The organism is Streptomyces piniterrae (genome assembly GCF_005048155.1).
Taxonomy (GTDB): domain Bacteria; phylum Actinomycetota; class Actinomycetes; order Streptomycetales; family Streptomycetaceae; genus Streptomyces; species Streptomyces piniterrae.
In genome coordinates, this window is record NZ_SUMB01000006.1 from 56,349 (window position 1) to 171,257 (window position 114,909).

Here is a 114,909-nt window from a genome sequence, read left to right on the forward strand (position 1 = left end):
CGCCACCCACTGGGAGGACTGGTCGCGTATCCACCGCCTCGCGCACGAGAAGGGTCTGAAGACCCCGTGCACGATGCTGTACGGACACATCGAAGAGCCGCGCCACCGCGTCGACCACGTCCTGCGGCTGCGTGAACTCCAGGACGAGACCGGCGGCTTCCAGGTCTTCATCCCGCTCCGCTACCAGCACGACTTCGTCGACATGCAGGACGGCAAGGTCCGCAACCGCCTTCAGGCGCGGACGACCATGGCGACCGGCGCCGAGGCCCTGAAGACCTTCGCCGTCTCGCGTCTCCTCTTCGACAACGTCCCGCACGTCAAGGTCTTCTGGGTGATGCACGGCGTGCAGACCGCCCAGCTGGCGCTGCAGCACGGCGCGGACGACATGGACGGCTCGGTCGTCGAGTACAAGATCACGCATGACGCGGACAACTACGGCACGCCGAACAAGCTGACCCGCGACGATCTGCTCGACCTGATCCGCGACGCCGGCTTCCGCCCCGTCGAGCGCAACACCCGCTACGAGGTCATCCGCGAGTACCCGGGCCCGGACCCGGAGCGCCGCGAGTCGCCCCAGCCGATGCGCGTCTGACCTGGTCAGAGCCGATTGTCAGTGGGGGAGGTTAGGGTCCGGGTCATGAGCGTGCGCTTCGACCTGGACCCGTCCGTCACCCCGGAACTGCATGACGGGATCTGCGCGTTGTGGGAGACCGTCTCCACCGCGGACGGTGCCGTCGGCTTCGTACCGCCCGTCACCCGCGAGGACATACGTCCCGAGCTGCTCAAGCATCTGACGGACATGGCCGAGGGGCGTACGCGCCTTCTGGTGGGCCGCGACGGTGGGGGTACCTCCCGGTCGAGCGGAGCCGGGAGTGGGGGAGGCCGGGTGCTGGCGACGGCGTTCCTCACCCTCAACACCCACCGCCTGATGAAGCACTGGCTGTGGGTCTACACCGTCATGGTCCACCCCGCCCTCCAGGGCCGTGGCACCGGCCGCGCCCTGATGGCCGCGGTCGCCGACGCGGCCCGCACCCTGGACGGTATACGTGGCATCCGTCTCACCTGCCGCGGCGGCACCGGTCTCCACCGCTTCTACGAAGCCTGCGGCTACAAGGAGGTCGGCCGGGTCCCCGACGCGATAAAGGTCGCCGACGACGACTACCGCGAGGACATCACCATGTGGCTCGACCTGGCCTGACGGGCGACGGGCAGCGGGGGCGGCCGGCGGACACCGGGAAGATCCTCCTCCCGATCCCCGCGCCTCGGGGGCCGGGAAGATCGCCCGCACCGCTGTGCTTCACTGGACGGTGACCGTTTCGGCTGTCGCTGAGACACGTTGAGAAACCTGAGAAAAAGGTCCCGTCCGTGAGTAGCCACAAGTTCGCCACGCTCCGCTACACCGCCCTGCGCATCGGCCTCTTCGCCGCCTCGTTCGCCGTGGTGTGGGTGCTGGCCTACTTCCGGATCATCCCGCTCGGCATCGGCAGCTCCAACACCGTCTGGCTGCTGCTGCTCGCCATCGTCATCTCCGCGCCGCTCAGCTTCGTGCTGCTGCGCAAGCAGCGGGACGTGATGTCGGAGCAGATCGTGGCCAAGGTCGACCGCCAGCGCGACCGGCTCACGGCCAACCGCAGCCAGGAGGACGAGCTGCTGTAACCGGCCGCTGTAAGACGCCTCACACGAGGCCGTCCGGAGGCCCCTGTACGACAGGCGCCCGGCCGTGGAATCCCCTTCCACGGCCGGGCGCCTGCCTTTGCATGGGCTGCCCGACCCCGCCCGTCTCCCTGGGAACCCAAAGATTTTCTTTGGGTTCCTCAAAGTTCGAGTGTTAACGTACTTTCCATGAAGACAGCAGCCGCGCCCCCGACACCCATGAGCGTTCCGCTCGTGGCGCGCCTGCACGTCGATCTTTGCCGCTGTATGTCCGCGGCCTGTTGCCGCCGCTGACCTTCTTCGCAGCGGCCGGAGATCCTTCCTGAACCCACGGATACGGACCTCCTGGCGCCCCCTTCGCCTTTCCCCACGTCTTACCTGTCCCCGGAGTGTGTCCGTTGTCCACGTCTGCCGAGACCGCCGAGTCCGCACAGGCCCCTCAGGCCCCCAAGTCCTCCCGAATACCCAAGATCCCGTTCTGGGTCCAGATCCTGGCCGGCCTCGCTCTCGGCGTGCTGCTCGGCTGGATCGCCAAGAGCGGTGACATCGGCTGGCTCACCACCACCCTGGGACAGGTCGGCGACCTCTTCGTCCAGCTGCTCAAGCTGGCCGTCGCCCCGCTGGTCTTCTTCGCCATCCTGGTGTCGATCACCAACCTGAGGCAGGTCAACAACGCCGCCCGGCTGGCCACCCGCACCCTGCTGTGGTTCATGGTCACCTCGCTGATCGCCGTCGCGATCGGCCTGGCGATCGGCCTGCTCACCAACCCCGGCGCGGGCACCGGCCTGACCCCCAAGGACGGCAAGCTCCCCGACCACGCCGGCTCCTGGATCGACTTCCTGACCGGCATCGTCCCCACCGACGTCATCACGCCGTTCACCGAACTCAACGTCCTGCAGATCGTCTTCATGGCGGCCGTCGCCGGTATCGCCGCGCTGCAGCTCGGCGAGAAGGCCGAGCCGGTCCTCAAGGTCAGCCGCGCCGCCCTCGAACTGCTCCAGAAGGCCCTGTGGTGGGTCATCCGCCTCGCCCCGCTCGGCACCGTCGGCCTCATCGGCCACGCCATCGCGACGTACGGCTGGAACCTGATCGGCAAGTACGCCACCTTCACCGTCGACATCTACGTCGGCTGCGCCCTGGTGCTCTTCGGCGTCTACCCGCTGCTGCTCTCGACGGTCGCCAAGGTCAACCCGCTGCAGTTCTTCAAGGGCGCCTGGCCCGCGATCCAGCTGGCCTTCGTGTCCCGCTCCTCGGTGGGCACCATGCCGGTCACCCAGAAGGTCACCGAACGCCTCGGCGTCCCGCGCGAATACGCCTCGTTCGCCGTGCCCTTCGGCTCCACCACCAAGATGGACGGCTGCGCCTCCATCTACCCGGCGATCGCCGCGATCTTCATCGCCCAGATCTTCGATGTGCACCTCGGCATCGGCGACTACGTCCTGATCGCCTTCGTCTCGGTCATCGGCTCGGCCGCCACCGCGGGTCTGACCGGCGCCACGGTCATGCTGACCCTGACCCTCTCCACCCTGGGCCTCCCCCTGGAGGGCGTCGGCCTGCTGATGGCCATCGACCCGATCCTGGACATGATGCGTACGGCCACGAACGTCGCCGGCCAGTCCGTCATCCCGATCCTGGTCTCCGCCCGGGAGAAGATCCTGGACCGCGACGCGTACCACGCGGCGAAGTCCTCGCCGATCGACGAGGACGTCCGCGAGGCGGAGCAGCTGGTCACGGTGGAGGCTGCGGCGTAGGGCCGCTGCGGACAGGCCACTTGAGCGCCCCGGACAGTCGATGATGTGAGCGCCCCGGATCTCGATCGGATCCGGGGCGCTCGGTCGTGTGCCGGAGGTGGTGCCGGCACGGGCGCTGTCAGGATGCCGCCCCCGTATGGGCCAGGATCGCGTCGGCCAGCGGCGCGTGGACGGCCGGCGGCAGGGCGTGGCCCATGCCGGGGATCTCGACGAGCCGTGCGTTGCCGATGACCTGCGCGATGTGCTGGGGGTGCGGGGGAGGGAAGACCGGCTCGGCGGGAGCGGCCATGACGAGGGTGGGGACCTCGTTCTCGGCCAGCTGGTCGGTGCGGAGCATGTCGGAGTCGTCGGCGCGGCCGGGGGCGTTGTTGGTGGTGTAGTGGCCGGTGTGCTCGATGATGCGGCGCTCCAGGGTGCGGAAGAAGCCGGCGTCGAAGGGGAGTTGGTCACCGGCAAGTACGCGCCAGTGTGCGACGCGGCGGTCCAGCTCGGCCTCCAGGCCGTGGTCCTCGACGGGGCGGGACCACAGCTCCAGGACCTCGGGAAAGATCCCGGGGAGTTCGTCCGCGGGGAGCTGTGTGCCGTCGGGGCGGGTGTAGGGGGTGGTGCTGAGGGCGCTGGTGCCGATGAGGCTGGCGCTGATCAGTCGGTCGGGGTGGTCGGCGAGGACCATCTGGACCAACATGCCGCCCAGGGACATACCGACCAGGTGTGCCCGTTCGATGCCGAGCGCGTCCAGGACGGTGATCACGTCATCGGCGAGATCGGCGATGCGGTACGGCTGCCGGTCGAAGGACCAGGTGGCACGGCCGGTGTCGCGCTGGTCGTAACGGATGACCCGGTGGTGGGCGGCGAGCGAGTCGACCAGCGGCTCGGGCCAGCCGAGGCCGGACGCCTGGGCTCCCATGATCAGCAGCAGTGGGGGCGCGTCGGCGTCGCCGCGCTGTTCGGTCCACAGGCGGACGCCGGGGGCGGCTTCGACGTACTGGTGCATGGGGGTCCTCCAGGGTCCGCGGACGATGAACGGCGTCGCGTCGGGTCACGGCGCGACGAGACGTATCGTCTCGCTTTCTCGTCGGTGATGTCAACGCGAGGAGGCGGCAGGGTGGGGGAGGGTGAAGATCGTAAACTTACTTTGCAGTAAAGGGGCGGGATGGAAGGGCGTTTGGCGTGGGTGCTGTGAAGAGCAAGCGAGTGCCGAGAGCGGTGCGGGAACAGCAGATGATGGACGCCGCGGTGCGGACCTTCGCGCGGCGCGGCTATCGGGCCGCCTCGATGGACGAGATCGCCGAGGTGGCCGGTGTCTCCAAGCCGCTGGTCTACCTCTATCTGAACTCCAAGGACGACCTGTTCAGCGCGGTCATCAGGCGGGAGTCGGAGGCGCTGGTGGCGGCCGTGACCGCGGCCGTCGAGCCGGGGGTGCCGGCCGACCGGCAGCTGTGGAGCGGGCTGAAGGGCTTCTTCGCGCACACCGCCGAGAACCCCGACGGCTGGGCGGTGCTGCACCAGCAGGCGCGGACGCAGGGGGAGCCGTTCGCGCGCGAAGTGGCCGCGATGCGGGCGGAGATCATGGTCTTCGTGACGACGCTGATCGACGCGGCCGCCAAGGAGGCGGGCTGCGATGGCGAGTTGGCCGAACGCGAGGTCGCCGGGCTCGCGCACGCGCTGGTCGGTGCCGCGGAATCGCTCGCGGAGTGGGCCAACGCCCGTACCGACGAAGGCACTTCGGGCGAACGGGAGCACCCGGCGGCAAAGGACACCGCCGCCACGTTGATGAACTTCGCCTGGGCGGGCCTCGGCCGGCTGATCACCGGTGAACGGTGGGCGCCGGGCACCTGAGTTCCGGGGCGGCCCGGACCTTTCCCGGGGGGCAGGGGTGGCCGGTGGGGCCGGTCGCCCCTGCCGCGGGGCCGCGGGGCCGCCGGGTCGCCTGGTCGGCGCCCTGGCGCCCGGCCCCCTCTGATGCGAAGAGCCGCCCGGTCAGTCCCGGTCGTCGGGTATCCGCGCGCCCGGTATGCCCAGCCCGGCGAAGAGGACGGCCGAGAGCTCCTCCGCAAAGAGCGCCGACCCGGTGAACGCCCGCCGGAGCAGCGCCTCATCGGCCGTCAGCCCGGCCGCCGCTGACCAGGCCAGCGCGCCCGCCACCGCGGTCTCGACCGGGAACTGCTCCAGCGGTATCTCGTAGCTCTCCGCCATCTCGCGGTTGAGCAGACCCTCCCAGGCGCCCCCGCCCGGCGCTCCGGCCTCCGCGAACCCCACGTCGCTGTCCAGGAACGACACCATGACCGCCGGCGCCCCGGTCTGCCGGACCAGCGCCGTCATGCTGCGACCCCCGGCATCCGCGAACTCCGCCATCTGCCAGCCCGCCACCGGCAACGCCGCCCCTTCGACGCCTCCGACGCGTTCGACGCCTGAGACATCTCCAGCACCGTCCACGCCATCGACATCATCGACATCATCGACACGGTCTACGTGGTCGACATGATCGATGGCATCGACACCGGTGAAGCCGGCCGCTTCCAGGATCCCGGACAGTGCGCCCGTGGACCGAATTGCCAATGACCCGCCTGAATTCCCCATATCCCGAAAGCTAGCGGACGGCACTGACAATCCGGCTGGAGATCGTCTTCGCGTCATGCGTCAGGCGCCCAGCGGCGGCCCGCCCGGCCCGAATTGGTGCGACGAAGGTGGTGACCGGGCATTGGCCAACTCCTGGTCCTGGCGTAAATTTACTTCGCAGTAAAGTTACTGTTGAGTCAGGAGTTGGTCGAGGATGAGTTCTCAGAGGCCGGCGAAGGGGCAGGCAGTGGGCCCGGCGCAGGGCGGGGGCCCGGGTACCGGCGACTCCGAACTCATCGAGATCCACGGGACGTTCGCTTCCCGGGTGCCGGCGGAGGGCGGCGGGCCGGTGCGCGGCTCGGTGTCCGACTGCGCGGCCGGGTGGCCGGGGCTTATGGCGGTGCCGGGGCGGGGGTAGGGGAGGGCCCCTGCCGGATCCCCTAGGGGAGATCCCCTAAGGGGCGTGCTGTCCCCACTTCAATCCCTACCCGTCCCGTCCTGTTCCCTCCCCTGTCCCCCTTCTCTCGTTCCCGCTCCGTTCACGCCATGCCACTCCACTCCCCTTCGAAGAAGAAGATGAGGAGCCGCTCGTGTTCAGCCAGGAAAGCGCAGGCGCCAGCTCAACCCCCTGTCCAGGCGCCGGACATACCACCGCAACCGTCCCCGCGACAGCAACCACCGCCACCACCCCCGCCCTTGTGGAGCCGCACAAGACCGTCATCGACGGCACCGTCCGCCAGGTGTCGGTGCCCGCCCTGGCGCCCCCCGTCCGGACCGGCTCGCTGGGCGACCTCCCCTTCATCAACGCCGCCGAGGCCCCCGACGAGCCCGTGCTGTCCCGCAAGCAGCCCAGCGGCAGCTGGCGGGACATCACCAGCGTCGAATTCGCCGCCGAAGTGCGGGCCGTGGCCAAGGGGTTGATCGCGCACGGCCTGAGGCCAGGGGACCGGCTCGCGATCATGGCCCGTACGACCTACGAGTGGACCCTCATCGACTTCGCGGCCTGGGCCGCCGGCCTGGTCACCGTCCCGCTCTACCCGACCTCGTCGGCCCACCAGGCGCAGTGGATCCTGCACGACTCCGGCGCCCGCGCCTGCGTCGTCGAGAACGTCGGCGAGACCCGGCTGATCAGCGGCATCCGCGGCGAACTGCCCGCCCTCGACCACCTCTGGCAGTTCAACACCGGCGCCATCGCCCAACTCGTCGCGGCCGGCCAGGAGTTGCCCGGCATGCTGGTGGAGCAACGCCGGTCCGCCGTCGTCCCCGAGGCCCCCGCCACCCTCATCTACACCTCCGGCACCACGGGCCGTCCCAAGGGCTGCGTCCTCACCCACGCCAACTTCTTCGCCGAGGTCGACAACGCCGTCGAACTCCTCCACCCCGTCTTCAAGTCGGTCAGCGAAGAGCCCGCCGCCACCCTCCTCTTCCTCCCCCTCTCCCACGTCTTCGGCCGTATGGTCGCCGTCGGCTGTCTGCGCGCCCGGGTCCGCCTCGGCCACGCCCCCAGCATCGAGACCGACGACCTGCTGGCCGACCTGGCCGGCTTCCAGCCGACGTTCCTGCTGGCCATCCCCTATGTGCTGGAGAAGGTCTACAACACCGGCCGGGCCACCGCCGAGAAGATGGGCCGCGCCGCGTCCTTCGACCGGGCGGCACGGATCGCCCGCGCCTACGGGGAGGCCGTCGAAGCCCAGGAGCACGGCACCGGCCCCGGCCCCGGGCTCCGCCTCAAAGCCGCCCGCAAGCTGTACGACCCCCTCGTCTACCGCCGCATCCGGGCCGCCCTGGGCGGCAGGGTCCGCTACGCCATCTGCGGCGGCTCCCCGCTCGGCCACCGCCTCGCCGCCTTCTACTCCGGCGCCGGCATCGAGATCTTCGAGGGCTACGGCCTGACGGAGACCACCGCCGCGGCGACCGTCACCCCACCCCTGCGCCCCCGTATAGGCACCGTCGGCTGGCCCCTTCCCGGCACCGCCGTACACATCGCCGACGACGGCGAGATCCTGCTCCACGGGGGCCATGTCTTCTCCGGCTACTGGGACGCCGCCCTCGGCGCCGCCCGCCCCGTCACCGACCAGGGCTGGCTGCCCACCGGCGATCTGGGCGCCCTCGACGCGGACGGGTACCTCACCATCACAGGGCGCAAGAAAGAGATCATCGTGACGACCGGCGGCAAGAACGTCGCCCCGGCGCCCCTGGAGGACCGCCTCCGCGCACACCCCCTGGTGGGCCAGTGCATGGTCATCGGAGAAAACCGCTCGTACATCACCGCACTGATCACCCTGGAGCCGGACGGACTCGCCCATTGGCGTCAGATGAACAAGAAGCGGGACGTGCCGCTGTCGGAGCTGGTCCACGACGACCGGCTGCTCGCCGATCTCCAGCACGCCGTCGACGACGCCAACAAGCTCGTCTCCCGCGCCGAGTCCATCCGCCGCTACCTGGTCCTGCCCGTGGAATTCACGGAGAAAACGGGGCATCTCACCCCTTCCCTGAAGCTCCGTCGGGCCGCCGTCGCCCGCGACTTCGCCAAGGAGATCGAGCGTCTCTACGAAAGGAACTGAAGGAACTGGCGGCCCCCTATGGAGTGCGGGCCCTCGGCGCGTCAGACTGGAACCCCGTGTCACCTCTGTGGGGGAGGTGGCACGGGGCCTTTCGTCTTGCCCGCGTACCGATCAGGTCCGGTCCCTAGACCTCCAGCGGACTCCTCCTGTGGAGCGTCGAGGGGCTCCGTCGTGTCAGGAGCGGGACGTTGTCCAAGGCGTCGCGGAACGACTTGTACGCACTCTCCTCCCTCAGCCAGTCGTCGAGGGTCTGCCAAGCCGCCGCGTACCCCGTGGACAGTTCGCGGATCGTTCTCGCATTCAACCGTGCCACGCCGTCCGCGCCGGCATCACGGAGAATCCGCTGCCCGTCATCGCTGGTCGTGGAGGTGCGGGTGGCGTCCAGATAGCGCTTCAAGAGCGCAAGCCTCCGATCGATCACATCGGAACTCGGTAGACCGTTCGGGTTGGCGGAGGCATCCGGCGCCAACGGGGGCGGGAATCCGGGGGAAGAAGAAGACGTGGGTTGGCAATTGGTCTGGATGTAGCGGATGAGGCTCACTCGGTCCTGCCATCTGCGTTTGTTCGCGTCATCGGAGATCTGCCGTATGGACTCCCAGATACCGCGCTCCACGCGCAGCCACTCCGTCGCGCACTGAATATCGACTTCGTATTTCTCGCTCCGCAGGTTCCAGACCTGCTGCATCACTTCAGCGATTTCTTCGAGGAGTCGGTAGTCGTACTCCCTCAGCTGCTTGTCGCACCGGTCGCTGGGAGCCGTCTTCTCGATGGGCTCCGCGCTGGGATAGGCAGTCCGGACGAAGTTATTGAAGAGCTCGTTCTCAAGCGTCTCCTCCCCGCGAAGCACGTCCAGATCGGGATCGTCCTCGACCATCCATGACCGCTCGACCATGGCGAGGCTCCCACGCGTAGCCTGCGCCGCCAGCTCAAGGTGGGCCACGGCGCTCTCGGCGAGCTCCTGGAGGGTCTCGGCCGTGTGATGGCCGTGCATCGCAACCGCATAGACACACGCAGTGTTGTAGTGGGTGTGCCAGTCGTGACGCGACCCGAGCCATGTCACGTGGCGAAGCTTCCGGCGGAGAGAGCGGACTTTCAGCTTCTCCCACGAAATCCTGGCTCCAGGGCGCCGCCAGGCGTATCCGCGCCGCCATTTCTGCGACGATTCGATGCCGTAATCGCAACTGGCCCAGGCCAGGCGCAGTGGCCCCCACACCCTCCGGTTGATCTGAAAGGCGCCACGGGTGACGGACGGTCGTGGCCCGCGCACGCTTTGATAATAGGAGGAGGGCCAGAGGACTCGGATACGACTCCACAGCCGAACCGGCCAGTAGAGCCATACCCGGGCCCAGGCATCGTCTGCGGCGAGGCGGGTCGTCTCCTGTATGGCGGCTCGCTGAAATATCAGGCGGACCTCAGCTTCGTTCGTCCTGTTCTCCAGAATGCGGCGCAGTGAATTCTGGCCTGACCCTTTGCGGTCTTTGTGTTGCCGCCACCGTTCACGCATCCGGAGGGCGCCGCCGCCATCCAGGCTGACGGCAGTCGGCCAGTACCGCTCCACCAAGAGCGGTATCAGGTGCTCATGTGTCCGGTCGCCGTTGCTTCCCTCGCGCTGACACCATTGGCGCGCCGTCGTCTCGGACGTACCGAGGATGATCGAATTGCGGTAGCGGAGACCCAGCAACTCGCGGTGCAGCCGCGGATGCCGGAAATACCGCAGCCGCCGCCAGTGCGGGCTCCAGCGGCTCTGCCACAGCCGCTTTCCGTACCTGCGGGCGTCCTGCCCGTCGAGGGTGAGAGCGCGCTGACAGGTATCGAGCGCGTCGATGTGCAGACCCATCTTCTCCTGGGTTTCGGCCAGTTCGGCCCGGAGATACGGGTTCGTGGGGTCGAGCCGGACCGCGCTGAAGTACTGCTCCAGGGCCTCGTGGTGGCGGCCCGCGCGGCTCAGCTCGTTCGCCGCCTGGTACGCCTCGTACAGCTCGGGTTTGAGTTCCCGGCCCCACCACTGGCGCCAGGGCGGCCGCCGCCCGGCGCGGGTCACCGGCAGCATCGTGCTGATGATCCAGCTGCCCGCTTTACGGACGACGTCGTCCCAGTCGCTGCCCCAGACGGCCGTCGCGCGCGAGCCGCCGAACAGGAAGGCGGTGACGGTGACCGTCATGCCGTACTGATCCGGCAGCGGGCTCTCCCGGAACTGGAGGATCCCGCTGACCCGGTAGGCCAGTTTCGGGCGCACCCGGCCGAGCAGTTTCGGCAGCACCGTGCCCAGCTTCTGGGGGTCGATCTCGACGTCGCCGAGCAGCTCCAGAAACGACTCGGCGGGCGCCTGCGCGGGCAGCGTCGCCGGTGGGTACATGCTGCTATCGGAGAGCCGGCGCCGAAGCCTGGCCGTGAGATCGGCATCGGACGGTTTGGGCGTGCCTTCCGGGGTGGCGTCCTCCAGCGGCTGTACGTCCACGGACCCCGGCTTGTACGCCAACCAGGCACGCGTCGCCCGCCACAGCACATACAGGAGCAGCAGGAGGACCAGGAAGAACGCCAGCCGGGCGCCGATCGGCGCCCCCCTGGAGTTCGGCTGGAAGATCGCTCCGAGGCCGCCGAAGATCTGCCCGACGAATCCGAAGGGGCTTCTCCAGGCCGGTGGGCGATCGGCCCCGGCCCACCACAACGCGGCGAAAAGCCCGGCGAAGCCCAGTCCGCTCCACCACCACCAGGCCATAAAGCGGGGAGCGGGCAGGGGCGCCGTCAGGCTGCGTTCGTTTTCTCGGCCGTTGAACATGGCGTACTACGGATCGACAGACCGTGCGGCAGCGACGTCATGCCGGCGAGGCTGCCTCAATCTCCACGCTACCCGGGGAGGCTGTCGTAGACAGGGCAATCAAACGGGGCGCCGCTGTCACCGAGGAGGCAGGGCCACGGCCGTCTGTATCTCGCATGAGTTGCACCAGAAGGCCCAGCCGTTCGCGTCGACGGACCGGGACCCGCATGCCAGGCACGGGTCCCCGACGAAGCTTGCCGCCACCCAGCTGCCGGCCGATGCCGCCCGCCGGCCGAGGGCCGTGCACTCCTCGGCGTAGCAGGGGATGCACACCCCTCCGTTGCGGCCGGGCAGCTTCATCGACCGTACTCCGCAGGTGGCGCACGGGAGTATGCCGACGTACTGCACGTCCAGGCCGACCGGCCTACCGTTCCTACTAAAGGCCGCCATGACTGCCTCCTCTATGCCAGGACGGTGCCGGTGTCGCCGCATCCGGAGCACGGCGTGGTGACCGTGTCGCCGCTCGCCGTCTCCCACTCGACGGCGCCTGCGCCACCGCAGTCCGGGCAGGGCTTCTGCGGGGGCATGTCCTCGCTCATCTTGCCCAAGGTAGGCCACGTCATGTTCCGATGTGACCACTTTCCGTGATCACTTCGGCGACCCCTTGTCCGCGGTGCCTTCAAGGGGCTGCCGTACACAGGAGTGCAGAAAAGGCAGGAGCCCCTCTCCCCACCGAAGTGGAGGAGCGGGGCTCCTTGGGTACTGCTAGCTAGATCGACCTGAGGTCGGTCTGGGCAACTTAGACCGGCGTAACGTTCTCCGCCTGCGGGCCCTTCGGGCCCTGGGTGACGTCGAAGTTCACCTGCTGGTTCTCCTCCAGGGAGCGGAAGCCAGAGGCGTTGATTGCCGAGTAGTGGACGAAGACATCCGGGCCGCCGCCGTCCTGGGCGATGAAGCCGAAGCCCTTTTCAGCGTTGAACCACTTGACGGTTCCGGTAGCCATAAGCCCTCCTTGGGCCAAAGGGTTGCCCTGCTCCAGAACCTGCAAAGAAGTCTGAAAACTACAAAAGCCTGCGGGTCACATGCTCCGCAGGCTCTGTACTGCAAGGGAAACCAAACTGCAACTTGCGCTGAGCGTAGCATGTGCCGCTCGTGAGGTGGAAGAGCCAAAGATCACGTCTATTCGATCGCCGTAGCGGCCATACGCGGCCCCGCCGCACCGCCCCCGAGCCGGCGGGTCTAGCCTCCGCATGTGGACAATTCAACCTTCGGAGACGCACCCGCAGGAGCCGTGGCCGACCACCGTCGCAGCCGGCCGCGGGTGGGCCACATCCAGTTCCTGAACTGCCTGCCCCTCTACTGGGGCCTCGCCCGTACGGGCACCCTGCTCGATCTGGACCTCACCAAGGACACCCCGGAAAAGCTCAGCGAGCAGCTGATCCGAGGGGAACTGGACATCGCGCCGGTCACCCTCGTCGAATTCCTCCGCGCCGCCGACGACCTCGTCGCCTTCCCCGACCTCGCCGTGGGCTGCGACGGTCCGGTGATGTCCTGCGTGATCGTCTCGCAGAAGCCGTTGGACCAGCTGGACGGCGCCCGTATAGCGCTGGGATCGACCTCGCGGACCTCGGTCCGGCTGGCGCAGCTGCTGCTGGCCGAGAAGGTCGGCGTGCGGCCCGAGTACTACACCTGCCCGCCCGACCTCGGCCTGATGATGCAGGAGGCGGACGCGGCGGTGCTGATCGGGGACGCCGCGCTGCGCGCGAATCTGCACGACGGCCCGCGGCTCGGGCTGGAGGTCCACGACCTCGGTGAGATGTGGAAGGAGTGGACCGGCCTGCCGTTCGTCTTCGCCGTCTGGGCGGCCCGGCGCGACTATCTGGAGCGCGAGCCGGTCATGGTGCGGCGGGTGCACGAGGCGTTCCTCGCCTCCCGTGACGTGTCGCTGGAGGAGGTCGCCAAGGTCGCCGAGCAGGCTGCCCGCTGGGAGAACTTCGACGAGCCGGTGCTGGAGCGGTATTTCACCACGCTGGACTTCCGGTTCGGGGCCGAGCAGTTGTGCGGTGTCGCGGAATTCGCCCGGCGGGTCGGGCCGACGACCGGATTCCCGGCCGATGTGCGGGTGGAATTGCTGGACGCGTAGGAGGCACCGGACGGTTTGCCGTCAGTCGGACGGTTTTGGGCCGCGAAGGACCTTGCCGATCTCCTCCAGGCCTGGAATCCCGCATGCCCCGGACGTAGCCCCTGGCATTGTGGCCGCCGCCCCGGATGGCCTTCAGGTGAGCCTTGGCCGGACCTTTTTCGTACTCCCGGATGAAACGTTCGAGAATGTTCCGGCCGCTTTCCTCCGTACCGATCGGAAATGGGATGTGGACGTCCGGCGCGGTACTCCTGTCGCGGGCCATAGCGGGCGCTGCCCCCGGGTAACTGGTGCATCGGCGCACTCCGGACGGTCACGCCGCCATGGCCGGCAGGGCCGCCATGCTGGGCGGATGGTCGACTTGCTCCCCGTTTGGTGCGGAAAGCGGGGTGGAGGTTTCCGGGGAACGGGAATGACATGGGTCATAAGCTGGGTGCGCCGTGATGAGGGGGAGGCAGGCCATGGAGCCGCTGGCTGGGGACGATCCACGGGTCCTGGGCGGATACCGGCTGCTGGGCCGGCTCGGCGCGGGCGGCATGGGCCGGGTCTATCTGGGCCGCAGCGCGGGCGGGCGGACCGTCGCGGTGAAGGTCATCCACGCGCATTTCGCCGACGACGACCAGTTCCGTGCCCGGTTCCGGCGCGAGATCGAGTCGGCCCGCCGGGTGGGCAGCGCCTGGACCGCGCCGGTCCTGGACGCGGACCCGGACGCCGCCGCCCCCTGGGTCGCCAGCGGCTATGTCGCGGGCCCCTCGCTCTCCCAGGCCGTCGCCGAGGTCGGGCCGCTCGCCGAGCACTCGGTACGCGCCCTGGGCGCCGGGCTGGCCGAGGCGCTGGCCGCGGTGCATGCGCTCGGTCTGGTGCACCGGGACGTCAAACCGTCCAATGTGCTGCTCACGCTCGACGGCCCGCTACTGATCGACTTCGGGATCGCCCGGGTCACCGAGGGCACCGCCTCGCTGACCTCGACCGGTGTCTCCATCGGCTCGCCCGGCTATATGGCGCCCGAGCAGATCCTCGGCAAGGGCACGGCGGGCGCGGCCGATGTCTTCTCGCTCGGCGCGGTACTGGCGTATGCGGCCACCGGCACCAGCCCGTTCTCCGGGGACAGCTCGGCGGCGCTGCTCTACAAGGTCGTCCACGAGGAGGCGCAGCTCGGCCCCGAGCTGAGCGGCGAGCTGCGCGAGCTGGTCGCCGCCTGCCTCGCCAAGGCACCCGCGGACCGCCCCGCCCCGGAGGAGCTCGCGGCCCGCCTCGCGGGGGAGCGCAGCGGCGGGGCCGCGGAGCTGGTAAGCGCCGGCTGGCTGCCGGGCGCCCTGGTGGAGCGGGTCAGCAGGCAGGCGGTGGAGCTGCTGAATCTCGACGCGGGGGAGGGCGCGGGCCGGGCGGCTACGGGTGCGCCGGCCGGCGGGACGTTCGGGCCGCCGGATCCCTCGTACGAGGCGACGGAGCCGTCTTACGGGGCGGGCGGTCTCTCGTATGGCGCGGGCGCTTCGTACGGGGCGGCTGCTTCGCATGGCGCGGGCGCCTCGCACGGCGGCGCGTCCGGGCTGGTGCCGTTCGACGCGCAGGCCCAGGCGCCCGGGGTCACGGAGGCGGGGGCGGAGACCGGGGCGGCCGGACAGGCGGCCGCGGTCCGGCCGGGGATCCCGGGCCAGCCGCCCGGCCCGCCGTCCGCAGCGCCGTCCACCCCTCCGCAGCACACGCCCTGGCCGGTCGCCGGGGCGTCCTCGGGAGGTCCCGCACCCGCTGCGACCGGTCCTGCCGCCGCGACGACCGGCCCCGCGCTCGCCGACCTGCCGACCGGCTCCCCGGACCCCGCCCCCAAGGAGCGACGGATCGCGCTGACCGGGGCGGTCGGCGGCAAGGACCGCCCGCGCCGGGTGAGCTGCACGCTGGTGCTGTCGGTGGCCGGGGCGCTGGCCGCCGCGACGACGGCCGCGTTCGTCTTCCAACTGCTGCCGGGCGGGGGCGCCCACGACAACGCCGCGAAAGAACCGCCGTCCGGGAGCAGGCCGAAGCCCGGGGCCACCGAGGAGGCCTCGCCACGCGCGGAGGCCTCCGTGGCCAAGGGCTTCCTCGGCACCTGGAAGGGCAACGTCCGGATGGACAACGGCTTCTCCAACGGCACCATGACCAGCGTCATCAAGCCCGGCGGCAAGGGCGACTACGTCATCCACACCACCTACGACGCGGTGCTGGTGGTCTGCCGGGCCAAGGCGAAGCTGGCGTCCTCGACCGACACCAGGCTGGTGCTCACCGAGCGCTCCGACGGCAAGCAGGGACCGGGCTGCACCGGCTCCAAGTCCACCGTGACGTACACCCTCCGCGGGGACGGCAAGATCGGCTTCACCTCGGACGACGACGCGGGCGGCACACCGACGGCGACACTGACGAAGAACGGCGGCTGAGGGCGGGACAGGGCCGGACCCCTGACGCCGGGCCGGGGCCCCGCACACCCGGCCGGGACCCCCGTTCGCCCGGCCGGACCGTCCACACACCGGCCGCCACCAACACTGTCGGACCCCTGGCGTACGCTGGATCGGTCGTTGAAGCGCGTGGTCATGCACCTCATACGCGTCGTTATGCCCGCCTCCGAAAGGGACGCCCCGGTGACCGAGAACGCCGACCTCCAGTCCGTACTCGACCGCGCCGCGCAGGGCGGCCGCATCACGCCGGAGGAAGCCCTCGACCTGTACCGTTCCGCGCCGCTGCACGCACTCGGCTCGGCCGCCGACGCCGTGCGCCGCCGCCGCTACGCCGGCACCGAGCACATCGCGACGTACATCATCGAGCGCAACATCAACTACACCAACGTGTGTGTCACGGCGTGCAAGTTCTGCGCGTTCTACGCCCCGCCCAAGGACACCGCCAAGGGCTGGACCCGCGACCTCGACGACATCCTGCGCCGCTGCGCGGAGACCGTCGAACTGGGCGGCACCCAGGTCATGTTCCAGGGCGGCCACCACCCGGACTACGGCGTCGAGTACTACGAAGAGCACTTCTCGGCCATCAAGAAGGCGTTCCCGCAGCTCGTCATCCACTCCCTCGGCGCCTCCGAGGTCGAGCACATGGCCCGGATCTCCAAGGTGTCGCCCGAGGAGGCCATCCGCCGGATCCACGCCGCGGGCCTCGACTCGTTCGCCGGCGCCGGCGCCGAGCTGCTGCCGGCCCGTCCGCGCAAGGCCATCGCGCCGCTGAAGGAGTCCGGCGAGCGCTGGCTGGAAATCATGGAGACGGCCCACACCCTGGGCGTGGAGTCGACCTCCACGATGCTGATGGGCACCGGCGAGACCAACGCCGAGCGCATCGAGCATCTGCGGATGATCCGCGACGTCCAGGACCGTACGGGCGGCTTCCGCGCCTTCATCCCGTACACCTACCAGCCGGAGAACAACCACCTGAAGGGCCGGACGCAGGCCACGATCTTCGAGTACCTGCGCATGATCTCCATCGCCCGGCTCTTCCTCGACAACATCGCCCACATCCAGGGCTCCTGGCTGACCGTCGGCAAGGAGGCGGGCCAGCTCTCGCTGCACTACGGGGCCGACGACCTGGGCTCGGTCATGCTGGAGGAGAACGTGGTCTCCTCGGCGGGCGCCAAGCACCGCTCCAACCGCATGGAGCTGATCGACCTGATCCGCAAGGCGGACCGGGTCCCGGCGCAGCGCGCGACCACGTACGAGCATCTGCTCGTGCACGACGACCCGGCGAACGACCCGGTCGACGAGCGGGTCGTCTCGCACCTCTCCTCGACCGCCATCGAGGGCGGCACCGCCCACCCCGAGCTCAAGCTCGTCGAGGCCAAGTAGGCCACCGGCGAGCCGAGTCGAGGGTGGCTGAGCGGTCGTGCTGACGATCCACGCGGCCGACGCGGTGCTGGCGACGAGCCCACGGTGCGATGCGGTGGCCGTCGACGGCGGTCTGATCGTGGGCGTCGGGATGCTGGACCGGATGACGGCCGAGTGGCCGCTGGCCCGGGTCCGGCGCTGGCCCGGTCTGATGACGCCCGGCCTGGTGAACCACCAGGCGGCGGCCCTGCTCGAAGCGGCCTACCACCCTGATCCGCGGGAGGCCGACGAGCTGGGCACCGAACCGATCACCGGCGATGCTCTGGCGGCGCTCGCCATGGACGACGCGCGCTGGGGCGCGAGCGCGCGGCGCGGTCTGCAACGGATGCTGCAGCACGGCACGACGGCGGTGGCCGGGCCGTTTCACCGGCCGACGGTCCGGACGGCCGTGGCGCGCTCCGGTCTGCGGGTTCGCGAGCCACGGCAGGGACGGGAGGTCGAGGCCGCGCTCGCGCTCGATGTATTCGCCGCACTGCCACTGAGCGCGGTCCTGGGCGGCGACCTGGCCGCAGGGCGGCCGGCCGATCTCGCGGTCTTCGATGTGCCGGTCGACGAGCTTCCGGCGCGCGCCCTGCGCCTCCATGGCGCCGGGACGTGTGTGGCCACCGTCCTCGGCGGCCGCCTCCTCCACCGCCGTCGCTGACCGCCGAGTCGATGGCCGGTCCGAGCCCCGTCAAGGTCCCGTCAAGGCCCTCCCGATGCACGTCAGGGCGGTGTCAACGGAAACGGAACGGGAGATTCGGACCGGCAGGATCATGGATGCGGGGACGGCCGGCGCCCGGCCGCTCACGTTGCGCTACGCACGCTGGACCGCCCGGAATGTTCTGAGGGGGGCATTCCGGCCGTCCCCGACCAACGTCATTCCTGGCGGGGATGCCGTCCCGGGAACACCGTCCCGGGAACACCTTTCCGGGGAATACCCGCCCCGCCCGCCCGCGTTGTGGACCCGCAGGGGGGCCTGCCATCCCCTAGGGGATCTGTTCGACCACACGTCAGGGATATCTCCGGGCCACACCAGGGATCTCCCCCATACCCGCCAGGGGTGTGCGCGGTGCAGGCTAGAGGTGTGCCCGGTGCGGGCCCGGCTCTCGCACGGTGGACAATGGGCGGGTGACCCGAGCATCCCTGGACAAGCAGCCGCACGAAGTCGCCGCGATGTTCGACGACGTGGCGGCGCGCTACGACCTCACCAACGACGTGCTCTCCCTGGGGCAGGCCCGGCTGTGGCGCAAGGAGGTGGACCGGGCGGTGGCCGCCCAGCCCGCCGAGCGGGTGCTCGACCTCGCCGCCGGCACCGGCACCTCCTCGCTCCCGTTCGCCAGGACCGGGGCGTATGTCGTGCCGTGCGACTTCTCCGTCGGCATGCTGGCGGAAGGCAAGAAGCGCCACCCGTGGCTGCCGTTCACCGCGGGCGACGGGACCCGGCTGCCGTTCGCGGACGATGTCTTCGACGCCGTCACCATCTCCTTCGGGCTGCGCAACATCCAGGACACGGACGCCGCGCTGGCCGAGCTCCACCGCGTCACCAAGCCCGGCGGCCGGGTCGTGATCTGCGAGTTCAGCGAGCCGACCTGGGCGCCGTTCCGGACCGTCTACACCGAGTACCTGATGCGCGCGCTGCCGCCGGTCGCCCGCGCGGTCAGCAGCAACCCGGACGCCTACGTCTACCTCGCCGAGTCCATCCGCACCTGGCCCAACCAGCCCGAACTCGCCGCCCGGATGCAGGGCGCCGGCTGGACCAAGGTCGCCTGGCGCAATCTGACGGGCGGCGTCGTGGCGCTGCACCGGGGGACCAAGCCGGCCGGCTGACCGGACGGCAGCACCTCCCCGGCGCCTCCGCAGCGGCCCCCCGACGCCTCCACAGCGACCCCGTCCGGGCGCTGGACTCGCTTGGGTAACGCCGTCCCCAACCTCCCCTCACCCGGGGTGCATTGCCGGGAACCATGCGTACGACAGCCGTGTCTGTACGTTCGCCAGCGGCAGCTGTCCGTGCTGCCCTTTGATCTTCCCGGAGCCCGTCGTGTCGTCGTTCTGCCCGGACTGTGGTTCTGCTTCGCCGCCCGAGGCGCGCTTCTGCATGGGATGTGGCCGGGACCGGCAGGCCGCCGCCGTGCCGCCCGCACCGGACGGGCCGCCGCCACCCGCCGGGCCGCCGCCGGCAGCCGCCCCCGCGGCGCCGCCCGGCTACGCCCCGTCCGCCACCCCCGCCCACCCCTCGCCCCTGGGCGCCTTCCTCGCCCGTACGGCGAAGGGCGACTGGCCGGCCGCCCTGAAGATCGCCGTCTGGCCGACGCTGCTGCTGCTCGTCCTCGCCTGCCTGCTGGGGATCTTCTCCTCCGACGACATGGACAAGGCCGGTATCGGCTGGGGCGTACGGATGCGGATCGCGCTCGCGCTGCTGCTCCAGGGTGTGGGCGGCGGTGTCACGCTCGCCGGGAATGTCACGGGTGGCCTGGGGGAGTGGGGCACCGGGCTCGCGGGCGAGGCGTCGCTGTCCATGGTGCCGCTGGTGGTCACCGTGCTGTGGGTGGCGGCGCTGATGGTCGCCGCCCGCCGGGTCACAGGGGCGCGACCGGCGACCGGCGTGCCCGGTACGGACGTCGCGGGTACGCACGTGCCGGGTAGCGACGTACCGGAGACGGTGCTGCGGGTCGCGCTGCTGTGCGGCGCCGGCACCCTCGCCCTGGGTCTGCTGGCCCAACCCTCCTACGCCGGCGTCGAGTTGTCGTCCTCGCCGTGGCTCGCGCTGCTGTGGTCGTTCCTGCTCGCGGCCGTGGCGGCCGGCACGGTGCTCGCCGGTACCCGGGCGCAGGCGTGGCTCGCCGCGCGGCCCGCAGTGCGTAGCGCCGTCGGAGCGCTGCGCACCGCGCTGCTCGCGCTGGTGATCGTCGTCCTGGTGGCCGGAGTGGTCACCTTTGTGACCCTGCTCGCCGAGATGGACGACATCGAGGGCGGCGATGTGGTCGCCCTGCTGGTGCTGCTGCCCAACCTCGGCGCGATGGCGCTCGCGATGGCCTGGGGCGCGCCGGTGAACGCCGAGTGGAACCTCCCGGACATACCGTTCCTGGAGTCGGGACGGCAGTCCGTCGGCTATTCCGAACTGGCCGATCTCGGCGGCAGCTGGGCGCTGTTCGGCGTCATCGTGGCCGGACTGGCCGGTGCCCTGCTGGTGGGCCTGCTGGCCGTACGACGCAGCGCCGACCGGCGCGAACAGCTGCTGGCCGCGGGCTTCTTCGTCGTCCTGCTGGTGCTGCTGGTACTGGCCGCGGGCGCCAGTGTGTCCGCGGTGTTCCACGAGGGCGGCGGTTACGGGAGCGGTGACGGCTACGACGGCGGTTACGGCTACGGCGGTTACGGGAGCCGTGGCGGTTACGGCGGCGAGAGCTATGGCGCGCATGCCGAACTGACGGCGGGCGGCGGCGAAACGCTGCTGTTCGCCCTGCTGTGGACCTTCGGCGCCGTACTGCTCGCGCCGTATCTGCTGATGATCGTGGGGCGTGGCGGCCCGTCCGCACTCGCGGCGCCGGCGGCTCCGTACGGCGCTCCCGCAGCGGCCACCGGCGGCTACGGATACCCGTCGGCGCACGCACACCCCGCGCCTCCGGAAGCCACCCCGCTCACCCCGCCCGCCACGCCTGCAACTCCCGCCCCCGCTGCCACTCCGACTCCGACTCCCACCGCGCCCGATCTGCCTCCCGTGCAGCTCGGCCACCCGGCCCCGCTTCCGGGCGCGACACCGCCGCCCGCCGCTCCGGAGGAGCCGCGGAAGGGCCGTGGAGTGGTGAAGTGGGTGTCCCTGGCCCTCGCCGCGTTCCTGATCGGGGGCGGTGCGACGGCGGGTGCGCTGTACTTCAAGAACCGCCAGGCCACCGACGACGACAAGGCCGACAAGCCCGCCGTGGCCAGGAGCCGGCAGCCGTCCGGCGGCAACGGCCCGTCCCCGGCCCCGTCGCCGACCGGCACACCCTCCCCCACGCCCACCGCCGACCCGACAGCCGGCCCCACCGACGGGTCCTCACCCGGCGCGGACCTCCCCGAGGGATTCGTCCGGAAAGACGACTCCATGGGGTTCTCGGTCGGCGTGAGGGACGGCTGGCAGCGTGTGCAGAAGGGCACCCAGACCGACTACAAGGCGCCGACCGGCGTCGAGTATCTGCGGATCGGCGTGATCGCCGACGCCCCGCAGTCCTCGTACGACAACTTCCTCACGCTGGAGAAGGGCGCCAAGAAGCGGACCAACTACCAGCGGAGCGAACTGACCAGGAACACCTTCCAGAACAGTGCGGGCGCCCGCTGGGAGTTCACCTACGTCAACGACAGCGGCAACACCATTCACGCCGTCGACCAGGCGTATGTCGCCGCGGACGGCACCGAGTACAGCATCTACCACGAGTGCCTGGAGAAGGACTGGGACGCGGCGACCGACCAGGTCTTCAGCACGGCGCTGAAGACCTGGTCGGTCAGCACCGACGTGGACTAGGGCCGGTCCGACGGGCCATGGCCGGGCCGCGCCGCGACCCGGCCCGGGGCTCCGCGTACGCACGCGGAGCCCCAAATGCCGGCGGATTCCAGATATGCGGGCGGATTCCACATATACCGGCGGATTCCAGGCTCCCTCACACATCAAGCCGATGGCAGTAGGCCGTCCGCTTGCCCACCGGCGTGATCACCGTCTCCGCCTGCCGCATCCCCAGCCGCCGGGTCACCGCTATGGACCGCTCGTTGCGCGCGTCCACCATCGCCACCACATGCCGGACGCCGGCCGCCCGTACCGAGTCCAGCGCGGCCTGCGCCGCCACCGTGGCATACCCCTTGCCCCAGTACGCGCGGCCCAGCCGCCAGCCGATCTCCACCTCGCCGGCCGGACCCCAGTCCCAGGGCCACGGCTGCGCTCCGGTGAAACCGATGACCGCGCCGTCCGCCGGGTCCAGCAGGGTGTAGAGGCAGAAGCCCAGCTGTGCATGGTGTTTGCGCTGGCGCGCGGTGAGTTCCTCGTACACGGACAGCTCGGCCGAGGCACCGCCGTGGAATTCCATGACCTCCGGGTCGTCGAAGACGCGGTGCCAGTGCCAGGCGTCCTCCTCTGTGGGCACGCGCAACTCCACAGCGGGCGGCGCGGTGTTCACCGGCGTCGCGGCGTTCACGGGCATCACTGGCTTCACGGGCTTCATGGCCAACCCTTCAGGTTTTGATCACCAAGGCCCCCATAGACTGCACATGCCCAGTGCCGGTCGGCACCCAGATATCCAGATATCGACTTCCGGGAGACCCCGCCGTGACCGAGTCCGCGTCCGTGACCGAGTCCGTGACCACACCCCGCTCAGAGCGCAGCGCGGATGTGATCGTCGTCGGTGCCGGACCGGCCGGCTCGACGACCGCCTACCACCTCGCCAAGTCCGGACTCGACGTCCTCCTCCTGGAGAAGACCGCGTTCCCCCGCGAGAAGGTCTGCGGCGACGGCCTCACCCCGCGCGCGACCAAGCAGCTTGTCGCGATGGGCATCGACATCTCGGAGGAAGCGGGCTGGCTGCGGAACAAGGGCCTGCGCATCATCGGCGGCGGCTCCCGCCTCCAGCTCGACTGGCCGGAACTCGCCTCCTTCCCCGACTACGGACTCGTCCGCAAGCGCGATGACTTCGACGAGCAGCTGGCCCGGCAGGCGCAGAAGGCCGGTGCCCGGCTCTACGAGCGCTGCAACGTCGGTGCGCCGATCATCAACGAGCTCACCGGCCACATCGAGGGCGTCAACGCCAAGCTCGGCGACGAGAAGACCCCGGTCACCTTCCACGCCCCGCTCGTCGTCGCCGCCGACGGCAACTCCACCCGGCTCTCGCTGGCCATGGGCCTGCACCGGCGCGAGGACCGCCCCATGGGCGTAGCCGTACGCACCTACTTCACCTCCCCGCGCCACGACGACGACTACCTGGAGTCCTGGCTGGAGCTGTGGGACCGCCGCGGCGCCCAGGACCGCCTCCTGCCCGGCTACGGCTGGATCTTCGGCATGGGCGACGGCACCTCCAACGTCGGCCTCGGCGTCCTGAACACCTCCGCCGCCTTCAAGGAGCTGGACTGGCGGGAGATCCTCAAGGCGTGGTGCGCCTCCATGCCCGCCGACTGGGGCTACACCCCGGAGAACATGACCGGCCCGATCCGCGGCGCCGCCCTCCCCATGGCCTTCAACCGCCAGCCCCACTACACCAAGGGCCTGCTGCTGGTCGGCGACGCGGGCGGCCTGGTCAACCCGTTCAACGGCGAGGGCATCGCGTACGCCATGGAGTCCGGCAGCATCGCCGCCGAGGTCATCGTCCAGGCACACGCGCGCGCGACGTACGCCCAGCGGGAGCTGGCCCTGCAGCGCTACCCGAAGATCCTCAAGGACACCTACGGCGGCTACTACTCCCTCGGCCGCGCCTTCGTGAAGCTCATCGGCAACCCCAAGGTCATGAAGATCGCCACCCAGCGCGGGCTGACGCACCCGGTGCTGATGAAGTTCACCCTCAAGATGCTCGCCAACCTCACCGACCCGACGGGCGGCGACGCGATGGACCGCATCATCAACGGGCTGAGCAAGGTCGCGCCCAAGGCGTGATCCCCGGGGGGCCTGGTCCCCGGGGGCCTGCTCCCGGGGGCACCCTGCGGTCCGCCGGCCCTGGTCGGTGCCCCTTGCCCTGGTTAGTGCCCCTTGCCCTGGCCGGTGCCCCTCGCGCCGGTCAGTCCTCCTCGCGGGAGCGGCGGCGCATCAGGAGGTAGCCGCCGCAGGCCGCGACCGCGAGCGCGGCGCCGCCCGCGGCGATCATCGCGGTGTTGCTCCGCTCGCTGGAGCCGCCGTAGCCGGTACGCATCTTGCCGTGCGGTGCCTTGCTCGGCTGCCCCATGTCGCCCTGCTGCCCGGCGCCGCTCTCCTTCCCCGTGCCGCTCTCCTGCCCTGCGCCGCTCAGCTGCTCCTTGCTCCGCTGCTCCTTGTCCTGGGTCCGTACGGTGGCGCTCCAGTGCTTGCCGCCCGGGCACTGGCCGTCGATCGCCCACCCGGCCTTTTTGCCGGCCTTGTCCGGGCCGCCGGAGAGCTTGCCGGCGACCCGGCCCGAGCCGCGGTAGGTGCTGGTCTGGCCCTGGCGCTTGAGCGGGATGCTGCCCTGGGCGAGGACCTGGCCGTTGGCGGTGATGCCGGCGGGCAGCTTTCCGGCCTGCTGGCTCTCGCACATCACGGTCACGGTGACGGTCCCGCCGGGACTGATGGCACTGGGGCTGACCGACGCGGACGGGTCGGCGGAGGCGGAGGGGGTGGCGACGCCGAAGGCCATGGCCGTGAGGGCTGCTCCGGCCAGGGTACGGCTGACTAGACGCATGCGGGTTCCTCCATGAATGCGGCTGCGGAGTGGTGGTCCGCGAGCGGTACGGCGGTTCGTTTCCTGATGCCATGTCAAAGCAGCACTCGGTGAGCCGCATGTTGAGCCGTGCGCCGGGTTGGTCCGAAAGGGCCGGCGAAGGGCCGCGAGGAGGGACGTTCACGCACGTCGGAGGGCGTGTCGCGGGTGAGGCGGGGGGTGCGGGGGTCCGCCCGTTCGGCGCATCCCGTTCGCGCCTGCGCTGCGCTTGGCTTGGGCCGGCTTGGTTGCTGCCGTTGTCGGCGGGGACGCTGCGCTTGGGCTGGGGCCGGCTTGGTTGCTCGCCGTTGTCGGCTGTCGCGGCGTGGGGGTTTGTCGCCGTTGCGCCTGCGGCGGGCCGGTCCGCTGCGCTTTGCCTGGGCCGCGTTTTTGACCGTCCCGCCGTTGCGCCTGCGGCGGGCGGGGTCGCTGCGCGGGGTTGTCGGGTGCGGTGACGGGCCGCACGACTCCGTCCCGCGGCCCGCCCCCTCCCGTTGTGGGGGGAGGGAGGCGGGTGGGGGCGTGCCGTCGTCGCCCCTGCGGCTTGGGGGCCCGGCGGCCTCGCCCCCCGACTTCGGAAACCTGTCGGGACGGCGTGCACCCCCACCGTCTTCTCACCCCCCCCCACAAACGGGAGGGGCCGGATCTCCGGACGAAGTCCTGAGATCCGGCCCCGTGGCCGAAAAGCACCGCGCAGCGGCGACAGCTACGTCAGCCACCACGGCGGGAGAGCCGAAATCGGCCCAGGCCAAGCGCAGCGAACACGCAGCGAACACGCAGCGAAGGCGCGTATTACAGAACGCGCACCGCGCCCGTCGGCTGGTCGTAGCTGAGCGGGCGCTCGACGATGCCGGTGCTGGAGTTCTGCGCGCCGATGAAGTTGCCGTCGCCGACGTAGACGCCGACGTGGTAGGCGCTGCCCGCGCTGCCCCAGTAGAGGATGTCGCCGACCTGGAGGTTGTCCAGGCCGACCTGGGTGCCGGTGGTCGACTGGTCCTGCGAGACGCGGGGCAGGTCGATGCCGATCTGGCTGAACGCGGCCTGGGTCAGGCCGGAGCAGTCGTACGCGGAGGGGCCGGTGGAGCCCATGACGTAGGCCTTGCCGAGCTGCGCCTTCAGGAACGAGACCAGGGTCGCGACGCTGCCGGAGGCGGTGGAGTGGGACGGCGCGGAGAGCGTCGTGCGCTCGGTGGAGCGCGAGGCGCGGGCCTCGGCGGCCTCCTCGGCCTTGCGTGCCTCTTCCGCCCTCTTCTTGGCCTCGGCCTTCTTCTCGGCGGCGGCCTGCTTCTTCTCCGCGACCTTGGCGGCCCTGGCGAGCGCGCTGTCCTGGAGCCCCTGCCGCTCGTAGCTGACCGCTACCAGCTGGGTGGTGTCGGCGCTCTTGGCGGCGGTGGTGGCGAGCGCCTCCGTGATGGTCGGCAGCTCCTGGGTCTCGGAGACCGGCTTTGCGGTGGCGTTGGCCGGCACCGTGGCGCCGGTTACCGCGAGCGTGAGGAAGCCACCGGTCACGCCCGCACGCAGTGCCCGCGAGGACGCGGAACGGCGGGGCTTCCGGTGGCTGGGTATGAGTGCGTTCGGGGACATGACACCACGGCTATCAGGAGCCGGAGGTTGCTGCCAACAAAGGTGCAGTGCGCCACACTTGACGCGTACGCGCTGAACAAATCGGGCATTTGACTACGCGTCGACTCCGCGGACGTGATGTCCGGATTCCGTGATCATGTTCCTACGCATGGCATTTGCTGCCCAACGCGGGCCCTGAGGGCGCTTACCACTCTTCATGCGCCACGCCAAGGCTTCCCGGCCGTCAAGGACTTATCGCCTGAAGTCGCGTGGGATAGGTCACTCATGAGTGTCCGTTATGTTCCCGTTATGCGCCCGGGGTTCGCGGCAGCCGACCGCTCGCGAAGAAGGTGTGAACGACTCGCGGACGGGAGGTGCGCGCCGCCCGCGAAAAACGGAGGCGCGGATCGCTCGGGGTCCGGAGATGTGGATCATCCGTGAGCCGAGCCGCGCGCCTCTTGCGGGTGACAGTACGCGCCGCTCGTGAAAGAAGGCACGTACCGGCGATCACGGTCCGGTCACGAGTGGCACGGCTGCACCCGTGCTGCCTATAGCAGTTGGGCTGGTCCAGCACCAATTTGCCTGAGGCGGCGACCGCTTGATATTGGCCAAGCCGCTCTGACCAGCGGTAACCCCGGCGAATGTCACCTCTCGTGATCACTCGCGCGCTTCGCGTATGAAGATCACCGCTCATCCGACTTCATGATCCTTCGCCGGGTGGTGGAGATCACAAAGGCGTTGGCCGACCCCGTGTCGCAGATCACAGACCAGCGGGCATAAGATGCAGGCGGTTCGGGCTTGTGAACTGCCTCACATATGCACGATCTCTAGGGGGGCAGTCACTGGGCCCGAGCGGACCGCCATCCAGTCATCGTCGACTGAAGGGAGCGAGGACGGTGAACGCTTACGCGCCCATCCTCGTACTGGGAGCCCTCGGGGCAGGCTTTGCGATCTTCTCTGTCGTCATGGCCACGCTCGTCGGACCCAGGCGCTACAACCGGGCCAAGCTCGAGGCGTACGAGTGCGGAATCGAGCCGACCCCGCAGCCGTCCGGCGGCGGTCGTTTCCCGATCAAGTACTACCTGACGGCGATGCTCTTCATCGTCTTCGACATCGAGATCGTCTTCCTCTATCCCTGGGCCGTCACCTTCGACGCCCTGGGGTTGTTCGGGCTCGTCGAGATGCTCCTCTTCGCGCTCACCGTCTTCGTCGCCTACGCCTATGTCTGGCGTCGTGGCGGCCTGGAATGGGACTAGGGGCCACCAATGGGACTTGAAGAGAAGCTGCCCAGCGGCTTTTTGCTGACCACTGTCGAGCAGGCCGCGGGCTGGGTGCGCAAATCATCGGTCTTCCCCGCGACCTTCGGGCTGGCCTGCTGCGCCATCGAGATGATGACGACCGGCGCCGGGCGCTACGACCTGGCCCGCTTCGGCATGGAAGTCTTCCGCGGCTCGCCCCGGCAGGCGGATCTGATGATCGTGGCCGGCCGGGTGAGCCAGAAGATGGCGCCCGTTCTGCGGCAGGTCTACGACCAGATGCCGAACCCGAAGTGGGTGATCTCCATGGGGGTTTGTGCTTCTTCAGGCGGAATGTTCAACAACTACGCCATCGTGCAGGGCGTCGACCACATCGTCCCCGTCGATATCTATCTGCCGGGCTGCCCGCCGCGTCCCGAAATGCTCATGGACGCCATCCTCAAGCTCCACCAGAAGATCCAGAGCACCAAGCTCGGGGTCAATCAGCAGCAGGCGGCCCATGAGGCGGAGGAAGCGGCGCTCAAGGCGCTCCCGTTGATCGACATGCCCCGCTCGTCCGAAAAGAAAGGGCTGCTGCGGTGAGCGAGCAGGACGACCCCAACGCACCGGGCCAGAACGTCCCGGCGCAGCAGCGCGACCACGCCGACGAGCTGATCGCGACCCGCCGCGGCATGTTCGGCGCCGACAACGGCGGTGACACCACCGGCTACGGCGGCCTCGTCCGGTCCGTCCGGCTGCCCGGCGCGACCCCGCGGCCGTACGGAGAATGGTTCGACGAGGTCGCCGACGAGCTGGAGGGCGCCCTCGACGAGCAGGGCCTGGTCCCCGAGAACGTCATCGAGAAGACCGTCGTCGACCGCGCCGAGCTGACCTTCCACATCGCGCGCGAATATCTGCCGACCGTCGCCCGCACCCTGCGCGACGACCCCGCACTGCGCTTCGAGCTCTGTACGGGCGTGAGCGGCGTGCACTTCCCCGGGGACAAGGGCCGCGAGCTGCACGCCGTCTACCACCTGCGCTCGATCACCCATAACCGGCTCATCCGGCTGGAGGTCTCCGCCCCCGACGCCGACCCGCATGTGCCCTCGCTGGTGAGCGTCTATCCGACCAACGACTGGCACGAGCGCGAGGCCTACGACTTCTTCGGCCTGATCTTCGACGGCCACCCCGCGCTCACCCGGATCATGATGCCCGACGACTGGCAGGGCTTCCCGCAGCGCAAGGACTACCCGCTCGGCGGCATTCCCGTCGAGTACAAGGGCGCCCAGATCCCGGCTCCCGACCAGCGGAGGTCGTACAGCTGATGACTGCATCGCATCCCACCCCCCGCGAGACCACCGAGGGCGCGGTCTACACCGTCACCGGCGGCGACTGGGACGAGGTCGCGGCCGCGGCACGCAAGTCCGACGACGAGCGGATCATCGTCAACATGGGGCCGCAACACCCCTCCACGCACGGCGTGCTCCGGCTCATCCTGGAGATCGACGGCGAGACCGTCACCGAGGCCCGCTGCGGTATCGGCTATCTGCACACCGGCATCGAGAAGAACCTCGAATACCGGACCTGGACGCAGGGCACCACCTTCGTGACGCGGATGGACTACCTGACGCCGTTCTTCAACGAGACGGCGTACTGCCTGGCCGTGGAGAAGCTGCTCGGTATCACCGACGACGTGCCCGACCGGGCCACCGTCATCCGCGTGATGCTGATGGAGCTCAACCGGCTCTCCTCCCACCTGGTGGCCATCGCCACCGGCGGTATGGAGCTGGGCGCCACCACGATCATGATCTACGGCTTCCGCGACCGTGAACTCATCCTCGACATCTACGAGTTGATCACCGGCCTGCGGATGAACCACGCCTACATCAGGCCCGGCGGCCTCGCCCAGGACCTGCCCCCGGGCGCCGTCGACCAGGTACGCGGCTTCGTCAAGAAGATGCGCAAGAACATGGCCGAGTACGACAAGCTCGCCACCGGCAACCCGGTCTTCAAGGCCCGCATGGAGGACATCGGCTATCTCGACCTGGCCGGCTGCATGGCCACCGGCGCCACCGGGCCCATCCTGCGCTCCGCCGGACTGCCCCATGACCTGCGCAAAACGCAGCCGTACTGTGGATACGAGAACTACGAATTCGAGGTGCCGACCGCCGACACCTGCGACGCCTACGGCCGGTTCCTGATCCGGCTGGAGGAGATGCGCCAGTCGCTGCGGATCGTCGAACAGTGCCTGGACCGGCTGGCGCCCGGCCCCGTGATGGTCGCGGACAAGAAGATCGCCTGGCCCGCCCAGCTGGCCCTCGGCCCGGACGGTCTCGGCAACTCCCTCGACCACATCAAGAAGATCATGGGCACCTCGATGGAGGCCCTGATCCACCACTTCAAGCTGGTGACGGAGGGCTTCCGGGTCCCGCCGGGACAGGCCTATGCCGCCGTGGAGTCGCCCAAGGGCGAGCTGGGCGTGCATGCGGTCAGCGACGGCGGCACCCGCCCCTACCGGGTGCACTTCCGCGATCCGTCCTTCACCAATCTGCAGGCCATGGCGGCGATGTGCGAAGGCGGCCAGGTCGCCGACGTCATCGTCGCCGTCGCATCCATCGACCCCGTGATGGGAGGCGTCGACCGGTGACAGACGTCAGTTTGGGGATGCCGCAGCTCCCCGCCCCCGACTACCCGGCCGACGTACGCGCCCGGCTCGAAGCCGACGCCAAGGAGGTCATCGCCCGCTACCCCGACTCCCGCTCGGCGCTGCTGCCGCTGCTGCATCTCGTGCAGTCCGAAGAGGGCCATGTCACCCGTACCGGTGTCCGCTTCTGCGCCGAGCGGCTCGGTCTGACCACCGCCGAGGTCACCGCCGTCTCGACCTTCTACACCATGTACCGCCGCAAGCCGAGCGGCGACTACCAGGTCGGGGTCTGCACCAACACGCTCTGCGCGGTGATGGGCGGCGACGCCATCTTCGAGGAGCTCAAGGAACACCTCGGCGTCGGCAACGGCGAGACCACCGAGGACGGCGCAGTCACCCTCGAACACATCGAGTGCAACGCGGCCTGCGACTTCGCGCCCGTGGTGATGGTCAACTGGGAGTTCTTCGACAACCAGACACCGGACTCCGCCAAGCGGCTGGTCGACGACCTGCGGGCGGGCCGGACCGTCGAGCCCACCCGGGGCGCCCCGCTGTGCACCTACAAGGAGACGGCCCGGATGCTGGCCGGCTTCCCCGACGAGCGTCCCGGCGCGGTCGAGGCGACGGGAGGCGCGGGGCCCGCCTCCCTCGTCGGACTCCGGCTCGCCAAGGGCGAGGCCGCCCCGGGCCACGGCGCCGACCACGTCATCGCGCCGCGCGCCACGGCCGACCGGCCGAGCGACGAGCCCCCGAGCGGGAGCCCGACGGAGCAGGCGCCGTCCGGGCACCCCAGCTCCCATGACGCGCCGCAAGAAACCTCGGCCTCCGACAGTCACCACCCGGCCGGGCACGCAGACGAGGAGGGGGAGTGATGACGGTGGCACCCGAGTTCGGGGGCACCTCCCGGCCCGAGGCCGGGGGAGGGGCGAGTCCTGAGAAGATCCTCATGCCCGTCCTGTCGGCCTTCTGGGACCAGCCCGAATCCTGGACCCTGGAGACGTACCTCAGGCACGAGGGCTACGCGGGCATGCGCAAGGCCCTCGCGATGGCGCCGGACGACGTCATCGCCTACGTCAAGGACGCCGGGCTGCGCGGCCGCGGCGGCGCCGGCTTCCCCACCGGCATGAAGTGGCAGTTCATCCCGCAGGGCGACGGCAAACCGCACTATCTGGTGGTCAACGCCGACGAATCGGAGCCCGGGACCTGCAAGGACATCCCCCTTCTCTTCGCGAACCCGCATTCCCTCATCGAGGGGATCGTGATCGCCTGTCATGCGATCCGGTCGAATCTCGCCTTCATCTATCTGCGCGGCGAGGTCGTGCCCGTGCTGCGGCGGCTGCACGAGGCGGTACGCGAGGCGTACGCGGCGGGATACCTCGGCAAGGACATTCTCGGCTCGGGGCTCGACCTGGATGTCGTCGTGCACGCGGGCGCGGGCGCGTACATCTGTGGTGAGGAGACCGCACTCCTGGACTCCCTGGAGGGCCGTCGCGGACAGCCCCGGCTTCGTCCTCCCTTCCCGGCGGTGGCCGGCCTCTACGCCTGCCCCACTGTCGTGAACAACGTCGAGTCCATCGCGTCTGTTCCCGCCATCATGAACAAGGGCAAGGACTGGTTCAGGTCGATGGGCAGCGAGAAGTCCCCGGGCTTCACGCTCTACTCGCTCAGCGGCCATGTCGCCAACCCAGGCCAGTACGAAGCCCCGTTGGGCGTCACCCTGCGCCAGCTGCTCGACATGAGCGGCGGCATGCGGCCAGGACACCGGCTCAAGTTCTGGACGCCCGGCGGCTCCTCGACGCCGATGTTCACCGACGAACACCTCGACGTCCCCCTCGACTACGAGGGCGTCGGCGCGGCCGGCTCGATGCTCGGCACCAAGGCGCTGCAGTGCTTCGACGAGACCACCTGTGTCGTGCGGGCCGTCACCCGCTGGACCGAGTTCTACGCGCACGAGTCCTGCGGCAAGTGCACGCCCTGCCGCGAAGGCACCTACTGGCTGGTGCAGTTGCTCCGCGACATCGAGGCCGGCAAGGGCCGGATGGACGACCTCGACAAGCTCAACGACATCGCCGACAACATCAACGGCAAGTCCTTCTGCGCCCTCGGCGACGGCGCCGCCTCGCCGATCTTCTCCTCGCTCAAGTACTTCCGCGAGGAGTACGAGCGGCACATCACCGGCAAGGGCTGCCCCTTCGACCCCGCCAAGTCGACCGTCTGGGCCGACAACGACGCTCACCTGGGGGTGAATGCATGACCGTGCTGCACTCAAAGAGCGGCTCCGCCGCGGGCAAGTCCCCCTCCGGGGGCGGCGAGGCGGCCGTCCCGCCCGAGGACCTCGTCTCCCTGACGATCGACGGCATCGAGATCTCCGTCCCCAAGGGGACGCTGGTCATCCGCGCCGCCGAACTCCTCGGCATCGAGATCCCGCGCTTCTGCGACCACCCGCTGCTGGACCCGGCCGGCGCCTGCCGGCAGTGCATCGTCGAGGTCGAGGGCCAGCGCAAACCCATGGCCTCCTGCACCATCACCTGCACCGACGGGATGGTCGTCAAATCACAGCTCACCTCCCCGGTGGCCGAGAAGGCCCAGCGCGGGGTGATGGAACTGCTGCTGATCAACCACCCGCTGGACTGCCCGGTCTGCGACAAGGGCGGCGAGTGCCCGCTGCAGAACCAGGCGATGCAGGTCGGCGACCCGGACACCCGCTTCGAGGGCAGGAAGCGGACCTACGAGAAGCCGGTGCCGATCTCCACGCAGGTGCTGCTGGACCGCGAGCGCTGTGTGCTGTGCGCGCGCTGCACCCGGTTCAGCAACCAGATCGCGGGCGACCCGATGATCGAGCTGCTGGAGCGCGGCGCCCTGGAGCAGGTCGGTACCGGCGAGGGCGACCCGTTCACGTCGTACTTCTCCGGGAACACCATCCAGATCTGCCCGGTCGGCGCCCTCACCTCCGCCGCGTACCGCTTCCGCTCCCGCCCCTTCGACCTGGTCTCGTCGCCGTCGGTGTGCGAACACTGCGCGGGCGGCTGCGCGACCCGTACGGACCACCGGCGCGGCAAGGTCCTGCGGCGGCTGGCGGCGGACGACCCCGAGGTCAACGAGGAGTGGATCTGCGACAAGGGGCGGTTCGGCTTCCGCTACGCGCAGCAGCGCGACCGGCTGGAGAGCCCCCTCGTGCGCAACGCCGAGTCCGGTGAGCTGGAGCCGGCGAGCTGGCCCGAGGCGCTGGCGGCCGCGGCCCGGGGCCTGGCCGCCGCCAAGGGGCGCACCGGCGTGCTGACCGGCGGCCGGCTGACCGTCGAAGACGCCTACGCCTACGCCAAGTTCGCCCGGATCGCGCTGCACACCAACGACATCGACTTCCGGGCCCGGGTGCACAGCGCCGAGGAGGCCGACTTCCTGGCGGCCAGGGTCGCCGGCCGCGGCCGTGACCTGGACGGCGGGGGTGTCACGTACACCGCGCTGGAGAAGGCGCCGGCCGTGCTGCTGGCCGGTATCGAGGCGGAGGAGGAAGCGCCCGGCGTCTTCCTGCGGCTCCGCAAGGCGCACCGCAGGAGCGGCCAGCGCACCTACGGGCTGGCGGCCTACGCCTCGCGCGGGCTGATCAAGGCCGGCGGCACGCTGCTGCCCGCCGCCCCCGGCACCGAGACCGAATGGCTGACCGCGCTCGCGGACGGCACCGGCCTGGAAGCCGAGGGAGCCGCCGCGGCCGAGGCGCTGCGGGCCGACGGTGCGGTGATCATCGTCGGCGAGCGGCTGGCCGCGGTGCCCGGCGCGCTGACCGCGGCGGTCCGCGCCGCGTCCGCGACCGGCGCCCACCTGGTGTGGATCCCGCGGCGGGCGGGCGAACGCGGCGCCCTGGAGGCGGGCGCGCTGCCGGGGCTGCTGCCCGGTGGCCGGCCCGCCACCGACCCCCGGGCCCGCGACGAGGTCGCCGCGGCCTGGGGCGTCGCCGAACTCCCGCACCGGCACGGCCGGGACACCGGCCAGATCATCGAGGCCGCGGCGACCGGCGAACTCAGCGCGCTCCTGGTGGCCGGCGTCGAGGTCGCGGACCTGCCGGACCCGGCCCGCGCGGTGACGGCCCTGGACGAGGTCGGCTTCCTGGTCAGCCTGGAACTGCGGCCCTCGGAAGTCACCGAACGGGCGGATGTGGTCCTCCCGGTGGCGGCCGTCGTCGAGAAGCCCGGCACCTTCCTCAACTGGGAGGGCCGGGCCCGGCTGTTCGAGGCCACGCTCAAACCGGACCAGCTGACCCGCCGGCATCTGCTACCGGACTCCCGGGTGCTGCACATGCTCGCCGATGCTCTCGCCCGCGCCGAAGGCGCTCAGAGCCAGAGTCACCTCGCGCTGCCGGACGTCCGCGCGGTGCGCCGGGAGCTGGACCGGCTCGGCGGCTGGAGCGGCCGCTACGCCGGGGACCCGCTGGAGATCGGCCGCCCGCTGCCCCGCCCCGGCACCGGCGAGGCCGTACTGGCAGGGCACCGCCTCCTCTTGGACCAGGGGCGGCTGCAGGAGGGCGACGACGCGCTGGCCGGCACCCGGCACGCCGCGGTCGCCCGGCTGTCGCCGGCCACCGCCCAGGAGACCGGCGTCAAGGACGGCGACCTCCTGGCGGTCAGCGGACCGGCCGGCTCGGTCCGGCTGCCGCTCCAGGTCACGCCGATGCCCGACCGGGTGGTGTGGCTGCCGCTGAATTCCACCGGCGGTGGCGTCGCCGCCGACACCGGGGCGCGCCCCGGTGACCTGGTGAAGGTCTCCGCCGCGCCCGGTACCCCGGAGCCGGCCAAGGAGGTGGACGCATGATCCGGCAGCTCGATCCCCTCGCCACCGTGGGCACCACGCTGGCCCAGGAAGACCTGTCGATGTTCGGCCGCGACCCGTGGTGGCTGGTCGTCGTCAAGGCGGTCTTCTGCTTCGCGTTCCTGATGCTGACCGTGCTGTTCTCGATCGTCTGGGAGCGCAAGGTCGTCGCCTGGATGCAGCTGCGGATCGGCCCCAACCGGCACGGCCCCTGGGGCATGCTCCAGTCCCTCGCCGACGGCATCAAGCTGATGCTCAAGGAGGACCTGGTCGTCAGGCGGGCCGACAAGGCCGTCTACGTCCTCGCCCCGATCGTCGCGGCCATCCCGGCCTTCATGGCGATCGCGGTGATCCCCTTCGGCCCGGCGGACAACGAGGTCTCGATCTTCGGTGTCCGTACCCCGATGCAGCTGACGGACCTGCCGATCGGCATCCTCTACATCCTGGCCACGGCCTCCGTCGGCATCTACGGCATCGTGCTGGCGGGCTGGTCCTCCGGCTCGACGTACCCGCTGCTCGGCGGGCTCCGCTCCTGCGCCCAGATGATCTCCTACGAGATCGCGATGGGCGCCGCGTTCGCGTCGGTGTTCCTCTATTCCGGATCGATGTCGACCTCGACGATCGTCGAGTCGCAGCAGGACAAGTGGTACATCCTGCTGCTGCCGGTGTCCTTCCTGATCTACATCGCGACGATGGTGGGCGAGACCAACCGGGCGCCGTTCGACATGCCGGAGTCCGAGGGCGACCTCGTCGGCGGCTTCAACACCGAGTACTCGTCCATCAAGTTCGCGATGTTCATGCTCGCCGAGTACGTCAACATGGTGACGGTGTCGGCGGTCGCGACCACCCTCTTCCTGGGCGGCTGGCGGGCCCCGTACCCCATCTCCACCTTCTGGGAAGGCGCGAACCACGGCTGGTGGCCGATGCTCTGGTTCACCATCAAGGTGCAGCTGCTGCTGTTCTTCTTCATCTGGCTGCGCGGCACGCTCCCCCGGGTGCGCTACGACCAGCTGATGAAGCTGGGCTGGAAGGTCCTCATCCCGGTCTCCCTGGTCTGGCTGATGCTGGTCGCCACGGTCCGCGCGCTCAAGAACGAGGGCTACGCCTTCCAGCAGATCGTGCTGTACGTCGCCGGGGCCGCCATCGCCCTGCTGCTGATCTCCCTCGTCGCGGACTTCTTCCGGCGAGGTGAGGAGGAAGCCGAGGAGGGAGCGGACGGCGAGGGGGCCTTCGACCCGATGGCCGGCGGATTCCCGGTACCGCCGCTGCCGGGGCAGAGCCTGCCACCGGTGCCACGTCGACGCCCGCGCCGTGACGGCGAGTTGATTGTCAGTGGTCGGGTGGACACTGTCAGTGACGGAAATGGAAACGATGGAAAGGGGGGCGACGGTGCCTGAGTTCCAGAACCCCGTGGCCGGCTTCGGCGTGACCTTCCGGGCCATGTTCAAGAAGCGGCTGACCGAGCAGTACCCGGAGGAGAAGAAGCCGACGGCGCCGCGCTTCCACGGCCGGCACCAGCTCAACCGCCATCCGGACGGCCTGGAGAAGTGCATCGGCTGCGAGTTGTGCGCCTGGGCCTGCCCGGCGGACGCGATCTATGTCGAGGGCGCCGACAACACCGAGGAGGAGCGTTACTCCCCGGGCGAGCGCTACGGCCGCGTCTACCAGATCAACTACCTCCGCTGCATTCTGTGCGGTCTATGTGTGGAGGCGTGCCCGACCCGAGCCCTGACCATGACCAACGAGTACGAACTCGCCGACAAGTCCCGCGAGTCGCTCATCTACACCAAGGAGGAGCTGCTCGTCGGCCTGGAGGACACCATGGTCGACTCGCCGCATGCGATCTACCCCGGCATGACGGAGCGGGACTACTACAAAGGCCTGGTGACGGAGGCCGCGCCCGGCACCGTCCGCCAGGTCGCCGTCTCCAAGGGCGAAGAGCCTCCGGCGGAGACCTCGGCCGCGGCTTCCGACGAGGGGGTGCAGGCATGACCGGCCTCGCCGCCTCCGCGACCTCCTCGGGGGAGGCCGTGCAGTTCTGGATCCTGGGCGTCGTCGCCGTCTGCGGCGCGCTGGGCACGATCATGATGAAGAGGGCGGTGCACAGCGCCCTTTCGCTCGCCGGGACCATGATCGTCCTGGCGGTCTTCTATCTCGCCAACGGTGCGTACTTCCTCGGTGTCGTCCAGATCGTCGTCTACACCGGCGCGATCATGATGCTGTTCCTGTTCGTCGTCATGCTGGTGGGTGTCACCGCGGCCGACTCCCTCAAGGAGACGCTCAAAGGCCAGCGTTGGCTCGCCGCGGGCCTGGGCATCGGCTTCGGCATCCTGCTCATCGCCGGCATCGGCAACGCCGCGCTCAAGGAGTTCAACGGCCTGGGCGAGGCCAACGCCGGCGGCAATGTGCAGAATCTGGCCGCGCTCATCTTCACCAAGTACGTCTTCGCCTTCGAAATCACCGGCGCCCTGCTGATCACGGCGGTCGTCGGCGCGATGGTGCTCACCCACCGGGAGCGCACGGAGCGCGCCAGGACCCAGCGGGAGCGGTCCGAGGCGCGGATCCGCGAGGGCAAGCACGTACCGCCGCTGCCCGCCCCGGGTGTCTACGCCCGGCACAACGCCGTGGACATCCCCGGACTGCTGCCCGACGGCACGCCGTCCGAGCTGACCGTCAACCCGACGCTGCGTCAGCGCGGCCAGATCCGCGATGTCTCCGGTGAGTCGCTCGCCGAGCTGAAGGCGCTGGAGCAGCGCTCCGAGGACTGGCTGGGGCGGGGCTCCGAGGACGAGTCCAAGCCCTCGTCGTCCGGTGGCCAGGCGCCGAAGGAGCACAAGGAGGGGGCCAAGAAATGAACCCGGTCTACTACCTCTATCTCGCCGCCCTGTTGTTCACCATCGGCGCGGCCGGGGTGCTGATCAGGCGGAACGCCATCGTGGTGTTCATGTGCATCGAGCTGATGCTCAACGCCTGCAATCTCGCCTTCGTGGTCTTCTCGCGGATGCACGGGAATCTGGACGGCCAGATCATCGCGTTCTTCACGATGGTCGTCGCCGCGGCCGAGGTCGTGGTCGGTCTGGCGATCATCGTGTCGATCTTCCGCACCCGTCATACGGCCTCGGTCGACGACGCCAGCCTGATGAAGCTGTAAGGGGTCGCACAAAGTGGAGAACTTGATCGCGCTGCTTGTCGCGGCACCGCTGGTCGGTGCGGCCCTGCTGTTGTGCGGCGGCAAACGACTGGACCGCACCGGCGCCTGGATCGGCTCGCTCTTCGCGGTGGCGTCGTTCGCCGTCGCGGCGGTGCTCTTCGCCGACATGCTCGGCAAGTCCGCCGAGGACCGTGCCGTCCACCAGCATCTGTTCAGCTGGATCCCGGTCGGCGGCTTCCAGGCCGATGTCGGCTTCCAACTCGACCAGCTGTCGATGACCTTCGTCCTGCTGATCACCGGTGTCGGATCCCTGATCCACATCTACTCCATCGGCTACATGGAGCACGACGAGCGGCGCCGCCGCTTCTTCGGCTACCTCAACCTGTTCCTCGCGGCGATGCTGCTGCTCGTCCTCGCCGACAACTACCTTCTGCTGTACGTCGGCTGGGAGGGCGTCGGCCTCGCCTCGTACCTGCTCATCGGGTTCTGGCAGCACAAGCCCAGCGCGGCCACCGCCGCCAAGAAGGCGTTCCTCGTCAACCGCGTCGGTGACGTCGGCCTGTCCATCGCGATCATGCTGATGTTCACCACATTCGGGACCTTCGCCTTCGGGCCGGTGCTCGCCGCCACCGGCGACACCTCCGAGGGCAAGCTGACGGCCATCGGGCTGATGCTGCTGCTGGCCGCCTGCGGCAAGTCGGCGCAGGTGCCGCTGCAGTCCTGGCTCGGCGACGCGATGGAGGGCCCGACACCCGTCTCGGCCCTGATCCACGCCGCCACGATGGTCACCGCCGGCGTGTATCTGATCACCCGCTCCGGGGCGATCTTCAACGCGGCGCCGGACGCCCAGACCGCCGTCGTCGCGGTCGGTGCGGTCACGCTCCTCTTCGGTGCGATCGTCGGTTGCGCCAAGGACGACATCAAGAAGGCGCTGGCCGGCTCGACGATGTCGCAGATCGGCTACATGATCCTCGCCGCCGGCCTCGGCCCGATCGGCTACGCCTTCGCGATCATGCACCTGGTCACCCACGGCTTCTTCAAGGCCGGCCTGTTCCTCGGCGCCGGCTCCGTGATGCACGGCATGAACGACGAGGTGGACATGCGCCACTACGGCGGCCTGCGGAAATACATGCCGGTCACCTTCGTCACCTTCGGCCTCGGCTATCTCGCGATCATCGGCTTCCCCGGCCTGTCCGGCTTCTTCTCCAAGGACAAGATCATCGAGGCGGCGTTCGCCAAGGGCGGCACCGAGGGCTGGATCCTCGGCGGCGCCGCCCTGCTGGGCGCCGCGATCACCGCGTTCTACATGACGCGGGTGATGCTGATGACGTTCTTCGGCGAGAAGCGCTGGGCTGAGACACCGGGCGCTGCCGCGCCGGGGCAGCAAGTCCAGCATCCACACGAGTCGCCGAAGGTCATGACGATCCCCATGATCGTGCTGGCCGTCGGATCGGTCTTCGCGGGCGCCCTGTTCAGCGTCAACGAAGCCTTTGTGACATGGCTGGAGCCGGTCACCTCGTTCGCGCACGGCCACTCCCCGCTCAGTGCCACCGCGATCACCGCCTCGACGATCGTGGTGCTCCTCATCGGTGTCGGCCTCGCCTGGCAGATGTACGGCCGCAAGCCCGTCCCGGCCGTCGCGCCGCGCGGCTCGCTGCTGACCCGGGCGGCCCGCCGCGATCTGCTCCAGGACGACTTCAACCACATCGTCCTGGTGCGCGGCGGCGAGCACCTCACCCGCACGCTGGTCTACCTCGACCACTCCGTGGTTGACGGCGCGGTCAACGGCACGGCGGCCTCGATGGGCGGACTCTCCGGCCGGCTGCGCCAGTTGCAGAGCGGCTTCGTCCGCTCGTACGCGGTCCAAATGCTGGGCGGAGCCGCCGTCCTCGTCGCCGCGACCCTGCTGATGAGGGGTGTCTGAACCATGGCGGACTTTTCCTTCCCCCTGCTGACGGCAACCGCCGCGGTACCGGCGATCGGGGCGGTCGCCACCGCCGCGGTGCCCGCCGCCAAGCGCACCGCTGCCAAATGGCTGGCGCTGCTGTTCTCGCTGGCCACCTTCGTACTGGCCGTGGTGATCGCGGTCCGCTTCCGGCCCGGCGCCGAGGGCCCGTACCAACTCACCGAATCGCACGCCTGGATCCAGGACTTCGGCGTCCGCTACGAACTCGGCGTCGACGGCATCGCGGTCGCCCTGATCGCGCTGACCGCCCTGCTGATCCCGTTCGTGATCCTGGCGGGCTGGCATGACGCCGACCCCCTGGAATCTGCATCCGACAGTGGCTCCGCCGCGGGCTCCAACAGCCGCTGGCGGCCCACCCAGGGCTTCTTCGCGCTGATCCTGGCCGTCGAGGCGATGGTGATCCTCTCGTTCGAGGCCACCGACGTCTTCCTCTTCTACATCTTCTTCGAAGCCATGCTGATCCCGATGTACTTCCTCATCGGCGGCTTCGGGGACCGGGCCGGGGCGCACGGCGAGGAACAGGCCGCCACCCAACGGTCGTACGCCGCGGTGAAGTTCCTGCTCTACAACCTCGCCGGCGGACTGATCATGCTGGCCGCGGTGATCGGTCTGTACGCCGTCACCGCCGACCAGCTCGGCAGCGGCACCTTCTCGCTCCAGCAGATCGTCGAGGCGCGGACGTCCGGCAAGCTCGACTTCGGCACCGGCACGGAGCGGCTGCTGTTCCTCGGCTTCTTCTTCGCCTTCGCGGTGAAGGCGCCGCTGTGGCCGCTGCACACCTGGCTGCCCAACGCCATGGGTGAGTCGACCTCGCCGGTCGCGGTGCTGATCACCGCGGTGGTCGACAAGGTCGGCACCTTCGCGATGCTCCGCTTCTGCCTCCAGCTCTTCCCGGAGGCCAGCAGCTGGGCCACCCCGGTGATCCTGGTGCTCGCCCTGATCAGCGTGATCTACGGCGCGCTGCTCGCGGTCGGCCAGCGGGACATCAAGCGGCTGATCGCCTACGCCTCGATCTCCCACTTCGGCTTCATCATCCTGGGCATCTTCGCGATGACGACCCAGGGCCAGAGCGGTGCCACGCTCTACATGGTCAACCACGGCATCTCCACGGCCGCGCTGATGCTGGTCGCCGGCTTCCTGATCACCCGCCGCGGCTCGCGGCTGATCGCGGACTACGGCGGCGTGCAGAAGGTCGCCCCGGTCCTCGCCGGCACCTTCCTCATCGGCGGTCTGGCGACCCTGTCGCTACCCGGCCTGGCCCCGTTCATCAGCGAATTCCTGGTCCTGGTCGGCACGTTCAGCCGCTATCCGGTGATCGGGATCATCGCCAGCGTCGGCATCGTCCTCGCCGCGCTCTACGTCCTCGTCCTCTACCAGCGGACGATGACCGGGCCGGTGAAGGCCAAGGTGGAGGGCATGCCCGACCTCAGGGCCCGGGAGCTGGTGGTGGTCGCGCCGCTGATCGCGCTGCTGCTCTTCCTCGGGGTGTACCCCAAGCCGCTCACCGACATCGTCAATCCGGCGGTCGATCACACCCTGTCCGTCGTGGACAAGAAGGACCCCAAGCCCGCAGTGCGGGTGGACGCCGTGCCCGGTGCAGGCCGGCCCGGCCACGCCGTGCATGATCAAGAGGTGGAGGCCGCGAAGTGAGTTCCGTGGCAAGTGTCCACAGCCTGTGGACAGTGGCGGCCGAGCTGCCGGGCAAGATCCCGGCGCCGCGCATCGAATACGGCCAGCTGTCCCCGACGCTGATCGTCCTCGGTGCCGCGGTGGTCGGCGTCCTGATCGAGGCGCTGCTGCCGCGCCGCAGCCGCTACTACGCCCAGCTGCTGGTGTCCGTGGTGGCGCTGGCCGCCGCGTTCGCCGCGGTCATCGGCCTGGCGGCCGGCGGCTTCGGCTCGTCCAAGGCCGGGATCGCCGCGATGGGCGCCATCGCCGTCGACGGTCCCGCGCTGTTCCTGCAGGGCACGATCCTGCTGGTGTCCCTGGTCGCGGTCTTCACCTTCGCCGAGCGCCGGCTCGACCCGGCGGCACACGGCAACCGGGTGGACTCCTTCGCCGCCCAGGCCGCCGCCGTCCCCGGCGGCGAAGCCGAACAGGCCGCGGTCAAGGCCGGGTTCACCACCACCGAGGTCTTCCCGATCGTCCTCTTCGCGATCGGCGGCATGCTGGTGTTCCCGGCGGCCAACGACCTGCTGACCCTCTTCATCGCCCTGGAGGTCTTCTCCCTCCCGCTGTACATCCTGTGTGCGGTGGCCCGCCGCCAGCGCCTGCTGTCGCAGGAATCGGCGATGAAGTACTTCCTGCTCGGCGCCTTCTCCTCGGCCTTCCTCCTGTTCGGCATCGCCCTCCTGTACGGCTACGCCGGCACGGTCACCTACGCCGGGATCGCCGAGGTCATCGCCGACGGCGCCAAGCAGATCGACCCGGCGCTGGCCGGCACGATGGGCAATGACGCGCTGCTGCTGATCGGCGCCGCGCTGGTGCTGATGGGCCTGCTGTTCAAGGTCGGCGCGGTCCCGTTCCACATGTGGACGCCGGACGTATACCAGGGCGCCCCGACCCCGGTCACCGGCTTCATGGCGGCCGCCACCAAGGTCGCGGCCTTCGGCGCGCTGCTGCGCCTGCTGTACGTCGTACTCCCCGGCATGCGCTGGGACTGGCGGCCGGTGATGTGGGGCGTCGCGATCGTCACGATGCTGGGCGGCGCGATCGTCGCCATCACCCAGACCGACATCAAGCGGCTGCTGGCCTACTCCTCCATCGCGCACGCCGGCTTCATCCTCGCCGGTGTCATCGCCACCAGTGAGGACGGCATCTCCTCGGTGCTCTTCTACCTCGCCGCCTACTCCTTCGTGACGCTCGGCGCCTTCGCCGTCGTCACCCTGGTGCGGGACGCCGGTGGAGAGGCGACGCATCTGTCCAAGTGGGCGGGCCTGGGCCGGCGTTCGCCCCTGGTGGCGGCGGTCTTCGCGGTCTTCCTGCTGGCCTTCGCCGGTATCCCGCTGACCTCCGGCTTCGCCGGAAAGTTCGCGGTCTTCAAGGCGGCGGCGCAGAGCGGCGCGGGCTGGCTGGTCGTGGTCGGCGTGATCTCCTCGGCGATCGCCGCGTTCTTCTACATCCGGGTGATCGTGCTGATGTTCTTCAGCGAGCCGAAGGCGGAGGGCCCGACCGTCGCGGTGCCCAGCCCGCTGACGACCATGGCCATCGCGGTCGGCGTGGTGGTCACGCTGGCGCTCGGCCTGGCGCCGCAGTACTTCCTCGACCTGGCCGGCCAGGCGGGAGTCTTTGTGCGCTGAGGACGACGCGCCGCCGTACGTATCAACGGCCGCCGCCCGGCACCCTCTTGGGGGTTGCCGGGCGGCGGTCTGTCGTACGGGTCAGCTCTTGGGCATGCTGGGCACGCCGCTCGGCAGCTCGGGCATGTCGGGGATCTTCACGCTGCCGTCGGTCGACTTGGTGTACTTCTCGGTCGGGCCGTTCTTCCAGTCGACCGTCAGGCTCTTGCCGTCGGCGCCCGGCTTGAGCGTGCCCATCGTCCGGGTGTCGTCCCCGTTGGTGCACTTGAGGGCGGCCATGGTCGTGCCCGCCATCTCCTGGACCTTGCCGAGACAGGCCGCCTTGGTGCCGTTGCTGAGCGCGACGGTGCCCTTGGTGATCGCGAGTATCAGCTTGCCGTCGGAGGAGTCCGCTTCCCAAGCGCCGTCGACCGCCGCGCCGTTCGCCGGCTTGTCGGCACCGCCCGGAGTCGACGGGCCGCTCTCCGGCGACTTGCTCGGCGGGGTCTCCTTGTCGCCGCCGCTGCTTCCGCAGCCGCTGAGCAGCATCGCGGCGATGGCGGCCGCCCCGGCGATCTGCGTTGCCTTGCGCACGTACATCTCCTCCGTTGTGGGACAGGGAGACGTGAGGCTAGCAAGCCGGTAGCCGGCCCGGGGAGGCCGTGCAGAACGAGGACGGGATTGCGGCAACGCCGGTACGGAGTTGGTGTGCGGTCGTGACGTAGCAGCCTTGCGGGGCGGTTGAATTGGGATGTATGTGAGGTTTTGGTGCATGTTGACGTCGTACGTCCAGGGGGAGGCCGGGCGGACCGGGCCGGCTCCCTGCCCGTCATGTCGCATCACGGGCAGGGGGCGGCCGCGGCGACCTACCTGCCCAGGTCGGGCGCCGGCAGGACCCGCCCGACGACCTCTCCCAGACCGATTCGGGCGCCGTCCGGCCCCGGTGCCCACGCGGTGAGAGTGACCTCGTCGCCGTCCTGGAGGTAGGGGCCCTTGCCCTGGGTGAGTTCGAGCAGACAGCCCAGCTGGTCGGGCTCGGGGCCGGAGACCGTCCCGGAGGCGAACAGATCGCCGGTGCGCAGCGAGGCGCCGTTGACCGTCATATGGGCCAGCTGCTGGGCGGCCGTCCAGTACATCGCGGAGAACGGCGGCCGGGAGACCGTCTCACCGTTGATGCTCACCTCGATGCGCAGGTCGATGCCGCCCGCTTCACCAGCCGAGTCGTCGAGGTAGGGCAGCAGCGGGAAGTCCCGGGCAGGCGGCTGCGTACGGGCTTCGTCGAGGGCGTCGAGCGGGGTGATCCACGCGGACACGGAGGTCGCGAAGGACTTGCCCAGGAAGGGGCCGAGCGGGACGTACTCCCAGGCCTGGATGTCGCGCGCGGACCAGTCGTTGACCAGGCAGACGCCGAAGACATGGTCGCGGAAGCCGTCGAGGCCGACCGGTTCGTGGAGGGTGGACGGCGTGCCGACGACGAAGCCGACCTCGGCTTCGATGTCCAGACGGGCGGACGGGCCGAAGGTCGGCGCCGCGTCGTCCGGGGCCTTGCGCTGGCCATTGGGGCGGACGACCGGTGTGCCGGTGACGACGATGGTGCCGGACCGGCCGTGGTAACCGATCGGCAGATGCTTCCAGTTGGGGGGCAGCGCCGCGCCGTTGGGGCGGAAGATCCGGCCGACGTTGGTGGCGTGGTGCTCGCTGGCGTAGAAGTCGACGTAGTCGGCGACCTCGAAGGGGAGGTGCAGGGTGACGTCGGCCAGCGGGCGCAGCAGCGGCGTCACGGCGGTGCGGTGCGCGGGGTCCGTCACCGCGGCGCGGATGGCCGCGCGGACCTCCTGCCAGACGCTACGGCCGGCGGCCAGCAACGGGTTGAGGGTCGGCGCGGCGAGCAGCTCGGCGTGCGGCGCCCGTACGACGGCGGGCAGCGCGCCCGGCAGGGCGCCGAGGTCCAGGACATGGCGGCCGAAGCGGACGCCGATCCGGCGCCGGCCGGGCGTGTCCGCCGTACTGAACACGCCGTAGGGGAGGGTGTACGGGCCGAAGGGATCGCCTTCTGCCAGGTCGAACGGGCTCTGCTCCGCGCTCTGCTCCGGGCGCTGATCGGGCATGGACAGCTCCTCGCGTTCGTCGTCGCCGGTGGGCGGCCGGGCCGGCCTGGTGTCGGGTGACCGGGCCGGTCGGTCGGCGGTCCGCCGGGCTCGGTGATCCCGGTCGGTCCGACGATCAGGGTACGGCGGGGCGGGCGAGGCGGGGGCGGGCTGTGGATAACCCCGCCGCTCCCTTGAGAGCGCGAAACCGCCTCCCCCGCCCCCTCCCCCTCTCCCCCTTCGGGGGAGGGGGCGGGGGGTGGGTTCGGGGGTGGGGGGACACGACCGCCGTCGAGCCGGCACCTCACACCTCTCTCGCCCCACCCCGCGCAATGTCCTGAAAGGCCTTGCCGCACTACACAATTCGGGCCTAGCGTCCTTAGCGGGCACGGGCGGGCGGAACTCTGCCGGTGGGGGGGGTACACGTTGGCTCTCAGTGGCGCGCGGCCTGCGCGGCAGGCGCTCGCGATCGACCGGAGCGTTCCGGCGCTGATCGTGAAGATCGGCGCATACCCGCTCCACCATGGCGGCGTGGGCGCGATCCGCAGCCTGGGGCGGCTCGGCGTGCCCATATACGCCATCACCGAAGACCGCTGCACGCCCGCCGCGGCCTCCCGCTATCTGAAGGGCCGCTTTGTGTGGCCGACCACCGGGCGCGAGGATCCGGGCCGCCTGGTGGACGGGCTGCTGCGGATCGGCCGGCGCATCGGCCGGCCGACGGTACTGGTCCCGACCGACGAGGAGGCGGCCGTACTGATCGCCGAGCATGCCGCCGCGCTCGCCGGGCCGTTCCGCTTCCCCCGGGTGGCGGCCGGCCTGCCCCGCAGGCTGGCCAGCAAACAGGGGCTGCACGAGCTCTGCGTCGAGCACGGGGTGCCGTCACCGGCGGCCGCCTTCCCCCGCTCGTACGCGGACATCGAGGCCTACGCCGGGCAGGCCCGCTTCCCGGTGGTCGCCAAGAATCGTGAGGCGTTCCTGCGGCGCCGGCGGCCCGCGGTCGCCGGGACGACCCGGATCGGCGGGCCGTCCCAACTGCTGGCCCTGGCGCGCGGCTGGGGCCCGCGGCCGGGCGTGATCCTCCAGGAGTATCTGCCGCGGGAGGACGCCGAGGACTGGATCGTGCACGCGTATGCCGACGCGTCCGGCGCGGCGCTCGCGCTGTTCACCGGGGTCAAGGTGCGCTCCTGGCCCCCGTACGCCGGCATGACGGCCTGCGCGTATGTCGTCGACAACCCCGAACTGGCCCAGATGACGGCCCGGTTCGTCGAACGGATCGGCTTCAGCGGGACCGCCGACCTCGACTGGCGCCTCGACCGCAGGGACGGCCGGTACAAGCTGCTGGACTTCAACCCCCGGATGGGCGCACAGTTCCGGCTCTTCGAGAACGCGGCCGGGGTGGATGTCGTACGCGCCCAGCATCTGGATCTCACCGGGCGCGCCGTCCCGCAGGGCGACCAGCGGGCCGGGCACCGCTTCGTCGTCGAGAACATCGATCTGCCCGCGCGGCTCGTCTACCGGGGCCGCCGTACGGCACCGCACACCCCGAGGCGGCCGGCCGGCACGGAACTGGCGTGGTTCGCGGCCGACGATCCGCTGCCGTTTTTCACCATGCTCGCCCGGTGCGTCGGGCCCGGCGCCCGGCACCTGGCGGAGCTGCGGCGCACCCGGAGAGCGGCGGCACAACACCGGCGCTGAGGACGAAAACACCGAACGCCGAGGACACCGAAGACACCGAACGCCGAGGACACAGCACCACACACCCCACAGCAGCACCACTGACGCACCCACCCAGGGGAGGCATCGAAGTGAGCACTCCGGTAGCGGTCATCGGGGCCGGCCCGTACGGCCTGTCGACGGCCGCGCATCTTCGGGCGCGCGGTGTGCCGGTGCGGGTCTTCGGGGAGCCGATGGTGAGCTGGCGGGCGCGGATGCCGGCGGGCATGCTGCTCAAGTCGACCCCCGGCGCGTCCAGCATCGATGCCCCGCAGCCCGGCCACACCCTCGGCGACTTCTGCGCGGCCACGGGGGAGGGCGGCTACGAGTCCGACTGGGACGTCATCCCGGTGGAGACCTTCGTCCGGTACGGGCAGTGGGTGCAGGAGCGGCTGCTCCCGGGGCTGGAACGGGTCCGGGTCGTCTCGGTAGACCGCGGGTCCGACGGCTTCGAGCTGACACTGGACAGCGGTGAGCGGGCCGCCGCGCGCGCCGTGATCGTCGCCACCGGACTCACCGGGATCGCGTATCTGCCGCCCGAGCTGGCCGCCGCCGTCCCGGAGGGGCCATCAGCCAAGGGCCCGGTGTCGCACAGCTCGCAGCATCACGATCTGTCGGCGCTGGCCGGCCGGGACGTGGTCGTGGTCGGCGCCGGGCAGTCGGCCCTGGAGAGCGCCGTGCTCCTGGCGGACGCGGGCGCGGCGTCCGTACGGGTGGTGGCGCGCGGGCGCGCGGCCGTGGGCTTCGGGGCGCCGCCGGACCGCCAGCCCCGCCTCCGGCCGCGGACGCCGTTCGGCAACGCCTGGTCGCTGTACGCGCTGACCTATTACGCCGGGGGGTTCCGTCATCTCCCGGCGCCCGCGCGCCGCTTCCTGGTGCGGCGGGTGCTCGGCCCGTTGGGCGCGTGGTGGCTGCGGGACCGCTTCGTGGGGCGGGTACGGGTGACCCAGGGGACGCGGATCGTACGGGCCCATATCCGGGACGGCCGTCCGGTGCTGGCACTCCGGGGCGGCGGGGCCGCCGCGCACGCCCCCCACGCCGAACTCACCGCCGACCATGTCCTGGCCGCGACCGGCTACCGGATGGACCTGGCGGCGCTGGACTTCCTGGGCCGGCGGCTGCGCACGGAGATCGCGGTGCGGGCCGGCGGGCCGCTGCTGGACGCCGGCTTCGGCTCTTCCGTGCCGGGTCTGTACTTCACCGGGCTGCCGGCGGCCGCGTCGTTCGGGCCGGTGATGCGCTTCGTGTGCGGCACGGAGTTCGCCTCGCCGCGACTGGCGCACGCGGTGGCGCGGGCGTACGGGTGAGACGCCCTCCTGGGGCACGAGCCTCCCGCTCCCCTACGGGGTCGCCAGGGGCCTTCCGCTCCCCTACGGGATGCGTCCTGCGCCCTCCCGGAGCACGCGCGTCCCCTTTTCTTGACGCGGACGCCTCCCGAGGTGCACGTCTCTGACACGATCTCTCCGCCATGCCAAACGCCCAGCAACGGGGGATCAGGAACATACCGGCCGGCAGGTCGGCGCGCTTCCCGGTGGTTCGGGGGGCGGGCGCTCACGGTGATCGAAGTGCGACCGGATACGCTGGCCAATGGTGGAGACAGCGACAGATCGACAATAGGTTTGATCGTCAGCAGACAGGAGTACCCCTCGTGACCGTCGTCGGGCCCTTCGGGCTGAGCGTGCGGGACCAGGCTCTTGAGGCCCATGTCCAGGCCGGATTGGCGGCTGTCGAGGAGGGCCTGCTGGAGGCCACCAAGAGCGACGTGCCGTTCATCACCGAAGCCGCGCAGCATCTCGTGCGCGCGGGAGGCAAGCGGTTCCGGCCGCTGCTGGTGATGCTGGCCGCGCAATTCGGTGACCCGCACAGCCCCGGCGTGGTGCCGTCGGCCGTCGTCGTCGAGCTGACGCACCTGGCCACGCTCTATCACGACGACGTGATGGACGAGGCCGATGTGCGCCGCGGCGTGCCCAGCGCCAACGCCCGCTGGGGCAACTCCGTCGCGGTCCTGACCGGCGACTTCCTCTTCGCCCGCGCCTCGCACATCCTCGCCGACCTCGGGCCCGAGGCGGTCCGGATCCAGGCCGAGGCGTTCGAGCGCCTGGTGACCGGCCAGATCCTGGAGACCGCGGGCCCGCGCGACGGGCACGACCCCATCGAGCACTATCTGGACGTCCTCGCCGGCAAGACCGGCTCGCTGGTCGCCGTTTCGGGCCGCCTCGGGGCGATGATGTCCGGTGCCGACGAGTCGGTCGTCAACATCCTCACCCAGTACGGCGAGCGGCTGGGCACCGCGTTCCAGCTGGCGGACGACGTGCTGGACATCGCCAGCGACTCCCACGAGTCCGGCAAGACGCCCGGCACGGACCTGCGGGAGGGCATCCCGACGCTGCCGGTGCTGCATCTGCGCGCGCTGGCCGAGGGCGACTCCGGTACGGCCGAGGACCGCGCGCTGTGCGATCTGCTGGCCGGCGATCTCACCGACGACGTCCGGCATGCCGAGGCGCTGGCCGGGCTGCGCGCCCACCCGGCGCTGGAGCAGGCCCGTCTGGACACCGTGCGCTACGCCGAGGAGGCCCGCGCGACGCTGGCGCCGCTGCCGTCCTGCATGGCCAAGACGGCACTTGAGGGGCTGTGCGACTCGGTGGTGCACCGCGCGGGATAGCTGCGCGGCGTGAGCGCGTGGCACCGCCGCCACAGCCCGCACCACCTGCCCGCCGCTCCCACTCCCGATATGACGCCCCGTCATGTCGCAGGTTCCCCTAGGGGCCCGGTCGGACTCAGGTTGTACGGTCCCCGCCGTCAGGTGATCTGGCGTCATACCTCAGCAGTACGACGAGTTGCTTCCGCGGGCTGACGCTTTTTGCCGGGCGGTTTGGTGGGATGGAAAGCACCACAGCACGGCGGACGGCTCACCATGAGCCCGGGGGTGGGCGAGTGCATCGCGCAGCGACCGCCGCATACGACGGAGGTACGGCACATGCCACGGAACGAACCGACGGAGGGCACCGACGAATGGGGCGGGGAGCGTTCACCGAAGCGCCGTAAGGCGGTGCGGTACGGGGTGCCGGTCGCGGTGGTGGGGGTTACGGCGGCGACGATCGGGCTGGTCCCGGCGTTCGCCGGCGTCGGTTCGCCCGATCTGCCGAAGATCTCGGCGCAGGATCTGGTCGCCAAGATCGCCACTTCCGATGTCCAGCAGCTGTCCGGCACGGTCCGGATCAGTACGGACCTGGGCCTGCCCGGCCTGCCGGGCGGTGTCGGTGCCGGCGCGTTCGGCGGCGACGGCCCGAGCGGTGGCGCGCAGGGCGAGGACGGCGCGTCCGCGTCCCCGCAGAACAAACTGATGGAGCTGGCGTCCGGTGCGCACACGCTGCGCGTCGCCGCCGACGGCCCCGACAAGCAGCGGGTGTCGATCGTCGACAAGGCCGCCGAATACAGCTTCATCCACAACGGCGCCGAGGTCTGGGCGTACGACAGTGGCAGCAACACCGCCGTACACAGCAAGGCGGCCGACGGCGCCAAGCGCGGCAGCCATCACGGGCCGCACCAGGGCCGGCCGGAGGGCCTCCCCAAGGACCTGAAGAACGCCACCCCGCAGGACCTCGCGAAGGAGGCCCTCAAGGCGGCGGGCGACACCACCTCGGTCACGGTCGACGGCACGGCCAGGGTCGCCGGGCGGGATGCCTACCAGCTCGTGATCAAGCCGAAGCAGTCCGGCTCGACCATCGGCGCGATCCGGATCTCGGTGGACGCCGAGAACGGCGTCCCGCTGAAGTTCACCCTCACTCCCAAGAGCGGTGGCGCGGCCGCGATCGACGCGGGCTTCACCAACGTCGACTTCGCCAAGCCCGATGCGGACACGTTCTCCTTCACGCCTCCCAAGGGCGCCAAGGTCGTCGACGGCGACAAGGAGGGCGCGAAGGCGCAGAAGGACTTCGAGGCCGGCAAGGGCTTCAAGGGCCACAAGGGCATGAAGGACTTCAAGCAGGGCCCGGACGGGTTCAACGTCATCGGCAAGGGCTGGACGTCCATCGCCACGATCAAGGGCTCCGGCCAGGGTCTGCCCTCCGGCAAGGAGCAGGACGCCGCCGGCGACGCTGGCAAGTTCCTCGACAGCGTCGGCGACAAGGTGACCGGCTCCTTCGGCTCCGGCCGGGTCTTCAGCACCCGCCTGGTCAACGCCCTGGTGACGGACGACGGCACCATCTACGCCGGCGCCGTCGACAAGCAGTCCCTGATAGCCGCGGCCAACGCCGCGAAGTAAGGGGACGGTGGGAGACGGTCGTTACTGACGGCAGCGACTGAACCGACCGCCGCGCCACCCCGCCCGGGGTGGCGCGGCGCAGCCCGTACCGCACACACCATCCGCCATACGCCGCTTACATCACCCGCCACCCGCCACCCGCCACCCGCTACACGTCACACGCCACACATCACGACACCGGGGGAGCCGATGCCGCAGCCAGCCGCCGCGGGGCCCGCACGCGAACACCGGCCCGCCGGGGACCGGGTGATCGAGACGCGCGGGCTGACCAAGGCGTACCGCGGCGGTCAGCTCGCCGTGGACGGCCTGGATCTGGCCGTACCGCGAGGCAGTGTCTTCGGCTTCCTCGGGCCCAACGGCTCCGGCAAGACCACCACCATCCGCATGCTGATGGGCCTGATCGAACCGACCGCGGGCAGCGCGCGGGTGCTCGGGCAGCCGATGCCCGGCGCCGGCCGCCGGGTGCTCCCCAAGGTCGGTGCACTCATCGAGGGCCCGGCGCTCTACGGCTTCCTCAGCGGCCGCGACAATCTGTGGCGCTTCGACGCCGCGGATCCGACCGCCGATCCCCGCACCCGCGCCGAGCGGGTCGGCCGCGCGGTGGAGCGGGTGGGCCTGGCCGCCGCGGCCGGCAAGAAGGCGCGCGCCTACTCCCTCGGCATGAAGCAGCGCCTCGGGCTGGCCGCGGCCCTGCTCCAGCCCCGTGAGCTGCTGGTTCTCGACGAGCCGACCAATGGCCTCGACCCGCAGGGCATGCGGGAGATCCGAGCGCTGGTCCGTGAGCTGGCGGCGGACGGCACCACCGTCTTCCTCTCCTCACACCTGCTCGACGAGATCGAGCAGGTCTGCACCCATGCCGCGGTGATGGCCCGAGGCCGACTGATCACCCAGGGCACCGTCGCCGACCTCTCCGCCACCGTGCTCGGCTCGCGCGGCCTCGGGAGGCTGACGGTGACGACTCCCGACACGGCGGACGCGGTGCGCGTCCTGAAGGAGCAGGGCGTGACCGACCTCGAAGTCACCGAAGACCGGGTGACGGGCGAGCTCCCGTCCGAGCCGTCCCCTCAGGGCCATCAGAACCCCGCCACCTCCCCCGACTCCCCTCTCTCCTCCGACTCCCCTCTCTCCCCGGACTCCCTCGAACTCGCGGATCTGAACGCCGCGCTCGTCCACGCCGGTGTCCGCGTCCGCGCCTTCGGCACCGAGCGCGCCTCGCTGGAGGACGTCTTTGTGCATCTGACCGGGGAGGGCTTCGATGTCGCAGGCTGACGGGGTGCTGCGCCGCCGACCGCTGTGGTCGCTGGGCCTGCTGCGCAGCGAGATCGGTATGACGTTCCGGCGCTGGCGCACCCTCGCGTTGCTGGCGGTGCTCGCGGGCGTACCGGTCCTGGTCGGCATCGCCGTGAAGATCGAGACCGGCGACGGCGGGTCGGCGGGCGGCGGCGGGGGTGAGGGCGGCCCGGCCTTCCTCTCGCAGATCACCAACAACGGGCTCTTCCTGGTCTTCACCTCGCTCGCGATGACGCTGCCGTTCTTCCTCCCGATGTCCATCGGGGTGATCGCGGGCGACTCCATAGCCGGCGAGGCCACTGCCGGGACGCTGCGCTATCTCCTCGTCGCCCCCGCGGGCCGCACCCGCCTGCTGCTGGTCAAGTACGCCACGACCATGACGTTCTGCCTGGTGGGCACCCTGGTTGTGGCGCTGTCAGCGCTGTTGACCGGCGCGGTGCTCTTCCCGCTGGGCGACGTCACCCTGCTCTCCGGCACCTCCGTGTCCTTCGGCGAAGGGCTGCTGCGCGCGCTGGCCATCGCATGCGTCGTCGCGCTCTCCCTCATAGGCGTGGCCGCCGTCGGCCTGTTCATATCGACGCTCACGACCAGCGGTATCGCGGCGATGGCGACGACGGTCGGCCTGCTGATCACCGTGCAAATCCTGGACACCATCCCGCAGTTGGACGCCATCCAGCCGTATCTCTTCCCGCACTACTGGCTGTCCTTCGCCGACCTGCTCCGCGACCCCGTCTACTGGGACCAGCTGCAGAAAAACCTCGGCCTGCAGGCGCTCTATGCCGTCGTCTTCGGCTCGGCGGCCTGGGCGCGGTTCACCACGCGGGACATCACGGCGTAGGACGGCCGGGGGGAGTGGTCGGGCCAGCGCGGCCCGGCCCCTCCAACGGGGCCGCGGCCCGCGCTCCCTGCGCCGCCTCGGCGACCGCTGCCTCTGCCACCACGGGCTCAACCGCCGCTGTCTCTGCCACCGCCGCCTCGCTCGCGCGAGCCCCAGCGTCGGCAAGTGCCGCCCGGCCTCGTCGGCCGGTCCGCAGCGCATCCCAGGTCAGCACCGCCAGCGCCAGCCACACCAGCGCGAACCCGGCCCAGCGCTCGGGCGGCATCTCCTCGTGGAAGACCGTAAGTCCCAGTACGAACTGGAACGTTGGCGCCAGATACTGCATCATCCCGATCGTCGACAGCGGCAACCGCACCGCCGCCGCGCCGAAGCAGATCAGCGGCACCGCGGTCGCGATCCCGCATCCCGCGAGCAGCAGTGCCAGGCCCACCCCGCCGGTGGTGAAGCCGGAGTCACCGCGCATACCGAGGAAGACCAGAAAACCGAGCGCGGGCAGCGTCTGCATGGCCGTCTCGGCGCTGAAGCCCTCGATACCGTCGAGCTTGATGCCCTTCTTGACCAGCCCATATGTCGCGAACGTGAAGGCCAGCGCGAGCGCGATCCACGGCACCTTGCCGTAGGCGACGGTCATCACGACGACGGCGAGGGCGCCGACACCCACCGCCGTCCACTGCAGCGGCCGCAGCCGCTCCCGCAGCACCAGAACGCCGAAGGCGATGCTGACCAGCGGGTTGATGAAGTAGCCGAGCGAAGCCTCCAGCACATGCCCGGCGTTGACCGCCCAGATGTAGAGGAACCAGTTCACCGAGATGACGGTTGCGCAGACCAGGATCAGCCCGAGCCGCTTGGGCTGACGCAGCAGCGGGCGTATCCAGGCCCATCGGCGCATCACGGCCAGGACGACGACCGCGACGGGCAGCGACCACACCATGCGGTGCGCCATGATCTCGGACGCCGAGGCGGCGCCCAGCAGATGCCAGTAGAGCGGCAGCAACCCCCACATTCCGTACGCGGCGAAGCCGAAGGCGAGTCCTGTGCGCTGTTCGCTTCCAGACTGCAACGGCCCTCCCGGTGGCTCTGCGTCGACCCTGTGAAAGGTAACCCCACACGCTTCCGGTGTCATGCCCGTTTCGGAATACGGTGATTACGGGGCGCGGCGCTTGGGCTTAGCAGGCTTGGTTGCTCGCCGTTGTCGCCTGTCGCGGCGTGGGGGGTTGTCGCCGTTGCGGTCCGCTGCGCTTTGCCTGGGCCGCGTCTTTGGCTGTCCCGCTGTGGGGGTGTCGCGCCGTTGCGCCTGCGGCGGGCGGGGTCGCTGCGCGGGGCTGTCGGGTGCGGTGACGGGCCGCACGACTCCGTCCCGCGGCCCGTCCCCTCCCGTTGGGGTGGGGACGGGGAGGTGGGTGGTGCGTGGGGGTGCGTTGCCGGGTGCGGGGCGTCGTGCGCGATTCCGTTGCCCCGGTCCCGCCCCTTCCCGAAACCGGGGCCAGGCCCCGGACCCCGAAACCGGGGCGAGGCCCCGGGCCCCCGAGGGGTCCGCTGAGGGACCACCGGCGGATCCCAGCACGGCACGGCTCCCGGACCACAAGCCGCAGCCGACGGCGTACGGCAAGCCCCACCATCTCCCACCACCCACCCACGGGAGGGGCCGGAACTCATGACGGAGTCCTGAGTTCCGGCACCGCAGCCGAAAAGCCCCGCGCAGCGGCAACAGCCCACACCAGCCACAACGGCGGGAAAGCCAGAGACGCGGCCCAGGCAAAGCGCAGCGAACCGGCCCCGCGCAGCGGCAACCGCCCACACCAACCACAACGGCGGGACAGCCGAAAACGGCCCAGGCAAAGCGCAGCGAACCCGCTAGCCCACGACCGTCCAAGTGTCATTGCCCGCCAGGAGCGCGGCCAGGTCGCCCTTGCCCTTTTGTTCGATGGCCGTGTCGAGCTGGTCGGACATCAGGGTGTCGTAGACGGGGCGGTCGACATTGCGCAGCACACCGATGGGGGTGTGGTGCAGCGTGTCGGGGTCGGCGAGCCGGGAGAGGGCGAAGGCGGTGGTGGGCGAGGGGTTGTGCGCGTCGTGCACCAGCACGTCCGCCGCGCCCTCCGACGCCACGTCGATGACCTTGAGGTCGCCGGTGGCCGGGTCGCGGACGACGCCCTTGGAGCCGAGCCCGTCGGCGGCCGGGGCGCCGAAGCGGATCGGCTGGCCGTGCTCCAGGCGGATCACGGCCTCCTGGGCCCGCTCCTTGTCCTTGAGGGCCTCGAACGCGCCGTCGTTGAAGATGTTGCAGTTCTGGTAGATCTCCACCAGTGCCGTACCGGGGTGGGCGGCGGCCTCGCGCAGCACCGAGGTGAGGTGCTTGCGGTCGGAGTCGACGGTGCGGGCCACGAAGGACGCCTCGGCGCCGATCGCCAGGGAGACCGGGTTGAACGGGGCGTCCAGCGACCCCATCGGCGTCGACTTGGTGATCTTGCCGACCTCGGAGGTGGGGCTGTACTGGCCCTTGGTCAGACCGTAGATCCGGTTGTTGAACAGCAGGATCTTGAGGTTGACGTTGCGGCGCAGCGCGTGGATGAGGTGGTTGCCGCCGATGGACAGCGCATCGCCGTCACCGGTGACGACCCATACGGACAGATCGCGCCGCGAGGAGGCCAGGCCGGTGGCGATGGCCGGGGCGCGGCCGTGGATGGAGTGCATCCCGTAGGTGTTCATGTAGTACGGGAAGCGGGAGGAGCAGCCGATGCCGGAGACGAAGACGATGTTTTCCTTCGCCAGGCCGAGCTCGGGCATGAAGCCCTGGACGGCGGCGAGGACGGCGTAGTCACCGCAGCCGGGGCACCAGCGCACTTCCTGATCGGACTTGAAGTCCTTCATGGACTGCTTGGCGTCGGCCTTGGGCACCAGGGACAGCGCCTCGATCTGCGAGGAGCCCTCCGAGATCGTCTCAGTCATTGATGGCCTCCTTAAAGACCTCCGCGAGCTGCTCGGCCTTGAACGGCATTCCGCTGACCTGGGTGTGCGAGCGCGCGTCCACCAGGTACTTGGCGCGCAGCAGAGTGGCGAGCTGTCCGAGGTTCATCTCCGGCACGATCACCTTGTCGTAACGCCTCAGGACGTCGCCGAGATTCCGCGGGAAGGGGTTGAGGTGGCGCAGATGGGCCTGCGCGATGCGCTCCCCTGCGCCCCGTACGCGCCGTACCGCCGCGGTGATCGGACCGTACGTCGACCCCCAGCCCAGGACGAGGGTGCCCGCGCCCTTGCCGTCCTCGCCGGCCGGATCGTCGACCTCGACGTCGGGGACGTCGATACCGTCGATCTTCGCCTGGCGGGTGCGCACCATGAAGTCGTGGTTGGCCGGGTCGTAGGAGATGTTGCCCGTGCCGTCCTGCTTCTCGATGCCGCCGATGCGGTGCTCCAGGCCCGGCGTGCCCGGCACCGCCCACGGGCGGGCCAGGGTCTGCTCGTCGCGCTTGTAGGGCCAGAACACCTCGGTGCCGTCCGCCAGCTGGTGGTTGGTCCCGGAGGCGAACTGGACGCGCAGGTCGGGCAGTTCGTCGACGTCCGGGATCCGCCACGGCTCGGAGCCGTTGGCCAGATAGCCGTCGGACAGCAGGAAGACGGGGGTGCGGTAGGTGAGCGCGATACGGGCCGCGTCCAGCGCTGCGTCGAAGCAGTCGGCGGGGGTCTGCGGCGCCACGATCGGCACCGGCGCCTCGCCGTTGCGCCCGAACATCGCCTGGAGCAGGTCGGCCTGCTCCGTCTTGGTGGGCAGACCCGTGGAGGGGCCGCCGCGCTGGATGTCCACGATCAGCAGTGGCAGCTCAAGGCTGACCGCGAGCCCGATGGTCTCCGATTTCAGAGCCACACCGGGGCCCGAGGTGGTCGTGACCGCCAGCGCGCCGCCGAACGCCGCACCCAGGGCCGCGCCGATTCCGGCGATCTCGTCCTCCGCCTGGAACGTCCGTACACCGAAGTTCTTGTGCTTGGACAGCTCGTGCAGGATGTCGGAGGCCGGGGTGATCGGGTACGAGCCCAGGTAGAGCGGCAGGTCCGCCTGCTGCGAGGCGGCGACCAGTCCGTAGGACAGCGCGAGATTCCCCGAGATGTTGCGGTAGGTGCCGGTCGGGAAGGCCTTTGTGGCCGGTGCGACCTCGTACGAGACCGCGAAGTCCTCGGTGGTCTCACCGAAGTTCCAGCCGGCCCGGAACGCCGTGACATTCGCCTCGGCGATCTCCGGCTTCTTTGCGAACTTCGAGCGCAGGAACTTCTCGGTGCCCTCCGTCGGCCGGTGGTACATCCACGACAGCAGACCCAGCGCGAACATGTTCTTGCTGCGCTCGGCCTCCTTCCGGGACAGCCCGAATTCCTTGAGCGCCTCGATCGTCAGCGTGGTGAGCGGCACCGGATGGACGTTGTACGCCGACAGCGAGCCGTCCTCCAGCGGGCTGGTCGCATAGCCGACCTTGGCCATCGGGCGCTTGGTGAACTCGTCGGTGTTGACGATGATCTCCGCGCCGCGCGGCACATCCGCGAGGTTCGCCTTCAGCGCGGCCGGGTTCATCGCCACCAGCACGTTCGGCGCGTCGCCGGGCGTGAGGATGTCGTGGTCGGCGAAGTGCAGCTGGAAGCTGGAGACGCCCGGCAGGGTCCCGGCGGGGGCCCGGATCTCGGCGGGGAAGTTCGGCAGCGTCGACAGGTCGTTACCGAACGAAGCCGTCTCTGATGTGAACCGGTCACCCGTGAGCTGCATACCGTCACCGGAGTCGCCGGCGAACCGGATGATCACCCGGTCCAGACGCCGGACTTCCTTGCCTCCGCCGCCGTCGCCGGATGCGCGCTGTTCCCCGACAAGCGCTCCGTCGGCCTGCTCGGCTGGGCTACTGACCTGGCTCGTCACTGCTTCGGACCTCCCTCGAGGGGTGCGGCGTCCCCGCCTGAGGCAGGGCTCGGGACGTGTCGTACCGACTGGTTGTCCCATATCCATCGTACGTGGGTAAGGGTGACCTTCCCTGGGTCGATCACATGCTGGACGTCCAGCTGAGACGCTGTCCTGGCGCGTTTTGTCATGAAATCACCGCCCCCGTTACCTCTTCTGTATGACGCTCCGGACTCGTCCTTTGGTTCTACGACCAAAGCCCTGGTCCGCGGTCTGCGTCGCCCCGGCCTGCATAACTGACAGGGTGTCAGATGGTCAGGAGTTGAGATAGGTGAGCACCGCGAGCACCCGCCGGTGATCCCCGTCACTCTGCGACAGCCCGAGTTTCAGGAAGATATTGCTGACGTGCTTCTCCACCGCGCCGTCGCTGACCACCAGCTGCCGGGCGACCGCGGAGTTCGTCCGGCCCTCGGCCATCAGCCCCAGCACCTCCCGCTCCCGCGGTGTCAGATGGGCCAGCACATCCTGTTTCCGGCTGCGGCCGAGCAGCTGCGCGACCACCTCCGGGTCCAGCGCGGTGCCACCCTCGGCGACCCGCACCACCGCGTCGACGAACTCCCGCACCTCGGCCACCCGGTCCTTGAGCAGATAGCCGACGCCCCGGCTCGAACCGGCCAGCAGCTCCGTCGCGTATTGCTCCTCGACGTACTGCGAGAGCACCAGCACCCCCAGGTCAGGGTGGTCCCGGCGCAACCGGATCGCGGCCCGCACCCCCTCGTCGGTGTGCGTCGGCGGCATCCGTACGTCCGCGACCACCACATCCGGCAGCGCGCCCTCGTCCGCCAACTCCCTGATGGCCTTGATCAGCGCCTCGGCGTCGCCCACACCCGCCACGACATCGTGCCCCCGGTCGGTCAGCAACCGCGTCAGGCCCTCCCGAAGCAGCACCGAATCCTCGGCGATGACCACCCGCACCCTGTCCTCCACGGTCCCGACTCCCCCATGCCTCGTCACTCCCCACCCTGCCAGCCACAGCATCCCAGCATTCGGACGGTGACGCGGCGAGTGACGGGCGATTGGAGCGGGGGACGGGCGAGGAGGTCGGGAGGACGGGCGCGGGGACGGGCGGGGAGGTGGGCGAGGAACCGACGGCCGGGGCCGGACCCCCGTCCCGGCCCCGGCCGCCGGTTGCCGGCGGCCGACAGCAGCCGGCCGCTAGCCGCCCGGACCGGCCGTCACCCGCGCCACGGCAGTTCGGCGGTTATGGACGTCGGGCCGCCGTTCGGCGAGTCCAGGACCAGCAGCCCGTCGACGGCGTGGAGTCGCTCGGCGAGCCCGGCCAGACCGCTGCCGACCTCGGTGTTCGCACCGCCCCGGCCGTCGTCCCGGACCAGCAGCATGATCCGGTCCGCGGTGTGCCAGACATCCACCGTCGCGCTCGTCGCCCGTGCGTGCCTCGACACGTTCTGCAGCAGCTCGGAGACGGTGAAGTAGGCGATTCCCTCGATCGCCGCGGCCGGGCGGCGGTCCAGTTCGACGCTCACCGTCACCGGCACCGTGCAGCGCGCGGCCAGCGCGGAGAGCGCCGGGCCGAGCCCCCGGTCGGTCAGGATCGCCGGGTGGATTCCGCGGGCCAGATCCCGCAGCTCCTGGAGCGCGATCTTCACCTCGCCGTGTGCCTCGTCCACCATCTTCGCGGCGGCCTCGGGATCCTCCGCCAGCTTCTCCTTGGCCAGGCCCAGATCCATGGCGAGAGCGACCAGCCTGGCCTGCGCGCCGTCGTGCAGATCGCGCTCGATGCGCCGGAGATCGGCCGCCGCGGTGTCGACCACGACCCCGCGGTCCGACTCCAGCTCCGAGACCCGGCTGGCGAGGGAGGACGGGCCCAGCAGCCCATGGACCATGACCCGGTCCACCTGCGTCAGCCCATGGATCACCCACGGCCCCGCCATCACGATCAGCAGCCCGACGGCGCTGGTGAGCCCTGTCTCCAGCGGAGTGTCGAGGTAGAGACCATGGCCGTATCCGTCGCCCATGATCTGGATGCCGGGCTGGCCCAGGTAGTCCGGGAACGTCCACCGCCACAGCGGATAGGCCAGCAGTCCCCAGCCCACGGCCCAGAAGGTCGTCGCGAAGATGAAGGCGAACAGCGCCCACGGGAAGTGCAGGAACGAGTAGAGAAGGTGCCGCCAGGAGGCCCCGCTCTTCAGCACCGCCCCGACCCATGCCAGCAGGCCCGGCTTGGCGGCGCGGACCGGCTCGGGCTCGGCCACCTCCTGCCCCAGCAGCGCGCGGGCTCGCGCCCGCTCCAGACCGCCCAGCGCACGGGTTCCGGCCAGCCCGCCCGCCAGCACCGGAATGCCCAGGAACGTCACCAGCAGGCCGGCGCCGAGCGAGATCACCGTTATCGCGTACGCGAACATCAGGACGGCCAGCGGGACGCTCAGGAAGAGGTAGAGGTACCCCCGCCAGGCGTGCCCGGAGAACGGGGCCCGCAGCCCCATGGGCACCCGGGAGCCGCGAGGCTGCGGTGCGTATGCGGTATCCATCGTCTCGTCGTCCGTTCTGCCGTGTCCGGTCTCCGTACGCGATTCCTGCCACGTCCGCCGAGCCGGCTCTCTTCGCCTACGTCCAGGGTCCGGTTCCGGCGCCGCCCGCACCATGAGGGTTTTCTCAGTCTTCTGCGGGGGTTTTCCCCACCCCCGGCCTGTGGCTGGGCGCAAAAACGCAGGTCAGGGCGGTCAGTCGCCGGCCGCGCCCGCCGCGCCCGCTGCACCCTCCGCCCGCGGCCGCCACGGCAGCTCCGCCGTCACCCGCGTGGGCCCGCCGGCCGGCGAATCCAGCATGAACAGGCCGTCCACGGCCCCCAGCCGATCGGCGAGCCCGGCCATCCCGCTGCCGCCGTCCAGCCGCGCACCGCCCCGCCCGTCGTCCTGCACCTGGATCAGCAGCCGGTCCGCCGACCGCCACACCTCCACCTCCGCCCGCCGCGCCGCACTGTGCTTCGAGACGTTCTGGAGCAGCTCGGAGACGGTGAAGTAGGCGATGCCCTCGATGGCGGGCGCGGGCCGCTCCTCCAGGTCGACGGAGGTGGTGACCGGCACCGTGCAGCGGCCGGCCAGCGAGGTCAGTGCGGGGCCCAGCCCGCGGTCCGTGAGGATCGCCGGATGGATGCCCCGGGCCAGATCCCGCAGTTCCTGAAGCGCCAGCTTCACCTCGCCGTGTGCCTCGTCCACCATCGCCGCCACGCTTTCGTCGGCCTGGCCCTCCAGGAGCTTCTCCTTGGCCAGCCCGAGGCCCATGGCGAGCGCGACCAGCCGGGCCTGTGCGCCGTCGTGCAGATCGCGTTCGATGCGGCGGAGGTCGGCCGCGGCCGTGTCGGTGACCGTCATCCGGTCCGACTCCAGCTCGGCGATCCGCCGCTCCAGCTCGTCGGACGGCGAGAGCAGCCCGCGCACCATGGCCCGGTCCACGTTCGTCAGCCACCGGGCCAGCCACGGCAACACCGGCCACGCCACGAACAGCGAGACGAAGGTGAGCGTGAAGGTGAGGAGGGCCCAGGGCAGCCGGATGAACGCGAACAGCGCGTGCCGCCAGGCGACCGGGTCCTTCAGACACGTCCACAGCCACGGGAAGAACCCCCGCTCGCCCGGTCGCAGTCCGCTCGGCTCCGGCACCCGCACCCCGAGCAGTACCCGTGCCCGCGCCCGCTCCAGCCTCCCGTACTGCCGGCATGCCATCAGCCCCGCCGCCAACAACGGCAGCCCGATCACCGTGACGGACAGCCCGAGCCCCAGCGCGAGCCAGACCACGACCAGGGCGAACGCGGCCACACCCAACGGGAAATTGGACAGAAGGTATGCGATTTCCCGCCAGGTCCAGGCGTTGAGAGGTGCTCTGGGAGCAGGTGGTGAGGTGCCGTCAAGGGCGCCATGAGCAGCACTGGGCCGGGAATTGTCCGTCATGCGCCCAAGCCTGCACCGGCCGCGGCCTCGCGTGCCATGGGGTACGTAGGGTGCCGGGGGGTGGGGTTTGCCCTACCCCCAGCACCCCACCCCCCACCTCGCCCGGGTAACCGTTTGCGATCGATTGCCGTGCGACACGGGAACCCGTTTGTGCCGGACGTGGAAGCCGTATTGGATCAAGCCCATGAGTGGATTTCCGCCGCCACAGGGCGAGTTCGGCCCCCCGCCGGCGCCCGCGTACGCGTACCCGCCGCAGGTCAGTGGCCCGAGCGAGCAGATGCTGGCCAATCAGGGGGCCCGGCTCGGCGCGCGGCTCCTGGACATTTTGTTCGTCTTCGTCCTGATGGCCGTGGTGGCCGGTGGTTCCGCCCTGGTCCACGCGATGGCTCCGGGGAGCGAGGCGCTGGGTGTGATCACCGGAGTGATCGCCATCATCTCCCTGGTCGTGCTGGTGTTTCACGAGCCCTTCATGAACTGGAAGTTCGGCGGCACCCTCGGGAAGCAGATCTGCGGACTGCGGGTCGCGCGGCTCGAGGACGGGCGGAACATCTCGCTCGGCCGTGCCTTCGGCCGGTTCCTCGTGGTCTTCCCGATGGGCTTTGTGCCGTTCCTGTCGCTGCTGAACCTGCTGTGGTGCTGCTGGGACAAGCCGTACCGGCAGTGCCTGCACGACAAGGCGGCGACCACGGTGGTGGTCAAGCGCGCCCCGTGAGCGCCCCATGAGTGGCTCTTGAGCGTCTCGTAAGCCGGCCTCCCCGTAGCCCATGCCGCCGCGTTGGCGCAGGTTAGTGCCTATCTCGTTATCCACAGGGTGGACACCGCGCGGCGGCGGGACCGTATTGTGATGCGGATAGGAACGGGAGAGGCGAGGAACGATGGGGACGGGCGTGTCCGCGGGGGCGGGGCAGCGGAGCGGCCTCAGCCGGGTGACGCTGGTCGGTGAGCGACGGCGCGTCGAGCTCGTCGTACCCGCGCAGGAGTCCATAGGGGCGCTGCTGCCCGACATCCTTCGGCTGCTCGGCGAACGGGCGGGCAGCGGTCCCTCGGCGCGCCGGCTGGTCACGTCCCATGGCGCGGTGCTCGCGCCGCACGACTCGTTGGCCTCCGCCAAGGTGCCCGAGGGCGCCGTGCTGCGGCTCATACGGGAGATGGACGGGGCGTCCGCGTCCCCCGAGCCGGGCCTCGCGGACGAGGCGGCCGACCCCCTCGACGTCCGTGGTTGGGGCTGGGGCGAGCGGACCAGCGTCTGGACGGCGGTGACGGCGAGCGTGCTGCTCGCGGCGGTCGCCGGTGTGTGCGCGGCCGTCTGGTACGGGGACGGCGGCACCGCTCTCTGGCTCGGTATAGCCGCCGTGTTCGTCGTGGCCGCCGGTGCGGCGATCGGCGCCCTGGCCGGCCGCACCGGGCAACACGCCCCGGCCGCCGCCCTGTTGCTGGCCGGTGGCGCCCTCGGCCTGATCGCCGCCTGGCAGGCGGCATCGGGCGGCAGCGCCCGGCTGGCCTCCGTCGGACTGACGGCCGCCGCCGTGCTCGCGCTCCTCGGCCTCTGCACGCCCCTGGGGCGCGGCGGCCTGATCGGCGCGGCCTCGGTCGCGCTCGCGGTAGGCGGCTGGGAACTGGGGCTGGCGCTGACCACCCCAGCCCGTACGGGAGTTGCGCTCGGCTTCGTCTCCGTCCTCGTCCTCGGATATCTGCCGCGGCTCGCCCTGATGGCGGCCGGTCTGACCCGGCTGGACGACCAGCGCTCCGGTGGCACCCCGGTCAGCCGGCACCAAGTGGCAGCCGCACTGGGCGCAACGCATCGCGGGCTCGCCCCGGCCACCGTCGCCATGGCGCTCTCGGCCGGCGCGGCGGGCGTGCTGGCGGCGGGTGCGTCCGGCGTCTGGACCGTGCTCGTCGCCGTCCTCCTGTGCGTCGTGTTGTTCTCGCGGGCGCGCGCCTACCCGCTGGCGGTGGAGGTCGTCGCGCTGCTGGCGGCGGGCATGGCCGTGTGCGTACGGCTTGTTCTGCTGTGGGCGACGGACGGCGGGGCGGCGGCGGGCGCCCTGGTGGCGCTGTGCGCGCTGGCGGCGCTTCCCGTCGCCGGCCTCGCGGTGCGCGTGCCGGAGCCCGTACGGGCACGGTTGCGGCGGTGGCTGGACATGGTCGAGTCGATCGGTGTGATGGCGCTGATCCCGGTGGCGCTGGGGGCCTTCGGGGTCTACAGCTTGCTGCTGGGCGGGTCCTGACCGAGAAGGGCGGGGGAGAGGCCATGTCGGCGGAGCCGGGGTCGCTGTCGGGGACCGGGTCGGGAGCGGGCGCGGACGCGGGAGTGGGGACGGGCGCGGGGACGGGCGCGGGATCGTCACCGTCACCGCAGTCGCCACCGCCATCGGATGCGTATGCGTATGCGCATAACGAAGCTGAGCGGGTGGGGCAGGGGTTGTCCGCAACCGGGTGGCAAGAGGGACGGCAGGGCGATGAGTTGCGTGAGCGGGAAGGGGGTGCGGGTTCGGTGAGTGCGATGGATGAGGCTGGCGTGGCGAGTGCGACGGGTGTGACAGGAGCGATGGGCGAGGCAGGGATGACGGGCACGACGGCCGGGACGGGCCCGATGCGTGGGGCGCCGCCCGGAGCCGGCGCCACGCCGGGCCCCCTGAACACGCCGGGATCGCTGCCCGCGGCGCAGCCGATGCCCGCGGCGGCGCCCGTGGCGGCACCGGCTTCCGGGCCGCGACCGGCCGCGCCCGAGGCGTACGCGGCGTCGGCAACGGGACCGTCCGTACCGGGACCGTCCGCGCCGGGAGCGTCCATACCGGGGCCGTCCGTGCCGCCACCGTCCACGCCCGCCGCGCCTTCGCAGGCGCCCGCTCCCACGCAGCCCGCCCCATCGGGACCGGCATCGGCACCGGCCGCGCAGGCCCCCACCCCGCAGGCCCCCACCCCGCAGGCCCCCACCCCGCAGGCCCCCACCCCGCAGGCCCCCACCCCGCAGGCTCCCGCCTCCGGGCGCTACGGCCGATCCGCGCGGCTGCCGTCCAGTACGCCCGTCTCCGTCCCGCTGCTGCCGCCGGAACTGGCCGCCGGGCAGCCCAAGCCGCGGCGCGGTGACCCGCTGAGCCGGCGCGCCGGGCGGGCGCTGCGCCGGGTGTTCGCCTCGTCCCCGGCTGCCGAGACGGCAGCCGTCACACAGGCCGCGTACGCCATCCAGCAGCCCGTGACCACGGGCCGGCAGATCGCCGTGTCCAGCATCCGCGGCGGCGCGGGCAAGTCCACCGTCGCAGCCCTGCTGGCGCTCACCTACGCGCACTACCGGCCCGATCCGGTGCTCGCCGTCGAGGCCGATCCGGCGCTCGGCACGCTGCCGCACCGGCTCGGCGCTCGGGAGGTGCGCTGGTCGGGCAGCGATCTGGCGCAGATCGTCGACCCCTCGATGCTGATCACGGACCTGACCGGCTACCTCCTGCCGTTCGCGGGCGGCGGCTGGCTGCTGCCCGGCAGCCAGGGCGCCATCGGCACGCGGCTGGACATCGACACGTACCGGGTCGTGATGACGTCGTTGCGCCGGCACTTCGCGGCCACCGTGGTGGACTGCGAAACGCTGCCCGCCGAGGTGGCACGCACCGCGCTGGTGACGACGCAGGCGCGGGTGCTGGTCACCCCGGCCACCCCGGAGGGCGTGGCGGCCACCCGGTCCGTACTGGACTGGGTCGGCGGCCTGCACCCCGGCCTGCTGCCGACCACCGTGGTCGTGCTCACCCATTCCTCGCCCGACAGCGGCGTCGACGTCCGCAAGGCGGCCGAGCATCTGGGGGCCGGGGGCGCGGCGGTGCTGCCACTCCCGTACGACCGTCATCTGGCGGCCGGCGGCGCCATCCGCACGGAACTGCTGGGGGAGCGGACGCGGGAGGCGGCGGCACGGATCGCGGCCGAGGTGATGGACCGGGCGGTCTCGCGCGAGCGGGGGAAGGGGGCGCAGGCGCAGGCTCAACACCAGCCCCAGCCCCAGCCCCAGCCCCAGCCCCAGTCGCACCAGCCCCAGCCGTCGCAGCACCAGCACCAGCACCAGCAGCCGCATCACCGCACGCCTCAGCAGCATCAGCCCAGGCCTGCCCCTCAGCAGACCCAGCCGATGCCTCCGATTCAGCCGACGCCTCAGGCCCAGCCCGCTCCCCAGACGCAGCCGCAGCCAATGGCTCAGGGCCACATCCAGCCCCAGTACCCCGCGCCGTCGCCGCACCACCAGGCGCCATCCGACCCCCGGCACCACCAGCCGCACCTGCGACCGCAACCGCAACCGCAGTCTCAGCCCCCGGTGGCCCAGCCGATGCCGGGCGCGCCCACCCCGCCGACGATGCCCGCCCCGCCGCCCGCCGCAGCGGAATCAGCCACGTCGGCCACTCCGGCCACTCCAGCCCCGGCAGTCAGCCTCTCCAAACCCACTGATCGGCCAGATTCCACCCAGCCCACCCAGCCCACCCAGCCCACCCAGCCCGCCAGGCCCACCGGACCCGCCGCCGCTCCCTCCACCCGCGCTGCCCCCGCCGCCCCCGATCTCCGCAGCCCGTTCGACGGCGGACCCGTCCGCTGACCCGGTCCGTCCCGCCTGCCGTCGCCGTCCTCCAGGCTCCGTCTTCCCGTCTCCGTCCGACTCGTGAGACAGTCCCTGAGACAACCGGCCGTGACGTCTACGCTGCCGCCCGCCCAGGATGGGCGAAGTAGGGACAACCTCACCGTCGGCGACGACGCGGCTGCTCGGGGCGGCCCGGCAGGGCCTAGACTCCCGTCCGTACAGATCGTCGAAGTCGTTGAACAAGCGCAAGTCAGGGAGCGAGGACGGACGTGGTGGACGCGACCGCACGCACCACCGTCGCCGCGGACTACTTCCAGGGCTATTCGGTCGTCGGGCTGATCGCCGTGGTCGGCGTGCTCTTCGTGGCCGTGGCCTTCGGGGCCGGGCGGCTGCTGCGCCCGGTTGTGCCGACGCCCGAGAAGCTGCTGACGTATGAATGCGGTGTGGACCCGGTCGGTGAGGGCTGGGCGCACACCCAGGTCCGCTACTACGTCTACGCCTTCCTCTACGTCATCTTCGCCGTCGACTCGATCTTCCTGTTCCCCTGGGCGACGGTCTTCGCCGCCCCCGGTTTCGGCGGCGTGACGCTCGTGGAGATGTTCGTCTTCCTCGGCTTCCTGACCGTCGGACTGCTCTACGCATGGAAGAAGGGCGTCCTGCAATGGACGTGACCCCCGCCTCGAACGGTTCCGCAGCCGCTTCCGAGGGCGCTGCCCCCGAGTTCCTGCCGGAGCCCCGGCGCCTGGGCACCTTGGCCCGGCTCGCGCCGGAACCCATGAAGGTGGTCCTCAACTGGGGCCGCCGCTACAGCCTGTGGGTCTTCAACTTCGGGCTCGCCTGCTGCGCCATCGAGTTCATCGCCGCATCCATGGCCCGGCACGACTTCATCCGGCTCGGTGTGATCCCGTTCGCGCCCGGTCCGCGCCAGGCCGACCTGATGGTCGTCTCCGGCACCGTCACCGACAAGATGGCGCCCGCGGTCAAGCGGCTCTACGAGCAGATGCCCGAGCCGAAGTACGTCATCTCCTTCGGGGCCTGCTCCAACTGCGGCGGCCCCTACTGGGACTCGTACTCCGTCACCAAGGGCGTCGACCAGATCATCCCGGTGGACGTGTACGTACCGGGCTGCCCGCCGCGGCCGGAGGCGCTGCTGCAGGGCATCCTCAAGCTCCAGGAGAAGATCGCGCGCGAGTCGCTGGGGGAGCGGTACGGGCACGGGCGCGGCGGTCGTGGTGCCGGACGGGCGTCGGCGGCCGCGCTGCGCAGCGGGCTGGTGGAGCCGCCCGCCCCCAAGACGGCGGAGCGGCCGGCGGGGGAGGAGCCCCGATGAGTGAGCAGCAGCCCGAGCAGCCCGAGCAGCCCGAGCAGCGGCGCGAGCCCGAGGAGCCGGCCGAGGCGGCCGCGGAGCCGACTGCCGAGCCCATCGCCGAGCCCGCTGCCGAGCCGGTCGTCGGCTGGCTGCCGCGGCCCGCGAGCGAGATCTTCGGGACGGGGGCCACGGCGGAGCTGGCGTACGAGTTGCTGACGGTCGACGTCCCGGCCGACGGCTGGCTCGCGGCCCTGACGGCCGCCCGTGACACTCTCGGCTGCACCTATTTCGACTGGCTGAGCGCCGTCGACGAGCCCGGCACCGGGTTCCGTATCTGCGCGCACCTCGCGAACGTGGCGCAGCCGGGGGCCGTCCACCGGCTGGTCGTGCGGACGACCGTGCCGCACGACGCGGCCGCGCTGCCCACGGCGGTGGGTGTGTACGCGGGCGCGGCCTGGCATGAGCGCGAGACCCACGAGATGTTCGGCGTGGACTTCAGCGGCCATCCGCACCTCGTACCGCTGCTGCTTCCGGAGACCTTCGAGGGCCATCCGCTGCGCAAGGACTTCGTGCTGGCGGCTCGGGTCGCCAAGGCGTGGCCCGGGGCCAAGGAGCCGGGGGAGTCCGAGCACGGCGGGCCGAAGCGCCGTCAGATGCTGCCGCCGGGCGTCCCGGACCCGAACGAGTGGGGCCCGCTCAAGGGCCAGCTGCCGCCCGCGCCCGCGCGGCCTGCGCGTGGTGCTCGTGCGGCCGGTGGCGCGCGTGCGGCGGGCGCCGCCGCGGGCGAGCGTCCGGCGCGGCGTACGCGGACCGCGGGCGCGGGCTCGGCGAGCCAGCAGGCGGCGGAGACGCCGGCGGCCCCGGGGGCGAGCCCGGCCGAGCGGCCCGCGCCTGCCGAACGTCCGGAGCCCGCCGCGCGTCCTGACCGGCCCGCTCGCCGTACGCGTTCCGTGAGCGAGGGCTCGGCCAGCCAGCAGGCGGCACCGGCCGACGAGGCGCCGGCGGCGACGGGTGCCCCGGCGGCCCCGCCCTCCTCCGACGCGCCCTGGCACCACGCGCGCCCGGCCTTCGCCGACGACGAGCAGAAACCGCAGGCCGAGCAGAAGCCGGAGGCCAAGCAGGAGCCGGAGGCCGAGCAGAAACCGCAGGCCAAGAAGGAGCCAGTGGCCGAACAGCCCCCGGCCCCGAAGCCCGAGTCCGAGCCGAAGCCCGAGGCCAAGCCCGAGCCCCAGGCCAAGCCCGAGGCCCCCGCCCAGCCCCCCACCCCCCAAGACCCGGCAGGAGGCGACACCCCATGAGCGAGCGCAGCGAGCGAATCAACAAGAGGTGCGCCCCTCGTGAATGCGAGGCCGAGGGCAGCGAGGTTTCGGCATGAGCGACGCTCTCGATATCGCGCTTCGCCTCGGCGCCGTCTTCGTCGTGTTCCTGGTCCTCCCCCTCGTCATCGGCCAGACCGAGCACAAGGTCATGGCCCACATGCAGGGGCGGCTCGGCCCCATGTACGCGGGTGGCTTCCACGGCTGGGCCCAGCTCGTCGCGGACGGTGTGAAGTTCGCGCAGAAGGAAGACGTCGTCCCGGCGGGCGCCGACCGGCGGATCTTCCAGCTCGCCCCCGCCGTCGCCCTGCTCCCGTACCTCCTCGTCCTGGTCGCCATCCCGATAGGCCCGCACAACGCCGTCGGACAGGACCTGGACGCGGGCATCTTCTTCGTGCTCGCCGTCATGGGCGTCGGCGTGCTCGGCGCGCTCATGGCGGGCTGGGCGTCGGCCAACAAGTTCTCGCTGCTCGGCGGGTTGCGTACGGCCGCGCAGCTGCTGGCGTACGAGCTGCCGATGCTGCTCGCCGCCGCGTCCGTCGCGATGGCGGCCGGCACGCTCTCACTGCCCGGCATCCTGGACGCGTTCCAGTGGTGGTGGGTGCCGTGGCAGATCGTCGGTGGTCTGGTCTTCTTCACCGCGGGTCTCGCCGAGCTGCAGCGCCCGCCGTTCGACATGCCGGTCGCCGACTCCGAGATCATCTTCGGTGCGTACACCGAATACACCGGGCTGCGCTTCGCCCTCTTCCTGCTCGCCGAGTACGCGGGCATCGTCGTCCTCTGCGCGCTCACCTCCGTCCTCTTCCTCGGCGGCTGGCACGGCCCGTTCGGCCTGGACGGCCTGGGCTGGCTGTGGACGCTCCTGAAGACCGCGATCCTCGCCTTCGGCGTCATCTGGCTGCGGGTCACCTACCCCCGCCTCCGCGAGGACCAGCTCCAGAAGCTCGCCTGGACGGTCCTCATCCCGCTCGCTCTCGCCCAGATCGCCCTCACCGGCGTCGTCAAGGTGGTGATCTCCTGATGGGTATCCCCGGCAGCGGCCTCGCCAAGGGCCTGGCCGTCACCCTGCGGACGATGACGAAGCGGTCGGTCACCGCCCAGTACCCGGACGCCCAGCCCGACCTCGCGCCGCGCACCCGCGGCGTCATCGGGCTGTTCGAGGAGAACTGCACGGTCTGCATGCTGTGCGCCCGAGAGTGCCCCGACTGGTGCATCTACATCGACTCCCACAAGGAGACGGTGCCGCCGGCCGCTCCCGGAGGCCGCGAGCGCAGCCGGAATGTTCTCGACCGCTTCGCGATCGACTTCGCGCTGTGCATGTACTGCGGTATCTGCATCGAGGTCTGCCCCTTTGACGCGCTGTTCTGGTCCCCGGAGTTCGAGTACGCCGAGACGGACATCCACGAGCTGACCCACGAGCGCGACAAGCTGCGCGAGTGGATGTGGACGGTGCCCGAGCCGCCGGCGCTCGACCCGGCCGCCGAGGAGCCCAAGGAGGTCGGCGCCGCCCGTAAGGCCGCGGACAAACTCGCCGCCCAGGAAGCCGAAGCCGCCCAGCAGCAGGCCGAGGCGGCCCAGCAGCAAGCCCCGGACCAGCCCCAGGACCGACCGGACACCCCGAAGGAGGGATCGTGACGCTCGCCGCCGCAAGCCACGGCTTCCTCTCGCCCACCGGTGTCGAGATCGCGTTCCTCCTCGTCGGCATCGTCACGCTCGGGGCGGCCGTGGTCACCGTGACCACCAAGCAGCTGGTTCACTCCGCCCTGTGGCTGGTCGTCGCCCTCGGCGGGATCGCCGTCGAATACCTCCTCCTCACCGCCGAATTCATCGCCTGGGTTCAGGTGCTGATCTACGTCGGTTCCGTGGTCGTCCTCCTGCTCTTCGGGCTGATGCTCACCAAGGCGCCCATCGGCCGCTCCCCGGACGCGGATTCGGGCAACCGCTGGGCCGCGCTCGTGGTGGCCGCCGGCTCGGCCGCCGCGCTGGTCTGGGTCGTCGTGGACGCGTTCCGTGCCACCTGGATAGACCTCGACGGTCCCGTCCAGGGCTCCACCCAGGAGTCCGGGCGCAGCCTCTTCCAGTACTGGGTGCTGCCCTTCGAGGCGCTCTCCGTGCTGCTGCTGGCCGCGCTCGTCGGGGCGATCGTGCTGTCCCGCAAGCACGGCGCAGCGGCCGCCGAGCGCGGCGCCGTAGCCCCGTCCACCCCCACCGGACCGGCAGCCCACGCCCCAGGAGAGGACCGCTGATGCATCTCGCCTATCCGGCCGTCCTTTCCGTCCTCCTCTTCTGCACCGGTCTGTACGGCGTGCTCGCCCGCCGCAACGCGATCCTGGTGCTGATGTCCGTCGAGCTGATGCTCAACGCCGTCAACCTCAACCTCGTCGCCTTCGACGTCTGGCTGCGCGACACCCTGCACGCCGGCCAGGCGCTCACCCTTTTCACCATCACCGTCGCCGCCGCCGAGATCGGCATCGGCCTGGCGATCGTGCTGCTCGTCTACCGCAACCGCGGCAGCTCCGACATCGACCGGCTCCGTGACCTCGCCGAGCAGGCGGGCGAGGCGGACCCGGCGGACCGGGACGCGCAGCAGCCGGACACCAAGGCGGAGGCCACCGCGTGACGCTCACGACCACCGCCGTCCTCGTTCCCCTCCTGCCCTTCCTCGGGGCCGCCGCGGGCCTGCTCCTGGGACGCAGCGCGCCCGGCTTCGTACGGCCGCTGGCCGTCCTGCCGACGCTCGCCGCGGCCGCGCTCGCCATCGTCGTCGCCGTCGAACAGGGCGGCGGCCCGGCCACCGACGTCGCCACCCGGCTCACCCCGACCGGCTCGATCCCCATCGACCTCGCCCTGCACATCGACGGCTTCGCCGCGCTCATCGCCGTCGTCGTCGGCGTCGTCGCGACCTGCGTGCAGATCTACTCCACCGGCTATCTGCGCGACGATCCGCGCTACCCCTCCTATGCCGCGCTGGTCTCGCTCTTCACCTCCGCGATGCTGCTGGTCGTCTACACCGGCGACCTGATGGTGCTGCTCGTCGGCTGGGAAATCATGGGCATCTGCTCGTACTTCCTCGTCGGCCACTACTGGGAGACCGAGGCCGCCCGCGCCGCCTCCCTCAAGGCCTTCCTCGTCACCAAGCTCGGCGACGTCCCCTTCCTCTTCGGCATCTTCGCGCTGGCCGCCGACACCGGGACCTTCCGCATCACCGGCATCCTCGGCTCCGTCGCCCGCGACGGCCTGGACCACCCCACGCTGATCGCGCTGCTGCTGCTGGCCGGCGTCGCGGGCAAGTCGGCGCAGTTCCCGCTGCACACCTGGCTCCCGGACGCGATGGCCGGCCCGACGCCCGTCTCGGCGCTCATCCACGCCGCGACGATGGTGGCGGCCGGTGTCTATGTCGTGGCCCGTCTCCTCCCCGTCTTCGCCGCCTCCGCGGCCGCCATGGTCGTACTCGCCGTCATGGCCGCGATCACCATGGTCGGCTCCGGCCTGGCGGCCCTGGCCCAGGACGACATCAAGCGCGTCCTGGCCTATTCGACGGTCGGCCAGCTCGGCTACATGACCGGCGCGCTGGCCGTCGGCGACCGCGGTGCCGCCGTCTTCCACCTCCTCTCGCACGGTGCGTTCAAGGCGCTGCTGTTCCTCGGCGCGGGCGTGATCATCCACGCCGCGGGCACCAACTCGCTGGCCGCCATGTCCCGGATGAGCGGCCTGGCCCGGCGCGTCCCGGACGCCTTCTGGACGATGACCGTCGCGCTGCTCGCGCTCGCCGCGATCCCGCCGTTCGCCGGCTTCTTCTCCAAGGAAGCCGTCCTGGGCGCCGCCGAGCACGCCACCACCGGTGCCGAGCACGGCATCCCCGGCGCCGCCGGCTGGACCGTACTGATCTCCGGACTGCTCACCGCCCTCCTCACCGCGGGCTATGCCACCCGCCTGTGGCTGCTGGTCTTCCAGGGCAAGGGCACCGAGGCCCCCGACCACGGCCCGCAGCCGTTCGTCATGAACGCCATGCTGTGGGTGCTGTTCATCCCCAGTGCCACGCTCGGCCTGGCCGCCCCCTTCCTGCCCGACTGGTTCGACGGGCGTTCGCTCAATCCGACGCTCACCACCTCCGTCCTGGGCACGGGCATCGCCCTCGTCGGAGGCCTGGTCACCTACGCGACCTGGCGCCACACCACGGCCCTCGCCGCCCGCACCCCCATCGGCGCGGTCGTCGTCGCCCCGGACGCCGCCCCCGGGCTCTCCGAGGAAACGGCCATCGCCACCCACGCCCCCGTCTACGGGAACATCGCCGGCGCCGCCGACCCCGCCGACCCGGGCCGCCTCCTCCTCGGCCCGCTGCACCGCCACGCGGCCGTCGGGTTCCACCTCGACGCGGTCTACACCGTCCTGTTCGTCCGGCCCACCCGCGCCGCCGCCAGGCTCGTCGCCTTCCTCGACCGCGAGGTCGTCGACACCTACGTACGTGGCGCGGGCACCGCCCCCCGCTGGCTGGGCGCCGCGGTCCGCCGCGCCCAGACCGGCAATGTGCAGACCTACCTCGGCGCGCTGCTCGCGGGCTCGCTCGTCCTGGCCGTCGCCGCCGTCCTCGTCGCCACGGGCACGGGAGCCTGACCGTGCCGCCATCGCCCGGGGGCCGACCCCCGCACCACCAGCCGACAGCCACCGTGGCCTGCCTCGCCGGAGCCGAAACCCTGAGGAGGGCCTGACCCGTGAATCACACCGCCATGCAACTCCTCCTCGCGGCGCTCGTCGTGCTCCCCCTCCTGGGCGCGCTCGGCGCCCTGCTGCCGGCCCCGCCCGGTCTCAAGGGCCGCAACCCCGACCAGGCCGTACTGCGCCATGGCGTGACCGTCACCGGAGTCGTCCTCGCCGCGTCCGTCGCACTGGCCGCCGGCTTCGACCACGACCACCCGGCCCGTATGCAGGCCACCACCGACATCAGCTGGATCCCGGCGCTCCACATCCGTATCCACCTCGGCGTGGACGGCATCTCGCTCCCCCTTCTCGTCCTCACCGCGCTGCTGACCTTCCTCTGCGCGCTCTACAGCTACTTCAAGATGCCAACGGGCCCGTCTCCCAAGGCATTTGTCTCCCTGATGCTCGTCCTGGAGGCCGGCACCCTCGCCACCTTCGCCGTCCTCGACCTGATGCTCTTCTTCCTCGCCTTCGAGATGGTCCTCATCCCGATGTACTTCCTCATCGCCCGCTGGGGCGGTGCCGGAAAGCAGGCGGCCGCTTGGAAGTTCATCCTCTTCACCCTGCTCGGCTCCGTCGTGATGCTGCTCGGCCTCCTCCTCATCGGTGTGAAGTCCGGCACATTCGACATGGTCGCACTCGCCACTGACAACGGCCCGAACTCCCAGCTCAGCCACACGGTTCAGCTCATCGCGGTGCTCGCCGTCGGCATCGGACTGGCCGTCAAGGCCCCGATGTGGGCCCTGCACAGCTGGCTGCCGGACGCCCACACCGCCGCCCCCACCGTCGGCTCGGTGCTGCTGGCCGGCGTGCTGCTGAAAATGGGCACCTACGGGTTCGTCCGCATCGCGCTGCCCATCACACCCGAGGGCATGCACACCTTCGCGCCGTACCTCGCCGCGTTCGCCGCCGTCGGCATCATCTACGGATCGCTCGCCTGCCTCGCACTGGTACGCAAGGGCGCCGGCGGCGACCTCAAGCGCCTGATCGCCTACAGCTCCGTCGGCCACATGGGCTTCGTCCTGCTCGGCATCGCCAGCCTCAACCCCACCGGCGTGAACGGCGCGCTGTTCGCCAACATCGCGCACGGCCTGATCACCGGCCTGCTCTTCTTCATGGTCGGCGCCCTCAAGGACCGCACCGGCAGCACCGATCTCGACGCACTGGCCGGCACCACCGGCGCCGCCCTGTACGGCAGGGCCCCGCGCTTCGGCGGCCTGCTCGCCTTCGCCGCCGTCGCCTCTCTGGGCCTGCCCGGACTGGCCGGCTTCTGGGGCGAGATGCTCGCGATGTTCGGCGCGTTCGAGCCGGCCGCCGGCCTCAGCCGCCCCGCCTTCCTCACGTTCATGGCGCTGGCCGGCCTCGGCACCCTGCTGACCGCCGCCTACCTGCTGCTCGTCGTCCGCCGCGTCTGCATGGGCGGCACGCCGCACCTCGCACCGATCGCCCCGCTCGGCGACGGAAGCCGGCCGGACGACCGCGCCCCGGGCGAGCCCGCCGCGGCCGAGGCCCCCGCCCTCCCCGACCTCGCGCGCTACGAATACGCGGCCTGGAGCCCCCTGGCCGCGCTCACCGTCCTCGCCGGACTGTGGCCCGCGGCCCTCCTCGGCCTCACCGACCCGGCCGTCCAGCAGCTCCTCGGAGGCGGTAAGTGATGAGCCCGATGATCCCCATGGCTGCGAGCCCGGTGGCCTCCCTGATCCAGTCCGTCGACTGGCTCGCCGTCGCGCCGCCCACCATCGCCGCGGCCGTCGCCCTGGTGGTGCTCGTCGCCGACCTCTTCATCCCGGACGCCAAGAAGCCGCTGCTCGGCTGGATCGCGACCGGTGGCCTCGCCCTCGCCGCGCTCTCCCTGCTGCCCCTTCTGGACGGCGACCGCCGCACCTTCTGCCTCATGGGCCATCCGTCCGTCTGCAGCTACGTGGCCGACCCGTTCACCCTCGTCATCCAGTTCCTGGTGCTGGCCGGGGCGTTGCTGACCGCCCTGCTCTCCATCGACACCATCAGGGACCACGATCTGCCCACCGGCGAGTACTGGTTCCTGCTGCTCTCCTCGGCCGCCGGCGCCGCCCTGCTGCCCGCCTCCCGCGACCTCGCCACCCTCGTCATCGCCCTCGAAGTGGCCTCACTGCCCGCCTTCGCACTGGTCGGACTGCGGCGCGGCGACCGGCTCTCCTCCGAGGCGGCACTGAAATTCTTCCTCTCCTCGGTGGCCGCCACCGCCGTGATGCTGCTCGGCGTGAGCTTCCTGTACGCCGCCACCGGCAGCCTCCACCTCTCCCGGGTGGCGGACACCCTCACCGACCTCCCCGACCCCCGGCTGGCCACCCTGGCGAGCGCCGGCGTCGCGCTCACCCTCGTCGGCTTCGCCTTCAAGACCGCCGCCGCCCCGTTCCACTTCTGGGTGCCGGACACCTACGTGGGCGCGCCGCTCCCCATCGCCGCCTACCTGTCCGTGATCGGCAAGGCCGTCGGCTTCTCCGGCCTGATCCTCGTCACGGTCCAGGGCTTCCCCTCGTACGCGGAGGTCTGGGGCCCCGCGCTGGCCGTCATCGCGGCGCTCACGATGACCGTGGGCAACGTCGCGGCGCTGCGCCAGGCGCCGGACCGCGCGCACAGCGCCGTCCGCCTGCTCGCCTGGTCCTCCGTGGGCCAGGCCGGCTACCTCCTGGTCCCGATCGCGGCGGCCGGCTACCTCGACGAGCCGGCGCGCGCCATCGGCGCCACCGTCGCCTACGCCCTGATGTACGCCGCGGTGAACCTCGGTGCCTTCGGGGTCGCCGCCCTGGTGGCCCGTACGAGCCCCGGAAACCGCATCACCGACTACCGCGGCCTGTACGCCCGGCGCCCCCTGGCGGCCCTCGCGCTCGGCTTCTTCCTCCTCAACCTGGCCGGTCTGCCGCCGGGCATCATCGGCCTCTTCGCCAAGGTCACGGTGTTCTCCGCGGCCGTCGACGCGGGCCTGGGCTGGCTCGCCGTCGTCATGGCCATCAACGTCGTGATCGCGCTCTACTACTACCTCCAGTGGACGGCGGTCCTCTTCCGGGGCGCCGAGGCACCGGAGGGACGCCCGGCCCCGGCCCGCGCCGGGATCCCGGCCGCCCTCACCACCGCCATCGCCCTCGCGGCGGTCCTGGGCGTCATCCTGTCCGGCGCACCCCAAGCGGTCCTGCGCTTCGCCTCGGGAGCGCTCCTCTAGCGGCACCTGCCCGGACAGCGGTACGGCCCGGACAGCGGTACGCGCCCGGACCGCATCCCGTGCACAAGGGAACTAGCCCTGCTCATCTCGCGTTGACCAGTGAGTAAGGGTCCACTGGAGAGTGGAAAACGAGGCAAAGGGTTCCCCTGCCGCACCGCTTGGAGGGCGTACCGTGCACCGCCGGCACAACGGGCTCAGAACCGCCGTACTCCTCGGGGGACTGTCCGCACTCATCATCGTCATCGGCGGCTTTTTCGGCCGTACGGGCCTGATCATCGCCGTCCTCGTGGCGCTGGGCACCAACGCCTACGCGTACTGGAACAGCGACAAGCTCGCCCTCAGGGCCATGCGGGCCCGCCCCGTAAGCGAATTCGAGGCCCCCGGGCTCTACCGCATGGTCCGCGAGCTCTCCACCGCCGCCCGCCAGCCCATGCCCCGCCTCTACATCTCCCCGACGCAGGCCCCCAACGCCTTCGCCACCGGGCGCAACCCCCGCAACGCCGCCGTCTGCTGCACCGACGGCATCCTCCAGCTCCTCGACGAACGCGAACTGCGCGGCGTCATCGGCCATGAGCTCAGCCACGTCTACAACCGGGACATCCTCATCTCGTCCGTGGCCGGAGCCCTCGCCTCGGTCGTGATGTTTCTCGTCAACTTCGCCTGGCTGATTCCGATAGGCCGGTCCGATGACGACGAGGGCCCCGGCATCCTGGGCATGATCCTGATCATGATCCTCGGCCCGGTCGCCGCCTCGCTGATCCAACTCGCCGTCAGCCGCTCCCGCGAGTACCAGGCGGACGCCTCCGGCGCCCGGCTCACCGGAGACCCCCTGGCCCTCGCCTCCGCCCTGCGCAAGCTCGAAGCGGGCACCCAGCGGCTTCCGCTGCCCCCGGAGCCGCGCATCGAGACGGCCAGCCACATGATGATCGCCAACCCGTTCCGGGCCGGCGAGGGCATGTCCAGGCTCTTCTCCACCCACCCCCCGATGCGCGAGCGCATCACCCGCCTGGAACAGATGGCGGGCCACCGCCCCTGACCCCCGGGGAACGGCGGTATCGGCGTATGACCCCCATGCGCGCCCCGAAACCCACCAACGGGCTATGCGGACCCGTAGGACGGCGACCGGCCGGCCACTCCGCCACAGGACAGCCGATTGCGCCGCGATCACCGCAACGGTCCAGGGCGGTAGGCGCGTCTACCAAGCCGGAACGTTTCTCCGATCTGCCCATGGAAGGCTACCGATCATGAAGTTCATCCTTAACCTTCTCTGGCTGATCCTCAGCGGCCTCTGGATGGCGATCGGCTACGCCATCGCGGGCATCATCTGCTGCATCCTGATCATCACCATCCCCTTCGGCATCGCCAGCTTCCGCATCGCCGGCTACGCCCTGTGGCCCTTCGGCCGGACCACCGTCGAGCGCCATGACGCCGGTACCGGTTCGGCGATCGGCAATGTCATCTGGATCATCTTTGCGGGCTGGTGGCTGGCTCTGGGGCACATCGTCACCGGCCTCGCCCTGTGCGTGACGATCATCGGCATCCCCTTCGGGATCGCCAACTTCAAGATGATCCTGCTCTCCCTGATGCCCCTCGGCCGCGAGATCGTGCCCACCGACGAGCCGTTCGCGACCCGCTGACCCCGACCGCGCCGGGACCGGCCGGCCCCTCATCTCCGTACGAGTCCCGAGGGGCCGCACAGCGGCGGAAGCCGAGCGGTTCGACGCCCAGAGGGCGATCCCGTCGGCACCGCACGGCCGGCCAACACCCGGCAACCTGAACCGGAGTTGAGGTCAGGAGGTCCGCGTCGCGCGCCCCGTACCGCCCACAAGGCGGGAGGGGCGGCGCGCCCACGGCGCACCGCCCCTCAGCCGACCACCGCAGGCGGGGGTCCTACCGACAGCCTTACCGACAGCCCTGCCGGCAGTCCTACCGGTAGTTCACGAACTGGATCGCGAAATCCAGGTCCTTGCCCTTGAGCAGCTGCTGCACCGCCTGCAGGTCGTCCCGGCTCTTCGAGCTGACCCGCAGCTCGTCGCCCTGCACCTGCGCCTTGACGCCCTTCGGGCCCTCATCGCGGATGATCTTGGCGACCTTCTTCGCGTTCTCCTGCGAGATCCCCTCCTCGATGGAGGCGGAGATCTTGTACTCCTTGCCCGAGGCCTGCGGCTCGCCGGCGTCCAGCGCCTTCAGCGAGATCCCGCGCTTGACCAGCTTGGACTGGAAGATGTCGAGTACCGCCTTCACCCGCTCCTCGGCGTTGGCCCGCATCTCGATCTTCTCGCCCGACCATGCGATCGAAGCGTCCACGCCCTTGAAGTCGTAGCGCTGGGAGATCTCCTTGGCGGCCTGGTTGAGGGCGTTGTCGACCTCCTGCCGCTCGACCTTCGAGACGATGTCGAAACTGGAGTCGGCCATGTTGAGTTGGCTCCTCATACGTAGATCCGTCACGGGTGCGGCCCACCGGGACCGCCCCGCAAGCCTAGCCACCCGGCCATGATCCAGCGCTCCGGAATCGAGTGGCGAACCACCCCCTGCGATCGGGTATGGTTTACGTCGTTGCCACAGAGCACCGCCCCACAGCGGGTCTCCCGGCAGCAAACCCTGGCGGTGTGCCCGAGCGGCCAAAGGGAGCAGACTGTAAATCTGCCGGCTTCGCCTTCCCAGGTTCGAATCCTGGCGCCGCCACAGGAATACGAAGGGCCCGTGACCTGCTGTTTCAGCAGGTCACGGGCCCTTCGTCATGGGATCCGGTGATGTGTGGACTGTCTCACACTGTCTCGCGTTCGATCACTCAATCTCGCTCTGTGTGGACGGGCCGTGGACGGGATTTCCGTCCGGCGGCAGACATTGAGGCGTCCCGCTGGAGCGCGGCGATGGCTGCCAACAGCGCGGGGTGGTCGGTGAGTGAGATCTGCCGCGGGTGTGGGCCAAATCCGGGCGCACTGGTGTCAGCTGCGCTGTGATGGGGGGCCACTCGCGGACTGAGTGATATCCACTCTTTGAACGAAGCGTACCCGGCCGCTGAATAAGGGCGTGAAAGGCGAGTAAATTAGGTGATTTAGAATCCGGATCGCTGGATTCCGTGCGATTCACTCGATTGGCCGCGCTCGGGGTGAAATTGGCCACATGGGTGTGCATGGTGATTCGCATGGACACCACACAGATGGATCGCCCGAAGGAAATCGTTTCGCGAATATTCGCGGTCAGCGCCGCCCTGGGGATCGCTCTTGCGGCAGGGGCGGCGACGGCCGCATCGGCTGTGGCCGTGACGACCGCCCCTCACATCGCCACACAGGCCAAGGTGACCCAGTCGGCCCCGGCCGACGGCCATGGCCACGGCTACGTTTCCGGCTGCTTCGGGTCCATCCTCATCTGCCTTTCTTGACGGTTATCCGGCACAAGCTCGGGCCAAGCGGAGGAGGGCGAGGTGCCCGCGCTATTCCTTCTCCGCTTCGCCCAGCGCCGGAACACCGAGCCCCTGCTAAGCGCCTTTTCATCCGTTCGCGGTGGCGCATGCGCGAGCACGCAAACTCCTGGATATCGCTATCCGGCGGGGCGCAATATGATTCCCGTGCTCGATCGCTGCCAACCGGCGTTTGGCCGTGCGGGCTGAATGCTAAGGCGTTCATGATGTGGGTACGGCCGTGAGGGTGGCTACATTCTTACTGTCGATGAAATGGCGCTGCTTGATTGTGTGGTCACCTTGATGCTGAACGGAGAGGTTTGACCGGGCTTAACGAGTTCCAGAGAAGGGACCCGCCTATGACAGCCCCCTGGGGACACGCGGCGGGTGCGTCCGAGTAGATCTTGAATGCGAGTCTGGCCACGGCTTCGCCTTCGTTGTGGGCAATCACAAGGGGGCGGAGTACGTGGGGGTCATGCCTCGGGCGGACCGGAAGGCCAGTGAGGGGGTTTTCTCCACAGGTAGTGGAACGGCCCCTGATCTCCGGAAACGTGGATCAGGGGCCGTTTCGTTTTGCCGCGGACCGGTTGCCCCGCCCCGCCCGCCGGTCAGTGTGCCGCCACCGCCTTGACCGCGTCCGTGACCGGTACGTCCCCGCCGATCAGCTCCAGCGTCCGGCCCGCCGTGCGCGGTTCGTCGAGCAGGGCCACCAGGGTGGCCGCCACGTCGTCGCGGGTCACGTCGGCCCGGCCCGTCGCGTCGGCCAGTGCCACCAGGCCCGAGCCGGGGTCGTCCGTCAGCCGGCCGGGGCGCAGGATCGTCCAGTCGAGTCCGGCACGGGCCCGTACGTCCGCGTCCGCCGCGCCCTTCGCGCGCAGGTACGCCGCGAAGACGGGGTCGGTGCCCTCCGGCGGTTCACGGTCCGCGCCCATGGACGAGACGACGATGAAGCGCCGTACGCCCGCCGCCTCGGCCGCGTCCGCGAACAGCGCCGCGGCGCCGCGGTCCACGGTGTCCTTGCGGCCGATGCCGCTGCCCGGGCCCGCGCCCGCCGCGAAGACGGCCGCGTCCGCGCCCTCCAGGTGCCGCGCGAGATCCTCCACCGTCGCCGACTCCAGGTCGCAGACCACCGGCTCGGCTCCCGCGGCCAGCAAGTCGCCGGCCTGTTCCGGCCGCCGGACGATGCCCGCGACCTCGTCCCCGCGCCCGGCGAGCAACCGCTCCAGCCGAAGCGCGATCTGACCATGTCCACCTGCGATGACAATGCGCATGATGCCGACCGTACGCCGAACCGCCGCGCCCCACCGCAGGACCGGCCGGCTCAGCGCTGCGACTGCCGGGGCAGCTCCAGCGCCACATCCACCGCCGAGTCGCAGTACTCGCGCACCGCGCTGGTACGCGCCACCACCCGCCCCCTGTGCACCACGATCCGGCTGTAGGCGAGCGAGAGCACACCGGCGATCCGTTCACCGCGTACCGCCAGCAGCTCCGCCGGGAAGCCCGCCTCGACCCGGACGTCCGGCAGGCCCAGCGTCGCCCGCGCCGCCGCGCTCACCGTCTCGTAGGCCGCCTCGGGCGTGGCCTCGCCCAGGGACGCCAGCAGATACGCGGCCTCCAGGGGATCGCCGCGCCCCACCGGGTTCGCTACATCCCGCAGCGCCCCGCTGCCCGCCGCCACCCGCACCCCGGCGGCGCGCAGCAACCGTACGGGGGCGGGCCGGGACACCCGCGAGCCGTAGCGCTCCAGTCCCGTGCAGTCGCCCTGCGGCAGGCAGATGACGGCGACATCGGCGGCCGCCAGTTGCTCGGCGACCCGGGCCGCCACGCTGCGCGGCATCCGGGCCATCCCGGCGCACGGCCCGATGGCCACCCCGGGCCGCAGCCCGCCGGACATCGCCGCGAACCGCGCCAGCCGCGCCGGATCGTCACCGTCGGTGTGCAGATCCACCGGGCAGCCGTGCTCGCCCGCCACCTCCAGCACCGCCTCGACATGCCCGGCCGGATCGGGGTCGAGGTCCGGGCAGCCGCCGATCACCGAGGCGCCCATCTTCACCGCGTCCCGCAGCATCGCCAGCCCGTCAGCGCCGGCCACCCCGGTCAGCACCCGGGGCACCGCGACCGCCGCCAGATCGGCCAGCCCGCGCAGCGACCTACGGGCCTGCAGCACCGCTTCCAGCGAGCGCAGGCCCTGGACGCCGCCGATCCTGACGTGGCTGCGCGAGGCGGTGGCGCCGTGCCCCAACTGGAGCAGCGCGGCCTCCGTCGTACGCCGTTGGACGTCCTCGGGGGAGTCGGAGGCGGGGCCGTCGGAGTCCGCCGTCAGGGCGGTGTCGCAGTGCGCGTGCGGCTCGGCCGGGGCGGGGAGCAGGAGATAGCCCGCGAGGTCGACACGGGCGCCCTGCGGGGCGAGGCTGCCGGCCGTACCGACGGCTTCGATGCGCCCACCGCCCAGCCGTACGTCCACCGTCCGGCCGTCGGCGAGCCGGGCGCCGCACAGGACCAGCGCGCCCGCGTCGGACCCGGCGCGCCGGCCGGTGCCGCGGGGCTTGCCCGAGTTACCCGGCCGGCCCGGCTGTGGCTGCGGCGAACTGCTGTCGGACATCGCGCTCCTCGAAGGCACGGGCGTGCAAGATCACGCAGCGGTGTGCCGAGCCTAGGGGGCAGCCGGGAGAGCATCGCGCAGGCGCGAAATAGTCGTACCGGTGTGGTGCGCGGGGCCGCTGGGGCGGGGCCCGGATACGGATTTCACCTTTGGCTGCGGGCCGTGTAATGTCTTCATCGCTCGCCCCAATAGCTCAGTCGGCAGAGCGTCTCCATGGTAAGGAGAAGGTCTACGGTTCGATTCCGTATTGGGGCTCTGATGTGTGAGGTACCTCGCCTTCGGGCGGGGGACTCTCGCATCACAGCGGTGTAGCTCAGTCGGTAGAGCAAGCGGCTCATAATCGCTGTGTCACCGGTTCAAGTCCGGTCACCGCTACTGACAGTAGCCGATTGTGGGGTCGGTCCTCCGATCGGCTACTCTTCTTTGCGTTCAATCCGACCATCCGTCCGTCAAGGAGCACTCACGTGGCTGCCACAGACGTCCGCCCGAAGATCACGCTGGCCTGCGTGGAGTGCAAGGAGCGGAACTACATCACCAAGAAGAACCGGCGCAACGACCCGGACCGTCTTGAGATGAAGAAGCACTGCCCCCGTTGCAACTCGCACACCGCGCACCGCGAGACGCGATAACACAGGCTCGTCCCTGAGGCCGTCCCCAATTCGTTGGGGGCGGCCTCACGGCGTTATCACCACTTCAGATCAGGGAGGTCGCGAACCCATGGCGCTCGACCCGTCTTATGTCGGACGCACGTACCCGCCCACCGACCCGTACGAGGTCGGCAGGGAAAAGATCCGCGAATTCGCCGAGGCGATCGGCGAAAGCAACCCCGCCTACACGGACACCGAAGCGGCCAAGGCCCTCGGCCACCCCGATGTGATCGCGCCGCCCACTTTTGTGTTCGCCATCACGTTCAAGGCCGCCGGCCAGGTCATAGCGGACCCGCAACTGGGCCTGGACTTCAGCCGCGTGGTGCACGGCGACCAGAAGTTCTCCTACACCCGTCCGGTGCGCAGCGGCGACCGACTGACCGTCACCTCGACCATCGAGGCGATCAAGTCCATGGCGGGCAACGACATCATCGACATTCGCGGTGAGGTGCACGACGAGGCGGGCGAGCACGTCGTGACCGCTCTCACCAAGCTGGTCGCCCGCGCCGCCGAGGAGGGCTGAGATGACCGCGAAGATCTCTTACGACGCCGTCGAGGTCGGCACCGAACTCCCGGCGCAGTCCTTCCCCGTGAGCCGCGCCACGCTCGTCCAGTACGCGGGCGCCTCCGGCGACTTCAACCCGATCCACTGGAACGAGAAGTTCGCCAAGGAGGTCGGGCTGCCGGACGTCATCGCGCACGGCATGTTCACCATGGCCGAGGCGGTCCGCGTGGTCACCGACTGGGTCGGCGACCCGGGTGCCGTCGCCGAGTACGGCGTCCGCTTCACCAAGCCCGTCGTCGTCCCCAACGACGAGACCGGCGCCCTGATCGAGGTCAGCGGCAAGGTCGCCGCCAAGCTGGACGACGACGACCGCACGGTCCGCGTCGACCTGACCGCCATGAGCGCCGGCCAGAAGGTGCTGGGCATGGCCCGCGCCGTGGTCCGCCTCGCCTAGGCCGCTGCCGACGGGGGCGGCCGGCCGAGCATTGTCGGACCGCCCCCGTACCCTTGGGCGCGTGCAGGAACGACACGTGGCAACCGCAGAAGACAATGCCCCCCTCGCCCCGCTGACCACCTTCCGGCTCGGCGGCCCGGCGACCCGTCTCGTCACGGCCACCACCGACGACGAGGTGATCGCCGCCGTCCGCGCGGCCGACGACGCCGGCACCCCGCTGCTGATCATCGGGGGCGGCAGCAATCTCGTCATCGGCGACAAGGGCTTCGACGGCACGGCGCTGCGCATCGCCACCCGCGGCTTCGCGCTCGACGGCACCGCCCTGGAGCTCGCCGCGGGCGAGAACTGGTCGGACGCGGTGGCCCGTACGGTCGAGGCCGGGCTGGCCGGCATCGAGTGCCTGGCCGGCATCCCCGGCTCGGCCGGCGCCACCCCGATCCAGAACGTCGGCGCCTACGGCCAGGAGGTCTCCGCCACCCTCACCGAGGTCGTCGCCTACGACCGCCGGGCGCGCGAGACCGTCACGATCCCCAACGCGGAGTGCGGCTTCTCCTACCGCCACAGCCGTTTCAAGCAGGACCCCGACGCGTTCGTGGTGCTGCGGGTGCGGTTCGCGCTGGAGGACGCCGGTGGCCTCTCCGCGCCCCTGAAGTACCCCGAGACCGCCCGCGCCCTCGGCGTCGAGGCCGGAGACCGGGTCCCGGCCGCCATCGCCAGAGAGACCGTTCTGGCGCTCCGTGCCGGCAAGGGCATGGTCCTGGACCCGGGCGACCACGACACCTGGTCGGCCGGCTCCTTCTTCACCAACCCCGTCCTCACCGAGGCCGAGCACGCCGCCTTCCTGCGACGCGTCCAGGACCGTCTCGGCCCGGACATCGCACCGCCCGCGTTCCCGGCCGGCGACGGCATGATCAAGACCTCCGCCGCCTGGCTCATCGACCGGGCCGGCTTCACCAAGGGCTACGGCAGCGGCCCGGCCCGTATCTCCACCAAGCACACCCTCGCGCTCACCAACCGCGGCAGCGCCACCACCGAGGACCTGCTCGCCCTCGCCCGCGAGGTCCGCGACGGCGTCCACACCGCCTTCGGCATCACCCTCGTCAACGAACCCGTGACGGTCGGCGTCAGCCTCTGAGCGGGTGCTCCGCGGTTACGCCGCCAGCCAGGCGTCGATGCCCGTCAGAAGGCGCTGCCGCTCCTCCTCGGGGGCCCGCGAGCCACGCACCGACTGACGGGCCAGCTCGGCCAGTTCGGCGTCCGTGAAGCCGTGCACGCCGCGGGCGATCTCGTACTGCGCGGCCAGCCGCGCGCCGAACAGCAGCGGGTCGTCCGCGCCCAGCGCCATCGGCACGCCGGCTTCGAAGAACGTGCGCAGCGGCACGTCCTCCGGCTTCTCGTACACACCGAGCGCCACATTCGACGTCGGGCACACCTCGCAGGTCACCCCGCGCGAGGCCAGCCGGCGCAGCAGCACGGGATCCTCCGCGGCCCGTACGCCGTGCCCGACCCGGCCGGCGTGCAGATCGTCCAGGCAGTCCCGCACGCTCGCCGGACCCGAGAGCTCACCGCCGTGCGGCGCGGCCAGCAGACCGCCCTCCCGGGCGATGGCGAAGGCCCGGTCGAAGTCCCGGGCGAAGCCCCGGCGTTCGTCGTTGGACAGACCGAAGCCGATCACGCCCTGGTCGGCGTAGCGCACCGCGAGCCGGGCCAGCGTCCGGGCGTCCAGCGGGTGCTTCATACGGTTCGCGGCGACCAGGACGCGGATGCCCAGGCCGGTGTCGCGGGAGGCGCGGTGGACCGCGTCCAGGATGATCTCCAGCGCCGGAATCAGCCCGCCCAGCCGCGGGGCGTACGAGGTCGGATCGACCTGGATCTCCAGCCACCCCGACCCGTCCCGGACGTCCTCCTCGGCGGCCTCGCGCACCAGCCGCTGGATGTCCTCGGGGGAGCGCAGACACGACCGCGCGATGTCGTACAGCCGCTGGAAGCGGAACCAGCCGCGCTCATCCGTGGCGCGCAGCTGGGGCGGCTCGCCGCCGCGCAGCGCCTCGGGCAGATGCACGCCGTACTTGTCGGCCAGATCCAGCAGGGTGGTGGCCCGCATCGAGCCGGTGAAGTGCAGGTGCAGGTGGGCCTTCGGCAACCGGCGCAGGTCTCGGATGGCGGCTCCGCCGCGGGCACGAGTGCTCTCCATCCCGAGATCTTGCCGCATGCACCCGGTCGGCCGGTAGGGGCTTTCCCGAACGGAGGGGTCGCTGAAAGCGCGTGCGGGCGCCGGAACGAGTTCCGGCGCCCGCATCACATACGAATTCCCGTATGTGGTGTTGCTTACTTCGCCTCGGCGAGCAGCTTCTGGAGCCGCGAGACACCCTCCACCAGGTCCTCATCGCCCAGCGCGTACGAAAGCCGCAGGTAGCCGGGGGTGCCGAAGGCCTCACCGGGGACGACCGCGACCTCGGCCTCCTCCAGGATGATCTCCGCCAGCTCGACGCTGGACTGCGGCGTCTTCCCGCGGATCTCCTTGCCCAGCAGCCCCTTCACGGACGGGTACGCGTAGAACGCGCCCTCCGGCTCCGGGCAGACGACGCCGTCGATCTCGTTGAGCATCTGCACCATCTTCTTGCGGCGGCGGTCGAAGGCGACCTTCATCTCGTCGACGGCCGTCAGGTCGCCGGAGACGGCGGCGATGGCCGCGGCCTGTGCCACGTTGGAGACGTTGGACGTGGCGTGCGACTGGAGGTTCGTCGCGGCCTTGATGACGTCCTTGGGGGCGATGACCCAGCCCACCCGCCAGCCGGTCATGGCGTACGTCTTCGCCACGCCGTTGACGATGATGCACTTGTCGCGCAGCTCGGGCACTTCCACCGGCAGCGAGCTGAACTCCGCGTCGCCGTAGACCAGGTGCTCGTAGATCTCGTCGGTCAGCACCCACAGGCCGTGCTCGGCGGCCCAGCGGCCGACCGCCTCGACCTGCTCGCGGCTGTAGACCGCGCCGGTCGGGTTCGACGGAGAGACGAACAGCACCACCTTGGTGCGGTCCGTACGGGCGGCCTCCAGCTGCTCGACGGTCACCCGGTAGCCGGTCGTCTCGTCCGCGACCACGTCCACCGGCACACCGCCCGCGAGACGGATCGACTCGGGGTAGGTGGTCCAGTACGGAGCCGGGACGATGACCTCGTCGCCCGGGTCGAGGATCGCCGCGAACGCCTCGTAGATGGCCTGCTTGCCGCCGTTGGTCACCAGGACGTTGGCGGCCTCGATCTCGTAGCCGGAGTCGCGCCGCGTCTTCTCGACGATCGCGGCCTTCAGCTCGGGGAGGCCGCCGGCCGGGGTGTAGCGGTGGTACTTCGGGGTGCGGCAGGCCTCGACGGCGGCCTCGACGATGTAGCCGGGCGTGGGGAAGTCGGGCTCACCGGCGCCGAAGCCGATCACCGGGCGCCCGGCGGCCTTGAGGGCCTTCGCCTTGGCGTCGACGGCGAGGGTGGCGGACTCGGAGATCGAACCGACGCGGGCCGATACCCGGCGGTCGGCGGGGGACGATGCGGAAGGGGTAGCAGCGCTCATAAGGGCATCGTCGCAGACCGCCGACGGGCCGGACACACGGGTTTGCGGGCACCACCCGGGACGTTTCTGTTCGACGCCCGGCTCCGAAGCACGTACACTCGCTGACCGTTGGCCTCCAACAGGCCGCGGCCACGCACTTAGTGCAGTCGGCCGCATGCGGTAGGTTGGGGAAACCACAAAGGGTCGTAGCTCAATTGGTAGAGCACTGGTCTCCAAAACCAGCGGTTGGGGGTTCAAGTCCCTCCGGCCCTGCTACACGCACTCACCGAAGTGCGTGCACGCGTACGTATGAAATGCACCGCCGTGCGGCTCAACCGGGCGCGGCACGGCCACGACCCGGATTCAGGTGAGGACGAGTGACGGACGCCCTGGGCTCCATCGACATGCCTGAGCGCGGTCGTTCCGAGGACGAAACCGCGGAATCCCAGAAGAAGCCCCGTCGCGGCGGCAAGCGCGGCAAGAAGGGCCCCTTCGCGCGTCTCGCGCTCTTTTACCGCCAGGTCGTGGCGGAGCTCCGCAAGGTCGTCTGGCCCACGCGCAACCAGCTGTCGACGTACACCAGTGTGGTGATCGTCTTCGTTGTCATCATCATCGGTCTCGTAACCGTGATTGACTTGGGAATTAACCGAGTCGTCGGGTACGTCTTCGGCTGATATCCCGCGGGGGGTGCCTCAGCGGGCGCCCTTTGCATGTTCAACCCCTTGAAGCCAGGAAGAAGCAGCCACCGTGTCTGACCCGAACCTGAACGACGCCGCCGAACCCGTCGCATCGGCCGAGGCCGACGTTGACGCGGCTGTCTCGGCCGAGGTCGAGGGCGATGACACCTCGCTTGAGATCGTCGAGAACGCCGAGGGCGTCGATGAGATCGATGCCGAGGATGCTGCCGCCGGTGAGCCGGCGGAAGAGGCTGCGGTGGTCGCCGAGGCCGACGCCGCCGCCGAGGCCGCCGAGGAGGAGCAGGAGCCGGTCGACCCGGTGGCCGCTCTCCGCGACGAGCTGCGTGGCCTCCCCGGTGAGTGGTACGTCATCCACACCTACGCGGGTTACGAGAACCGCGTGAAGACCAACCTTGAGCAGCGTGCCGTCTCGCTGAACGTCGAGGACTTCATCTTCCAGGCCGAGGTGCCGCAGGAGGAGGTCGTCCAGATCAAGAACGGTGACCGCCGTACGGTCCGCCAGAACAAGCTCCCGGGCTATGTGCTGGTGCGTATGGACCTCACCAACGAGTCCTGGGGCGTCGTCCGCAACACGCCGGGTGTCACCGGCTTCGTCGGCAACGCCTACGACCCGTACCCGCTGACGCTGGACGAGATCGTCAAGATGCTCGCCCCGGAGGCCGAGGAGAAGGCCGCCAAGGAGGCCGCCGCGGCCGAGGGCAAGCCGGCGCCGTCCCGCAAGGTCGAGGTCCAGGTGCTGGACTTCGAGGTGGGCGACTCCGTCACCGTCACCGACGGCCCGTTCGCGACGCTGCAGGCGACGATCAACGAGATCAACGCCGACTCGAAGAAGGTCAAGGGCCTGGTCGAGATCTTCGGCCGCGAGACCCCCGTCGAGCTCAGCTTCGACCAGATCCAGAAGAACTAGTTCTTCCGGAACACCAGCCACCGATCAGGTCAGACGGGCTTCGGTGCCCGTCTGACCTCTCGGTTTTTGGCCGCACGACCATACCCGTTATCGTTGTGCGGTATGCCTCCATCCGGATGACCGGATTGCGGGGCGAACCAACTCTCACTAGGACCCGGAGAGAGCATGCCTCCCAAGAAGAAGAAGGTCACGGGGCTTATCAAGCTCCAGATCCAGGCCGGTGCCGCGAACCCGGCTCCGCCGGTCGGCCCCGCGCTGGGTCAGCACGGCGTCAACATCATGGAGTTCTGCAAGGCCTACAACGCCGCGACCGAGTCGCAGCGTGGCATGGTCGTGCCGGTGGAGATCACGGTCTACGAAGACCGTTCCTTCACCTTCGTCACCAAGACTCCGCCGGCCGCCAAGCTCATCCTGAAGGCCGCGGGCGTGGAGAAGGGCTCCGGCGAGCCGCACAAGACCAAGGTCGCCAAGATCACCGAGGCGCAGGTCCGCGAGATCGCCACCACCAAGATGCCCGACCTGAACGCCAACGACCTGGACGCCGCGTCGAAGATCATCGCCGGCACCGCCCGTTCCATGGGCATCACGGTCGAGGGCTGATCCCAGCCCCCTCAGGCACCCCCGTGGCAGGGCCAGGCGCTGGCCCGCACCACGACTCCACCCACTGCACCAGGAGCAGAAGTGAAGCGCAGCAAGACTCTTCGCAACGCGGACGCGAAGATCGACCGGGAGCGTCTGTACGCCCCGCTCGAGGCCGTCCGTCTCGCCAAGGACACCACGTCCGTCAAGTTCGACGCGACCGTCGAGGTCGCCATGCGTCTGGGTGTCGACCCGCGCAAGGCCGACCAGATGGTCCGTGGCACCGTGAACCTCCCGCACGGCACCGGTAAGACCGCCCGGGTCCTGGTCTTCGCGACCGGTGACCGTGCTGCGGCCGCGGAAGCCGCCGGCGCCGACATCGTCGGCTCCGACGAACTGATCGACGAGGTCTCCAAGGGCCGTCTGGACTTCGACGCCGTCGTCGCCACTCCGGACCTCATGGGCAAGGTCGGCCGCCTCGGCCGCGTGCTCGGTCCGCGTGGTCTGATGCCGAACCCGAAGACCGGCACCGTCACCCCGGATGTCGCCAAGGCTGTCACCGACATCAAGGGCGGCAAGATCGAGTTCCGCGTGGACAAGCACGCGAACCTCCACTTCATCATCGGCAAGGTCTCCTTCGACGAGACCAAGCTGGTGGAGAACTACGCCGCGGCGCTCGAGGAGATCACCCGCCTCAAGCCGTCCGCCGCCAAGGGCCGCTACATCAAGAAGGCCACCATCACCACCACGATGGGCCCTGGCATCCCGCTGGACGCCAACCGCACCCGCAACCTCCTCGTCGAGGACGAGGCCGTCTGATCTCTCTGATCGACGCCTCGTAGCGCGCGCTACACGACGTCGGGCCCCGTATTCCTCAGGGAATACGGGGCCTGACGCGTTCGGTGTCAGCCGTCTGGACTACAGTCACCCCCGAGGTCCATACAGGAGATCAAAAGGGGGAGCCTCAAGTGCGTAGCACGCGTATCACCGCCGCTGTGGCGGGAGTTGTCATGCTGGTGGGCGGTCTGAGCGCCTGTAACGGCGGCAAGGACGACAACGCCGGGGGCAGCGGCAGCGGCGGGAAGAACGGTGCCGCAGGCCAGCAGTCGGAGTCCAAGAGCCCTCTGGACCTGCTGAAGCAGGTCTCGCAGGAGACGAACGGCAAGAACTCCGCGAAGATCGACGGCACGGTCAAGAACGGTCCGGCGGAGCAGTCCATGAAGGGCGCGATGGACTGGTCGAACGGCATGAACATGACCGTCGACATCACCAGCAAGGGCGGCATGGGGTCCGGCAAGCCCATGAAGGCGCTCTACACGCCCGACGCGATGTACATGAACATGGGCATGCCGATCCAGGGCAAGTCCTGGATCAAGTACGACTACGACGTCATGGCCAAGAAGATGGGCGCCGCCGGTGCGCTCATGAAGGACATGATGCAGAACAACAACCCCAGCAAGTCGGTGGACATGCTGATCGCCTCTGGCAAGGTCAAGGAGGTCGGCAAGGAGGACGTCCGCGGCGTCCAGGCGACCCACTTCACCGGCACCCTCGGCGTGACCGAGCTGGCCCGCATGCAGTCCAAGAACGTCAGCGAAGAGCAGCTGAAGGCACTGGAGAAGCAGCTGCAGCAGTCCGGCGCCAAGAACGAGACCATCGACCTGTGGATCGACTCGGACAACCTGCTCGTCAAGAAGCGTGAGCAGATGGACGGCAAGACCGCGTACGACTCCACCGTCTTCTACTCGGACTACGGCACCAAGGTCTCCGTGACCCCGCCGCCGGCCAGTGAGACGACGGAATACAAGTAAGCAGCAGTAGGGGAGCGGGGGCGTCGTCGATGCCCCCGCTCAGCCGATTTGCCTGACCGCAGACCGTTCCCGTACCGTGTGCAGGAAGCCAAAGACCGCTGGTTGTCTCTGCGCGTCCGAACTCGGACGTGTGGTGGCCGAAGGATCCGCTAGCTGCGGACGGCCTGCGCAGGTATGTATGAGACGAACTCCCGGATTCCGTTCGGTCGAGTCACGCCCCGTGCCCCTGCGCCGGGGCGTTTGTTTTGCCCAGCCCCTTCTGCGCGGTCCTCATCACCCGGAAGGAGGCCGAGGCTCATGGCGACGTCTGACAAGAACGCAGCCGTTGCGGAGATCACGGAGAAGCTCCGCGACTCCAACGCAGCTGTTGTGACTTCTTACATCGGACTGACTGTGGCACAGCTCAAGGAGCTGCGTCGTTCTCTCGGCGAGAACGCTCAGTACCGTGTGGTGAAGAACACGCTGACCAAGATCGCGGCCAAGGAAGCCGGGATCGAGCTGGACGAGCACCTCAAGGGCTCGACCGCTGTTGCCTTCGTGACCGGTGACCCGGTCACGGCGGCGAAGGGTCTTCGTGACTTCGCCAAGGAGAACCCCGCTCTCGTCATCAAGGGCGGTGTCCTTGACGGCAAGGCACTGACCGCCGACGAGATCAAGAAGCTTGCGGACCTCGAGTCCCGCGAGGTTCTGCTCGCCAAGCTGGCGGGTGGCATGAAGGCGTCCATGGCCAAGGCCGCGGCGACCTTCCAGGCCCCCCTCACGAAGTTCGCCCGCACCGCGGACGCGCTTCGCAGCAAGGTCGAGCAGGGCGGTGCCGGTACGCCGGCTCCCGCCGAGGCCGCCGAGTAATCACTCGCCGGCCCAGCGGGCCCGTACGCCCGCCATTCATGTACATCCGGCACCAGCCGAATTAGTGGAAGGACCGCCACCATGGCGAAGCTCAGCCAGGAAGACCTGCTCGCGCAGTTCGAAGAGATGACCCTCATCGAGCTCTCCGAGTTCGTGAAGGCGTTCGAGGACAAGTTCGACGTCGAGGCCGCTGCCCCGGTCGCCGTTGCCGCCGCCGGTGCCCCGGGCGCCCCGGCCGCCGAGGCCGAGGAGCAGGACGAGTTCGACGTCATCCTCACCGGCGCCGGCGACAAGAAGATCCAGGTCATCAAGGTCGTGCGTGAGCTGACCTCCCTGGGCCTGAAGGAGGCCAAGGACCTCGTCGACGGCACCCCGAAGCCCGTCCTCGAGAAGGTCGACAAGGCCGCCGCGGAGAAGGCCGCCGAGTCCCTCAAGGGCGCCGGCGCCTCCGTCGAGGTCAAGTGACCTCACTGAGTCTCCGACTCACGTCCTGAGCGCCTCTGGCGCCACGTGGACACAGCGAAGGGCGATCACCCATGCGGGTGGTCGCCCTTCGGCGTGCTCGGCCACGGCTGCATTGCCCCGCTCCGGCGTGCGAGTATGGTGATCTTCGTTGCCCGGAGGTGCTCCGCATGTGACGAGCTCCCAGAGGTGGGGGGCCTTGACGAACCGCACGCGGCGCGCAATTCTCGGGACGCGACGCAGAAGCGATCCAGGGTCCGAGGCATGGATCGCCGACGAAGAGGGAAGCATCGGTGTGCGCCACTGGCGCAGGGCTTTCGGCAGGCGCAGGGCATTGGGCGTAGAGAAGAACAACGAGGGGTTCTCCGCAGCGGAGGGCATGACCTCCCGGAGGGAGAAGATCGGTATCACGGTGCTGAACCGGTCTCCGGAAACTCGCTCTGGACATCAGTGTGCCAAGTGGCTACACTGACCCTTTGCGCTGCCTGTTAGCTGCTCCCTGCCCGTCACCAGGGGCATACCCGAGCCCGAGCAAAGCTGAATGATCCGCCCTGACCTGGGCTTTCCCTCAGTCTGCTCGATTCGGGACCGGTACGCGCGTAGTGAGTCCGAGCCCTCGGAAGGACCCCCTCTTGGCCGCCTCGCGCAACGCCTCGACTGCCAATACGAACAACGGCGACAGCACCGCCCCGCTGCGCATCTCTTTTGCGAAGATCAAGGAGCCCCTCGGGGTTCCGAACCTCCTTGCGCTGCAGACCGAAAGCTTCGACTGGCTGCTCGGCAATGCCGCATGGAAGGGTCGCGTCGAGGCTGCGCTGGAGAGTGGGCAGGAAGTTCCCACCAAGTCCGGTCTCGAAGAGATCTTTGAAGAGATCTCCCCGATCGAAGACTTCTCCGGGTCGATGTCGCTGACGTTCCGCGACCACCGCTTCGAGCCCCCGAAGAACTCCATCGACGAGTGCAAGGAGCGCGACTTCACGTACGCGGCTCCGCTGTTCGTCACCGCCGAGTTCACCAACAACGAGACCGGCGAGATCAAGTCCCAGACGGTCTTCATGGGCGACTTCCCGCTCATGACGAACAAGGGCACCTTCTGCATCAACGGCACCGAGCGTGTCGTCGTCTCGCAGCTGGTCCGCTCGCCGGGCGTCTACTTCGACAGCTCCATCGACAAGACGTCCGACAAGGACATCTTCTCCGCCAAGATCATCCCGTCCCGGGGTGCCTGGCTGGAGATGGAGATCGACAAGCGCGACATGGTCGGTGTGCGCATCGACCGCAAGCGCAAGCAGTCCGTGACCGTTCTGCTCAAGGCTCTCGGTTGGACGACCGAGCAGATCCTGGAGGAGTTCGGCGAGTACGAGTCCATGCGCGCCACCCTGGAGAAGGACCACACCCAGGGCCAGGACGACGCGCTGCTCGACATCTACCGCAAGCTGCGTCCGGGCGAGCCGCCGACCCGTGAGGCCGCGCAGACGCTGCTCGAGAACCTCTACTTCAACCCCAAGCGCTACGACCTCGCGAAGGTCGGCCGCTACAAGGTCAACAAGAAGCTCGGCGGCGACGAGCCGCTGGACGCCGGTGTGCTCACCACCGACGACATCATCGCCACGATCAAGTACCTGGTGAAGCTGCACGCCGGTGAGACCGAGACGATGGGCGAGAGCGGCCGGGAGATCGTCGTCGAGACCGACGACATCGACCACTTCGGCAACCGTCGTCTGCGCAACGTCGGCGAGCTCATCCAGAACCAGGTCCGTACGGGTCTCGCCCGTATGGAGCGCGTCGTGCGCGAGCGCATGACCACTCAGGACGTCGAGGCGATCACGCCGCAGACCCTGATCAACATCCGGCCGGTCGTCGCCTCCATCAAGGAGTTCTTCGGCACCAGCCAGCTGTCCCAGTTCATGGACCAGACCAACCCGCTGTCGGGTCTGACCCACAAGCGCCGTCTGTCGGCGCTGGGCCCGGGTGGTCTCTCCCGTGAGCGGGCCGGCCTGGACGTCCGTGACGTGCACCCGTCGCACTACGGCCGCATGTGCCCGATCGAGACCCCCGAAGGTCCCAACATCGGTCTGATCGGTTCGCTCGCGTCCTACGGCCGGGTCAACGTCTTCGGCTTCATCGAGACCCCGTACCGCAAGGTCGTCGACGGTCAGGTCACCGAGGAGGTGGACTACCTCACCGCCGATGAGGAGGACCGCTTCCTGATCGCGCAGGCCAACGCGCCGCTGACCGAGGACATGCGGTTCGCCGAGCAGCGTGTGCTGGTCCGCCGCCGCGGCGGCGAGGTCGACCTCGTCACCGTCGAAGAGGTCGACTTCATGGACGTCTCGCCGCGCCAGATGGTGTCGGCCGCGACCGCCATGATCCCGTTCCTCGAGCACGACGACGCCAACCGCGCGCTCATGGGATCGAACATGATGCGCCAGGCCGTTCCGCTGATCAAGGCGGAGTCCCCGCTGGTCGGCACCGGTATGGAGTACCGCTGCGCGGTCGACGCCGGTGACGTCATCAAGGCGGAGAAGGACGGTGTGGTCCAGGAGGTCTCCGCGGACTACATCACCGTTGCCAACGACGACGGCACGTACACCACGTACCGCGTCGCCAAGTTCACCCGCTCCAACCAGGGCACCTCCTTCAACCAGAAGGTCGTCGTGGACGAGGGCGCGCGGGTCATCGAGGGCCAGGTCCTCGCCGACGGTCCGTCCACGGACGAAGGCGAGATGGCGCTCGGCAAGAACCTGCTCGTCGCGTTCATGCCGTGGGAGGGCCACAACTACGAGGACGCGATCATCCTGTCGCAGCGCCTCGTGCAGGACGACGTCCTCTCCTCGATCCACATCGAGGAGCACGAGGTCGACGCCCGTGACACCAAGCTCGGCCCCGAGGAGATCACCCGGGACATCCCGAACGTCTCCGAGGAGGTCCTCTCCGACCTCGACGAGCGCGGCATCATCCGCATCGGTGCCGAGGTCGTCGCCGGCGACATCCTCGTCGGCAAGGTCACGCCCAAGGGTGAGACCGAGCTGACCCCCGAGGAGCGCCTGCTCCGCGCGATCTTCGGTGAGAAGGCGCGCGAGGTGCGCGACACCTCGCTGAAGGTGCCGCACGGTGAGATCGGCAAGGTCATCGGCGTCCGCGTCTTCGACCGCGAAGAGGGCGACGAGCTGCCCCCGGGCGTGAACCAGCTGGTCCGCGTCTACGTCGCGCAGAAGCGCAAGATCACCGACGGTGACAAGCTCGCCGGCCGGCACGGCAACAAGGGTGTCATCTCGAAGATCCTGCCGGTCGAGGACATGCCGTTCCTCGAGGACGGCACCCCGGTCGACATCATCCTCAACCCGCTGGGTGTCCCGTCCCGAATGAACCCGGGACAGGTCCTGGAGATCCACCTGGGCTGGCTCGCCAGCCAGGGCTGGAAGGTCGAGGGCGTCGACGAGGAGTGGAAGAAGCGTCTGCACGCGATTTCCGCCGACGAGGTCGCCCCCGGCTCCAACGTCGCCACCCCGGTGTTCGACGGTGCGCGCGAGGACGAGATCTCCGGTCTCTTCGAGTCGACGATCCCGAACCGCGACGGCGAGCGCATGGTGAAGGGCTCCGGCAAGGCGCGGCTGTTCGACGGCCGCTCCGGCGAGCCGTTCCCGGACCCGATCTCCGTCGGCTACATGTACATCCTCAAGCTCCACCACCTGGTCGACGACAAGCTGCACGCGCGCTCGACCGGTCCGTACTCGATGATCACCCAGCAGCCGCTGGGTGGTAAGGCTCAGTTCGGTGGCCAGCGCTTCGGTGAGATGGAGGTGTGGGCGCTGGAGGCTTACGGCGCCGCGTACGCCCTCCAGGAGCTGCTGACGATCAAGTCCGATGACGTGACCGGCCGCGTGAAGGTCTACGAGGCCATCGTCAAGGGCGAGAACATCCCCGAGCCCGGCATCCCCGAGTCCTTCAAGGTGCTCATCAAGGAGATGCAGTCCCTGTGCCTCAACGTGGAGGTGCTGTCCTCGGACGGCATGTCCATCGAGATGCGCGACACCGACGAGGACGTCTTCCGCGCCGCGGAGGAGCTCGGTATCGACCTGTCCCGGCGCGAGCCGAGCAGCGTCGAAGAGGTCTGACGGGTCTGGCCGGGGCCTTGTGATCCAAGGCCCCGGCTAACCCCGGACCCCCAGTCAGACCAAGATTGAGACTCGACCCTGGCAGCGAAATTGTCGGGGGAACCCCCGAAGGTGGGATTGACGACAGTGCTCGACGTCAACTTCTTCGACGAGCTGCGGATCGGCCTCGCCACCGCTGACGACATCCGTCAGTGGTCGCACGGCGAGGTCAAGAAGCCGGAGACGATCAACTACCGCACCCTCAAGCCCGAAAAGGACGGACTCTTCTGCGAGAAGATCTTCGGTCCGACCCGGGACTGGGAGTGCTACTGCGGTAAGTACAAGCGCGTCCGCTTCAAGGGCATCATCTGCGAGCGCTGTGGCGTCGAGGTCACTCGCGCCAAGGTGCGTCGTGAGCGGATGGGTCACATCGAGCTTGCCGCTCCCGTTACCCACATCTGGTACTTCAAGGGCGTGCCGAGCCGGCTGGGCTACCTGCTGGACCTCGCCCCCAAGGACCTCGAGAAGGTCATCTACTTCGCCGCCTACATGATCACGTGGGTGGACGAGGAGCGCCGCACCCGCGATCTGCCCTCGCTGGAGGCTCACGTCTCCGTCGAGCGCCAGCAGATCGAGCAGCGCCGCGACTCCGACCTGGAGGCCCGCGCCAAGAAGCTCGAGACCGACCTGGCCGAGCTGGAGGCCGAGGGCGCCAAGGCCGATGTGCGCCGCAAGGTGCGCGAGGGTGCCGAGCGCGAGATGAAGCAGCTGCGCGACCGTGCGCAGCGCGAGATCGACCGTCTCGACGAGGTCTGGAACCGCTTCAAGAACCTCAAGGTCCAGGACCTGGAGGGCGACGAGCTGCTCTACCGCGAGCTGCGTGACCGCTTCGGCACGTACTTCGACGGCTCCATGGGCGCCGCTGCTCTGCAGAAGCGCCTGGAGACCTTCGACCTCGAAGAGGAGGCCGAGCGCCTCCGCGAGATCATCCGTACCGGCAAGGGCCAGAAGAAGACCCGTGCGCTCAAGCGCCTCAAGGTCGTCTCCGCCTTCCTGCAGACCCGCAACAGCCCCAAGGGCATGGTGCTGGACTGCATCCCGGTGATCCCGCCGGACCTGCGTCCGATGGTGCAGCTGGACGGTGGCCGCTTCGCGACCTCCGACCTGAACGACCTGTACCGCCGTGTGATCAACCGCAACAACCGCCTGAAGCGGCTTCTCGACCTCGGTGCGCCCGAGATCATCGTGAACAACGAGAAGCGCATGCTCCAGGAGGCCGTGGACGCCCTCTTCGACAACGGTCGTCGTGGCCGTCCGGTCACCGGCCCGGGCAACCGTCCGCTGAAGTCGCTGTCCGACATGCTCAAGGGCAAGCAGGGCCGCTTCCGTCAGAACCTGCTCGGTAAGCGAGTCGACTACTCGGCGCGTTCCGTCATCGTCGTCGGCCCGCAGCTCAAGCTGCACCAGTGCGGTCTGCCCAAGGCCATGGCGCTGGAGCTCTTCAAGCCGTTCGTGATGAAGCGCCTGGTCGACCTGAACCACGCGCAGAACATCAAGTCGGCGAAGCGCATGGTCGAGCGTGGCCGCACCGTCGTGTACGACGTCCTCGAAGAGGTCATCGCCGAGCACCCGGTGCTGCTGAACCGTGCGCCCACCCTGCACCGTCTGGGCATCCAGGCCTTCGAGCCGCAGCTGGTCGAGGGCAAGGCCATTCAGATTCACCCGCTCGTCTGCACCGCGTTCAACGCGGACTTCGACGGTGACCAGATGGCCGTCCACCTCCCGCTGTCCGCGGAGGCCCAGGCCGAGGCCCGCATCCTGATGCTGTCCTCGAACAACATCCTCAAGCCGGCCGACGGCCGTCCGGTCACCATGCCGACCCAGGACATGGTGCTCGGTCTCTTCTTCCTCACCACGGATGAGGAGGAGCGCGAGGTCAAGGGCGAAGGCCGGTCCTTCGGATCCGTCGCCGAGGCCATCATGGCCTTCGACGCGCGTGAGCTGTCGCTCCAGGCGAAGGTCGACATCCGCTTCCCGATCGGCACCGTCCCGCCCCGTGGCTGGACCCCGCCGGCCGCGGACGAGTCCGAGGGCTTCGCCGCGAGCGAGTGGCAGCAGGGTGACAGCTTCCGGCTGCGGACGACCCTGGGCCGTGCGCTCTTCAACGAGCTGCTGCCCGAGGACTACCCGTTCGTCGACTACTCGGTGGGCAAGAAGCAGCTCTCCGCGATCGTCAACGACCTGGCCGAGCGCTACCCCAAGGTCATCGTGGCGGCGACGCTCGACAACCTGAAGGCGGCCGGTTTCCACTGGGCGACCCGTTCCGGCGTCACCGTCGCCGTTTCGGACATCGTCGTCCCGGAGGCCAAGAAGGCCATCGTCCAGGGCTACGAGGCCCAGGACGAGAAGGTCCAGAAGCAGTACGAGCGCGGTCTGATCACCAAGGACGAGCGCACGCAGGAGCTCATCAACATCTGGACCAAGGCGACCAACGAGGTTGCCGAGGCGATGAATGAGAACTTCCCGAAGACCAACCCCATCTTCATGATGGTGGACTCCGGTGCTCGCGGAAACATGATGCAGATGCGTCAGATCGCGGGTATGCGTGGTCTGGTGTCCAACGCCAAGAACGAGACCATCCCGCGGCCCATCAAGGCGTCGTTCCGTGAGGGTCTGTCCGTGCTGGAGTACTTCATCTCCACGCACGGTGCCCGTAAGGGTCTGGCGGACACCGCCCTGCGTACCGCCGACTCGGGTTACCTGACCCGTCGTCTGGTGGACGTCTCGCAGGACGTCATCATCCGCGAGGAGGACTGCGGCACCGAGCGCGGCCTCAAGCTGCGGATCGCCTCGAAGGGCGCCGACGGTGTCCTGCGCAAGGCGGACGACGTCGAGTCCTCCGTGTACGCGCGGATGCTCGCCGAGGACGTTGTCGTCGACGGCAAGGTCATCGCCTCGGCCAACGTCGACCTCGGTGACGTGCTCATCGACCAGCTGGTCGTGCACGGCGTCGAGGAGGTCAAGACCCGCTCGGTCCTGACCTGTGAGTCCGCGGTCGGCACCTGTGCCTTCTGCTACGGCCGTTCGCTGGCCACCGGCAAGCTGGTCGACATCGGTGAGGCGGTCGGCATCATCGCCGCCCAGTCCATCGGTGAGCCCGGCACCCAGCTGACGATGCGTACCTTCCACACCGGTGGTGTGGCCGGTGACGACATCACCCTGGGTCTGCCGCGTGTCGTCGAGCTCTTCGAGGCCCGTACGCCCAAGGGTGTCGCCCCGATCTCGGAGGCGGCCGGCCGGGTTCGCATCGAGGAGACCGAGAAGACCAAGAAGGTCGTCGTCACGCCGGACGACGGCAGCGACGAGACGGCTTACGGCGTCTCCAAGCGTGCCCGTCTCCTGGTGGGCGAGGGCGATCACGTCCAGGTCGGCCAGCCGCTGACCGTGGGTGCGATCAACCCGCACGACGTGCTGCGGATCCTCGGCCAGCGTGCCGTCCAGGTCCACCTGGTCGGCGAGGTCCAGAAGGTCTACAACAGCCAGGGCGTGGCGATCCACGACAAGCACATCGAGATCATCATCCGGCAGATGCTGCGCCGTGTGACGATCATCGAGTCCGGCGACGCCGAGCTGCTGCCGGGCGAGCTCGTGGAGCGCACGAAGTTCGAGGGCGAGAACCGTCGGGTCGTGGCGGAAGGCGGCCACCCGGCCTCCGGCCGTCCGCAGCTGATGGGTATCACCAAGGCTTCGCTGGCCACCGAGTCCTGGCTGTCGGCGGCGTCCTTCCAGGAGACGACCCGGGTGCTCACCGACGCGGCGATCAACGCCAAGTCGGACTCCCTGATCGGCCTCAAGGAGAACGTCATCATCGGTAAGCTCATCCCGGCCGGTACGGGCCTGTCCCGCTACCGCAACATCCGGGTCGAGCCCACCGAGGAGGCCAAGGCCGCGATGTACTCGGCCGTCGGTTACGACGACATCGACTACTCGCCCTTCGGCACCGGCTCCGGCCAGGCGGTCCCGCTGGAGGACTACGACTACGGTCCGTACAACCAGTAGGCGACAGCAACGCGACAGGGCGGTCATCCCACTCGGGGTGGCCGCCCTGCGGCGTTCCCGGACCGTGTCGTACCACCCTGCAACCGGGGGAACTTGTCCCCCCATTGCTGCGTCTGTGATGAGAAGATAGAGGGAACTGTCGAGCGGGGGAGGTTCGCGAAGTGGCATTCCAGCCGTGGCAGGGTGGCCAGCCCGCTCAGCCGCATCAGGTGCCGGCGATGCGCGCTTCGCACGCCGATCGTGAACGTGCGGTCGATGTGCTGAAGGCGGGCTTTGCCGAAGGACGGCTCGGCCAGACGGAGTACGAGCAGCGGATCACCCGCGCCTACCAGGCGCAGACCCACTCCGAGTTGCAGATGCTGGTCGCGGACCTGCCCCAGGGGCCGGTGCCGCAGGCGCAGTTCCAGCCGAGGGTGCCGGCGACGTTCATGCCGATGCCCATGCAGATGCCGATGCCGGTGCATACGAACAGCTCGGCCACGGGCGCCCTGGTCTGCGGGATCATGGCGCCGATGACATGGGGGCTGACGGCGATTCCGGCCGTGATCCTGGGCCACAAGGCGCGCGCCGAGATCCGTCGGACGGGCGAGCGTGGCGACGGCCAGGCCATCGCCGGTCTGGTGCTGGGCTGGCTGGGCATCGGCGCGTGGGCGCTGTTCTTCCTGGTGTTCGTGCTGCTGGCCGCGGTGAACTGAGCGGACGCCGGGCCGCCGGGGCGGGGGCGCCTCCCGTGCCCCGAGGCAGGGGGAAGGATCATGGCGGTGTGCGGCCCCCGCCGTCCGGTGGCCGGGGCCGGTGCCGGCGGCGTGTTGCCTTCTTCCGTACGGCGATGGATCCCACTACGGTGGCCGCAACGCCGTGAGGAGTCCGGCGTGTCCTTCGCGTGTGCATTTGTTTTGACCGCAGCCCATGCGGTAGGTACGCTCTGACCTTGTGCCTGGGGTGTCCCTGGGCTGCCGTGCGCGCAATCTCCCCCAGCCTAGGCCGGGAGTCGCCATCAGCGCGGAAGCCAGGTTTTGACACCGCAATCTGCCGCCTCCCTCGTTCCAGCGAGGTCGGTCTGCAGTATTCGACACACCCGACCGCGTGGGTCGGTGAATGTTCCAGGTTAGCTTTACCGAGACTGGCACACAGAAACCGGAGAAACGGTGCCTACGATCCAGCAGCTGGTCCGCAAGGGCCGGCAGGACAAGGTCGAGAAGAACAAGACGCCCGCGCTTGAGGGTTCCCCCCAGCGCCGTGGCGTCTGCACGCGTGTTTTCACGACCACCCCGAAGAAGCCGAACTCGGCCCTGCGTAAGGTCGCGCGTGTGCGTCTGACCAGCGGGATCGAGGTCACCGCTTACATTCCGGGTGAGGGCCACAACCTGCAGGAGCACTCGATCGTGCTCGTGCGTGGCGGCCGTGTGAAGGACCTGCCGGGTGTTCGGTACAAGATCATCCGCGGCTCCCTCGACACGCAGGGCGTCAAGAACCGCAAGCAGGCTCGCAGCCGCTACGGCGCCAAGAAGGAGAAGTAAGAATGCCTCGTAAGGGCCCCGCCCCGAAGCGCCCGGTCATCATCGACCCGGTCTACGGCTCTCCTCTGGTGACCTCCCTCATCAACAAGGTTCTGCTGAACGGCAAGCGCTCCACCGCTGAGCGCATCGTTTACGGCGCCATGGAGGGTCTGCGCGAGAAGACCGGCAACGACCCGGTCATCACGCTCAAGCGCGCGCTCGAGAACATCAAGCCGACCCTTGAGGTCAAGTCCCGCCGCGTCGGTGGCGCGACCTACCAGGTCCCGGTCGAGGTCAAGCCCGGCCGTGCCGCGACTCTCTCGCTCCGCTGGCTCGTGGGCTACTCCCGCGCCCGCCGCGAGAAGACCATGACCGAGCGCCTCATGAACGAACTGCTCGACGCCTCCAACGGCCTCGGCGCTTCGGTCAAGAAGCGCGAGGACACGCACAAGATGGCCGAGTCCAACAAGGCCTTCGCGCACTACCGCTGGTAGTCGCAACCCACATCGAGACCGAGAGAAGATTGAGCCACTATGGCCACCACTTCGCTTGACCTGGCCAAGGTCCGCAACATCGGGATCATGGCCCACATCGACGCGGGCAAGACGACCACCACCGAGCGGATCCTGTTCTACACCGGTGTCTCTTACAAGATCGGTGAAGTCCACGACGGCGCTGCCACGATGGACTGGATGGAGCAGGAGCAGGAGCGCGGCATCACGATCACGTCTGCCGCGACGACCTGCCACTGGCCGCTGGAAAACGTCGACAACACCATCAACATCATCGACACGCCGGGCCACGTCGACTTCACCGTCGAGGTGGAGCGTTCGCTGCGCGTGCTCGACGGTGCGGTGACGGTGTTCGACGGCGTCGCCGGTGTCGAGCCCCAGTCCGAGACTGTCTGGCGTCAGGCGGACCGCTACGGCGTGCCGCGTATCTGCTTCGTCAACAAGCTCGACCGTACGGGTGCCGAGTTCCACCGCTGCGTCGACATGATCGAGGACCGCCTTGGCGCGGTTCCGATCGTGATGCAGCTGCCGATCGGCACCGAGATGGACTTCAAGGGCGTCGTCGACCTCGTGAAGATGAAGGCCCTGGTCTGGTCGGCCGAGGCTGCCAAGGGCGAGATGTACGACACCGTCGACATCCCGGCCACGCACGCCGAGGCCGCCGACGAGTGGCGCGGCAAGCTGCTCGAGACCGTCGCCGAGAACGACGAAGAGATCATGGAGCTGTACCTCGAGGGCCAGGAGCCCACCGAGGAGCAGCTGTACGCGGCGATCCGCCGTATCACGATCGCTTCCGGCAAGGCCGAGAACACCACCGTCACCCCGGTGTTCTGCGGTACCGCGTTCAAGAACAAGGGCGTTCAGCCCCTGCTCGACGCGGTCGTGCGCTACCTCCCCTCCCCGTTGGACGTCGAGGCCATTGAGGGCCACGCGGTCAACAACCCGGAGGAGGTCGTCTCCCGCAAGCCGTCCGAGGACGAGCCGCTGGCCGCCCTCGCGTTCAAGATTGCGAGCGACCCCCACCTGGGCAAGCTCACCTTCATCCGGGTGTACTCGGGCCGCCTTGAGGCCGGCTCGCAGGTGCAGAACTCGGTGAAGGGCAAGAAGGAGCGCATCGGCAAGATCTACCGGATGCACGCGAACAAGCGTGAGGAGATCGAGTCGGTGGGTGCCGGTGACATCGTCGCCGTCATGGGTCTGAAGCAGACCACCACCGGTGAGACCCTCTGCGACGCCGGTCACCCGGTCATCCTGGAGTCGATGGAGTTCCCGGCCCCGGTCATCCAGGTCGCCATCGAGCCCAAGTCCAAGGGCGACCAGGAGAAGCTGGGTGTCGCCATCCAGCGACTCGCCGAAGAGGACCCCTCGTTCCAGGTGCACACCGACGAGGAGACCGGCCAGACCATCATCGCGGGTATGGGCGAGCTGCACCTCGACGTGCTGGTCGACCGTATGAAGCGTGAGTTCCGGGTCGAGGCCAACGTCGGTAAGCCGCAGGTGGCCTACCGCGAGACCCTGCGCAAGGCCGTCGAGCGTCTCGACTACACGCACAAGAAGCAGACTGGTGGTTCCGGCCAGTTCGCGAAGGTGCAGATCGCGATCGCGCCCCTCGAGGGCGACGGTTACGAGTTCGAGAACAAGGTCACCGGTGGCCGCATCCCGCGGGAGTACATCCCGTCCGTGGACGCGGGCTGCCAGGAGGCCATGGAGTTCGGCGTGCTCGCCGGCTACCCGCTGACGGGCGTCAAGGTCACCCTTCTCGACGGTGCGTTCCACGAGGTCGACTCGTCGGAAATGGCCTTCAAGATCGCCGGTTCGATGGCCTTCAAGGAGGCCGCCCGCAAGGCCAGCCCGGCCCTGCTCGAGCCGATGATGAAGGTCGAGGTCACCACGCCCGAGGACTACATGGGCGATGTGATCGGCGACATCAACTCGCGTCGTGGTCAGATCCAGTCCATGGAGGACCGCAGCGGCGCCAAGCTCGTCACGGGCCTGGTCCCGCTCTCGGAGATGTTCGGCTACGTCGGAGACCTCCGCAGCAAGACGTCGGGTCGCGCAAGCTACTCGATGCAGTTCGACTCCTACGCCGAGGTTCCGCGGAACGTCGCCGAGGAGATCATCGCGAAGGCCAAGGGCGAGTAGCTCCGTCTCCCGAGAGTCGGAACACGCTTTAGGCTTGACACCGTCTGATGGGGCAATCCCCGCAAACCGTGAGGATTGCCCCGTCAGCCGGCACCCCAGCAAAGATCACCTGGCGCCGATGAGTAAGGCGTACAGAACCACTCCACAGGAGGACCCCAGTGGCGAAGGCGAAGTTCGAGCGGACTAAGCCGCACGTCAACATCGGCACCATCGGTCACATTGACCACGGTAAGACGACCCTCACGGCCGCCATTACCAAGGTGCTGCACGACGCGTACCCGGACCTGAACGAGGCCTCGGCCTTCGACCAGATCGACAAGGCTCCCGAGGAGCGCCAGCGCGGTATCACCATCTCCATCGCGCACGTCGAGTACCAGACCGAGTCGCGTCACTACGCCCACGTCGACTGCCCGGGTCACGCGGACTACATCAAGAACATGATCACCGGTGCCGCCCAGATGGACGGCGCGATCCTCGTGGTCGCCGCGACCGATGGTCCGATGCCGCAGACCAAGGAGCACGTGCTCCTGGCCCGCCAGGTCGGCGTTCCGTACATCGTCGTCGCCCTGAACAAGGCCGACATGGTGGACGACGAGGAGATCCTGGAGCTCGTCGAGCTCGAGGTCCGTGAGCTCCTCTCCGAGTACGAGTTCCCCGGCGACGACGTTCCGGTCGTCAAGGTCTCGGCGCTCAAGGCGCTCGAGGGCGACAAGGAGTGGGGCAACTCCGTCCTCGACCTGATGAAGGCCGTCGACGAGTCGATCCCGCAGCCCGAGCGCGACGTCGACAAGCCGTTCCTGATGCCGATCGAGGACGTCTTCACGATCACCGGCCGTGGCACCGTTGTCACCGGTCGTATCGAGCGTGGTGTCCTCAAGGTCAACGAGACCGTCGACATCATCGGCATCAAGACCGAGAAGACCACCACCACGGTCACCGGTATCGAGATGTTCCGGAAGCTCCTCGACGAGGGCCAGGCCGGTGAGAACGTCGGTCTGCTGCTTCGCGGTATCAAGCGCGAGGACGTCGAGCGCGGCCAGGTCATCATCAAGCCGGGCTCGGTCACCCCGCACACCGAGTTCGAGGCGCAGGCCTACATCCTCTCCAAGGACGAGGGTGGCCGCCACACGCCGTTCTTCAACAACTACCGTCCGCAGTTCTACTTCCGTACGACTGACGTGACCGGTGTTGTGACCCTCCCCGAGGGCACCGAGATGGTCATGCCGGGCGACAACACCGAGATGTCGGTCCAGCTGATCCAGCCGGTCGCCATGGAGGAGGGCCTGAAGTTCGCCATCCGTGAGGGTGGCCGGACCGTCGGCGCCGGCCAGGTCACCAAGATCAACAAGTAAGTTGATCCGGTTGACCCGGTAGCTCCAAGGAGCCGCGAGGAGCCCCGTCCACCATCAGGTGGGCGGGGCTCCTTGACAGTTGGGCCCCGATTGGCCTTAGGCATCCCGCGTGTGGCACACTGTCCAGGTTGCTCGGTTGAGTGCCGATGCTGCGCGCCTCCCGCCGGGAGGACCGGAAGCGAGTCCCAGGTATTCGTCGTCCCAGGTTGTGTATCGCGAGATGCAGGGGCGGAAGTACGGGAATCTTCCGGGAAGCGTCAGCGGGGTACCGGCCAGGCGCCCGGTGGGTGTTCTTCCCCCACAATCTCCTTCTCGAAGGATCTCCCCTGTGGAGATTTACGAGAAGGGGTGCGACACGCCCGACCGCGTGGGTCGGAGGTAGGACGGTGTTCCGCACGGAGCACAGCGCACCGGGTCCCAGAGCGTTACGAGACAAAGGACTACACAGTAGCCATGGCGGGACAGAAGATCCGCATCCGGCTCAAGGCCTACGACCACGAGGTCATCGACTCCTCGGCGAAGAAGATCGTCGAGACGGTGACCCGCACTGGTGCGTCGGTCGCGGGCCCGGTGCCGCTGCCCACTGAGAAGAACGTGTACTGCGTCATCAAGTCGCCGCACAAGTACAAGGACTCGCGCGAGCACTTCGAGATGCGCACGCACAAGCGCCTGATCGACATTCTCGACCCGACGCCCAAGACCGTTGACTCGCTGATGCGCCTGGACCTTCCGGCCGGCGTTGACATCGAGATCAAGCTCTGAGAGGCGCGGAAGAGATGGCAAAGCAGATCAAGGGCATCCTGGGCGAGAAGCTCGGCATGACCCAGGTCTGGGACGAGAACAACCGTGTCGTCCCGGTGACCGTGGTGAAGGCCGGCCCCTGCGTCGTTACCCAGGTGCGCACCAATGACCAGGACGGTTACGACTCCGTCCAGATCGCCTTCGGCGAGATCGACCCGCGCAAGGTGAACAAGCCCCTCAAGGGCCACTTCGCCAAGGCCGACGTCACCCCCCGCCGCCACCTCGTCGAGGTCCGTACCGCTGACGCCAGCGAGTACACCCTCGGCCAGGAGCTGACCGCCGAGACCTTCGAGTCCGGCGTCAAGGTGGACGTGACCGGCAAGAGCAAGGGCAAGGGCTTCGCCGGCGTCATGAAGCGTCACGGCTTCCATGGCGGCAAGGCCTCCCACGGTGCCCACCGCGTGCACCGTAAGCCTGGTTCCATCGGTGGCTGTGCCACCCCGGGCCGCGTGTTCAAGGGCATGCGGATGGCCGGCCGTATGGGCAATGAGCGGGTCACCACCCAGAACCTGACCGTCCACGCCGTTGACGCGGAGAAGGGCCTGCTGCTCATCAAGGGCGCAGTTCCTGGTCCGAACGGCGGCCTCGTCCTGGTCCGTACCGCGGCCAAGGGGGCCTGAGGTAACCGATGAGCACCATTGACATCCTTTCGCCGGCAGGCGACAAGGCCGGGACCGTCGAGCTCCCCGCGGAGATCTTCGACGCCAAGGTCAGCATCCCGCTGATCCACCAGGTCGTTGTCGCCCAGCTGGCCGCTGCCCGTCAGGGCACGCACAAGACCAAGACTCGCGGCGAGGTCCGCGGCGGTGGCAAGAAGCCGTACCGCCAGAAGGGCACCGGCCGCGCGCGCCAGGGTTCGACCCGTGCGCCGCAGTTCGCCGGCGGTGGCATCGTCCACGGCCCGCAGCCGCGTGACTACTCGCAGCGGACGCCCAAGAAGATGAAGGCCGCCGCCCTGCGCGGTGCCCTCACCGACCGGGCCCGCAACAGCCGCATCCACGTCGTCTCCGACGTGGTCGACGGCGCGATCTCCACGAAGGCCGCCAAGGCTCTCCTCGGCAAGGTCAGCGAGCGCAAGAACGTGCTCCTGGTCGCCGAGCGCAGCGACGAGGCCGCGTGGTTCTCCGCCCGCAACCTGCCCCAGGTTCACATCCTGGAGCCGGGCCAGCTGAACACGTACGACGTGCTCGTCTCCGACGACGTGGTCTTCACCAAGGCCGCCTTCGAGTCCTTCGTGTCTGGCCCCAAGGCCACTGAGACCGAAGGGAGCGAGGCCTGATGGCTGCGCGTCACCCCAGCATTGCCTCCAAGGCCGCCAAGGCCGCCAAGGCAGCGCGTATCGCCAAGGCTGCGAAGGCCCCCGTGGCCGTCGAGCCCACGCCGCTGAGCAAGTCGCTCTCGGACCCGCGTGACGTTCTCGTCAAGCCGGTCGTCTCCGAGAAGAGCTACGCGCTGCTGGACGAGAACAAGTACACGTTCATCGTCGACCCGCGCGCCAACAAGACCCAGATCAAGCAGGCCGTCCAGGCGGTCTTCTCGGTCAAGGTCACCGGGGTCAACACGATCAACCGGCAGGGCAAGCGCAAGCGCACCCGCACCGGTTTCGGCAAGCGCGCCAACACCAAGCGCGCCATCGTGACCCTCGCCGAGGGCGACCGTATCGACATCTTCGGCGGCCCGGTCTCCTAACGGAGTCCGAGTCGTCCGGAATCGGACGAGGACTGAGAAATGGGTATCCGCAAGTACAAGCCGACGACCCCGGGCCGTCGTGGCTCCAGCGTCGCCGACTTTGTCGAGATCACGCGGTCCACGCCGGAGAAGTCGCTGGTCCGCCCGCTGCACAGCAAGGGCGGCCGTAACAACGCCGGTCGTGTGACCACTCGCCACCAGGGTGGTGGCCACAAGCGCGCCTACCGCGTGATCGACTTCCGTCGGCACGACAAGGACGGCGTGCCGGCCAAGGTCGCGCACATCGAGTACGACCCCAACCGCACCGCGCGCATCGCGCTGCTGCACTACGCAGACGGCGAGAAGCGCTACATCATCGCGCCCCGTGGCCTGGTCCAGGGTGCCCGGATTGAGAACGGCCCTGGCGCCGACATCAAGCCGGGTAACAACCTGCCGCTGCGTCACATCCCCGTGGGTACGACGATCCACGCGATCGAGCTGCGTCCGGGCGGCGGTGCGAAGTTCGCCCGCTCGGCCGGTGCCTCCGTGCAGCTGCTGGCGAAGGAGGGCGCGATGGCCCACCTTCGTATGCCGTCCGGTGAGATCCGCCTGGTCGACGTGCGCTGCCGCGCCACCGTCGGCGAGGTCGGCAACGCCGAGCAGTCGAACATCAACTGGGGCAAGGCCGGCCGTATGCGCTGGAAGGGCGTCCGCCCGACCGTGCGTGGTGTCGTGATGAACCCGGTCGACCACCCGCACGGTGGTGGTGAGGGCAAGACCTCCGGTGGTCGCCACCCGGTCTCGCCCTGGGGCCAGAAGGAGGGTCGTACTCGCTCGCCGAAGAAGGCCAGCAACAAGTACATCGTCCGCCGCCGCAAGACGAACAAGAAGCGCTAGGAGCGGGTTTAGATGCCGCGCAGTCTCAAGAAGGGGCCCTTCGTCGACGACCACCTGAGCAAGAAGGTGGATGTCCAGAACGAAGCCGGCACCAAGAACGTCATCAAGACCTGGTCCCGCCGCTCCATGATCGTCCCGGCCATGCTCGGCCACACGATCGCGGTGCATGACGGCCGCAAGCACGTCCCGGTGTTCGTCACCGAGTCGATGGTCGGCCACAAGCTCGGCGAGTTTGCGCCGACCCGCACCTTCCGCGGCCACGAGAAGGACGACCGCAAGTCGCGGCGTCGTTGATCGGCGGAGTGCGAAGACTATGACTGACACCGAAGGGACAACCATGGAAGCCAGGGCCCAGGCGCGGTACATCCGCGTCACGCCCATGAAGGCCCGCCGCGTGGTGGACCTTATCCGTGGCATGGATGCCACGGAGGCTCAGGCGGTCCTGCGTTTCGCCCCGCAGGCCGCGAGCGTGCCGGTGGGCAAGGTGCTGGACAGCGCCATTGCCAACGCCGCGCACAACTACGACCACACCGACGCCGGCAGCCTCTTCATTTCCGAGGCGTACGTCGACGAGGGCCCGACCCTGAAGCGGTTCCGTCCGCGTGCCCAGGGCCGTGCCTACCGGATCCGCAAGCGGACCAGCCACATCACCGTGGTCGTCAGCAGCAAGGAAGGAACCCGGTAATGGGCCAGAAGGTAAACCCGCACGGGTTCCGGCTCGGCATCACCACCGACTTCAAGTCGCGCTGGTACGCCGACAAGCTGTACAAGGACTACGTCAAGGAAGACGTCGCCATTCGTCGCATGATGACGAAGGGCATGGAGCGCGCCGGTATCTCCAAGGTGGAGATCGAGCGCACCCGTGAGCGCGTCCGCGTTGACATCCACACCGCTCGTCCGGGCATCGTCATCGGCCGCCGCGGCGCCGAGGCGGACCGCATCCGCGGCGAGCTGGAGAAGCTGACCGGCAAGCAGGTCCAGCTGAACATCCTCGAGGTCAAGAACCCCGAGACCGATGCTCAGCTGGTGGCCCAGGCCGTCGCCGAGCAGCTGTCGTCCCGCGTCTCCTTCCGTCGCGCCATGCGTAAGAGCATGCAGTCGACGATGAAGGCCGGCGCCAAGGGCATCAAGATCCAGTGTGGTGGCCGTCTCGGCGGCGCCGAGATGTCCCGCTCGGAGTTCTACCGCGAGGGCCGCGTGCCCCTGCACACGCTCCGCGCGAACGTCGACTACGGCTTCTTCGAGGCCAAGACCACCTTCGGCCGTATCGGCGTGAAGGTCTGGATCTACAAGGGCGACGTCAAGAACATCGCCGAGGTGCGCGCCGAGAACGCCGCCGCCCGTGCGGGTAACCGCCCGGCTCGCGGTGGCGGCAACGACCGCCCGCGTCGCGGTGGCGAGCGTGGCGGCCGCGGCCGCAAGCCGCAGCAGAGCGCCGCTGCCGAGGCCCCCAAGGCCGAGGCCGCTGCCGCTGCTCCGGCGGAGACCCCCGGAACGGAGGCCTGACCGACATGCTGATCCCTCGCAGGGTCAAGCACCGCAAGCAGCACCACCCGAAGCGCAGTGGTATGGCCAAGGGTGGCACCGAGCTGGCCTTCGGTGAGTACGGCATCCAGGCCGTGACGCCCGCCTACGTGACGAACCGGCAGATCGAGTCCGCTCGTATCGCCATGACCCGTCACATCAAGCGTGGCGGCAAGGTGTGGATCAACATCTACCCGGACCGTCCGCTGACGAAGAAGCCGGCCGAAACCCGCATGGGTTCCGGTAAGGGTTCTCCGGAGTGGTGGGTCGCGAACGTCAAGCCCGGTCGGGTGATGTTCGAGCTTTCCTTCCCGAACGAGAAGGTTGCTAAGGAGGCGCTGACCCGCGCCGCCCACAAGCTTCCGATGAAGTGCCGCATCGTTCGGCGCGAGGCAGGTGAATCGTGATGTCGGCCGTTACCAAGGCGTCCGAGCTGCGCGAGCTGAACGACGAGGACCTCGTCGCCAAGCTCCGTGAGGCCAAGGAAGAACTGTTCAACCTCCGCTTCCAGGCGGCGACCGGACAGCTCGAGAACCACGGCCGGCTGAAGGCCGTCCGCAAGGACATCGCCCGGATCTACACCCTGATGCGTGAGCGCGAGCTGGGCATCGAGACGGTGGAGAGCGCCTGATGAGCGAGAAGAATGTGACTGAGACGAACGAGCGCGGATTCCGCAAGACCCGTGAGGGTCTCGTCGTCAGCGACAAGATGGACAAGACCGTCGTCGTCGCTGTCGAGGACCGCGTCAAGCACGCGCTGTACGGCAAGGTCATCCGCCGTACCAACAAGCTCAAGGCGCACGACGAGCAGAACGCTGCCGGCGTCGGCGACCGCGTCCTCCTGATGGAGACCCGGCCGCTGTCCGCCACCAAGCGCTGGCGCATCGTCGAGATCCTCGAGAAGGCCAAGTAATTTCCGTCAGGAAATTCCAAAAGGCAAGCATCCCTCCTAGGGGGACCCCCTAGGAACAGTTCCGCCAGGCTCGGCAGGGGCTTCTTGCGAAGCCCCTGCCGGGAACCGGCAGACGATCAGGAGTAAGACGTGATCCAGCAGGAGTCGCGACTGCGCGTCGCCGACAACACTGGTGCGAAGGAAATCCTTTGCATCCGTGTTCTCGGTGGCTCCGGTCGCCGCTACGCGGGCATCGGTGACGTCATTGTCGCCACCGTCAAGGACGCGATCCCCGGTGGCAACGTGAAGAAGGGTGACGTCGTCAAGGCCGTCATCGTTCGCACCGTCAAGGAGCGCCGCCGTCCGGACGGCTCGTACATCCGCTTCGACGAGAACGCGGCCGTCATCCTCAAGAACGATGGCGACCCCCGCGGCACCCGCATCTTCGGCCCCGTGGGCCGGGAGCTGCGCGAGAAGAAGTTCATGAAGATCATCTCGCTCGCGCCGGAGGTGCTGTAACCGATGAAGATCAAGAAGGGCGACCTGGTCCAGGTCATCACCGGTAAGGACAAGGGCAAGCAGGGCAAGGTCATTCAGGCCTTCCCCCGCGAGGACCGGGTCCTGGTCGAGGGTGTCAACCGGGTCAAGAAGCACACCAAGGCCGGTCAGACCGCTCGCGGTTCGAAGACCGGCGGCATTGTGACGACCGAGGCCCCCGTCCACGTGAGCAACGTTCAGCTCGTCGTGGAGAAGGACGGCAACAAGGTCGTGACGCGCGTCGGATACCGCTTCGACGACGAGGGCAACAAGATCCGCGTTGCCAAGCGGACCGGTGAGGACATCTGATGACTGCCACCACCAACGCGCCGCGTCTCAAGCTGCGCTACCGCGAAGAGATCGCCGGGAAGCTGAAGGACGAGTTCTCGTACGAGAACGTCATGCAGATCCCCGGTCTGACCAAGATCGTGGTCAACATGGGTGTGGGCGACGCCGCCCGCGACTCCAAGCTGATCGACGGTGCCATCAAGGACCTCACCACGATCACCGGTCAGAAGCCGGCCGTCACCAAGGCCCGTAAGTCCATCGCGCAGTTCAAGCTGCGCGAGGGCCAGCCGATCGGTGCCCACGTCACCCTCCGCGGTGACCGCATGTGGGAGTTCCTGGACCGCCTGCTGTCGCTCGCGCTGCCGCGCATCCGCGACTTCCGTGGTCTGTCGCCGAAGCAGTTCGACGGCCGGGGCAACTACACCTTCGGTCTCACGGAGCAGGTCATGTTCCACGAGATCGACCAGGACAAGATCGACCGCGTCCGGGGTATGGACATCACCGTGGTCACCACGGCGACCAACGACGACGAGGGCCGTGCCCTTCTGCGTCACCTCGGCTTCCCGTTCAAGGAGGCGTAAGCGAGATGGCGAAGAAGGCTCTGATTGCCAAGGCTGCTCGTAAGCCCAAGTTCGGTGTGCGTGCGTACACCCGCTGCCAGCGCTGCGGCCGTCCGCACTCCGTCTACCGCAAGTTCGGCCTGTGCCGCGTGTGCCTTCGTGAGATGGCTCACCGTGGCGAGCTGCCGGGCGTGACCAAGAGCTCCTGGTAATCCCCTAGTTGGGATTACCCGAAGCT

The 114,909-nt window shown here is 69.6% G+C and carries 104 protein-coding genes and 4 tRNA genes (1 of these 108 cut by a window edge); 87 read left to right on the top strand and 21 right to left on the bottom strand.

What is annotated here, in order from left to right:
- The 4 genes from mqnE to FCH28_RS18730 all read left to right on the top strand — a co-directional run.
- Positions 1-592, top strand: the 3' portion of a protein-coding gene (gene mqnE / locus FCH28_RS18715; protein WP_136741491.1) for an aminofutalosine synthase MqnE. Its footprint begins 572 nt before the window's first position; the window shows 592 of its 1,164 coding nt (coding positions 573-1,164); the start codon falls outside the window, past its left edge; the stop codon is at positions 590-592.
- Positions 593-637: 45 nt separating this feature from the next.
- Positions 638-1,198, top strand: a complete 561-nt coding sequence (locus FCH28_RS18720) for a GNAT family N-acetyltransferase (protein ID WP_136741220.1) — start codon at positions 638-640, stop codon at positions 1,196-1,198.
- A 167-nt stretch (positions 1,199-1,365) separates the two neighbouring features.
- A complete protein-coding gene (locus tag FCH28_RS18725; RefSeq protein WP_136741221.1) occupies positions 1,366-1,656 on the top strand; it encodes a DUF4229 domain-containing protein in 291 nt (96 codons plus the stop codon).
- A 395-nt stretch (positions 1,657-2,051) separates the two neighbouring features.
- Positions 2,052-3,404 (top strand): dicarboxylate/amino acid:cation symporter, encoded by a 1,353-nt coding sequence (locus tag FCH28_RS18730; protein WP_136741222.1) that lies wholly within the window; start codon positions 2,052-2,054, stop codon positions 3,402-3,404.
- A gap of 118 nt (positions 3,405-3,522) precedes the next feature.
- Here FCH28_RS18730 and FCH28_RS18735 read toward each other — a convergent pair whose 3' ends face one another.
- Positions 3,523-4,398, bottom strand: a complete 876-nt coding sequence (locus FCH28_RS18735) for an alpha/beta fold hydrolase (protein WP_136741223.1) — start codon at positions 4,396-4,398, stop codon at positions 3,523-3,525.
- Between the two features lie 176 nt (positions 4,399-4,574).
- On the opposite strand from FCH28_RS18735, the gene FCH28_RS18740 reads away from it, so the two are divergent.
- On the top strand, positions 4,575-5,243 hold the full coding sequence (locus tag FCH28_RS18740) for a TetR/AcrR family transcriptional regulator (protein ID WP_136741224.1): 669 nt from the start codon (positions 4,575-4,577) through the stop codon (positions 5,241-5,243).
- 141 nt (positions 5,244-5,384) lie between these two features.
- On the opposite strand, the gene FCH28_RS18745 is transcribed toward FCH28_RS18740, so the two are convergent.
- Positions 5,385-5,963, bottom strand: a complete 579-nt coding sequence (locus FCH28_RS18745) for a hypothetical protein (protein WP_136741225.1) — start codon at positions 5,961-5,963, stop codon at positions 5,385-5,387.
- 214 nt (positions 5,964-6,177) lie between these two features.
- On the opposite strand from FCH28_RS18745, the gene FCH28_RS18750 reads away from it, so the two are divergent.
- Positions 6,178-6,381, top strand: a complete 204-nt coding sequence (locus FCH28_RS18750) for a hypothetical protein (RefSeq protein WP_136741226.1) — start codon at positions 6,178-6,180, stop codon at positions 6,379-6,381.
- Between the two features lie 280 nt (positions 6,382-6,661).
- Positions 6,662-8,527 carry an AMP-dependent synthetase/ligase gene (locus FCH28_RS18755; protein ID WP_246103035.1) on the top strand — a complete coding sequence of 622 codons (1,866 nt, stop codon included), beginning with the start codon at positions 6,662-6,664 and terminating at the stop codon, positions 8,525-8,527.
- A gap of 124 nt (positions 8,528-8,651) precedes the next feature.
- Here the strand turns inward: FCH28_RS18755 and FCH28_RS18760 are convergent, their stop codons facing one another.
- The 3 genes from FCH28_RS18760 to FCH28_RS18770 all read right to left on the bottom strand — a co-directional run bounded on the left by FCH28_RS18760 (position 8,652) and on the right by FCH28_RS18770 (position 12,288).
- Positions 8,652-11,306 carry a hypothetical protein gene (locus FCH28_RS18760; protein WP_136741228.1) on the bottom strand — a complete coding sequence of 885 codons (2,655 nt, stop codon included), beginning with the start codon at positions 11,304-11,306 and terminating at the stop codon, positions 8,652-8,654.
- A gap of 440 nt (positions 11,307-11,746) precedes the next feature.
- The gene (locus tag FCH28_RS38170; RefSeq protein ID WP_169314200.1) at positions 11,747-11,884 is read right to left on the bottom strand and encodes a hypothetical protein; all 138 of its coding nucleotides are present in this window, start codon (positions 11,882-11,884) and stop codon (positions 11,747-11,749) included.
- 200 nt (positions 11,885-12,084) lie between these two features.
- A complete protein-coding gene (locus FCH28_RS18770; RefSeq protein WP_003984261.1) occupies positions 12,085-12,288 on the bottom strand; it encodes a cold-shock protein in 204 nt (67 codons plus the stop codon).
- Between the two features lie 249 nt (positions 12,289-12,537).
- Here FCH28_RS18770 and FCH28_RS18775 point away from each other — a divergent pair, with 249 nt between their 5' ends.
- The 6 genes from FCH28_RS18775 (at position 12,538) to FCH28_RS18800 (ending at position 21,756) form a co-directional block, all read left to right on the top strand.
- Positions 12,538-13,428, top strand: coding sequence for a menaquinone biosynthetic enzyme MqnA/MqnD family protein (locus FCH28_RS18775; RefSeq protein ID WP_136741230.1), 891 nt, complete (start codon positions 12,538-12,540; stop codon positions 13,426-13,428).
- Positions 13,429-13,886: 458 nt separating this feature from the next.
- Positions 13,887-15,836 (top strand): serine/threonine-protein kinase, encoded by a 1,950-nt coding sequence (locus tag FCH28_RS18780; protein ID WP_136741231.1) that lies wholly within the window; start codon positions 13,887-13,889, stop codon positions 15,834-15,836.
- Positions 15,837-16,037: 201 nt separating this feature from the next.
- Positions 16,038-17,237, top strand: a complete 1,200-nt coding sequence (gene mqnC, locus FCH28_RS18785) for a cyclic dehypoxanthinyl futalosine synthase (RefSeq protein WP_136741232.1) — start codon at positions 16,038-16,040, stop codon at positions 17,235-17,237.
- Between the two features lie 37 nt (positions 17,238-17,274).
- Positions 17,275-17,919 (top strand): hypothetical protein, encoded by a 645-nt coding sequence (locus tag FCH28_RS18790; RefSeq protein ID WP_136741233.1) that lies wholly within the window; start codon positions 17,275-17,277, stop codon positions 17,917-17,919.
- A gap of 467 nt (positions 17,920-18,386) precedes the next feature.
- The gene (locus tag FCH28_RS18795) at positions 18,387-19,085 is read left to right on the top strand and encodes a demethylmenaquinone methyltransferase (protein WP_136741234.1); all 699 of its coding nucleotides are present in this window, start codon (positions 18,387-18,389) and stop codon (positions 19,083-19,085) included.
- A 268-nt stretch (positions 19,086-19,353) separates the two neighbouring features.
- On the top strand, positions 19,354-21,756 hold the full coding sequence (locus FCH28_RS18800; protein ID WP_136741235.1) for a hypothetical protein: 2,403 nt from the start codon (positions 19,354-19,356) through the stop codon (positions 21,754-21,756).
- Between the two features lie 136 nt (positions 21,757-21,892).
- On the opposite strand, the gene FCH28_RS18805 is transcribed toward FCH28_RS18800, so the two are convergent.
- Complete coding sequence (locus tag FCH28_RS18805; protein ID WP_136741236.1) at positions 21,893-22,426, bottom strand: GNAT family N-acetyltransferase; 534 nt, start codon at positions 22,424-22,426, stop codon at positions 21,893-21,895.
- A 125-nt stretch (positions 22,427-22,551) separates the two neighbouring features.
- Here FCH28_RS18805 and FCH28_RS18810 point away from each other — a divergent pair, with 125 nt between their 5' ends.
- The gene (locus FCH28_RS18810; protein WP_136741237.1) at positions 22,552-23,865 is read left to right on the top strand and encodes a geranylgeranyl reductase family protein; all 1,314 of its coding nucleotides are present in this window, start codon (positions 22,552-22,554) and stop codon (positions 23,863-23,865) included.
- A 121-nt stretch (positions 23,866-23,986) separates the two neighbouring features.
- On the opposite strand, the gene FCH28_RS18815 is transcribed toward FCH28_RS18810, so the two are convergent.
- Entirely contained in the window at positions 23,987-24,622 is a 636-nt protein-coding gene (locus FCH28_RS18815; RefSeq protein WP_136741238.1) for a hypothetical protein, read from the bottom strand.
- 810 nt (positions 24,623-25,432) lie between these two features.
- A complete protein-coding gene (locus FCH28_RS18820; protein WP_136741239.1) occupies positions 25,433-26,224 on the bottom strand; it encodes a C40 family peptidase in 792 nt (263 codons plus the stop codon).
- An 875-nt stretch (positions 26,225-27,099) separates the two neighbouring features.
- Here FCH28_RS18820 and FCH28_RS18825 point away from each other — a divergent pair.
- Genes FCH28_RS18825 through nuoN form a run of 14 tightly spaced genes read left to right on the top strand, consistent with a single transcriptional unit; the run spans position 27,100 to position 43,301 of the window.
- Positions 27,100-27,459 carry an NADH-quinone oxidoreductase subunit A gene (locus FCH28_RS18825; protein WP_030262580.1) on the top strand — a complete coding sequence of 120 codons (360 nt, stop codon included), beginning with the start codon at positions 27,100-27,102 and terminating at the stop codon, positions 27,457-27,459.
- A gap of 9 nt (positions 27,460-27,468) precedes the next feature.
- The gene (locus FCH28_RS18830) at positions 27,469-28,041 is read left to right on the top strand and encodes a NuoB/complex I 20 kDa subunit family protein (protein ID WP_136741240.1); all 573 of its coding nucleotides are present in this window, start codon (positions 27,469-27,471) and stop codon (positions 28,039-28,041) included.
- Positions 28,038-28,763, top strand: a complete 726-nt coding sequence (locus FCH28_RS18835) for an NADH-quinone oxidoreductase subunit C (RefSeq protein WP_136741241.1) — start codon at positions 28,038-28,040, stop codon at positions 28,761-28,763. The genes FCH28_RS18830 and FCH28_RS18835 overlap by 4 nt, the downstream gene beginning before the upstream one ends.
- Complete coding sequence (locus FCH28_RS18840) at positions 28,763-30,085, top strand: NADH-quinone oxidoreductase subunit D (RefSeq protein WP_136741242.1); 1,323 nt, start codon at positions 28,763-28,765, stop codon at positions 30,083-30,085. The genes FCH28_RS18835 and FCH28_RS18840 overlap by 1 nt, the downstream gene beginning before the upstream one ends.
- A gap of 17 nt (positions 30,086-30,102) precedes the next feature.
- Positions 30,103-30,954, top strand: coding sequence for an NADH-quinone oxidoreductase subunit NuoE (nuoE, locus tag FCH28_RS18845; protein ID WP_187363880.1), 852 nt, complete (start codon positions 30,103-30,105; stop codon positions 30,952-30,954).
- On the top strand, positions 30,954-32,336 hold the full coding sequence (gene nuoF / locus FCH28_RS18850) for an NADH-quinone oxidoreductase subunit NuoF (protein ID WP_136741244.1): 1,383 nt from the start codon (positions 30,954-30,956) through the stop codon (positions 32,334-32,336). Before nuoE ends, nuoF begins: the two co-directional genes overlap by 1 nt.
- A complete protein-coding gene (locus FCH28_RS18855; protein ID WP_136741245.1) occupies positions 32,333-34,888 on the top strand; it encodes an NADH-quinone oxidoreductase subunit G in 2,556 nt (851 codons plus the stop codon). Before nuoF ends, FCH28_RS18855 begins: the two co-directional genes overlap by 4 nt.
- Positions 34,885-36,282 carry an NADH-quinone oxidoreductase subunit NuoH gene (gene nuoH / locus FCH28_RS18860; RefSeq protein WP_136741246.1) on the top strand — a complete coding sequence of 466 codons (1,398 nt, stop codon included), beginning with the start codon at positions 34,885-34,887 and terminating at the stop codon, positions 36,280-36,282. The genes FCH28_RS18855 and nuoH overlap by 4 nt, the downstream gene beginning before the upstream one ends.
- Entirely contained in the window at positions 36,257-36,877 is a 621-nt protein-coding gene (nuoI, locus tag FCH28_RS18865) for an NADH-quinone oxidoreductase subunit NuoI (RefSeq protein ID WP_136741247.1), read from the top strand. Before nuoH ends, nuoI begins: the two co-directional genes overlap by 26 nt.
- Entirely contained in the window at positions 36,874-37,740 is an 867-nt protein-coding gene (locus FCH28_RS18870) for an NADH-quinone oxidoreductase subunit J (protein ID WP_136741248.1), read from the top strand. The genes nuoI and FCH28_RS18870 overlap by 4 nt, the downstream gene beginning before the upstream one ends.
- Positions 37,737-38,036 (top strand): NADH-quinone oxidoreductase subunit NuoK, encoded by a 300-nt coding sequence (nuoK, locus tag FCH28_RS18875; RefSeq protein WP_136741249.1) that lies wholly within the window; start codon positions 37,737-37,739, stop codon positions 38,034-38,036. Before FCH28_RS18870 ends, nuoK (FCH28_RS18875) begins: the two co-directional genes overlap by 4 nt.
- A 13-nt stretch (positions 38,037-38,049) precedes the next feature.
- Positions 38,050-39,960 carry an NADH-quinone oxidoreductase subunit L gene (gene nuoL / locus FCH28_RS18880; RefSeq protein ID WP_136741250.1) on the top strand — a complete coding sequence of 637 codons (1,911 nt, stop codon included), beginning with the start codon at positions 38,050-38,052 and terminating at the stop codon, positions 39,958-39,960.
- Positions 39,961-39,963: 3 nt separating this feature from the next.
- On the top strand, positions 39,964-41,652 hold the full coding sequence (locus tag FCH28_RS18885; RefSeq protein ID WP_136741251.1) for an NADH-quinone oxidoreductase subunit M: 1,689 nt from the start codon (positions 39,964-39,966) through the stop codon (positions 41,650-41,652).
- A complete protein-coding gene (nuoN, locus tag FCH28_RS18890; protein ID WP_136741252.1) occupies positions 41,649-43,301 on the top strand; it encodes an NADH-quinone oxidoreductase subunit NuoN in 1,653 nt (550 codons plus the stop codon). The genes FCH28_RS18885 and nuoN overlap by 4 nt, the downstream gene beginning before the upstream one ends.
- A gap of 81 nt (positions 43,302-43,382) precedes the next feature.
- Here nuoN and FCH28_RS18895 read toward each other — a convergent pair whose 3' ends face one another.
- Positions 43,383-43,874 carry a hypothetical protein gene (locus FCH28_RS18895; RefSeq protein ID WP_136741253.1) on the bottom strand — a complete coding sequence of 164 codons (492 nt, stop codon included), beginning with the start codon at positions 43,872-43,874 and terminating at the stop codon, positions 43,383-43,385.
- 272 nt (positions 43,875-44,146) lie between these two features.
- Complete coding sequence (gene fahA, locus FCH28_RS18900; protein WP_136741254.1) at positions 44,147-45,388, bottom strand: fumarylacetoacetase; 1,242 nt, start codon at positions 45,386-45,388, stop codon at positions 44,147-44,149.
- 405 nt (positions 45,389-45,793) lie between these two features.
- Between fahA and FCH28_RS18905 the strand changes: the two genes are divergently transcribed.
- From FCH28_RS18905 to FCH28_RS18930, 6 genes are all read left to right on the top strand, one after another.
- Positions 45,794-47,062 carry a carboxylate--amine ligase gene (locus FCH28_RS18905; protein ID WP_246102996.1) on the top strand — a complete coding sequence of 423 codons (1,269 nt, stop codon included), beginning with the start codon at positions 45,794-45,796 and terminating at the stop codon, positions 47,060-47,062.
- A gap of 110 nt (positions 47,063-47,172) precedes the next feature.
- Positions 47,173-48,387, top strand: coding sequence for an FAD-dependent oxidoreductase (locus FCH28_RS18910; protein ID WP_136741255.1), 1,215 nt, complete (start codon positions 47,173-47,175; stop codon positions 48,385-48,387).
- 341 nt (positions 48,388-48,728) lie between these two features.
- Positions 48,729-49,742 carry a polyprenyl synthetase family protein gene (locus tag FCH28_RS18915; RefSeq protein WP_136741256.1) on the top strand — a complete coding sequence of 338 codons (1,014 nt, stop codon included), beginning with the start codon at positions 48,729-48,731 and terminating at the stop codon, positions 49,740-49,742.
- A gap of 315 nt (positions 49,743-50,057) precedes the next feature.
- Positions 50,058-51,344, top strand: a complete 1,287-nt coding sequence (locus FCH28_RS18920) for a LolA family protein (protein WP_136741257.1) — start codon at positions 50,058-50,060, stop codon at positions 51,342-51,344.
- Between the two features lie 189 nt (positions 51,345-51,533).
- A complete protein-coding gene (locus FCH28_RS18925) occupies positions 51,534-52,613 on the top strand; it encodes an ABC transporter ATP-binding protein (RefSeq protein WP_136741258.1) in 1,080 nt (359 codons plus the stop codon).
- Positions 52,600-53,472: an ABC transporter permease gene (locus tag FCH28_RS18930; protein ID WP_136741259.1), complete on the top strand. Its 873-nt coding sequence runs from the start codon at positions 52,600-52,602 to the stop codon at positions 53,470-53,472. Before FCH28_RS18925 ends, FCH28_RS18930 begins: the two co-directional genes overlap by 14 nt.
- Here FCH28_RS18930 and rarD read toward each other — a convergent pair.
- From rarD to FCH28_RS18960, 6 genes are all read right to left on the bottom strand, one after another.
- Complete coding sequence (gene rarD, locus FCH28_RS18935) at positions 53,462-54,532, bottom strand: EamA family transporter RarD (protein ID WP_187363870.1); 1,071 nt, start codon at positions 54,530-54,532, stop codon at positions 53,462-53,464. The genes FCH28_RS18930 and rarD overlap by 11 nt on opposite strands.
- A 794-nt stretch (positions 54,533-55,326) precedes the next feature.
- Positions 55,327-56,421 carry a 2-oxoacid:ferredoxin oxidoreductase subunit beta gene (locus tag FCH28_RS18940; RefSeq protein WP_136741261.1) on the bottom strand — a complete coding sequence of 365 codons (1,095 nt, stop codon included), beginning with the start codon at positions 56,419-56,421 and terminating at the stop codon, positions 55,327-55,329.
- A complete protein-coding gene (locus FCH28_RS18945) occupies positions 56,414-58,366 on the bottom strand; it encodes a 2-oxoacid:acceptor oxidoreductase subunit alpha (RefSeq protein WP_136741262.1) in 1,953 nt (650 codons plus the stop codon). The genes FCH28_RS18940 and FCH28_RS18945 overlap by 8 nt, the downstream gene beginning before the upstream one ends.
- Before the next feature lie 294 nt (positions 58,367-58,660).
- Positions 58,661-59,320: a response regulator transcription factor gene (locus FCH28_RS18950; protein ID WP_136741493.1), complete on the bottom strand. Its 660-nt coding sequence runs from the start codon at positions 59,318-59,320 to the stop codon at positions 58,661-58,663.
- Positions 59,321-59,580: 260 nt separating this feature from the next.
- Positions 59,581-60,894 carry a sensor histidine kinase gene (locus FCH28_RS18955; RefSeq protein ID WP_136741263.1) on the bottom strand — a complete coding sequence of 438 codons (1,314 nt, stop codon included), beginning with the start codon at positions 60,892-60,894 and terminating at the stop codon, positions 59,581-59,583.
- A gap of 192 nt (positions 60,895-61,086) precedes the next feature.
- Positions 61,087-62,310 (bottom strand): sensor histidine kinase, encoded by a 1,224-nt coding sequence (locus tag FCH28_RS18960; protein WP_136741264.1) that lies wholly within the window; start codon positions 62,308-62,310, stop codon positions 61,087-61,089.
- Between the two features lie 184 nt (positions 62,311-62,494).
- Between FCH28_RS18960 and FCH28_RS18965 the strand changes: the two genes are divergently transcribed.
- The 15 genes from FCH28_RS18965 (at position 62,495) to FCH28_RS19040 (ending at position 79,021) form a co-directional block, all read left to right on the top strand.
- Entirely contained in the window at positions 62,495-63,022 is a 528-nt protein-coding gene (locus FCH28_RS18965; RefSeq protein ID WP_136741265.1) for an RDD family protein, read from the top strand.
- A gap of 163 nt (positions 63,023-63,185) precedes the next feature.
- Positions 63,186-64,538: an EsaB/YukD family protein gene (locus FCH28_RS18970; protein WP_136741266.1), complete on the top strand. Its 1,353-nt coding sequence runs from the start codon at positions 63,186-63,188 to the stop codon at positions 64,536-64,538.
- Positions 64,539-64,858: 320 nt separating this feature from the next.
- Positions 64,859-66,880 (top strand): hypothetical protein, encoded by a 2,022-nt coding sequence (locus tag FCH28_RS39285; protein WP_246102998.1) that lies wholly within the window; start codon positions 64,859-64,861, stop codon positions 66,878-66,880.
- A gap of 251 nt (positions 66,881-67,131) precedes the next feature.
- Positions 67,132-67,533, top strand: coding sequence for an NADH-quinone oxidoreductase subunit A (locus tag FCH28_RS18985; protein WP_136741267.1), 402 nt, complete (start codon positions 67,132-67,134; stop codon positions 67,531-67,533).
- Positions 67,524-68,192: an NADH-quinone oxidoreductase subunit B gene (locus FCH28_RS18990; RefSeq protein WP_136741268.1), complete on the top strand. Its 669-nt coding sequence runs from the start codon at positions 67,524-67,526 to the stop codon at positions 68,190-68,192. Before FCH28_RS18985 ends, FCH28_RS18990 begins: the two co-directional genes overlap by 10 nt.
- Positions 68,189-69,469: an NADH-quinone oxidoreductase subunit C gene (locus FCH28_RS18995; RefSeq protein ID WP_136741269.1), complete on the top strand. Its 1,281-nt coding sequence runs from the start codon at positions 68,189-68,191 to the stop codon at positions 69,467-69,469. Before FCH28_RS18990 ends, FCH28_RS18995 begins: the two co-directional genes overlap by 4 nt.
- A 73-nt stretch (positions 69,470-69,542) precedes the next feature.
- A complete protein-coding gene (locus FCH28_RS19000; RefSeq protein WP_136741270.1) occupies positions 69,543-70,508 on the top strand; it encodes a complex I subunit 1/NuoH family protein in 966 nt (321 codons plus the stop codon).
- A complete protein-coding gene (locus FCH28_RS19005; RefSeq protein WP_136741494.1) occupies positions 70,505-71,122 on the top strand; it encodes a NuoI/complex I 23 kDa subunit family protein in 618 nt (205 codons plus the stop codon). Before FCH28_RS19000 ends, FCH28_RS19005 begins: the two co-directional genes overlap by 4 nt.
- Positions 71,119-71,733 (top strand): NADH-quinone oxidoreductase subunit J family protein, encoded by a 615-nt coding sequence (locus FCH28_RS19010; protein WP_136741271.1) that lies wholly within the window; start codon positions 71,119-71,121, stop codon positions 71,731-71,733. Before FCH28_RS19005 ends, FCH28_RS19010 begins: the two co-directional genes overlap by 4 nt.
- A complete protein-coding gene (nuoK, locus tag FCH28_RS19015; protein ID WP_136741272.1) occupies positions 71,733-72,107 on the top strand; it encodes an NADH-quinone oxidoreductase subunit NuoK in 375 nt (124 codons plus the stop codon). Before FCH28_RS19010 ends, nuoK (FCH28_RS19015) begins: the two co-directional genes overlap by 1 nt.
- A complete protein-coding gene (locus FCH28_RS19020) occupies positions 72,104-74,101 on the top strand; it encodes an NADH-quinone oxidoreductase subunit 5 family protein (protein ID WP_136741273.1) in 1,998 nt (665 codons plus the stop codon). Before nuoK (FCH28_RS19015) ends, FCH28_RS19020 begins: the two co-directional genes overlap by 4 nt.
- A 113-nt stretch (positions 74,102-74,214) precedes the next feature.
- Positions 74,215-75,840, top strand: coding sequence for a complex I subunit 4 family protein (locus FCH28_RS19025; protein WP_136741495.1), 1,626 nt, complete (start codon positions 74,215-74,217; stop codon positions 75,838-75,840).
- Positions 75,841-75,848: 8 nt separating this feature from the next.
- Complete coding sequence (locus FCH28_RS19030; RefSeq protein WP_136741496.1) at positions 75,849-77,384, top strand: NADH-quinone oxidoreductase subunit N; 1,536 nt, start codon at positions 75,849-75,851, stop codon at positions 77,382-77,384.
- Between the two features lie 172 nt (positions 77,385-77,556).
- On the top strand, positions 77,557-78,420 hold the full coding sequence (htpX, locus tag FCH28_RS19035; RefSeq protein WP_136741274.1) for a zinc metalloprotease HtpX: 864 nt from the start codon (positions 77,557-77,559) through the stop codon (positions 78,418-78,420).
- Between the two features lie 208 nt (positions 78,421-78,628).
- Positions 78,629-79,021: a YccF domain-containing protein gene (locus FCH28_RS19040; protein WP_136741275.1), complete on the top strand. Its 393-nt coding sequence runs from the start codon at positions 78,629-78,631 to the stop codon at positions 79,019-79,021.
- Positions 79,022-79,310: 289 nt separating this feature from the next.
- On the opposite strand, the gene FCH28_RS19045 is transcribed toward FCH28_RS19040, so the two are convergent.
- Complete coding sequence (locus tag FCH28_RS19045) at positions 79,311-79,799, bottom strand: YajQ family cyclic di-GMP-binding protein (RefSeq protein WP_136741276.1); 489 nt, start codon at positions 79,797-79,799, stop codon at positions 79,311-79,313.
- Between the two features lie 188 nt (positions 79,800-79,987).
- On the opposite strand from FCH28_RS19045, the gene FCH28_RS19050 reads away from it, so the two are divergent.
- Together FCH28_RS19050 and FCH28_RS19055 are read left to right on the top strand one after the other, a co-directional pair.
- Positions 79,988-80,069, top strand: a tRNA-Tyr gene (locus FCH28_RS19050).
- Between the two features lie 463 nt (positions 80,070-80,532).
- Positions 80,533-80,769 carry a hypothetical protein gene (locus FCH28_RS19055; RefSeq protein ID WP_136741277.1) on the top strand — a complete coding sequence of 79 codons (237 nt, stop codon included), beginning with the start codon at positions 80,533-80,535 and terminating at the stop codon, positions 80,767-80,769.
- Positions 80,770-81,395: 626 nt separating this feature from the next.
- Here the strand turns inward: FCH28_RS19055 and FCH28_RS19060 are convergent.
- Both FCH28_RS19060 and FCH28_RS19065 read right to left on the bottom strand, forming a co-directional pair.
- Positions 81,396-82,058 (bottom strand): NAD(P)H-binding protein, encoded by a 663-nt coding sequence (locus FCH28_RS19060; RefSeq protein WP_136741278.1) that lies wholly within the window; start codon positions 82,056-82,058, stop codon positions 81,396-81,398.
- A gap of 50 nt (positions 82,059-82,108) precedes the next feature.
- Positions 82,109-83,389: an amidohydrolase family protein gene (locus FCH28_RS19065; protein WP_136741279.1), complete on the bottom strand. Its 1,281-nt coding sequence runs from the start codon at positions 83,387-83,389 to the stop codon at positions 82,109-82,111.
- 182 nt (positions 83,390-83,571) lie between these two features.
- Between FCH28_RS19065 and FCH28_RS19070 the strand changes: the two genes are divergently transcribed.
- From FCH28_RS19070 to FCH28_RS19095, 6 genes are all read left to right on the top strand, one after another.
- A tRNA-Thr gene (locus tag FCH28_RS19070) sits at positions 83,572-83,644 on the top strand.
- 47 nt (positions 83,645-83,691) lie between these two features.
- Positions 83,692-83,764, top strand: a tRNA-Met gene (locus tag FCH28_RS19075).
- Positions 83,765-83,853: 89 nt separating this feature from the next.
- Positions 83,854-84,018, top strand: coding sequence for a 50S ribosomal protein L33 (gene rpmG, locus FCH28_RS19080; RefSeq protein ID WP_006604855.1), 165 nt, complete (start codon positions 83,854-83,856; stop codon positions 84,016-84,018).
- Positions 84,019-84,106: 88 nt separating this feature from the next.
- Positions 84,107-84,559, top strand: coding sequence for a MaoC family dehydratase N-terminal domain-containing protein (locus FCH28_RS19085; RefSeq protein WP_136741281.1), 453 nt, complete (start codon positions 84,107-84,109; stop codon positions 84,557-84,559).
- A 1-nt stretch (position 84,560) separates the two neighbouring features.
- Positions 84,561-84,995, top strand: a complete 435-nt coding sequence (locus FCH28_RS19090; protein ID WP_136741282.1) for a MaoC family dehydratase — start codon at positions 84,561-84,563, stop codon at positions 84,993-84,995.
- Between the two features lie 61 nt (positions 84,996-85,056).
- Entirely contained in the window at positions 85,057-86,130 is a 1,074-nt protein-coding gene (locus FCH28_RS19095) for a UDP-N-acetylmuramate dehydrogenase (RefSeq protein ID WP_136741283.1), read from the top strand.
- 15 nt (positions 86,131-86,145) lie between these two features.
- Here the strand turns inward: FCH28_RS19095 and FCH28_RS19100 are convergent, their stop codons facing one another.
- Together FCH28_RS19100 and FCH28_RS19105 are read right to left on the bottom strand one after the other, a co-directional pair.
- A complete protein-coding gene (locus tag FCH28_RS19100) occupies positions 86,146-87,189 on the bottom strand; it encodes an adenosine deaminase (protein WP_136741284.1) in 1,044 nt (347 codons plus the stop codon).
- Positions 87,190-87,323: 134 nt separating this feature from the next.
- The gene (locus FCH28_RS19105) at positions 87,324-88,559 is read right to left on the bottom strand and encodes a pyridoxal phosphate-dependent aminotransferase (protein ID WP_169314203.1); all 1,236 of its coding nucleotides are present in this window, start codon (positions 88,557-88,559) and stop codon (positions 87,324-87,326) included.
- A gap of 179 nt (positions 88,560-88,738) precedes the next feature.
- Here FCH28_RS19105 and FCH28_RS19110 point away from each other — a divergent pair.
- The 30 genes from FCH28_RS19110 (at position 88,739) to FCH28_RS19260 (ending at position 114,883) form a co-directional block, all read left to right on the top strand.
- A tRNA-Trp gene (locus tag FCH28_RS19110) sits at positions 88,739-88,811 on the top strand.
- A 104-nt stretch (positions 88,812-88,915) separates the two neighbouring features.
- On the top strand, positions 88,916-89,212 hold the full coding sequence (gene secE / locus FCH28_RS19115) for a preprotein translocase subunit SecE (RefSeq protein WP_136741286.1): 297 nt from the start codon (positions 88,916-88,918) through the stop codon (positions 89,210-89,212).
- Between the two features lie 73 nt (positions 89,213-89,285).
- Positions 89,286-90,143 carry a transcription termination/antitermination protein NusG gene (gene nusG / locus FCH28_RS19120; protein ID WP_136741287.1) on the top strand — a complete coding sequence of 286 codons (858 nt, stop codon included), beginning with the start codon at positions 89,286-89,288 and terminating at the stop codon, positions 90,141-90,143.
- A 165-nt stretch (positions 90,144-90,308) separates the two neighbouring features.
- On the top strand, positions 90,309-90,743 hold the full coding sequence (gene rplK, locus FCH28_RS19125; protein ID WP_016571043.1) for a 50S ribosomal protein L11: 435 nt from the start codon (positions 90,309-90,311) through the stop codon (positions 90,741-90,743).
- 81 nt (positions 90,744-90,824) lie between these two features.
- Complete coding sequence (gene rplA / locus FCH28_RS19130; RefSeq protein WP_006604864.1) at positions 90,825-91,541, top strand: 50S ribosomal protein L1; 717 nt, start codon at positions 90,825-90,827, stop codon at positions 91,539-91,541.
- Between the two features lie 149 nt (positions 91,542-91,690).
- The gene (locus FCH28_RS19135) at positions 91,691-92,533 is read left to right on the top strand and encodes an SCO4651 family lipoprotein (RefSeq protein WP_246103001.1); all 843 of its coding nucleotides are present in this window, start codon (positions 91,691-91,693) and stop codon (positions 92,531-92,533) included.
- Positions 92,534-92,830: 297 nt separating this feature from the next.
- Positions 92,831-93,382, top strand: coding sequence for a 50S ribosomal protein L10 (rplJ, locus tag FCH28_RS19140; protein WP_136741288.1), 552 nt, complete (start codon positions 92,831-92,833; stop codon positions 93,380-93,382).
- An 81-nt stretch (positions 93,383-93,463) separates the two neighbouring features.
- Complete coding sequence (gene rplL / locus FCH28_RS19145) at positions 93,464-93,847, top strand: 50S ribosomal protein L7/L12 (protein WP_136741289.1); 384 nt, start codon at positions 93,464-93,466, stop codon at positions 93,845-93,847.
- 629 nt (positions 93,848-94,476) lie between these two features.
- The gene (gene rpoB / locus FCH28_RS19155; protein ID WP_136741290.1) at positions 94,477-97,962 is read left to right on the top strand and encodes a DNA-directed RNA polymerase subunit beta; all 3,486 of its coding nucleotides are present in this window, start codon (positions 94,477-94,479) and stop codon (positions 97,960-97,962) included.
- Between the two features lie 126 nt (positions 97,963-98,088).
- Positions 98,089-102,000: a DNA-directed RNA polymerase subunit beta' gene (locus FCH28_RS19160; protein ID WP_136741498.1), complete on the top strand. Its 3,912-nt coding sequence runs from the start codon at positions 98,089-98,091 to the stop codon at positions 101,998-102,000.
- A 218-nt stretch (positions 102,001-102,218) separates the two neighbouring features.
- Complete coding sequence (locus tag FCH28_RS19165; RefSeq protein WP_136741499.1) at positions 102,219-102,695, top strand: DUF1707 and DUF4190 domain-containing protein; 477 nt, start codon at positions 102,219-102,221, stop codon at positions 102,693-102,695.
- A 453-nt stretch (positions 102,696-103,148) separates the two neighbouring features.
- Positions 103,149-103,520 carry a 30S ribosomal protein S12 gene (rpsL, locus tag FCH28_RS19170; protein ID WP_003948652.1) on the top strand — a complete coding sequence of 124 codons (372 nt, stop codon included), beginning with the start codon at positions 103,149-103,151 and terminating at the stop codon, positions 103,518-103,520.
- A gap of 2 nt (positions 103,521-103,522) precedes the next feature.
- Positions 103,523-103,993: a 30S ribosomal protein S7 gene (gene rpsG, locus FCH28_RS19175; RefSeq protein WP_004571813.1), complete on the top strand. Its 471-nt coding sequence runs from the start codon at positions 103,523-103,525 to the stop codon at positions 103,991-103,993.
- Between the two features lie 39 nt (positions 103,994-104,032).
- Complete coding sequence (fusA, locus tag FCH28_RS19180; protein WP_136741291.1) at positions 104,033-106,153, top strand: elongation factor G; 2,121 nt, start codon at positions 104,033-104,035, stop codon at positions 106,151-106,153.
- A gap of 158 nt (positions 106,154-106,311) precedes the next feature.
- On the top strand, positions 106,312-107,505 hold the full coding sequence (gene tuf / locus FCH28_RS19185) for an elongation factor Tu (protein WP_136741292.1): 1,194 nt from the start codon (positions 106,312-106,314) through the stop codon (positions 107,503-107,505).
- 453 nt (positions 107,506-107,958) lie between these two features.
- Positions 107,959-108,267, top strand: coding sequence for a 30S ribosomal protein S10 (gene rpsJ / locus FCH28_RS19190; RefSeq protein WP_003948644.1), 309 nt, complete (start codon positions 107,959-107,961; stop codon positions 108,265-108,267).
- A 14-nt stretch (positions 108,268-108,281) separates the two neighbouring features.
- On the top strand, positions 108,282-108,926 hold the full coding sequence (gene rplC, locus FCH28_RS19195; RefSeq protein ID WP_031003040.1) for a 50S ribosomal protein L3: 645 nt from the start codon (positions 108,282-108,284) through the stop codon (positions 108,924-108,926).
- Between the two features lie 8 nt (positions 108,927-108,934).
- Complete coding sequence (gene rplD / locus FCH28_RS19200; RefSeq protein ID WP_136741293.1) at positions 108,935-109,585, top strand: 50S ribosomal protein L4; 651 nt, start codon at positions 108,935-108,937, stop codon at positions 109,583-109,585.
- The gene (gene rplW, locus FCH28_RS19205) at positions 109,585-109,995 is read left to right on the top strand and encodes a 50S ribosomal protein L23 (protein ID WP_136741294.1); all 411 of its coding nucleotides are present in this window, start codon (positions 109,585-109,587) and stop codon (positions 109,993-109,995) included. The genes rplD and rplW overlap by 1 nt, the downstream gene beginning before the upstream one ends.
- Positions 109,996-110,034: 39 nt before the next feature.
- Positions 110,035-110,871, top strand: a complete 837-nt coding sequence (rplB, locus tag FCH28_RS19210; protein ID WP_136741295.1) for a 50S ribosomal protein L2 — start codon at positions 110,035-110,037, stop codon at positions 110,869-110,871.
- Between the two features lie 12 nt (positions 110,872-110,883).
- On the top strand, positions 110,884-111,165 hold the full coding sequence (rpsS, locus tag FCH28_RS19215; RefSeq protein WP_014054167.1) for a 30S ribosomal protein S19: 282 nt from the start codon (positions 110,884-110,886) through the stop codon (positions 111,163-111,165).
- Between the two features lie 43 nt (positions 111,166-111,208).
- On the top strand, positions 111,209-111,556 hold the full coding sequence (gene rplV / locus FCH28_RS19220) for a 50S ribosomal protein L22 (RefSeq protein WP_032926743.1): 348 nt from the start codon (positions 111,209-111,211) through the stop codon (positions 111,554-111,556).
- A complete protein-coding gene (gene rpsC / locus FCH28_RS19225) occupies positions 111,556-112,377 on the top strand; it encodes a 30S ribosomal protein S3 (protein ID WP_136741296.1) in 822 nt (273 codons plus the stop codon). Before rplV ends, rpsC begins: the two co-directional genes overlap by 1 nt.
- Before the next feature lie 5 nt (positions 112,378-112,382).
- Positions 112,383-112,802, top strand: coding sequence for a 50S ribosomal protein L16 (rplP, locus tag FCH28_RS19230; protein WP_006604880.1), 420 nt, complete (start codon positions 112,383-112,385; stop codon positions 112,800-112,802).
- Complete coding sequence (gene rpmC / locus FCH28_RS19235; RefSeq protein WP_030062893.1) at positions 112,802-113,026, top strand: 50S ribosomal protein L29; 225 nt, start codon at positions 112,802-112,804, stop codon at positions 113,024-113,026. Before rplP ends, rpmC begins: the two co-directional genes overlap by 1 nt.
- Positions 113,026-113,307 carry a 30S ribosomal protein S17 gene (gene rpsQ / locus FCH28_RS19240; protein ID WP_006604882.1) on the top strand — a complete coding sequence of 94 codons (282 nt, stop codon included), beginning with the start codon at positions 113,026-113,028 and terminating at the stop codon, positions 113,305-113,307. The genes rpmC and rpsQ overlap by 1 nt, the downstream gene beginning before the upstream one ends.
- A gap of 129 nt (positions 113,308-113,436) precedes the next feature.
- The gene (gene rplN, locus FCH28_RS19245; protein ID WP_003998823.1) at positions 113,437-113,805 is read left to right on the top strand and encodes a 50S ribosomal protein L14; all 369 of its coding nucleotides are present in this window, start codon (positions 113,437-113,439) and stop codon (positions 113,803-113,805) included.
- 3 nt (positions 113,806-113,808) lie between these two features.
- Positions 113,809-114,132: a 50S ribosomal protein L24 gene (gene rplX / locus FCH28_RS19250; protein ID WP_006604883.1), complete on the top strand. Its 324-nt coding sequence runs from the start codon at positions 113,809-113,811 to the stop codon at positions 114,130-114,132.
- Positions 114,132-114,692, top strand: a complete 561-nt coding sequence (gene rplE, locus FCH28_RS19255; protein ID WP_136741297.1) for a 50S ribosomal protein L5 — start codon at positions 114,132-114,134, stop codon at positions 114,690-114,692. The genes rplX and rplE overlap by 1 nt, the downstream gene beginning before the upstream one ends.
- 5 nt (positions 114,693-114,697) lie before the next feature.
- Positions 114,698-114,883: a type Z 30S ribosomal protein S14 gene (locus FCH28_RS19260; protein ID WP_003956452.1), complete on the top strand. Its 186-nt coding sequence runs from the start codon at positions 114,698-114,700 to the stop codon at positions 114,881-114,883.
- Positions 114,884-114,909 lie beyond the last annotated feature (26 nt).

Excerpts from the sequence above, each read along its gene's own strand:
- FCH28_RS19040 (WP_136741275.1), top strand. The coding sequence starts at position 78,629 with ATGAAGTTCATCCTTAACCTTCTCTGGCTGATCCTCAGCGGCCTCTGG.
- rplW (WP_136741294.1), top strand. The coding sequence starts at position 109,585 with ATGGCTGCGCGTCACCCCAGCATTGCCTCCAAGGCCGCCAAGGCCGCC.
- FCH28_RS18925 (WP_136741258.1), top strand. The coding sequence starts at position 51,534 with ATGCCGCAGCCAGCCGCCGCGGGGCCCGCACGCGAACACCGGCCCGCC.
- rpmC (WP_030062893.1), top strand. The coding sequence starts at position 112,802 with ATGTCGGCCGTTACCAAGGCGTCCGAGCTGCGCGAGCTGAACGACGAG.
- FCH28_RS18920 (WP_136741257.1), top strand. The coding sequence starts at position 50,058 with ATGCCACGGAACGAACCGACGGAGGGCACCGACGAATGGGGCGGGGAG.
- rplL (WP_136741289.1), top strand. The coding sequence starts at position 93,464 with ATGGCGAAGCTCAGCCAGGAAGACCTGCTCGCGCAGTTCGAAGAGATG.
- FCH28_RS18930 (WP_136741259.1), top strand. The coding sequence starts at position 52,600 with ATGTCGCAGGCTGACGGGGTGCTGCGCCGCCGACCGCTGTGGTCGCTG.
- FCH28_RS19165 (WP_136741499.1), top strand. The coding sequence starts at position 102,219 with ATGCGCGCTTCGCACGCCGATCGTGAACGTGCGGTCGATGTGCTGAAG.
- FCH28_RS18940 (WP_136741261.1), bottom strand. The coding sequence starts at position 56,421 with ATGACTGAGACGATCTCGGAGGGCTCCTCGCAGATCGAGGCGCTGTCC.
- FCH28_RS19045 (WP_136741276.1), bottom strand. The coding sequence starts at position 79,799 with ATGGCCGACTCCAGTTTCGACATCGTCTCGAAGGTCGAGCGGCAGGAG.
- rplJ (WP_136741288.1), top strand. The coding sequence starts at position 92,831 with ATGGCGACGTCTGACAAGAACGCAGCCGTTGCGGAGATCACGGAGAAG.
- nuoH (WP_136741246.1), top strand. The coding sequence starts at position 34,885 with ATGATCCGGCAGCTCGATCCCCTCGCCACCGTGGGCACCACGCTGGCC.
- FCH28_RS19100 (WP_136741284.1), bottom strand. The coding sequence starts at position 87,189 with ATGGAGAGCACTCGTGCCCGCGGCGGAGCCGCCATCCGAGACCTGCGC.
- FCH28_RS19055 (WP_136741277.1), top strand. The coding sequence starts at position 80,533 with ATGGACACCACACAGATGGATCGCCCGAAGGAAATCGTTTCGCGAATA.
- nuoE (WP_187363880.1), top strand. The coding sequence starts at position 30,103 with ATGCCGCAGCTCCCCGCCCCCGACTACCCGGCCGACGTACGCGCCCGG.
- FCH28_RS18815 (WP_136741238.1), bottom strand. The coding sequence starts at position 24,622 with ATGCGTCTAGTCAGCCGTACCCTGGCCGGAGCAGCCCTCACGGCCATG.
- FCH28_RS18735 (WP_136741223.1), bottom strand. The coding sequence starts at position 4,398 with ATGCACCAGTACGTCGAAGCCGCCCCCGGCGTCCGCCTGTGGACCGAA.
- nuoI (WP_136741247.1), top strand. The coding sequence starts at position 36,257 with ATGGAAAGGGGGGCGACGGTGCCTGAGTTCCAGAACCCCGTGGCCGGC.
- rplC (WP_031003040.1), top strand. The coding sequence starts at position 108,282 with ATGGCAAAGCAGATCAAGGGCATCCTGGGCGAGAAGCTCGGCATGACC.
- FCH28_RS18970 (WP_136741266.1), top strand. The coding sequence starts at position 63,186 with ATGGGGACGGGCGTGTCCGCGGGGGCGGGGCAGCGGAGCGGCCTCAGC.
- FCH28_RS18965 (WP_136741265.1), top strand. The coding sequence starts at position 62,495 with ATGAGTGGATTTCCGCCGCCACAGGGCGAGTTCGGCCCCCCGCCGGCG.
- FCH28_RS18990 (WP_136741268.1), top strand. The coding sequence starts at position 67,524 with ATGGACGTGACCCCCGCCTCGAACGGTTCCGCAGCCGCTTCCGAGGGC.
- FCH28_RS19025 (WP_136741495.1), top strand. The coding sequence starts at position 74,215 with ATGCAACTCCTCCTCGCGGCGCTCGTCGTGCTCCCCCTCCTGGGCGCG.
- FCH28_RS18995 (WP_136741269.1), top strand. The coding sequence starts at position 68,189 with ATGAGTGAGCAGCAGCCCGAGCAGCCCGAGCAGCCCGAGCAGCGGCGC.
- FCH28_RS18720 (WP_136741220.1), top strand. The coding sequence starts at position 638 with ATGAGCGTGCGCTTCGACCTGGACCCGTCCGTCACCCCGGAACTGCAT.
- rpsS (WP_014054167.1), top strand. The coding sequence starts at position 110,884 with ATGCCGCGCAGTCTCAAGAAGGGGCCCTTCGTCGACGACCACCTGAGC.
- FCH28_RS39285 (WP_246102998.1), top strand. The coding sequence starts at position 64,859 with ATGGGCGAGGCAGGGATGACGGGCACGACGGCCGGGACGGGCCCGATG.
- FCH28_RS19000 (WP_136741270.1), top strand. The coding sequence starts at position 69,543 with ATGAGCGACGCTCTCGATATCGCGCTTCGCCTCGGCGCCGTCTTCGTC.
- rpsC (WP_136741296.1), top strand. The coding sequence starts at position 111,556 with ATGGGCCAGAAGGTAAACCCGCACGGGTTCCGGCTCGGCATCACCACC.
- nuoK (WP_136741272.1), top strand. The coding sequence starts at position 71,733 with ATGCATCTCGCCTATCCGGCCGTCCTTTCCGTCCTCCTCTTCTGCACC.
- FCH28_RS18885 (WP_136741251.1), top strand. The coding sequence starts at position 39,964 with ATGGCGGACTTTTCCTTCCCCCTGCTGACGGCAACCGCCGCGGTACCG.
- rplV (WP_032926743.1), top strand. The coding sequence starts at position 111,209 with ATGGAAGCCAGGGCCCAGGCGCGGTACATCCGCGTCACGCCCATGAAG.
- rplP (WP_006604880.1), top strand. The coding sequence starts at position 112,383 with ATGCTGATCCCTCGCAGGGTCAAGCACCGCAAGCAGCACCACCCGAAG.
- rplD (WP_136741293.1), top strand. The coding sequence starts at position 108,935 with ATGAGCACCATTGACATCCTTTCGCCGGCAGGCGACAAGGCCGGGACC.
- FCH28_RS18800 (WP_136741235.1), top strand. The coding sequence starts at position 19,354 with ATGGGATGTGGCCGGGACCGGCAGGCCGCCGCCGTGCCGCCCGCACCG.
- FCH28_RS18840 (WP_136741242.1), top strand. The coding sequence starts at position 28,763 with ATGACTGCATCGCATCCCACCCCCCGCGAGACCACCGAGGGCGCGGTC.
- FCH28_RS18805 (WP_136741236.1), bottom strand. The coding sequence starts at position 22,426 with ATGCCCGTGAACGCCGCGACGCCGGTGAACACCGCGCCGCCCGCTGTG.
- rpsQ (WP_006604882.1), top strand. The coding sequence starts at position 113,026 with ATGAGCGAGAAGAATGTGACTGAGACGAACGAGCGCGGATTCCGCAAG.
- FCH28_RS18750 (WP_136741226.1), top strand. The coding sequence starts at position 6,178 with ATGAGTTCTCAGAGGCCGGCGAAGGGGCAGGCAGTGGGCCCGGCGCAG.
- FCH28_RS18760 (WP_136741228.1), bottom strand. The coding sequence starts at position 11,306 with ATGTTCAACGGCCGAGAAAACGAACGCAGCCTGACGGCGCCCCTGCCC.
- rplX (WP_006604883.1), top strand. The coding sequence starts at position 113,809 with ATGAAGATCAAGAAGGGCGACCTGGTCCAGGTCATCACCGGTAAGGAC.
- rplE (WP_136741297.1), top strand. The coding sequence starts at position 114,132 with ATGACTGCCACCACCAACGCGCCGCGTCTCAAGCTGCGCTACCGCGAA.
- FCH28_RS19090 (WP_136741282.1), top strand. The coding sequence starts at position 84,561 with ATGACCGCGAAGATCTCTTACGACGCCGTCGAGGTCGGCACCGAACTC.
- FCH28_RS18780 (WP_136741231.1), top strand. The coding sequence starts at position 13,887 with ATGGAGCCGCTGGCTGGGGACGATCCACGGGTCCTGGGCGGATACCGG.
- FCH28_RS18855 (WP_136741245.1), top strand. The coding sequence starts at position 32,333 with ATGACCGTGCTGCACTCAAAGAGCGGCTCCGCCGCGGGCAAGTCCCCC.
- nuoF (WP_136741244.1), top strand. The coding sequence starts at position 30,954 with ATGACGGTGGCACCCGAGTTCGGGGGCACCTCCCGGCCCGAGGCCGGG.
- fahA (WP_136741254.1), bottom strand. The coding sequence starts at position 45,388 with ATGCCCGATCAGCGCCCGGAGCAGAGCGCGGAGCAGAGCCCGTTCGAC.
- FCH28_RS18770 (WP_003984261.1), bottom strand. The coding sequence starts at position 12,288 with ATGGCTACCGGAACCGTCAAGTGGTTCAACGCTGAAAAGGGCTTCGGC.
- FCH28_RS38170 (WP_169314200.1), bottom strand. The coding sequence starts at position 11,884 with ATGAGCGAGGACATGCCCCCGCAGAAGCCCTGCCCGGACTGCGGTGGC.
- FCH28_RS18955 (WP_136741263.1), bottom strand. The coding sequence starts at position 60,894 with ATGGATACCGCATACGCACCGCAGCCTCGCGGCTCCCGGGTGCCCATG.
- FCH28_RS19085 (WP_136741281.1), top strand. The coding sequence starts at position 84,107 with ATGGCGCTCGACCCGTCTTATGTCGGACGCACGTACCCGCCCACCGAC.
- FCH28_RS19030 (WP_136741496.1), top strand. The coding sequence starts at position 75,849 with ATGATCCCCATGGCTGCGAGCCCGGTGGCCTCCCTGATCCAGTCCGTC.
- FCH28_RS18820 (WP_136741239.1), bottom strand. The coding sequence starts at position 26,224 with ATGTCCCCGAACGCACTCATACCCAGCCACCGGAAGCCCCGCCGTTCC.
- FCH28_RS18870 (WP_136741248.1), top strand. The coding sequence starts at position 36,874 with ATGACCGGCCTCGCCGCCTCCGCGACCTCCTCGGGGGAGGCCGTGCAG.
- FCH28_RS19260 (WP_003956452.1), top strand. The coding sequence starts at position 114,698 with ATGGCGAAGAAGGCTCTGATTGCCAAGGCTGCTCGTAAGCCCAAGTTC.
- rpsJ (WP_003948644.1), top strand. The coding sequence starts at position 107,959 with ATGGCGGGACAGAAGATCCGCATCCGGCTCAAGGCCTACGACCACGAG.
- FCH28_RS19060 (WP_136741278.1), bottom strand. The coding sequence starts at position 82,058 with ATGCGCATTGTCATCGCAGGTGGACATGGTCAGATCGCGCTTCGGCTG.
- FCH28_RS18830 (WP_136741240.1), top strand. The coding sequence starts at position 27,469 with ATGGGACTTGAAGAGAAGCTGCCCAGCGGCTTTTTGCTGACCACTGTC.
- FCH28_RS19065 (WP_136741279.1), bottom strand. The coding sequence starts at position 83,389 with ATGTCCGACAGCAGTTCGCCGCAGCCACAGCCGGGCCGGCCGGGTAAC.
- rpsG (WP_004571813.1), top strand. The coding sequence starts at position 103,523 with ATGCCTCGTAAGGGCCCCGCCCCGAAGCGCCCGGTCATCATCGACCCG.
- rplB (WP_136741295.1), top strand. The coding sequence starts at position 110,035 with ATGGGTATCCGCAAGTACAAGCCGACGACCCCGGGCCGTCGTGGCTCC.
- FCH28_RS18960 (WP_136741264.1), bottom strand. The coding sequence starts at position 62,310 with ATGACGGACAATTCCCGGCCCAGTGCTGCTCATGGCGCCCTTGACGGC.
- FCH28_RS19105 (WP_169314203.1), bottom strand. The coding sequence starts at position 88,559 with ATGAGCGCTGCTACCCCTTCCGCATCGTCCCCCGCCGACCGCCGGGTA.
- rplK (WP_016571043.1), top strand. The coding sequence starts at position 90,309 with ATGCCTCCCAAGAAGAAGAAGGTCACGGGGCTTATCAAGCTCCAGATC.
- nuoK (WP_136741249.1), top strand. The coding sequence starts at position 37,737 with ATGAACCCGGTCTACTACCTCTATCTCGCCGCCCTGTTGTTCACCATC.
- fusA (WP_136741291.1), top strand. The coding sequence starts at position 104,033 with ATGGCCACCACTTCGCTTGACCTGGCCAAGGTCCGCAACATCGGGATC.